Annotated in this window: 119 protein-coding genes, 1 other RNA gene and 1 pseudogene (2 of these 121 cut by a window edge); 47 read left to right on the top strand and 74 right to left on the bottom strand. The window is 42.5% G+C overall.

The genetic code is table 11. The annotated features are described in order from the left end of the window. From PSYC_RS11250 to PSYC_RS05215, 24 genes are all read right to left on the bottom strand, one after another. Window positions 1-254, bottom strand: partial view of a hypothetical protein gene (locus tag PSYC_RS11250; RefSeq protein ID WP_011280295.1) — the 5' portion only. Its footprint begins 118 nt before the window's first position; only the first 254 of its 372 coding nucleotides appear in the window; the start codon lies at window positions 252-254; the stop codon falls past the left edge of the window. A gap of 4 nt (window positions 255-258) precedes the next feature. Then, on the bottom strand, window positions 259-1,527 hold the full coding sequence (locus tag PSYC_RS05335; RefSeq protein WP_011280294.1) for a hypothetical protein: 1,269 nt from the start codon (window positions 1,525-1,527) through the stop codon (window positions 259-261). A 3-nt stretch (window positions 1,528-1,530) separates the two neighbouring features. Next, window positions 1,531-5,076: a hypothetical protein gene (locus tag PSYC_RS05330; protein WP_049750922.1), complete on the bottom strand. Its 3,546-nt coding sequence runs from the start codon at window positions 5,074-5,076 to the stop codon at window positions 1,531-1,533. Between the two features lie 326 nt (window positions 5,077-5,402). Beyond that, a complete protein-coding gene (locus PSYC_RS05320; protein ID WP_041757628.1) occupies window positions 5,403-5,693 on the bottom strand; it encodes a hypothetical protein in 291 nt (96 codons plus the stop codon). 38 nt (window positions 5,694-5,731) lie between these two features. Beyond that, the gene (locus PSYC_RS05315; protein WP_011280292.1) at window positions 5,732-6,163 is read right to left on the bottom strand and encodes a hypothetical protein; all 432 of its coding nucleotides are present in this window, start codon (window positions 6,161-6,163) and stop codon (window positions 5,732-5,734) included. A gap of 63 nt (window positions 6,164-6,226) precedes the next feature. Then, window positions 6,227-6,598 (bottom strand): hypothetical protein, encoded by a 372-nt coding sequence (locus PSYC_RS05310; protein WP_148201655.1) that lies wholly within the window; start codon window positions 6,596-6,598, stop codon window positions 6,227-6,229. A 23-nt stretch (window positions 6,599-6,621) separates the two neighbouring features. Then, entirely contained in the window at window positions 6,622-6,873 is a 252-nt protein-coding gene (locus PSYC_RS05305; protein WP_011280290.1) for a hypothetical protein, read from the bottom strand. Between the two features lies 1 nt (window position 6,874). After that, complete coding sequence (locus tag PSYC_RS11245) at window positions 6,875-8,083, bottom strand: hypothetical protein (protein ID WP_011280289.1); 1,209 nt, start codon at window positions 8,081-8,083, stop codon at window positions 6,875-6,877. Continuing rightward, window positions 8,080-8,454, bottom strand: a complete 375-nt coding sequence (locus tag PSYC_RS05295) for a collagen-like triple helix repeat-containing protein (protein WP_011280288.1) — start codon at window positions 8,452-8,454, stop codon at window positions 8,080-8,082. Before PSYC_RS05295 ends, PSYC_RS11245 begins: the two co-directional genes overlap by 4 nt. Then, on the bottom strand, window positions 8,451-8,786 hold the full coding sequence (locus PSYC_RS05290) for a hypothetical protein (protein ID WP_011280287.1): 336 nt from the start codon (window positions 8,784-8,786) through the stop codon (window positions 8,451-8,453). The genes PSYC_RS05295 and PSYC_RS05290 overlap by 4 nt, the downstream gene beginning before the upstream one ends. 140 nt (window positions 8,787-8,926) lie before the next feature. Continuing rightward, complete coding sequence (locus PSYC_RS05285) at window positions 8,927-9,673, bottom strand: hypothetical protein (RefSeq protein ID WP_011280286.1); 747 nt, start codon at window positions 9,671-9,673, stop codon at window positions 8,927-8,929. 12 nt (window positions 9,674-9,685) lie between these two features. Next, window positions 9,686-10,111, bottom strand: a complete 426-nt coding sequence (locus PSYC_RS05280) for a phage tail terminator protein (protein ID WP_011280285.1) — start codon at window positions 10,109-10,111, stop codon at window positions 9,686-9,688. After that, window positions 10,108-10,524, bottom strand: coding sequence for a phage virion morphogenesis protein (locus tag PSYC_RS05275; RefSeq protein ID WP_011280284.1), 417 nt, complete (start codon window positions 10,522-10,524; stop codon window positions 10,108-10,110). Before PSYC_RS05275 ends, PSYC_RS05280 begins: the two co-directional genes overlap by 4 nt. 16 nt (window positions 10,525-10,540) lie before the next feature. Continuing rightward, entirely contained in the window at window positions 10,541-10,978 is a 438-nt protein-coding gene (locus PSYC_RS05270; RefSeq protein ID WP_011280283.1) for a DUF1320 domain-containing protein, read from the bottom strand. A gap of 3 nt (window positions 10,979-10,981) precedes the next feature. After that, window positions 10,982-11,266 (bottom strand): hypothetical protein, encoded by a 285-nt coding sequence (locus PSYC_RS05265; protein WP_011280282.1) that lies wholly within the window; start codon window positions 11,264-11,266, stop codon window positions 10,982-10,984. Window positions 11,267-11,321: 55 nt separating this feature from the next. Then, window positions 11,322-12,416, bottom strand: coding sequence for a major capsid protein (locus PSYC_RS05260; protein ID WP_011280281.1), 1,095 nt, complete (start codon window positions 12,414-12,416; stop codon window positions 11,322-11,324). An 11-nt stretch (window positions 12,417-12,427) separates the two neighbouring features. Beyond that, window positions 12,428-12,805 (bottom strand): hypothetical protein, encoded by a 378-nt coding sequence (locus PSYC_RS05255; RefSeq protein WP_011280280.1) that lies wholly within the window; start codon window positions 12,803-12,805, stop codon window positions 12,428-12,430. Next, the gene (locus PSYC_RS11240; RefSeq protein WP_011280279.1) at window positions 12,805-14,013 is read right to left on the bottom strand and encodes a S49 family peptidase; all 1,209 of its coding nucleotides are present in this window, start codon (window positions 14,011-14,013) and stop codon (window positions 12,805-12,807) included. The genes PSYC_RS05255 and PSYC_RS11240 overlap by 1 nt, the downstream gene beginning before the upstream one ends. Then, entirely contained in the window at window positions 14,010-14,219 is a 210-nt protein-coding gene (locus PSYC_RS05245) for a hypothetical protein (protein ID WP_041757626.1), read from the bottom strand. Before PSYC_RS05245 ends, PSYC_RS11240 begins: the two co-directional genes overlap by 4 nt. Window positions 14,220-14,566: 347 nt before the next feature. Continuing rightward, on the bottom strand, window positions 14,567-15,364 hold the full coding sequence (locus PSYC_RS05235; RefSeq protein ID WP_011280278.1) for a phage head morphogenesis protein: 798 nt from the start codon (window positions 15,362-15,364) through the stop codon (window positions 14,567-14,569). Window positions 15,365-15,366: 2 nt separating this feature from the next. Next, a complete protein-coding gene (locus tag PSYC_RS05230; protein ID WP_011280277.1) occupies window positions 15,367-16,884 on the bottom strand; it encodes a DUF935 domain-containing protein in 1,518 nt (505 codons plus the stop codon). After that, window positions 16,881-18,146, bottom strand: coding sequence for a PBSX family phage terminase large subunit (locus tag PSYC_RS05225; protein ID WP_011280276.1), 1,266 nt, complete (start codon window positions 18,144-18,146; stop codon window positions 16,881-16,883). Before PSYC_RS05225 ends, PSYC_RS05230 begins: the two co-directional genes overlap by 4 nt. Next, on the bottom strand, window positions 18,127-18,600 hold the full coding sequence (locus PSYC_RS05220; protein WP_011280275.1) for a DUF2280 domain-containing protein: 474 nt from the start codon (window positions 18,598-18,600) through the stop codon (window positions 18,127-18,129). The genes PSYC_RS05225 and PSYC_RS05220 overlap by 20 nt, the downstream gene beginning before the upstream one ends. A gap of 32 nt (window positions 18,601-18,632) precedes the next feature. Further along, entirely contained in the window at window positions 18,633-19,196 is a 564-nt protein-coding gene (locus PSYC_RS05215) for a putative metallopeptidase (RefSeq protein ID WP_187147115.1), read from the bottom strand. A gap of 57 nt (window positions 19,197-19,253) precedes the next feature. Between PSYC_RS05215 and PSYC_RS11235 the strand changes: the two genes are divergently transcribed. Next, the gene (locus PSYC_RS11235) at window positions 19,254-19,775 is read left to right on the top strand and encodes a DUF6173 family protein (protein ID WP_049750921.1); all 522 of its coding nucleotides are present in this window, start codon (window positions 19,254-19,256) and stop codon (window positions 19,773-19,775) included. A 493-nt stretch (window positions 19,776-20,268) separates the two neighbouring features. Here the strand turns inward: PSYC_RS11235 and PSYC_RS11660 are convergent, their stop codons facing one another. The 11 genes from PSYC_RS11660 to PSYC_RS05150 form a co-directional block, all read right to left on the bottom strand. Next, complete coding sequence (locus PSYC_RS11660) at window positions 20,269-20,430, bottom strand: hypothetical protein (protein ID WP_187147114.1); 162 nt, start codon at window positions 20,428-20,430, stop codon at window positions 20,269-20,271. Between the two features lie 448 nt (window positions 20,431-20,878). Then, window positions 20,879-21,310 carry a hypothetical protein gene (locus PSYC_RS05195; RefSeq protein ID WP_011280272.1) on the bottom strand — a complete coding sequence of 144 codons (432 nt, stop codon included), beginning with the start codon at window positions 21,308-21,310 and terminating at the stop codon, window positions 20,879-20,881. A gap of 2 nt (window positions 21,311-21,312) precedes the next feature. Continuing rightward, window positions 21,313-22,128: a tetratricopeptide repeat protein gene (locus PSYC_RS05190; RefSeq protein WP_011280271.1), complete on the bottom strand. Its 816-nt coding sequence runs from the start codon at window positions 22,126-22,128 to the stop codon at window positions 21,313-21,315. Between the two features lie 70 nt (window positions 22,129-22,198). Next, the gene (locus PSYC_RS05185) at window positions 22,199-22,768 is read right to left on the bottom strand and encodes a hypothetical protein (RefSeq protein WP_011280270.1); all 570 of its coding nucleotides are present in this window, start codon (window positions 22,766-22,768) and stop codon (window positions 22,199-22,201) included. 52 nt (window positions 22,769-22,820) lie between these two features. Beyond that, complete coding sequence (locus PSYC_RS05180) at window positions 22,821-23,165, bottom strand: DUF1064 domain-containing protein (RefSeq protein ID WP_011280269.1); 345 nt, start codon at window positions 23,163-23,165, stop codon at window positions 22,821-22,823. Window positions 23,166-23,391: 226 nt separating this feature from the next. Next, the gene (locus PSYC_RS05170; RefSeq protein ID WP_148201654.1) at window positions 23,392-23,811 is read right to left on the bottom strand and encodes a hypothetical protein; all 420 of its coding nucleotides are present in this window, start codon (window positions 23,809-23,811) and stop codon (window positions 23,392-23,394) included. A gap of 127 nt (window positions 23,812-23,938) precedes the next feature. Next, the gene (locus tag PSYC_RS05165; protein ID WP_011280267.1) at window positions 23,939-24,883 is read right to left on the bottom strand and encodes a replication protein; all 945 of its coding nucleotides are present in this window, start codon (window positions 24,881-24,883) and stop codon (window positions 23,939-23,941) included. Window positions 24,884-24,945: 62 nt separating this feature from the next. Continuing rightward, on the bottom strand, window positions 24,946-25,104 hold the full coding sequence (locus PSYC_RS11655; protein ID WP_187147113.1) for a hypothetical protein: 159 nt from the start codon (window positions 25,102-25,104) through the stop codon (window positions 24,946-24,948). Beyond that, window positions 25,094-25,264, bottom strand: coding sequence for a hypothetical protein (locus PSYC_RS11650; RefSeq protein WP_187147112.1), 171 nt, complete (start codon window positions 25,262-25,264; stop codon window positions 25,094-25,096). The genes PSYC_RS11655 and PSYC_RS11650 overlap by 11 nt, the downstream gene beginning before the upstream one ends. Continuing rightward, on the bottom strand, window positions 25,261-25,650 hold the full coding sequence (locus PSYC_RS05155; RefSeq protein ID WP_011280266.1) for a hypothetical protein: 390 nt from the start codon (window positions 25,648-25,650) through the stop codon (window positions 25,261-25,263). The genes PSYC_RS11650 and PSYC_RS05155 overlap by 4 nt, the downstream gene beginning before the upstream one ends. A 2-nt stretch (window positions 25,651-25,652) precedes the next feature. Then, window positions 25,653-25,853 carry a hypothetical protein gene (locus PSYC_RS05150; RefSeq protein ID WP_041757616.1) on the bottom strand — a complete coding sequence of 67 codons (201 nt, stop codon included), beginning with the start codon at window positions 25,851-25,853 and terminating at the stop codon, window positions 25,653-25,655. Between the two features lie 148 nt (window positions 25,854-26,001). Here PSYC_RS05150 and PSYC_RS11810 point away from each other — a divergent pair, with 148 nt between their 5' ends. The 4 genes from PSYC_RS11810 (at window position 26,002) to PSYC_RS05130 (ending at window position 29,142) form a co-directional block, all read left to right on the top strand. Next, window positions 26,002-26,721, top strand: coding sequence for a S24 family peptidase (locus PSYC_RS11810; protein ID WP_011280264.1), 720 nt, complete (start codon window positions 26,002-26,004; stop codon window positions 26,719-26,721). A 135-nt stretch (window positions 26,722-26,856) separates the two neighbouring features. Beyond that, on the top strand, window positions 26,857-27,252 hold the full coding sequence (locus PSYC_RS05140) for a hypothetical protein (RefSeq protein ID WP_041757614.1): 396 nt from the start codon (window positions 26,857-26,859) through the stop codon (window positions 27,250-27,252). Between the two features lie 115 nt (window positions 27,253-27,367). Next, entirely contained in the window at window positions 27,368-28,237 is an 870-nt protein-coding gene (locus PSYC_RS05135; protein ID WP_011280263.1) for a hypothetical protein, read from the top strand. Then, window positions 28,234-29,142 (top strand): hypothetical protein, encoded by a 909-nt coding sequence (locus PSYC_RS05130; RefSeq protein ID WP_011280262.1) that lies wholly within the window; start codon window positions 28,234-28,236, stop codon window positions 29,140-29,142. The genes PSYC_RS05135 and PSYC_RS05130 overlap by 4 nt, the downstream gene beginning before the upstream one ends. 164 nt (window positions 29,143-29,306) lie before the next feature. On the opposite strand, the gene PSYC_RS11645 is transcribed toward PSYC_RS05130, so the two are convergent. The 4 genes from PSYC_RS11645 to PSYC_RS11640 form a co-directional block, all read right to left on the bottom strand. Continuing rightward, a complete protein-coding gene (locus PSYC_RS11645) occupies window positions 29,307-29,465 on the bottom strand; it encodes a hypothetical protein (RefSeq protein ID WP_187147111.1) in 159 nt (52 codons plus the stop codon). A 152-nt stretch (window positions 29,466-29,617) separates the two neighbouring features. After that, complete coding sequence (locus PSYC_RS05125) at window positions 29,618-30,163, bottom strand: ImmA/IrrE family metallo-endopeptidase (RefSeq protein ID WP_011280261.1); 546 nt, start codon at window positions 30,161-30,163, stop codon at window positions 29,618-29,620. Between the two features lie 21 nt (window positions 30,164-30,184). Then, entirely contained in the window at window positions 30,185-30,532 is a 348-nt protein-coding gene (locus PSYC_RS05120) for a helix-turn-helix domain-containing protein (RefSeq protein ID WP_011280260.1), read from the bottom strand. Between the two features lie 194 nt (window positions 30,533-30,726). Next, the gene (locus PSYC_RS11640) at window positions 30,727-30,900 is read right to left on the bottom strand and encodes a hypothetical protein (RefSeq protein ID WP_187147110.1); all 174 of its coding nucleotides are present in this window, start codon (window positions 30,898-30,900) and stop codon (window positions 30,727-30,729) included. A 334-nt stretch (window positions 30,901-31,234) separates the two neighbouring features. On the opposite strand from PSYC_RS11640, the gene PSYC_RS11635 reads away from it, so the two are divergent. The 9 genes from PSYC_RS11635 (at window position 31,235) to PSYC_RS05080 (ending at window position 36,894) form a co-directional block, all read left to right on the top strand. Then, window positions 31,235-31,393 carry a hypothetical protein gene (locus PSYC_RS11635; RefSeq protein WP_187147109.1) on the top strand — a complete coding sequence of 53 codons (159 nt, stop codon included), beginning with the start codon at window positions 31,235-31,237 and terminating at the stop codon, window positions 31,391-31,393. A 68-nt stretch (window positions 31,394-31,461) separates the two neighbouring features. Then, a complete protein-coding gene (locus PSYC_RS05115; RefSeq protein WP_011280259.1) occupies window positions 31,462-31,830 on the top strand; it encodes a hypothetical protein in 369 nt (122 codons plus the stop codon). 11 nt (window positions 31,831-31,841) lie between these two features. Continuing rightward, window positions 31,842-32,126 carry a hypothetical protein gene (locus PSYC_RS05110; RefSeq protein WP_041757612.1) on the top strand — a complete coding sequence of 95 codons (285 nt, stop codon included), beginning with the start codon at window positions 31,842-31,844 and terminating at the stop codon, window positions 32,124-32,126. 2 nt (window positions 32,127-32,128) lie between these two features. Beyond that, entirely contained in the window at window positions 32,129-33,145 is a 1,017-nt protein-coding gene (locus tag PSYC_RS05105; protein WP_011280257.1) for a YqaJ viral recombinase family protein, read from the top strand. Then, window positions 33,145-33,417 carry a hypothetical protein gene (locus PSYC_RS05100; RefSeq protein ID WP_041757610.1) on the top strand — a complete coding sequence of 91 codons (273 nt, stop codon included), beginning with the start codon at window positions 33,145-33,147 and terminating at the stop codon, window positions 33,415-33,417. The genes PSYC_RS05105 and PSYC_RS05100 overlap by 1 nt, the downstream gene beginning before the upstream one ends. Then, entirely contained in the window at window positions 33,417-34,463 is a 1,047-nt protein-coding gene (locus tag PSYC_RS11805; protein WP_011280256.1) for a RecT family recombinase, read from the top strand. Before PSYC_RS05100 ends, PSYC_RS11805 begins: the two co-directional genes overlap by 1 nt. 48 nt (window positions 34,464-34,511) lie before the next feature. Then, window positions 34,512-35,978 (top strand): DNA cytosine methyltransferase, encoded by a 1,467-nt coding sequence (locus PSYC_RS05090; RefSeq protein ID WP_011280255.1) that lies wholly within the window; start codon window positions 34,512-34,514, stop codon window positions 35,976-35,978. A gap of 108 nt (window positions 35,979-36,086) precedes the next feature. Continuing rightward, complete coding sequence (locus tag PSYC_RS05085; RefSeq protein ID WP_011280254.1) at window positions 36,087-36,638, top strand: hypothetical protein; 552 nt, start codon at window positions 36,087-36,089, stop codon at window positions 36,636-36,638. Then, a complete protein-coding gene (locus tag PSYC_RS05080; RefSeq protein ID WP_041757606.1) occupies window positions 36,631-36,894 on the top strand; it encodes a hypothetical protein in 264 nt (87 codons plus the stop codon). Before PSYC_RS05085 ends, PSYC_RS05080 begins: the two co-directional genes overlap by 8 nt. A gap of 321 nt (window positions 36,895-37,215) precedes the next feature. Here the strand turns inward: PSYC_RS05080 and ffs are convergent. Beyond that, window positions 37,216-37,312: signal recognition particle sRNA small type (ffs, locus tag PSYC_RS11375), an RNA gene on the bottom strand. A 415-nt stretch (window positions 37,313-37,727) separates the two neighbouring features. Here ffs and PSYC_RS05070 point away from each other — a divergent pair. Then, a complete protein-coding gene (locus PSYC_RS05070) occupies window positions 37,728-38,447 on the top strand; it encodes an SIMPL domain-containing protein (RefSeq protein ID WP_227500361.1) in 720 nt (239 codons plus the stop codon). 179 nt (window positions 38,448-38,626) lie between these two features. On the opposite strand, the gene PSYC_RS05065 is transcribed toward PSYC_RS05070, so the two are convergent. Next, window positions 38,627-39,445: a hypothetical protein gene (locus tag PSYC_RS05065; RefSeq protein WP_011280251.1), complete on the bottom strand. Its 819-nt coding sequence runs from the start codon at window positions 39,443-39,445 to the stop codon at window positions 38,627-38,629. Window positions 39,446-39,775: 330 nt separating this feature from the next. Continuing rightward, complete coding sequence (gene glnA / locus PSYC_RS05060) at window positions 39,776-41,185, bottom strand: type I glutamate--ammonia ligase (protein ID WP_011280250.1); 1,410 nt, start codon at window positions 41,183-41,185, stop codon at window positions 39,776-39,778. A gap of 782 nt (window positions 41,186-41,967) precedes the next feature. Here glnA and PSYC_RS05055 point away from each other — a divergent pair. The 4 genes from PSYC_RS05055 to PSYC_RS05040 all read left to right on the top strand — a co-directional run bounded on the left by PSYC_RS05055 (window position 41,968) and on the right by PSYC_RS05040 (window position 45,795). Continuing rightward, on the top strand, window positions 41,968-42,591 hold the full coding sequence (locus tag PSYC_RS05055) for an anthranilate synthase component II (protein WP_011280249.1): 624 nt from the start codon (window positions 41,968-41,970) through the stop codon (window positions 42,589-42,591). Window positions 42,592-42,636: 45 nt separating this feature from the next. Further along, window positions 42,637-43,776 carry an anthranilate phosphoribosyltransferase gene (trpD, locus tag PSYC_RS05050; protein ID WP_011280248.1) on the top strand — a complete coding sequence of 380 codons (1,140 nt, stop codon included), beginning with the start codon at window positions 42,637-42,639 and terminating at the stop codon, window positions 43,774-43,776. 287 nt (window positions 43,777-44,063) lie between these two features. Continuing rightward, complete coding sequence (trpC, locus tag PSYC_RS05045) at window positions 44,064-44,951, top strand: indole-3-glycerol phosphate synthase TrpC (RefSeq protein ID WP_011280247.1); 888 nt, start codon at window positions 44,064-44,066, stop codon at window positions 44,949-44,951. Between the two features lie 112 nt (window positions 44,952-45,063). Further along, the gene (locus PSYC_RS05040; protein WP_011280246.1) at window positions 45,064-45,795 is read left to right on the top strand and encodes a Smr/MutS family protein; all 732 of its coding nucleotides are present in this window, start codon (window positions 45,064-45,066) and stop codon (window positions 45,793-45,795) included. A 197-nt stretch (window positions 45,796-45,992) separates the two neighbouring features. On the opposite strand, the gene PSYC_RS05035 is transcribed toward PSYC_RS05040, so the two are convergent. Continuing rightward, window positions 45,993-47,945 (bottom strand): mechanosensitive ion channel family protein, encoded by a 1,953-nt coding sequence (locus PSYC_RS05035; protein WP_011280245.1) that lies wholly within the window; start codon window positions 47,943-47,945, stop codon window positions 45,993-45,995. A gap of 377 nt (window positions 47,946-48,322) precedes the next feature. Between PSYC_RS05035 and PSYC_RS05030 the strand changes: the two genes are divergently transcribed. From PSYC_RS05030 to PSYC_RS05000, 7 genes are all read left to right on the top strand, one after another. Continuing rightward, window positions 48,323-50,188, top strand: a complete 1,866-nt coding sequence (locus PSYC_RS05030; protein ID WP_227500360.1) for a TonB-dependent receptor plug domain-containing protein — start codon at window positions 48,323-48,325, stop codon at window positions 50,186-50,188. 320 nt (window positions 50,189-50,508) lie between these two features. Next, window positions 50,509-51,933, top strand: coding sequence for an adenosylhomocysteinase (ahcY, locus tag PSYC_RS05025; RefSeq protein ID WP_011280243.1), 1,425 nt, complete (start codon window positions 50,509-50,511; stop codon window positions 51,931-51,933). A gap of 13 nt (window positions 51,934-51,946) precedes the next feature. Then, window positions 51,947-52,792, top strand: a complete 846-nt coding sequence (locus tag PSYC_RS05020; RefSeq protein WP_011280242.1) for a methylenetetrahydrofolate reductase — start codon at window positions 51,947-51,949, stop codon at window positions 52,790-52,792. Between the two features lie 271 nt (window positions 52,793-53,063). Next, window positions 53,064-53,948, top strand: coding sequence for a 16S rRNA (uracil(1498)-N(3))-methyltransferase (locus PSYC_RS05015; protein WP_011280241.1), 885 nt, complete (start codon window positions 53,064-53,066; stop codon window positions 53,946-53,948). A 725-nt stretch (window positions 53,949-54,673) separates the two neighbouring features. After that, entirely contained in the window at window positions 54,674-56,467 is a 1,794-nt protein-coding gene (locus PSYC_RS05010; protein ID WP_011280240.1) for an acyl-CoA dehydrogenase C-terminal domain-containing protein, read from the top strand. A gap of 470 nt (window positions 56,468-56,937) precedes the next feature. Next, window positions 56,938-58,722 carry an acyl-CoA dehydrogenase C-terminal domain-containing protein gene (locus PSYC_RS05005; protein ID WP_011280239.1) on the top strand — a complete coding sequence of 595 codons (1,785 nt, stop codon included), beginning with the start codon at window positions 56,938-56,940 and terminating at the stop codon, window positions 58,720-58,722. Window positions 58,723-59,059: 337 nt separating this feature from the next. Then, on the top strand, window positions 59,060-61,540 hold the full coding sequence (locus tag PSYC_RS05000; RefSeq protein ID WP_011280238.1) for a site-specific recombinase: 2,481 nt from the start codon (window positions 59,060-59,062) through the stop codon (window positions 61,538-61,540). 45 nt (window positions 61,541-61,585) lie between these two features. Here PSYC_RS05000 and PSYC_RS04995 read toward each other — a convergent pair whose 3' ends face one another. From PSYC_RS04995 to pdxA, 3 genes are all read right to left on the bottom strand, one after another. Next, the gene (locus PSYC_RS04995) at window positions 61,586-62,428 is read right to left on the bottom strand and encodes a symmetrical bis(5'-nucleosyl)-tetraphosphatase (protein WP_011280237.1); all 843 of its coding nucleotides are present in this window, start codon (window positions 62,426-62,428) and stop codon (window positions 61,586-61,588) included. A 143-nt stretch (window positions 62,429-62,571) separates the two neighbouring features. Then, window positions 62,572-63,435: a 16S rRNA (adenine(1518)-N(6)/adenine(1519)-N(6))-dimethyltransferase RsmA gene (gene rsmA, locus PSYC_RS04990; protein WP_011280236.1), complete on the bottom strand. Its 864-nt coding sequence runs from the start codon at window positions 63,433-63,435 to the stop codon at window positions 62,572-62,574. Between the two features lie 169 nt (window positions 63,436-63,604). Continuing rightward, window positions 63,605-64,702 (bottom strand): 4-hydroxythreonine-4-phosphate dehydrogenase PdxA, encoded by a 1,098-nt coding sequence (gene pdxA, locus PSYC_RS04985; protein ID WP_011280235.1) that lies wholly within the window; start codon window positions 64,700-64,702, stop codon window positions 63,605-63,607. A gap of 460 nt (window positions 64,703-65,162) precedes the next feature. On the opposite strand from pdxA, the gene dnaB reads away from it, so the two are divergent. The 3 genes from dnaB to argF all read left to right on the top strand — a co-directional run bounded on the left by dnaB (window position 65,163) and on the right by argF (window position 68,948). Then, window positions 65,163-66,566, top strand: coding sequence for a replicative DNA helicase (gene dnaB / locus PSYC_RS04980; RefSeq protein ID WP_011280234.1), 1,404 nt, complete (start codon window positions 65,163-65,165; stop codon window positions 66,564-66,566). A gap of 140 nt (window positions 66,567-66,706) precedes the next feature. Continuing rightward, window positions 66,707-67,813, top strand: a complete 1,107-nt coding sequence (gene alr, locus PSYC_RS04975; protein ID WP_011280233.1) for an alanine racemase — start codon at window positions 66,707-66,709, stop codon at window positions 67,811-67,813. Between the two features lie 211 nt (window positions 67,814-68,024). Next, entirely contained in the window at window positions 68,025-68,948 is a 924-nt protein-coding gene (gene argF / locus PSYC_RS04970; protein WP_011280232.1) for an ornithine carbamoyltransferase, read from the top strand. Window positions 68,949-69,206: 258 nt separating this feature from the next. Here the strand turns inward: argF and rpiA are convergent, their stop codons facing one another. From rpiA to PSYC_RS04945, 5 genes are all read right to left on the bottom strand, one after another. Continuing rightward, entirely contained in the window at window positions 69,207-69,866 is a 660-nt protein-coding gene (gene rpiA, locus PSYC_RS04965; RefSeq protein ID WP_011280231.1) for a ribose-5-phosphate isomerase RpiA, read from the bottom strand. Window positions 69,867-70,012: 146 nt separating this feature from the next. Beyond that, on the bottom strand, window positions 70,013-71,317 hold the full coding sequence (locus tag PSYC_RS04960) for an arsenic transporter (protein WP_011280230.1): 1,305 nt from the start codon (window positions 71,315-71,317) through the stop codon (window positions 70,013-70,015). 229 nt (window positions 71,318-71,546) lie between these two features. Then, window positions 71,547-72,338, bottom strand: coding sequence for an arsenical resistance protein ArsH (gene arsH, locus PSYC_RS04955; protein ID WP_011280229.1), 792 nt, complete (start codon window positions 72,336-72,338; stop codon window positions 71,547-71,549). Beyond that, entirely contained in the window at window positions 72,322-72,732 is a 411-nt protein-coding gene (gene arsC / locus PSYC_RS04950; protein ID WP_011280228.1) for an arsenate reductase (glutaredoxin), read from the bottom strand. Before arsC ends, arsH begins: the two co-directional genes overlap by 17 nt. 59 nt (window positions 72,733-72,791) lie before the next feature. Continuing rightward, window positions 72,792-73,166 carry an ArsR/SmtB family transcription factor gene (locus PSYC_RS04945; protein ID WP_011280227.1) on the bottom strand — a complete coding sequence of 125 codons (375 nt, stop codon included), beginning with the start codon at window positions 73,164-73,166 and terminating at the stop codon, window positions 72,792-72,794. Window positions 73,167-73,457: 291 nt separating this feature from the next. Here PSYC_RS04945 and ilvA point away from each other — a divergent pair, with 291 nt between their 5' ends. The 9 genes from ilvA to PSYC_RS04905 all read left to right on the top strand — a co-directional run bounded on the left by ilvA (window position 73,458) and on the right by PSYC_RS04905 (window position 81,053). Continuing rightward, window positions 73,458-75,011 (top strand): threonine ammonia-lyase, biosynthetic, encoded by a 1,554-nt coding sequence (ilvA, locus tag PSYC_RS04940; protein ID WP_011280226.1) that lies wholly within the window; start codon window positions 73,458-73,460, stop codon window positions 75,009-75,011. Window positions 75,012-75,099: 88 nt separating this feature from the next. Then, window positions 75,100-75,201 carry an excalibur calcium-binding domain-containing protein gene (locus PSYC_RS11370; RefSeq protein WP_201500653.1) on the top strand — a complete coding sequence of 34 codons (102 nt, stop codon included), beginning with the start codon at window positions 75,100-75,102 and terminating at the stop codon, window positions 75,199-75,201. A gap of 121 nt (window positions 75,202-75,322) precedes the next feature. After that, window positions 75,323-75,763, top strand: coding sequence for an RNA-binding S4 domain-containing protein (locus tag PSYC_RS04935; protein ID WP_011280225.1), 441 nt, complete (start codon window positions 75,323-75,325; stop codon window positions 75,761-75,763). A 231-nt stretch (window positions 75,764-75,994) separates the two neighbouring features. Further along, the gene (locus tag PSYC_RS04930; protein WP_011280224.1) at window positions 75,995-76,489 is read left to right on the top strand and encodes a low molecular weight protein-tyrosine-phosphatase; all 495 of its coding nucleotides are present in this window, start codon (window positions 75,995-75,997) and stop codon (window positions 76,487-76,489) included. Between the two features lie 105 nt (window positions 76,490-76,594). Next, window positions 76,595-77,716 (top strand): UDP-N-acetylmuramate dehydrogenase, encoded by a 1,122-nt coding sequence (gene murB, locus PSYC_RS04925; protein WP_011280223.1) that lies wholly within the window; start codon window positions 76,595-76,597, stop codon window positions 77,714-77,716. Beyond that, window positions 77,706-78,479 (top strand): YdcF family protein, encoded by a 774-nt coding sequence (locus PSYC_RS04920; RefSeq protein WP_041757599.1) that lies wholly within the window; start codon window positions 77,706-77,708, stop codon window positions 78,477-78,479. Before murB ends, PSYC_RS04920 begins: the two co-directional genes overlap by 11 nt. A 126-nt stretch (window positions 78,480-78,605) precedes the next feature. After that, window positions 78,606-78,908, top strand: coding sequence for a cbb3-type cytochrome oxidase assembly protein CcoS (ccoS, locus tag PSYC_RS04915; protein ID WP_011280221.1), 303 nt, complete (start codon window positions 78,606-78,608; stop codon window positions 78,906-78,908). Window positions 78,909-79,005: 97 nt separating this feature from the next. Beyond that, on the top strand, window positions 79,006-79,824 hold the full coding sequence (locus PSYC_RS04910) for a sulfite exporter TauE/SafE family protein (protein WP_011280220.1): 819 nt from the start codon (window positions 79,006-79,008) through the stop codon (window positions 79,822-79,824). Window positions 79,825-80,171: 347 nt separating this feature from the next. Further along, window positions 80,172-81,053: an IS982 family transposase gene (locus PSYC_RS04905; protein WP_011279666.1), complete on the top strand. Its 882-nt coding sequence runs from the start codon at window positions 80,172-80,174 to the stop codon at window positions 81,051-81,053. A 50-nt stretch (window positions 81,054-81,103) separates the two neighbouring features. Here PSYC_RS04905 and PSYC_RS04900 read toward each other — a convergent pair whose 3' ends face one another. Both PSYC_RS04900 and PSYC_RS04895 read right to left on the bottom strand, forming a co-directional pair. Further along, a complete protein-coding gene (locus tag PSYC_RS04900; protein WP_011280219.1) occupies window positions 81,104-82,294 on the bottom strand; it encodes a DEAD/DEAH box helicase in 1,191 nt (396 codons plus the stop codon). Window positions 82,295-82,515: 221 nt separating this feature from the next. After that, window positions 82,516-82,731, bottom strand: coding sequence for a cold-shock protein (locus PSYC_RS04895; protein ID WP_011280218.1), 216 nt, complete (start codon window positions 82,729-82,731; stop codon window positions 82,516-82,518). 486 nt (window positions 82,732-83,217) lie between these two features. Here PSYC_RS04895 and aroQ point away from each other — a divergent pair, with 486 nt between their 5' ends. Then, window positions 83,218-83,754, top strand: a complete 537-nt coding sequence (aroQ, locus tag PSYC_RS04890) for a type II 3-dehydroquinate dehydratase (protein ID WP_011280217.1) — start codon at window positions 83,218-83,220, stop codon at window positions 83,752-83,754. Between the two features lie 178 nt (window positions 83,755-83,932). Then, window positions 83,933-85,234 carry an ABC1 kinase family protein gene (locus tag PSYC_RS04885; protein ID WP_011280216.1) on the top strand — a complete coding sequence of 434 codons (1,302 nt, stop codon included), beginning with the start codon at window positions 83,933-83,935 and terminating at the stop codon, window positions 85,232-85,234. 59 nt (window positions 85,235-85,293) lie between these two features. Here the strand turns inward: PSYC_RS04885 and PSYC_RS04880 are convergent, their stop codons facing one another. After that, on the bottom strand, window positions 85,294-86,124 hold the full coding sequence (locus PSYC_RS04880; RefSeq protein WP_011280215.1) for an ion transporter: 831 nt from the start codon (window positions 86,122-86,124) through the stop codon (window positions 85,294-85,296). A 356-nt stretch (window positions 86,125-86,480) separates the two neighbouring features. On the opposite strand from PSYC_RS04880, the gene PSYC_RS04875 reads away from it, so the two are divergent. Further along, window positions 86,481-87,230 carry a YebC/PmpR family DNA-binding transcriptional regulator gene (locus PSYC_RS04875; RefSeq protein WP_011280214.1) on the top strand — a complete coding sequence of 250 codons (750 nt, stop codon included), beginning with the start codon at window positions 86,481-86,483 and terminating at the stop codon, window positions 87,228-87,230. A gap of 80 nt (window positions 87,231-87,310) precedes the next feature. On the opposite strand, the gene PSYC_RS04870 is transcribed toward PSYC_RS04875, so the two are convergent. The 4 genes from PSYC_RS04870 to PSYC_RS04850 form a co-directional block, all read right to left on the bottom strand. Next, window positions 87,311-88,530, bottom strand: a protein-coding gene (locus PSYC_RS04870; protein ID WP_148201653.1) for an IS3 family transposase whose coding sequence is annotated in 2 segments (ribosomal slippage) — window positions 87,311-88,191 and window positions 88,191-88,530 — 1,221 coding nt in all. Because the reading frame shifts where the segments join, the coding sequence is not laid out codon by codon here. Between the two features lie 123 nt (window positions 88,531-88,653). Further along, entirely contained in the window at window positions 88,654-89,226 is a 573-nt protein-coding gene (locus PSYC_RS04860) for a methylated-DNA--[protein]-cysteine S-methyltransferase (protein WP_011280211.1), read from the bottom strand. Window positions 89,227-89,291: 65 nt separating this feature from the next. After that, a complete protein-coding gene (ftsY, locus tag PSYC_RS11920) occupies window positions 89,292-90,203 on the bottom strand; it encodes a signal recognition particle-docking protein FtsY (RefSeq protein WP_264622175.1) in 912 nt (303 codons plus the stop codon). Window positions 90,204-91,082: 879 nt separating this feature from the next. Then, on the bottom strand, window positions 91,083-91,964 hold the full coding sequence (locus PSYC_RS04850) for an IS982 family transposase (RefSeq protein WP_011279666.1): 882 nt from the start codon (window positions 91,962-91,964) through the stop codon (window positions 91,083-91,085). A gap of 142 nt (window positions 91,965-92,106) precedes the next feature. On the opposite strand from PSYC_RS04850, the gene PSYC_RS11630 reads away from it, so the two are divergent. From PSYC_RS11630 to PSYC_RS04840, 3 genes are all read left to right on the top strand, one after another. Further along, window positions 92,107-92,259: a hypothetical protein gene (locus PSYC_RS11630; RefSeq protein ID WP_187147108.1), complete on the top strand. Its 153-nt coding sequence runs from the start codon at window positions 92,107-92,109 to the stop codon at window positions 92,257-92,259. 115 nt (window positions 92,260-92,374) lie between these two features. Continuing rightward, window positions 92,375-93,844 (top strand): M16 family metallopeptidase, encoded by a 1,470-nt coding sequence (locus PSYC_RS04845; RefSeq protein ID WP_011280209.1) that lies wholly within the window; start codon window positions 92,375-92,377, stop codon window positions 93,842-93,844. Between the two features lie 203 nt (window positions 93,845-94,047). Further along, window positions 94,048-95,634, top strand: coding sequence for a M16 family metallopeptidase (locus PSYC_RS04840; RefSeq protein ID WP_011280208.1), 1,587 nt, complete (start codon window positions 94,048-94,050; stop codon window positions 95,632-95,634). Window positions 95,635-95,857: 223 nt separating this feature from the next. Here PSYC_RS04840 and PSYC_RS04835 read toward each other — a convergent pair whose 3' ends face one another. After that, window positions 95,858-96,787 (bottom strand): D-Ala-D-Ala carboxypeptidase family metallohydrolase, encoded by a 930-nt coding sequence (locus PSYC_RS04835; RefSeq protein WP_011280207.1) that lies wholly within the window; start codon window positions 96,785-96,787, stop codon window positions 95,858-95,860. A gap of 262 nt (window positions 96,788-97,049) precedes the next feature. On the opposite strand from PSYC_RS04835, the gene rodA reads away from it, so the two are divergent. After that, window positions 97,050-98,192, top strand: coding sequence for a rod shape-determining protein RodA (gene rodA, locus PSYC_RS04830; protein ID WP_011280206.1), 1,143 nt, complete (start codon window positions 97,050-97,052; stop codon window positions 98,190-98,192). A gap of 1,333 nt (window positions 98,193-99,525) precedes the next feature. Then, window positions 99,526-99,873: pseudogene (locus tag PSYC_RS12000) on the top strand (septal ring lytic transglycosylase RlpA family protein); the annotation flags it as partial. Window positions 99,874-100,057: 184 nt separating this feature from the next. On the opposite strand, the gene radA reads toward PSYC_RS12000, so the two are convergent. The 11 genes from radA to PSYC_RS04770 form a co-directional block, all read right to left on the bottom strand. Further along, a complete protein-coding gene (radA, locus tag PSYC_RS04820; RefSeq protein ID WP_011280204.1) occupies window positions 100,058-101,506 on the bottom strand; it encodes a DNA repair protein RadA in 1,449 nt (482 codons plus the stop codon). A 406-nt stretch (window positions 101,507-101,912) separates the two neighbouring features. Further along, complete coding sequence (gene lptB, locus PSYC_RS04815; protein ID WP_187147126.1) at window positions 101,913-102,623, bottom strand: LPS export ABC transporter ATP-binding protein; 711 nt, start codon at window positions 102,621-102,623, stop codon at window positions 101,913-101,915. A gap of 191 nt (window positions 102,624-102,814) precedes the next feature. Next, window positions 102,815-103,384 (bottom strand): lipopolysaccharide transport periplasmic protein LptA, encoded by a 570-nt coding sequence (gene lptA / locus PSYC_RS04810; protein ID WP_011280202.1) that lies wholly within the window; start codon window positions 103,382-103,384, stop codon window positions 102,815-102,817. Window positions 103,385-103,459: 75 nt separating this feature from the next. Then, the gene (gene lptC, locus PSYC_RS04805) at window positions 103,460-104,044 is read right to left on the bottom strand and encodes an LPS export ABC transporter periplasmic protein LptC (protein WP_011280201.1); all 585 of its coding nucleotides are present in this window, start codon (window positions 104,042-104,044) and stop codon (window positions 103,460-103,462) included. Continuing rightward, window positions 104,041-104,607: a KdsC family phosphatase gene (locus PSYC_RS04800; protein WP_011280200.1), complete on the bottom strand. Its 567-nt coding sequence runs from the start codon at window positions 104,605-104,607 to the stop codon at window positions 104,041-104,043. The genes lptC and PSYC_RS04800 overlap by 4 nt, the downstream gene beginning before the upstream one ends. A gap of 39 nt (window positions 104,608-104,646) precedes the next feature. Beyond that, window positions 104,647-105,639, bottom strand: a complete 993-nt coding sequence (locus tag PSYC_RS04795; RefSeq protein WP_011280199.1) for a KpsF/GutQ family sugar-phosphate isomerase — start codon at window positions 105,637-105,639, stop codon at window positions 104,647-104,649. A 289-nt stretch (window positions 105,640-105,928) separates the two neighbouring features. Continuing rightward, window positions 105,929-106,480 carry an RNA chaperone Hfq gene (hfq, locus tag PSYC_RS04790; RefSeq protein ID WP_011280198.1) on the bottom strand — a complete coding sequence of 184 codons (552 nt, stop codon included), beginning with the start codon at window positions 106,478-106,480 and terminating at the stop codon, window positions 105,929-105,931. A 580-nt stretch (window positions 106,481-107,060) separates the two neighbouring features. Then, window positions 107,061-108,284 carry a tRNA (adenosine(37)-N6)-dimethylallyltransferase MiaA gene (gene miaA, locus PSYC_RS04785; RefSeq protein WP_227500358.1) on the bottom strand — a complete coding sequence of 408 codons (1,224 nt, stop codon included), beginning with the start codon at window positions 108,282-108,284 and terminating at the stop codon, window positions 107,061-107,063. A 101-nt stretch (window positions 108,285-108,385) separates the two neighbouring features. Then, window positions 108,386-110,137, bottom strand: coding sequence for a DNA mismatch repair endonuclease MutL (gene mutL / locus PSYC_RS04780; RefSeq protein WP_011280196.1), 1,752 nt, complete (start codon window positions 110,135-110,137; stop codon window positions 108,386-108,388). Window positions 110,138-110,183: 46 nt separating this feature from the next. Next, window positions 110,184-110,711: a tRNA (adenosine(37)-N6)-threonylcarbamoyltransferase complex ATPase subunit type 1 TsaE gene (gene tsaE, locus PSYC_RS04775; protein WP_011280195.1), complete on the bottom strand. Its 528-nt coding sequence runs from the start codon at window positions 110,709-110,711 to the stop codon at window positions 110,184-110,186. Then, entirely contained in the window at window positions 110,711-111,316 is a 606-nt protein-coding gene (locus PSYC_RS04770) for a 6-pyruvoyl trahydropterin synthase family protein (protein WP_011280194.1), read from the bottom strand. Before PSYC_RS04770 ends, tsaE begins: the two co-directional genes overlap by 1 nt. Window positions 111,317-111,543: 227 nt before the next feature. Here PSYC_RS04770 and PSYC_RS11915 point away from each other — a divergent pair, with 227 nt between their 5' ends. Continuing rightward, complete coding sequence (locus tag PSYC_RS11915) at window positions 111,544-111,666, top strand: hypothetical protein (protein WP_020443648.1); 123 nt, start codon at window positions 111,544-111,546, stop codon at window positions 111,664-111,666. A 106-nt stretch (window positions 111,667-111,772) separates the two neighbouring features. Here PSYC_RS11915 and PSYC_RS04765 read toward each other — a convergent pair whose 3' ends face one another. The 4 genes from PSYC_RS04765 to PSYC_RS04750 all read right to left on the bottom strand — a co-directional run. Beyond that, window positions 111,773-112,105 (bottom strand): YnfA family protein, encoded by a 333-nt coding sequence (locus PSYC_RS04765; RefSeq protein ID WP_011280193.1) that lies wholly within the window; start codon window positions 112,103-112,105, stop codon window positions 111,773-111,775. 3 nt (window positions 112,106-112,108) lie between these two features. Further along, a complete protein-coding gene (locus PSYC_RS04760) occupies window positions 112,109-112,921 on the bottom strand; it encodes a PhzF family phenazine biosynthesis protein (RefSeq protein WP_011280192.1) in 813 nt (270 codons plus the stop codon). A 120-nt stretch (window positions 112,922-113,041) separates the two neighbouring features. Next, window positions 113,042-114,316, bottom strand: coding sequence for a saccharopine dehydrogenase family protein (locus tag PSYC_RS04755; RefSeq protein WP_011280191.1), 1,275 nt, complete (start codon window positions 114,314-114,316; stop codon window positions 113,042-113,044). Window positions 114,317-114,593: 277 nt separating this feature from the next. Continuing rightward, window positions 114,594-115,343 carry the 3' portion of a carboxynorspermidine decarboxylase gene (locus PSYC_RS04750; RefSeq protein WP_011280190.1) on the bottom strand. The gene runs 504 nt beyond the window's last position, so 750 of the gene's 1,254 nt are visible here — the last part of the coding sequence; its start codon lies off the right edge, out of view; its stop codon occupies window positions 114,594-114,596.

Raw genomic sequence — 115,343 nt, 5'->3', positions numbered from 1 at the left:
AACTGATACTCACCACTTGCATTCGAGGTTGTCGTGGCAACCAAGCTGCCATTTTCACGTAAGTAGCAAAAAACGCGTCTTGATACCGGCAAGCCACTCTCTTTTACTGTCCCAACAATCAAAGCGCCAATGGTTGTTGATGATAAATGAAGAGGTAGGCTTAAATTTATAAACCCATTGCCTTTTGGCACTAAATTGGACTTATCAGACGAAAAACCAATTGTAGATAATAGCGTTACTGTGTCAGCACTCATTTAACTAATCTCCCATATCAAAACCAAAATAAGCTACACGCAATGATGGTGTGGATGCATTATTGTTACTCATAGAAACAAGCAGAACTCCGTCAATAAATGTATTGTTATATAGCGTATAGTTAGTATCCAATGTGTGTTGTACCGACAGCAGTCTAGGCACGTAAGACCTTAATGCCCCTGATGATATAGAGTAAATGCTACTTACAATCATAGAGTTACTAGTGGGATTTGGGAATGAGATAGTGCCAGCATTCCCAGAAGTATAACTCCCCGGAACACCCCCACAACTAAAAGCAAAGCCCGGCATATCAATCAATCCGTCATGACGTGATATAAAAAACCTTGCGTCTTGCGATCCGATAGATGCGCCATTAAAGGACGCGGTGCGCGAGGTACTCAGGTCATTTACACTGTAACATCCTGCCCAAGCGCAACACCACTCGTCCAACGATCCCAAAACACTTGGCATATCACCAAAACAATACAAGTCCTTCAATCCTTCAATGTAGACATAAGTAGAGCTTGTCCATTCAACCATAAAATAAAAGTAATCTCCATTACCAACTATAGTCCATGGACTAGGTTTGGATGTAGTTACAATACCAGCGGTACCACTCGAACTTCCAGAATGCTTTTGTCTCCAAAATAAACTGCCGTTAGGGTTTGTTGCGTAATCATTAGTACCATCTGTGTAACTACCTATTTGCACACCAAGCTCAACCATATCTTTGCAAATAGATACCATTGCTCGCTTTGGTGGGTTTGTGGCGTCATATCCGCTATTTGCAGGTATAGTCATATCAAGATACAAAACAGACTGCGTTGTATTCGGGTTTTTACTTCGATATGCGCGCTTAAGTGGATCCAAGCTGCCAAATATTGACTCCCAGCCCAATGGAGCAACCTTTGTTGTTATTGTTCCGGTAGTGACGGTGACAGCAGGCGCTTTTATAACAAAATCATTACCAATCACTTGAGTGATAATATGCTCGCCATTTAAATTACTATCATCTGCACCCGAGATAAGTAATTTCTGACGCTTTTGATAACCTACAGCAGTGCCAAATTTTATTTTTACAAATCCATCAAGTAGTAGTTCTATCCCTGTAGAGACCTGAGAGTTAAATCCGTTAACAAGGATTGCATCGAGAACTTGAAGCATTTGTCCATTTGAGCCTGCATTTCCTGCCATTTGAGGTGCGCCAAACTGCGTTGAGCAAGCCCAAGTCGCACCATCACCAATAGCTGGTCTTGTTGATATGTTAATCATAACTTACCCTCTATTTCTATCAATGTTGGCGTGATAGCCAATCGTAAAATCATAATTATCAGCACTACTACCTGTGTGCTGCTGTATCGCGTTACCTATCCACACCGGATATTTAGCTGCTACCGTATTAAATCGCACCACATTATTAGCAGCCCAACCACTACCCCATGCTTCTACAGGTATCGTAAAATAAGGCTGTAATGTCATCGGGTTTAATGGGCTTGTTACCGTTCCTGTTGAGCCAACGCCAATCTCACCAACTGTTTGCCCGATAATCCTAAATGATGTTGATCCGGTAAACACTAGCGCCCAGCGTTCTTCGATTGCATCACGATTAGTCACGACAATAGGGTTGTTAGTCACTTGCAGCTGTGACGTTGCCGCATCGCCAAGCAATGTATCGCTAAACACACTACCCCATGATTTTTGACTAAACACACCGTACGCACGCGATTGCATGTCACCTGCCAGCAGCATTGAGCTAAATACTGCCGCTGTACTGTAATTATGCGTGATAACGGTCGATAGTGTCACACGACCTGATATGTCTGTCTCAATGACTAGCGCGATATCCATAATGCGGAATTTAGCAGTCAGTGGCGCGGTATAAAGCGTCATATCAAACAAAGCGTTAAGCGTCAAGACGCCTGCGTCAAGGTCGATATCAAGATAATCAAAGCTAACCTTTTTACCTGTGCTATCAACCACATTGACATCAGATAGCCGCGTAAACCCTAAGTTAAACGTATCATTGGGCGCATTGGTCGGTAGCACCATTGTTTTAAGCTCAGTAATCGCTATCGAGTCACCTTTACGTACAAATGGCACACGACCATCGGTAGGCAAGCGTACTGGGTCCAGTCCAATCAATTCTTTATCAAGCGGCAAATAACTATAAGCAACTGCGTTATAGCGGATTGAGTCCGGCTTAACGTCAATCGGTCTATTAATGTAATCAAAACCGCCTTCAGCATAGATATTAGTGGCGGCATACCATGGCTCATTAATGACAGTTGGGTTATCAGCCACTTTTAACTTTTCGTAAAAATACAGTGCTATCACACCTGATTTAAAATCAACTTGACCATGTGCATATGCGCTGCCAGTAATACCGCCTTGCGCGTCTGTTGACAGCGACATAACCGTGCCATTGTCAAGCGTTACATTCATCTGGAAAGACGCTTCTTTAAGCGGTGCGCTTGGCGTTCTAAAGATGATATTTGCCACCGGCAACGGGGCTTCTTGTACCACTAATGACGTTGCCGTGACTTTATTGATAGCAGCAGCAGTCCAATTTGTTAGTGTCGCTAAGCCGGCGCCGTAATCAACACTGCCAACCGCAACATCGCCGCTATAAAGTACGCCATTTTTATCATTAATACTTGCACCCATCGCGTTAAGAAATACTGAGCCAGCTAATAGCGATTGCGACTGACCAGTGATTAATGACGCTAGCATGTCTTGTACAATGACTGTGCTATTGATAGTCTCAACAAGGTCATCTTTAACAGCGACAGCATTAATACCTGTTGACGTTATTACGGGATAGTTATTTTTATATACAGTCTTCGTGTAATCGGACCGAAAGAAGCTACGATGCACAATATAAGTAAATTTAGTCGTTATTTTGACTGAGAATGTTAAGTCAATCTTGCCTGTCAGCTTATCGACGTTGCTCGATTCAATCACAAAACTCAGTCTTGGATCAACTTCGCCTGCATTCACGGGTATGTCATAGTTGGACTTAGACACAGACGACACGACAAGTGCATTAGAATTTGCAACTGTACTCAATACCACGTTTAAAAATAAACCTTGGCTAGTATTGATATCCAGTCTTACTTGACCTTTCGTAATCGCCCCGCCCATATTGAATGACAGTACTCGACCTGCTTGGGTGTCGCTATAACTGAGCGCCGATGCCGGCAATGGACGGCTGTACGATAATGTAAACTCAGTACCTTTGTCGACGGTAATATTTGGTGCCAATAGCAATCGATTGCCGGACAGCGAGCCAGTCGCATCGCCAGTTATAACACCGTTTGTCACCGTTGCTGTCTTACCAACTCCCCACGTCACTGTGATACTGGCTGGCATGCCATCGGGTATCGTAATAATATGATAAGCAGGTGATAAAACCTTGTCAGCTATCTTCGTAGTATCTAGATCAACGCCGAAACTATAGATGATATAGCTGTCAGTGTCAGGGATTGCGGCCGTCGTTAATAGCACTGTTCTGCCTGTTACTGTGCCGCGACCGTTACCACTCAAATCGACTAAATTACCATGTCCATCGTCGGTCACGTTATAAACAGAACCCTGCACAACATAGCTAACCTTTAAGCTACCTGCTAACGGTTCAGTACCTAGCTCACGAACATAGTTATAACCTGCATTGCCACCGACTATTTGATAATCAGTTTGAGCGACACGGGTAATATCCGAGGCAGGTTTATAGCTACCTGTTACCGCCACCTGACCTTTATTCATATTACTGTACCAAGTCACTTGACCTGTACCGTAGTTAATCGCGCCGTACGACACGCCTAGCGCCGTGCGTAGCTCGCCTTTAGTGTCTGTCAGTGTGATATCAGCAACCGTCAGTGTTAGCGAGCCCATAGCAACGCCACTGGTTAAGTTAAAGCTGGTATTAGCAGTCGCACTGATGGTTTTATTAATAAGTATGGTGTTAGTACCAACCGCTTGTGACGTGCCTTGATTAACAGGGTCTACTTGTAGCAACGGCGTTTCAACTTGCGTGGATGGCACAACTTGCGTATAAATCGAATTGACCACCACTTGACGCGATTGCATGGCTATTACCGGCTCAGCCAATCGTGACGCGCTGTAATACTTAGCAGCATCAGCAACACGTGCTTCACGTAAAATAGCGCGCCGGCTAGTGCTTATACTGTTATAAAACTCAGGTACAGTTAAGCCTGTAAATGTTTTGGTTAGCGTATCACCAAACTCAATAGTGACGATGATACGTGTCACTGTCTTATCCAGCGTTACCTGAAAACGTCGCTCAACCGTGTCAACCTTGGTTGGTCGAATGTACTGATAAAACTCGTCTGACTGACCTTCGTTTTGTATCAATACAAGTGGCTTATCAATAGCTGGTATCGCATCGCCTTTATCAAGTGATATCTGAATGACGCGTTGACCTGCTAATTGAGTCTCAAGCAAATGTCCTGCCCACTTAGTGCCAAATGCTAGATAGCTCTCAATCTTGTTTTGAGCATCAACCCGTCTATCTGCAAAGCTAGTCGCTTTAAAGGCAAAGACGCTGATATTCGGATTTGCTGGCAGTTCAGTGAATAGCATGCGCGTCGCTTGCAATAAGTCAGCATTAGCCGTCTTGACTGCTAGCGAGACCTTGCGAAGACGCACGCGACCAATTAAGCGGTCAATGTCCGATACGTCAGGAAATAAGTTGTTAGATACGCCATCAATGACAGCGATACCCGTTGGCAGTCCGCCGCCGTCTGGCGTGTCAGCCATAATCTCGGATTTTAGTATCTCTAAATCGTTTTGAGTAATCGCCATTGTTGTCATCCGTCAAATTTAGGCATTAAAAAACCCACCGTGTAGGTGGGCTGTGTTTTTTACTTATTAGGTTTTATTACTAATAGTTCATAATTCACTTACTCTTGCTTTTATATACATAGGCGCATTTTCCGAAAAGTCGTATTCGGGCGTCTCCCATATATGATCAATCAATGCTTTTGGGCGCTCCATCCGGCTAATTAGACCTACATCGCTCACATCGCCATATAAATCTAATAAGTGTTTCGATTGCGGTAAGCACGATAAAATATCGCTCATCATCGCCTCCAAACTCGCTATTAAGTTTTTAGTCTAGCTATTTGCGCTTAAGGTTTTATTGTAAATTCACCCGTAGCCTTCACTTTTTCTATCGATGCATGAAGGGGGTTTTCATCGCAAGTATATATCATTAGTTGATACCCATTTACCTCATGACCCCACGATGCCGCCTCTTTTATAGCTGACTCTTTATTATCAAAGTATATTATTTTAAGCATATCTGGGTTAATACTGCTCTTGCCGTTTGAGTGCTTAGCAAGCAGGATACTGTCATTTTCGGTTAGTGTTTTTAAGTCTCCATCAGACTCATATCCTATTACGTACCTTAAATTACTCATAGCTATAACTCTTTGTAAATTATAACCAATTATAGCATTTACACGCTTGGTATCTCTAAAAATCTAAGCGTTACATTGTAGTAATCGGTCAATTTCGGGCTTGTACTGCCCTTGATCGGCGTTGCATTAATTGCTTCGCCTGTGGTGTCAAACATGACCTTTACGCGCTTAACCGCTCCATCTGCTAGATAGTCTAGCCAAAAGTTCGAACCCAGCTTGTCACGCTCAGCTTTGAGCGCATTAACCGTTGCTCGTGATAGTACGCCATGTCCATCAGGCGCTTGCATCACGTACGGCTTGCCTGCCTGCCTTACTGACTGCTCGACAATCATAGTGCCGTCTAGCGCATACTTAGTGCTAGATACTACTGGCGACCAGTCATGTTCGCCCTCTGGGTAAAGGCTATCCGATAAGACGATAACCGCATTGGTCACTGTATTTGTCAGCTTTGTTTGTGCATTAGTACGCATAATCAGTCCTTTTTATTTGAGTAAGCCATCACCGCGTAATGACTTAGTTAAATAAAATAATCATCAAACGCCAATCATTTCCACTGCACTCAAACCAACCGCACCAAACAACTCATCAGGGTCAATATCTATCCCGACAATGATTTTATCTACTGCTGCCAATACACCTCCAGCATAAACAACCAATTTATCCATAGCCTCTTGAGCTAGTACAGCATCCGCACCCTCTGCTGTTAACGTACTATCAGCAATGGGTGTAGTCAGTAAACTAAGTACAATTGGCTTAACTACAGTGCTACAGACAGCGTATAGATTACCTGATGTATCTTGCCAGTCAGCTTGTGTAAATGTATTCACGTCATCAGGACTCTCGCCTGCTATGAGTGCGAGTTGATTCGCTTGAGGCATCAGCAACTCAGGTACTACTAATGTCATTCTGTGCGTATATTCCGTCATCTTTAGTACCCTTGCATAATATACGCAGGCGTGTATGCGTGATTGGGGGGTAGTTTATTTTCGTCATGAATCATTTTAGCGCACTCCTTACCCATATCTCTCTCTAGATTTTCAAAGTAAGTTACTGTAGGTACATCCTCAAGTGAGTTATAGTTTTCATCTGCCCACCCAACATCATCAACATAAAGCACCTCTATGTCACCGTGTTCAGCCTGCATTTTTTGTAGCTCAATTATGTATTGTGATAATTTCATCTTAATAACCTCCTGTTACGGTTACTGTCCAACCACGACTACGTAATGTATCAATTGCTGTTGTACCTGTTATTGATGGCGCTGAACCACCTGATTGGTCAAATCTTCTTGTACCCGCTGCAATACCTGATGTTACCAACGATGTTAAGATGTTGTCTATAGATACTTGGGTAAGAGCTGTGCTGGTAAACGCGTAAGTAAAATCACCGCCTTTTACGTTATCAAACATATTAGACGGGAAGCTTGTTAGTCTAGAACAACCTGACCAAGCTTGATAGAAATTAGTACCTGAAGATGTATCTATCTGAGGAAAGCTTGTTAGCCCAAAGCACCTATACCATGCACCACTGAGGTTAGTACCAGCTGATGTATTGATTAATGGAAAGCTTGTTAGACCGTTACAATCTTGCCAAGCATAACTAAAGCTAGTACCAGATATCGTGTTAATTAAAGGAAAGCTTGTTAGTCTAGAACAACCTGACCAAGCACCATAAAAATTAGTACCCCCTGATGTATTAATCAAAGGGAAACTGGTAAGTTTGTTGCAGCTCAACCAAGTAAGGCTAAAGTTAATACCGTTTACTGTATTAATTAAAGGGAAGTCTGTAATTTCAGTACAATTACGCCAAAATTCAACAAAATCAGTAGCAGCCCCATAACTATCTACAGCACCTTTACCTATAAAATAATCTTTAGTAGATGTTTTTTCAACTTCTGTTAACGAACTATTTCTAAGCACCACACCTACTATATTTCTATCAAACTTAGCGTCTTTTTGCCCTAGCAAGAAACTGCCAGCAGGTAGATTTACCTCATAAGAAGCTGTTCCAATTGCAGTTCCTACAACCATAGTCCCTATCCAACCACCAGTTGGTACAGTGACAACAAACTCATCATCCACTTTATCCAGTGTGATACGTGATGGATTAACGTTGTAAACAGAACGTTTAGTGCTTACAGTTTGCACTGCATGATTGTTATTACCAGATTTATCTTTAACTAATGCAATTGGGTCGCCTGCCAGCGTAGTAGCTACCGTACCTGCTGCATCTTGATATAGAGTTGTGATGTCAGCAGGTTCATACCAAAACCCCTGCTGACTAGCTGAGAATAGTGAAACTAAACCCATGACTTTTTGATAGATAATGGTATTACCTAAGTAGGCTTTAACGATATTCGTAGCGCCAATCTGGATATGATTAATATTCATGCTTTCACCATATACATTACAGCAGCATCTTTCACTGCTATCGCATCTAGCTCAGCTTGAGTACCTATCCATATGCTTATAACAGCATTATCTAGCACATTCTTGAACTTGCCACTAACGCCTTCTAATGTAGTTACTTTGCCGTTCGTGGTACTTAGCTCATCAGTTAAAAGCTTTTGTGATACTGCTTCGGTTGTTGATTGCCCAAGTATAGTTGTGATTGGCACAGGGTCGCCTTGAATACCTGGTGGTCCAGCATCACCCGGGTCACCTTTAGCACCTGCCGGCGTTAGCCCAACCTTAAGCACTACCGTCTCTGGAGGATTGATATTAATCGACGTAGTGCTATTCGTTAAGACTAGTAGACTCATAGCACTACCCCGCTTGGCACAGTCACGCTATGCAGTACTTTTACGTTAAACGTCTCATGATTAGTCACGCGAATGCCAGTTGCTGTCTCTAAAAACGATACATCGACTTTATACAGAGTTGGTACAAAGTGCTGCTCAGGACTTGTTAGCACAAACCTGCCTTGCGCGATATCTGACATCTCAATGCCAAGTATGTGCGAGTACTGATTGTTCATTGAGCGCATTGTTGCCTGTATATTTAAGCCCTCTAAACTCAGTGGTGAGCCATCATTGCTTTGATACTCACCGCTTATGCGCAGCGTGTCATATTCTTTGATCGTGATAGTATTCATATGACTACCCTATTAATTTGTAGATAAGATAAGTTTTATTTAATTAAATAATCGCCAAGCAATCACTTAATTAAATAAAAAAAGCCCACCAATTAAGATGAGCTTTTGTTGTGACACTGCATAACTTAAATCAGACCAATTTAGATAGTTTTGATCTCATAAGCTGCACCAAGTACTTCATCAAACAATGCTATGCCTTCGACTTTCATTTCTGCAAAGTCATCGTTAATCAAGTCAATAGCATCAGCCGGATTAAGTTTGACGCGATAAGCGGTTACGATCTGCTTATCTTTTTGACCGACCGTATTCATACCATCGACACGTATCTCATAAAAATCAACACTATCAGTCATTGGCTTCATGACAGTTGCAGCGCCATAGCTATAACCAATGTTAAGAGGGCTGGCATGTCCAGTGGTCAGCATCTCAATACGACCGTACTCAGCGTCAATCTTATAATCAGTACCTTCGACTAAAGAGACAGGGGTAGTAACCGTACTATCCGTCACCGTCACAACGCTAACTTGTGAATATTTCAAGAAAACATAGTCGCCGATTGCATCGACAACGTGTGGTTCTGCTACCACCGAACCGGTGACCACTGTTTCAGTGGTTGCTTGTAGTGCTGCGCGCATCGCTTCAAGACGACGCTCTTGAATAGTCAAAGACACGGTAGTCTTTTTCGTACCGTCTGACATATCCCAAACTTGGTTGGTGCCTGAGTGATGCTCAATTAATTCTTTTTCGTCTGCAACTGAATGAGCAAAAGATAAGGCGGATGCAACGCCAACCCAAAAAGGCTTGCCACGCACGGCGCCGGTAATTGGGGTCATAAAGATTTTACCCTTGCCGATGAAGGCGTGGGATTGATTCGAGTTAACTGCCATTTTATATGTCCTCTAAGGCTGGAATTTTGTGGAAAAGGTAAACGGATATAGAGCAAACGTGCTGACATACTCCGGTCTACCACTTGTATTTGTGCGCTGTAATGGATCGTGATAGTCATCAACCTCAAAACCTTGCACATGATTGATGACCTTGCTGATTAGCTCTCCTGATGCTTGCATGAGTGCTGTCGTGTCTGTCTGCGATGATTGCTCGCTAACAGCAACTATCACTGTCCATTGCTGCATATCGCGACTATCAATGTGCTTAGCAATATCAACCGGATTGTTAGCAGTATTAACCACATAAATAGCTGGGGTAATGTTCTTGTTAATCTTGCTAATACTTGCAACCGTAGCAACTGTCTTAACACCCCATTCCGATTGCTTAGCTTTCAAGTGTTCGATTAGTCCGAGACCTACTGCAAAATAATTATTCATAAGTCCACGTCCATAATCCGATTGATAATATTAAGCACTGATGCTCTGTCGTTTTCATTCATGCCCATGTACGGTCTACCAGCAACATTAAGTTCAGGTCTGCCGTAGTGCATTGATTTAGCGTACACCACATTTGTGCCCCACTTAACACCATCAGGCAGCGCCACATAAGTTAATGACGCCATCAATCGACCGGTATCGCGCAAGGTTTTGCCTTGATCAGCAATCGCTCGCTGTGACGGAATCCAAGGCGAGCGCTCTAAGTCATGCTGATTGTAAAAGCGCTCCTCAGTTTGATGGACCATTTCAGCGCCTGCCAGCCGGCTAAATTTTTGCATCTTTTTACTATCAAAACGCAAATCGCCTAGCCGCCTGATTATCTCGTCACCGCCTGATAGCTCTGCATCAAACATAGTCACCTCACATTAGTCACCCCACATTAGGCATCTTAGCGAATACATCATCACCAAAGACTTGACCGGTATAGCTACTACCAATGGGCACCGCAGGCTTAACGTAAGTGCTTTGCTGTTCAGCTGCACTCAGCAGCTCAGCAAAGGTGACATTGGCTTTACCAGCGCCCACATCTTGTAACCATTTGAGCGCCTCTTTATAACGCGATTCAACCTCATCGGTCGGCTCGTTCATATAGAGCAAATAGCGTGCAATATCAGCGCAGACCAGTTTTAAATGCTCAGTCTTATTCAACGGCGTTTGATAGCGTATCGATAAGTAACTATTCATCTTCTCTGATGCATCATTCAGCGCGTTAGTGACTGCAAGTAAGCCGTCCATATGCATCGACTCAAGCTCAGCTATGGCGAGCTCACCAAAGCGGCTTATTAGATCGTCATGAGTCGCATACATAAATTATTCCTTCGGAAATAGTGCAATCAGTTCGGCTTTAGTATCTGATTCGTTGTACTCGATACCTTCTTCTTCAAGCAAAGCAATCAGTTCGGCTTTAGTAAGTTTGTCTAGTTTGACTACTTCGCCAACTTCTTCAACTTCATCAGCAACTTCTTCACTATCTTTTTCAACGATGGCACCAATACTCAGCAGATGCTTGATACGGTCTTCATCAACCAAGCCAACAACTTCTTCGCCAGTATTGAATTGACCAATGGCATTTTTTGCAATATAAATCTTAGTCATGATTTGCTCCAAAAATAACCCCGCGATTAAACGGGGCTATTAAAATTAGTTGGTATTAAATGGTGATAAAGCCAGTACCGCCACAAGCACCGTTTTTGTTAATCGGCACAGGCAATGGACTTGAATCAGCAATAAACTTATCGACCGATGGGTCATCACTAAATACATGGTAGGGCATCAATTCCATCGCTAATTTAGCAGGGTTTTTACGATGCTTAATCATGCAGAAGTAAAGCTTGTTGCTACGCTCAGACACCAACCAAAAACCATCTTCTGGAATCATAAGCTCGCTGGTACCATCCGCTTTCTCAAAATCAGCGTCATACGTCCAAAATTCAATACCATCCAGCGTACCGCGCAAGGTCGCTTTAGTTTCGCCACCAAAGCCAGCATCAAACACACGAGTAGCAGTACTATCTTTTGATGCCGTAAATTTGTCATTAAATGCCGCATTGTCAGTCATTACATCAAAAACACGACTAGACATTAACGCATCGACTGGGCGGCGCTTACCATGCAAAACTAAGTTCTTCACCATCTTGCGTATATCTTGATAGATTGTAGCGCCTGTCTGGTCCCATGCGATAAGCGGGCTAAATGTCAAGTCAGCATGACGACCGTAATCAACTGTCACGCCAGCATTATCGTCACCTTCCACGATAACCTTGCCGTATAGCAAAGCATCTCGGCACATGATAGCGATACGAGCAGACAATGACTCTCGGATAGTCCAGTAGGACACCGCTGCTGCCATTTCCCACTCATCTTGCATTGTCGGTGGCACGCCAGCGGCATTAGTAGCAATTACACGCATGGTTTGTAAAAGCTTGAGCATCTTCGCTTTAATTTTACTGCTAGGCTCTACAACACAAGCGGGCTTAAAGTAAGGCGCTGGAATGTATTTGACATTCAACTCAACCTTATCTTTGATGACACGACCTTGAGCCGTTGGCAGTACAGCAGGTGCCAACGGGATGTAGGTTTTGATGTCGCCTACAGGCACTTTGTCTTCATTGTTTAAATACTCTTCATCGCTGAAATAACGATCACGGAAAAAAGTATCGACTGGTTTGCTTAAGTCGTAAACTGCACCAAGTTCTTCAAACGATGCTGTTTCAATTTCAGCGCCTTCGATATTAAAAGTAGCCATAAATTTTATTCCTATTTAACTACGCTAAGCGTGATTTTAGTTGAGCGATTAGCGTATGCACGCGCCGCTAGTTTTTGAGCCGCAGTAAGTGCCACGCCACTAAGTTTGACTTCTGCAACATCAAACTTACCCGCTACATAAACAGGCATTTCAACACCAGCGGCAATTTTTGCAGTTGCTTCCGCAGCAGTTACGTCAGCCAAGCAGATAACATGCCAATCCGCTTGTGCGCCTGTTGCGATATCACTGTGAGTCGCTACGTTAGTGCCAGCAGTAATAACCAGTAAGTCACCGCGACTGTATGCGGTAGCAGTCGTAGGTACGACGCTATCAGTGATAGGCGCAACATCGACCGCCAACGGCTGCTCAGTTGTATAGTTATAATTCATTATTTAGCTCCTTGTGCTTTTGCGGCGGCTACTGCTGCCATGATTTTACTTTCGCCACCTTCACGGCCATTGGTTGCTTGCGCTTTATCCAAGCCATCAGGCAGTTCAGGCGCTTTCGGTGCGACTGGTGTAGCCAATACAACCGAAGTAGCAAACTGCGCCTCATCCATCGCCTTAAATGCTGTTACTTGCTCATCAGTAAACGTGCGACCAGTATCAGTAGCTAGCTTATCGATATCAGCTTGGCGGGTTGCCGATTGCGAAGCCGCTAGTGCGTTTTGCGCTACAAGTGCGGCGGCTTTTGCATCAGCAATCGCTTGCTCGTCTTTGACTTTATCAGCCTTTAGCGCAGCAATCTCTGCTTGCGCTTTCTCAAGTTCGTTCAAATCGTACTCCTCGGGGTTATTGTTGCTCTGCTTGGTACTGCTTGACACTGCTACGCTATCCGCAATCGCATCAATTAGACCTAATTCTTTGGCTTTGGCGGCGCTAAAATCATCACCTTCCCAGCCTTGTATGGTTTTCACATCAATATTTCGCTGCGCTGCCACATAATTAAAAAAGATGCTTGCTGACTCATTGATACCATCTTGTAAGCGTGTTTCTTCTTCAGCAGATAATGGAGTAAACCAATTAAATGCGCCCTTCCATCTACCTGATCGGAAGCGCTTTATTTTGATACCCGCATCTTCTAGCGCCTTTGATTTTTCGGCATGATCACCATAAACACCAATACTGCCGATACCTGATTTTTTAGACGCTGTAATCTTGCTCGTGCTTGCTGCTAACCAGTACGCCGCAGAATAAGCATCACCGCTAACAAAAGTTTCAATCGGTTTTGCGGACTGGTAGATAGTCTCAGTAATACCGTCAAGACCTGCGACATAACCGCCGCCGCTATCAATGTCTAGCACAATGCTAGTCACTGCGTAATCATCGTTGGCTTGCTGTATGTAGTCCGCTAAGTTTGCATAACCTGTCACACCCCATGAGCGATAATCGCTTGATGTCTCAGGTACTAGCAGACCGCGAACATCAATAGTCGCTACGCCATTTTCAACAGTATAGGCTGGCTCGTTAACATCATCATCGCCATAGCGTGATAGCGCTTTAAAATCGATACTTGCCAGCTGGTTCTCAAGCTCTGTGCAGCTCATGAGCGCATGACTGTCAATATCGCGCTTAATCTTTGCTTGTAAGTTAATCATTTTTGTTTGCCTTTAATTTCGTTATGCAATACTTCCATGTAGGCCATAGCGCTGCCTTGGTCGTCAACCTCTCCAACCTTTTTGATAACATTGCCAACCATTACTAATGAGATATCAAAGGAGTTATTGATATTTGGCGTGACATCAACAAACAGTAAGTTTTCGGTATTCACAAGACGCCCAGCTATAACTGCAAGATTAGTCATTTATCGTCACCCATAAAAAAGCCGCTCAATTAAGGCGGCTATGGTTTGTCTTTTTTGCGCTTAGTGTAAGCAGCAACTACAATATCAATCGCTATCAAAACTAACATCTATGTAGCTAGCATTCATTTCTATAAACTTAGCAACTATGGCAGCATCTCTTGGCTCGTAACCTAGATCACGCGAGCATATACTTTCCCATAACTCTTTCAAATTAAACTGCTTTCTGTTTTCGCTGCAATTAACACTGTGAGCCTGATGTTTTGACAAGGCTTTTCTGAACTTATCGGACAACTCTTTGTCGCAACTAACAACTGACCAACTTATGTAATCATGACTCTCTATAATCTTCATTCACTTTGCTCCTCAATCAGCTTTTGCGCTTCATCAATCAATGTCGCTAACTCAGGTATCGGCTGTGCCAACATCACTGTAATAGCCGCTTCGATGCGCTGTCTTGCTGCCAAGATTGCGTCTGATTGCTTGTAGTACGTGATAGCGAGTTCAGCTATCTTGTCATTGACTAGCTTATTCATGTTGCCTGTATACTGAGCCGGCGTGCCACCGATCCAACCTTTATCGTTTGGCACGCTTGGCAAATTACCATCATCAGTAATACCTTTTGCTTGAGCTTGAGATTCGGTAAGCGAGCGCATAATACAGCGACAACGATAACCCGATGGTGCGTAGTGTGTCGCCCAAAATGGATCATCGATATGTCTGACTACACCATCTAGCACTTTATGAGCTGGGCGCTGTCGAATATCATTAATGCCGTCACGCATCAAATAAGGGCGTTCATCTTTATTCTGTTGCTGCTGATACCATCGACCACGGCCATAAGCGCCTTGAATGTTAGTTCTAAAGATATTATCTAGCCGATGCCTTGGCAGGTTGATGTCAATATCACCTGCTTTAACTGCGTTTTGAAAGTCCGCAAACGTGCCGCCACTGTCAAGCTGATTGTTAACCAAGCCCATCACGTGCTTAATCTGTTCAGTCTGCCCTAACCCTGCGATAGATACCGCTTGCTGCCGCTGTATCGGCGTCATCACGTTATAGTAATTATCTGGTAGCACAACCTCACGATTAAGCGCGTAAGCTATGGCTTCGATAAACTTTACGTCAAATGCTGCTGTAGCTGGCATGATTACACCTCACTCGATTCATCAGCAAAACCATGCACGTCAGCGACCTGTATAGCGGTATTAACTAGCTGTGTAAAATCACTCTCAGCCAAGCTATCACCGACCATATTAAATAGCGCCTCACGTAAGCTATCAATGTCCGTAGCGTCTGCAATAGCTGACAGTACAGTATTAGCATCAAACGGCTGTACGCTCAATTCAAGCGCATCATCTGCGACTTTCTCAAGCTCCATTTGCTCATCGGTAAACTCACCATCACTCTCGGCAGCTTTAAACGGAACCCAGCTATGTTTGGCTAGCGATGGGTAACGATTGGCTTGTGCTGACGTCGGCAACTTAATAGCGCCATCGCCATAATCCATTTGAGCGATATGCTGCTCGTTATAGCCATGCTCATCAACAAAGTATGACTTAGTAAAACGAACACCCATCTCATGCGCTTTTTTATCAGCGTCTAACTGCTCTTGATCAATGAATTTTTTGGCCACCCACTTAAATTCAGGGATTTCAAAACCATTGGCTATACAGATAACATCGATAAACCGCTGAACGGCTTTAATCGCATGCTTACGGTCACTGCTAAAGATAATCTCTTGTTGCTCTTGGTGCACTACACCCTGGCCATAAGTACCGCCTTTATCTGTGCCACTGGTAAGCGTTTGACCAAGCAAGTAAGTCGTAATGCTTTGCTTAACTACTGAATCATAGCTAACAAACGCCTCGCCATTACTGCCAGCTGTTACCGCTTTCACATCCTCGTCAATGCCGATAGTCACGACACCTGAGTTGTGAGCCGCAAGCATTGCATTGGCAAAGTCCTGCGCGTCATCATCACTGGTTGCATCAGTCTTACCGATAAGCAATGGCGAACCGAAGCGCTCCAGAAACTTAGACCAAAAGCGCCAGGCGTTGGTTTTGAAGTAATGTAGCCAGTAAACACGGCTTAATAATGACTTGCCTTTAGGGTTTAGATACGTCGGCTTATGCTGCTGATATAGATAGCGATAGTAAAAATCAGCTTGATCACTAATCATTATCGGCTCACTACCATCGTTTGGAAACCATTGCAGCTCGCCGGCAGGTAACGGCTCAAACCACTGGATAGGTTTAGACATCATCGAGATGACTGCATTACGCCCACCGCTATCTTTACCCCATAGCATTTCAATCACATCATAGCCGTACCACTTACTCAGCGACGAGCCTTGTAGTATCGTCTCAAGATGCAGGTCTAATTGCTCATAGACAAAGTCAGCAACACTGCCCTCACTTGGCGTGATCGTATAAGCGGCATTGCTTAACTCTTCTTCGCGTCTGTCAATCGCTTGGTCAATGTCCGGGTCAGTCAGCAATGTCTTAAGCGCATAGCGACTGATACCCGCTTTTTTAAGTATCTCGTCAGTGTCAGTGCGGATCAAGTGTCGGTAAAATATCTTACCGCGCAAATCAATCGCTTGTTCTTGGCTTAGCGCCTTACCTGCTGTAACACGGTAACGCGGCTTTGTAGTCATATCTGTCATCTATACGTCCGTTTGCCAGCAGTGGCTCTATGTCGTTTAGTGTTCGCACCACGTTTCATAGTGCGCTCATGTGCGTATCTTAATGAGTCAATTAAATGGTTATGTTTATCTATAATCTCAGGCAATATCTCACCACTTAACCGATCCGTTTTATAACTGTATAGCCTAAATTCTTTGGCGGTATTTACGCAGCGAGGATGTATGACAATTTGCTTATAGCCTTTGAGGTGAGCAATACCATCCTCAACACTGCCTTTACCTTTAACGCATGCCTTAATTTTTGGTATGCCGTTACGCTTCAGGTAGCTAATTGATTCAGGACGGGCGTTATCCGCTATAAGCTCATACTTCTCGATACCTGGTATGTTGTCTTTCAAATAATCTGGCGTGTCGTCAATCTCAAGACCAACTTTACATGCTTCATATTCGATATAAAGAATGCCGTCACTTTCCCATGAGTTTGTCGCACCTGTTGGATCTGTAGAGAAGCCAAAGTCTAAGCCATTGTACGGTCCATTCCATGTTGGGTGTCTTTCAAACTCTCTGACAACAAACTTACCGTTAAATATCTGGGCATCTGACGCTTCAAGATAAGCACCTTCCCAAATCCATCGGTATGTTGCATCATCAAGGTTTTCTTGATCATTAAGTCGCTCTTGCTCAAGCACATCAGGAAAAAATGGATTATCGTTATGATTCATCTCAACGATGAATTCATGCTCAACTTGTCTGAATCGCTTGTCAGTCGCACTACCTTTGTTTTCAGGGTTCCAAGTTATCCAAACCTCTGAATCATCTTCACGTACTGTTGGCAGTAGCTTACGCCATGCAGCCTCACTGACGTTCTCAGCCTCATCTACCCAAGCGAGTAATATTCTTGACTTGCCTTTAATACTGTCTAGGTTATGGCGCAGACCAGTAAAAGCGTAAGCAACACGCCTATTCTTGGTGCGAATGTATTTCTCGCCAATCTCATAGTAATCATTGAGCCAACTAACCGACTTAATGGCCTGCTTGATTTCCTCTAATGACGACTCGTTCAGTGAGTTCATGAACTCACGGCCGCATAGGATTATGCCGCTAGCGCCTGCTTCAGCTAGTCGATAACCCTCTACGGCTGTCATTAATGCGAATGTGCGTGTCTTACCACTGCCACGGCCGCCATAAGCGCCTTTGTAGCGTGACTTAGATTCGAATACTGGTATAAGTTTGTCTGGTATAACTACATCGGCGTAAATCTCATCATTTAATAGCTCGCCCATTTTCATCTACCTTTGGTGCTACCAGTCTAATTACTGTCGGCTTGGTAGCCATTGAGCCGTCGCTAGATGTGTTATCGACCTTCTGCTTATTGGTATAAACCTCACCAACCTCTTTGGCTGCCTGTTCTGCTAGAGCTGCCGCCAACGGCCTGTTCTTTGACTTCTCAGCATCACGTGCCATGCGGTCAAGCATGTTCAATCGATAAGCTTTATTAGCAATCGGTATTGCCTGAATATCAGTATTAAAGTCATCACGGAATTGTTTGAATAGGTCTGCCCATTTTTTGGATAGCGTAAGTCCGGCTGCCTTGCTTGGGTCATAGAATGAGACTTGCTGACGGGTTACGACAATATCGAATTCTTCTTTGACAGCCTGTGCTACTTCTGAAGGTGTCATATAGGTAGCAAGCCCTTGTACAATAAAGGCCTTAACCTTATTATTAAGGGTCGCCATAAATGCGCTCTCGTATTGTTAGGTAAAAGTAATTAGTATCTTATAGTCGGCTCACAATCTTGTAATTCAGCCATCTTAATAACTGCTTCATCACCGCCATATCTTCTGACGACTCCAAAGAACTCTTCGACATCATGGCTGGTCATATCTAGCGCCGGCTTACCATCTGCTCTAAATGCAGGGTCACCAAACATATCTGCCTTATGCACAATGTGATAGAGCTCATGCTCAACCAGTGCAGCAAATTCAGCATCTGTGCAATCACGGCAATAATTAGCATCTAAAGTAATTAAATAATCCGGTACCGCGCCCAATGTGTCTTCAAACCACATTTCTTGACGTGCCTTTTTCCAACCACCAGCCATCATCATGACCTTTTCGCATTGCCCTAATATCTGTTTGCCTTGTTTGATGTATTCGCCTTGGGCCCATAAAAAAGATATCTCATGAAACTCATAATCAAGTAGATGCTGATGGTCACGGTTAAACCACTCATGATCGGAATTAAGTATCGTGTCTTTTAGCCATTCATATATTTCAGGTGCTGCTAGAAACGATGGCATGTCGTCTGATGGTATTGGCCTCAGAATTGTCACATTTGCCTCGTACATTCATTGTGGTATATTTCAGACTCATTCTCAGTGGAAATAGATATGGATATTAAAGACCTAGTGAATATTAATTCTGATAAGGAAACATCAGCAAAAAACCTCGCTGACCGAATACAAGAAAGCATAACGTCTGTAACAACAAAGGCTCGAGACGCTGCTTCGCCAACTATAAACTACCGAAAGGAGTTAGACCCGATGAATGACCACACCTCCCGCCTAATGAAGTTCCAAGCAGAGGCGTCTGAGGCAAAACGTAAAATAGATAATCCAGTAATTCAGATTGAAGATTCTGTTATTCGCCATGTAAAAGATTTTGAGTCTAATCTTGACGATAAGCAGGAGGTTATGATCCTAGCTGCATCATTTGGCAGTTCAGTAACCTTTTATGTGAGCTCTATTGAGTTCAATAGACCAAATCTCATCATCTTTCATGGGACAACGGAAACTGGTGGTTCAACACGTCTAATTCAGCATTGCAATCAGCTAAATTTTTTATTACAAGCTGTACCAAAACACGACCCAAATGAAAAAAGAACTCCTATTGGATTCACACACGACCGATAACTTTGCTACTGGCTATGGTGAAAATAGCTAAATATTCTTGGAGACTCTGCAATCAGTTTGCATAAGAATTAAAGTAAACCCGCCATCTGGACGGGTTTATGTAAGCTTGGGGCGGGAATGAGCCGCATCATATTGCCAAGCTTGAGATTAACGTGGTTGCTTGCATTTAGGTGCATGTCAAAACCTGTGCTTCACTACATACAAACCTCTACGATTAGCGACAGTGTGTCTCACTGCCAGTCTTAGTTACTTCACTCTGCCCGCTCTGGCTTGGGTGCTTGCTCCCTAGTTAAAGGCTCACCGCAGATATAAAAAATGCCTCGTCCAATCAAGGGAGGCAAACTGGTTAAAATATAGACCTATACCATGTCAAGGTAGCGCTCCGATCTTTAAGGAAGGCAAACTGATTATTTAACATAGTGAAGACGGCAGGATTTGAACCTACGACCAAAGAATTATGAGTTCTCTGCTCTTCCAACTGAGCTATAGGCACTTACTTAATCTCACAAAACTCAATCTTATCTACAAAACCTTGCGCTCCGACTACACCTCTATTCGCCCTATCTTGCAAGAAGTTAAGCCAGTAGTCTTTACCGCTTGGCATCGTCGCCTCTTGATAGTAATCATAGGCCTGTTGGTTGGTTAGTTCACACATAGCAATCCCTTGCTAAATTTTGGACGTAAAAAAGCCCGATATGGATATTCACATAACGGGCACATCGTAGGCAATAAAAAAGCCCTATCGGTTAGATAAGGCTTATTGCTATAACTCTACTTCTATTTTTTCAAACTTCGAGTCTCTTAAAAATAAATCGATAGCAGTATTATATTTTATCGTCGCTATCATGATTCGTTGCTTGCGACGATGGTAACCCAAACTATCTTTATAGCTAGCATCAGATAAGCATTGCCTATTATTCTCCTTTTGGAGTTCATTAATAATATTGACTTGCTTTAAGCAATAACGCTCAGCTATTCGCTTTATCATTAAGACCTCATGAATCAGTTGGCTTCACTTACAACTTACGCCAGTGTAGGAAATATAGCACTAACTGTCGGCAAGGGTCAAGAATAATAAAGATATGGAAATATTGCTTTAAGCGTTATATCGCTTTCTGTTTCTGAACCTCAGCAATATTATCTGCTAATTCAGGTATATCTATTGCAAATTTCAGAGCTTGCTTATAATCAAACTCACTAAAATCCTCATTTAGAGCATAGTCAGCTTTATGACGTTTTGATAAGAAGTTAGTGAATTTAATAGATAATCTTTGTGCGTTTTTACATTTAGTATTCTTGTAAATATCATCAAAGACTAAATACACTCTATTATGTGAGCCAGTATTGCCAAACATACCTTCATTACTCATATCATAGCTTGGAAAGTGCTCTTCAATGATACTGAGTAAGCAGTGATATGTTATATAATACTTACGATTCACACATGCTCTTTGAGTTGCTTCATCAATAATCATTTCAGGTTGAGGAAATAAGCGAGCAGCGGCACCCTCTAAATCACTGTTACTAACACTCATAGTTAAATTTCCAACTGATAAGCGGAATTGATAGCTGTGCTTGTGGTCGGAATAAAATTAAAAATAATCTTCTTATACTCTTCAAAATAATGATCATCATTAATTATCTCTTCAACTAGATCATCATACATACTTAAGCAGTCTTCAATACTTGCATTAACCAATGCTTCATCTATAAGAAGAAACGTTCCTAACTCATTAACTTCGCAGTTAATGACTGTACGTGACTCTCCTATATATCTCGTGTTTCTTACTTTTTGAGTTATGCTACTAAAACGCTTATATACTTCAATAGATAAATTAGCTGACTCTAGAGTAGATTGCATATGATCAAAATCGAATATCCTTTTTTTAGCTTGTCCTATCACTTTTTCCGCCTCCGGATTTGTAGGGATAAACAACTCAATTGCCTCAAACAAAGCGTCTTGATTGAAAGTATGCAGCGTATTCGTTATTAATATCTTAAATATATCTGTATTGGTTCTATCAAGCCTAATTCGCTTTATACACAACTTTTCAGATTCATTAAAATCACCACTGCTTAACAACAATGAGGCGTAATTCACATTCACGCTACTTGAAGACGAATCCAAACGGTATGCATTTTTCATGTACTCTAAAGCTTTGTCTAACTTACCCTGAGCTCGATAAACCCATGCTTCCATCATATATCCTTCTGACGGATCAACCAAACGTAATGCTTGGGCATCTTTAATCCAGCGGCCAAAAATAAGCTTATTAGGATTAATAGTGCCTTCGTATTGCTGTAAAAATTCCAGAACTTCAGAAAGTTTAGACTGTGCTTGGGGTGCTCTCATATTTTATTTTTTTATTAAATATAGTTGTGACTATACTACCATTGGTAGTTTTTTTAGTAAAATAATAAATCTAAACCTCCTTTAGTTTGAATCGATAATTATCAACATCCTGATTAATAAATCCCATCAGATAGTCAATATCATGCAGCATTTTTTCTTGATACTTCGACCAAATCTGACTGTATGTGCTCGCTGACATATCGATACCGCTGAAGAGTAAGCGCCCTTCGACTGAGTACAGCGACCACAAGTTGTATAGCTCAAAGTGCAAGGTCATACGTGCCATCTTGTATGCCAGCTCATTAAGCGTGTATTTAGACTTAGGTGCGCCTCTATCATCTTCTACGCAATACTTGATCATATTGGCTGCTAAGTGATTAACCACATCATTAAACGACTCTGACCAGTCGTACAGTTCGTTATCGCCCCATACTAGCAACGAAGCTAGCGCCTTGCCTGTTTTGCTCTTGATCAATGCAATGGCAGCTGACTTGTCTTCCCAGTTCACTTCAGGAGGCAACCCACCAGCGCCAATGTCAAACTTAACTGTCTTAACGCCTAAGCCTTGCTTGAGCCATTCCATGTCGTTAATTGCTAAACGGGCACTCGTTGCAAATCTATTAGCTAGTAAGTTGTTCATTTGGAATCCTTAGTAAACATTTATAAACATCGATATACTTTTTTATACTTTGTTAAAACTCTCGAACATCCCAACCGCCGCCATTCCTTTTTGTCTGCTTCATGATCGCAATAAACTTAAAAGGGAACTTGTCAGCAGCAACCTTAATCTTCACCAAAGCATCGTCAGTCCACTGGCCCTTCACTTCGTGTATTTCCAACTGACCATCTGCTTTCATCACTAAAAAATCAGGCTTATAAAACGTCTTGTCTGCTAACCGTAAATTGATGTTATCGAATGAGTAATAAGCAATCTCACCTGCTCGTTTCAGCAGCTCCAAATGCTGTGCGTAGGCTTTCTCAGTACCATTCATCTGTCCTGACTTCATTCTGCCTAATGCTTGTACGCTTTTTCTCATAATCCCATCTCCCCTCGCTTATCTTCGTTAAATTTGTAGCCGATTGGGCGTTGATTATCTGCAATCAAATATCCCCAGCTCTCTAAATCTCTAAGCACTCTCTGAGACGTTCTAACGTGCGTATCGGTCAAGCCTGCTATGTCTGCTACTCCAACACGATTAGGGCTTAAATTGGCTATGTAGCGTAGCGCTGCGTGTCTTGTTTCGAATGTTCGTTGGGCGTTTGTCACACCGCTAATCTCCTTAAACCTGCCAATTGCTCATTAATCCGTTTATCTGCTTCGCTACCTAACTGCACCGGTGTGTGCTCATAAGCGACTTGATGTGACTTAGGAATAACAAACGTGGACCCATTCTGATGCTCGCTGATCACTTGCTCATAAACACTTGTGAACGCCTTGATGAAATAATTGTCAGCGTTTTTAAGCTTACCCATACCAATACGATTTGCTGTCTCTAGTACCACTGCATGCAGCCACTGGCGCTTGACGTACTGGTCTTCAATCAATCCGCATTGGCAACAGGCGTTATCAAAGGCTGCTTGTGCTGATGGGTATTCATTTGCCTTCTGCGTACGTACCAAGGCCAAAAACTCTTTTGCATTGCTTGGCATCCAGTCTTGATCAAAAGACAGTTCACTGGCCATATCAAACTCTTTTCCCGTGATGCGCTTCTTGGTCAGGTACCGAGCCCAGACTAGAACCATGTCAAAAGACCAATCAAAATCATCATCTTTCGTTTTCATCTTATTTTTGAACCATGCCTTCCATTGTTTAAAAAGCGCTCTCAGTGCTTCCGTTAGCTGACTGCTGGGTGATTGCTGCTTGCTCTGCATAGTATCGTTCTGCATCTGCATCGAGCTTGGCTGCATAACCTGCTGTGGTGCTTGTGTCGAATTGCTGATGCTGGCTGTTAGCTGGTTGAGTGTTCGCATTGGTGTTCTCCTGATGATTTGGTTGCTGTGCTTGGTTTGGTTGTGACTGGTCAATTTCATCAAGCCAACATTTTCCGTTGAGGTACGTCATAGGATTTTTACGATATTTTTTAACTGGTGTTGATGCGACGTAATCTGGAATGTGATTCATGATCAGTTCACGTTCGTTGTCTGTGAGTGATGACCATTTTTTCTCACACTTGGCTGTGTCTTTTTTCTTGTCGTAACCATTCCAAAAATCATCAAATGGAATATTCAAGGATTTTGATTTTTTAACTGGTGGTTTTGGTTTTTCATCAGTGACCAATCTCAAGTGGCTAGATTTCGCTTTTTGCACAAGAGAGTTTTTATTTAATAAGTTTTTATTTTGTTTTAATTTAATACGTCCCAAAGTTTGGGACTCAACTGGGTCAAAGTTTGGGATACACTGGGTCAAAGTTTGGGAACCCAAATTTTGGGATTCATCGACAAAAATGAATAATCTTTCATAATCGATAGCGTAAATAGTCGTTTTTCTTGAGCGTTTATGAGCAACTAAAATCCCAATTTCGACCAACTCATCTACGTACTTAGAGACAGTATTTTTGGTCATATTGCAAAGCTCTTGCAAAAACGTATTAGACAGCGCTTTAACGTCATCTTGGTAACCGTTGGTCATTCTATCGATACGCATAAGCATGGCGAACGCTGATGGCGATATAAAAGGCTGTGTGTCATAAACACGGTTGTCTACAGCTGTATATCCATTTTTCTTCATTGACTCTTGCCTAATTGCTAGATTCATGATTAAATATTCCTTATCGAAGAGTTAGTAAACCCTGATCAGTTCGCGCTGATGAGGGTTTTTTATTGCTTAAATTTTGCCTTCTTAACAATATTGGCTTGTTGCGCTAATAAACTTTGCTTAGTTTTCGCTGCGCTTTGCTCCAAGGCGAAGCTTGCTTGGCGTTCATTCCAAATTGCATCACATGCCAATGGCTTACTGGTCGTTGAATTAGTCTTCATAGCAATCACCGTAGTATTCATACGCTTCGTCATACTGAGCTTTCATGCGCTCCAATATTTCTTCACACATCGGCGCCGGTACAACTGGGCGAGCTATTGGCTTAATTGATTCATGGCAGCATTTACCATCTGTAAAGCTTGGGCAGTCTGAGCAACTCATAAAGCGCCTCTTGGCTGGTAAGTACCTTCAGCTATCTGTAATGCCGCATCTGCATGCAAAAAGTCATCAACATCTAATGACCGATTCATTCCAAGCTTTGCTAAGCCGTAAAGCCAGCTCACATGATTCTGGTCATAGCACTTCATATCTTTATCAACGACCTTCAAGCCGGTAGCTGCCAATAGATGGCAAAGCCTTTCTATGTCGCTATGTTTAGCAGTGCCGTGTGGCTGCTTCATCTTTGTAATAGTGCTGCTATCAACACCGATGCAATCAGCTACAACGAGCTGCCCAGTAGCATCAATGGCCTGCAATATCTGAGCTTGCATGTTGCGTGACCATGCAGCTTGCTCAAGCGATAATTGCGTTATGGATTTGGTGGTCATGATTAGGCCTCCTCTGTTAAGTAGTTATCAATATGCTCTACATCTTCTACTTTCTTTTGCATAAAAATTTCAGGGTGAGCAATTTTTGCGTCTCTTGAGATACCACGAGTAAGCCAGTTATGTACCGTTGTATAGTTATATCCAAGAGCATCTGAAATGGCCTTAACGCCGCCTAGCTTCTTGATCAATTCTCTATCGGACATTGTGTATTCCTTTGGTTGGACATTATAAAACCAATAATACACACAGTGTGAATAAAAAGCAATCGGTAGTTTTCACAGTGTGCAACATTGAGTTCCACACAGCGTGTAAAATAATATTAATTTGAACAATGAAAAAATGAGGTGATTTATGGACCAAAGCATGGTTAGGCTGCAAGAAGTAGCAGGGACAAACAAAAAATCTAAAATCGCCCTAGATTTGAACGTAGGAGCATCAACAGTCACTAACTGGGCAAAAAGAGGTGTTTCTAAGGAAGGAGCATTAGCTGCAGCAGAGAAATATAATGCTGATGCCAACTATATCTTGAGTGGTTCATCACCTAACACTACCGTCAGCGACCTCAAAGCTAAAATAAAAACTATGCAAAGTAGTACGATACAAAGCACTACAAACCCCAATGACCCTGAAGGCACACTGAGAGTTCCGGTTGATTACAGAATGGACGGTTACGTACCTGTAATCAGTTGGGTAGCGGCTGGTAGTTTTTCGGATGTGATGCCGGTCACGATAGATGATGTGATCGATTGGATACCACGACCACAGCACCTTTCTAAGCGCGCATTTGGATTGATTATTCAGGGACGCAGCATGTGGCCTGAATTTAAACCCGATGAGATTATTTATGTAGAGCCTGAGATAGCACCGTGGGATTTAAAAGACGGGGACTTGGTGGTTATACACTGCAATGACGATAAGCAAGCCACGTTTAAACAGCTCATCATGGGTAATGGTCCTGAAGACATGTACCTAAAACCGCTTAATCCAGACTGGCCTGATCAAAAGATAGTGCCTATGGGTGAATGTATGCTTGTCGGTATCGTTGATAGCAAAGTAACCAGATATAGATGAGGTCACTATGAAACCATTTGAATATTACTGGATCTGCCATTTTTTAAAACACGCCAAGCCAGTCGACACATTGCCATTGGGATGGTGCGTGTATCGTGAGGCGCTGGATTGGGATTAATACAAGGATGGTATGCCATGCGAATCAATATATCTAGGTGGTTAATCAGCTTAGCAGCAGCTCTATCCATAGCTGCATGCACACCCGTACAAGATAATAATCATAGCATTGACTTTGTGATAGTGAATGAAAGTGATTGGTATGGCGAACACTATACGGCCTACCCATTTACCGTATCAGGCGAAATTGTATGTATTACACATCCAGAGTATGGACCTTCTGTATATTTTCATCCTGTCGAATTTACCGATGAGTCTTATATTGGTACGCCACTTAACAAGGCTGCGGCCAAATCTCTGAAGCAGGCAAGTATGACTCCAAACGTACCTTACAGCATTAAGAAAGGTGCTGTTTTGAGTGAGGCTAGAGAGATTGGGCTGAAGGTGTGTGATGAGATGTATGGGGAAGTTTAAAGAAAGAATACTTAAAATAGTTTCCTGTAATTTAACTTTTCATAATAATTCTTGTTAATTAGTCATACAAAACTGCCTCGATACCTCATTTCAAAAATAATGACTGGAGAAAAATATGCCCGATAAAATAGTTAGATTTCTAGATATAAGTTGCTATCGTAACTTTAAAGGATGGATTACAGATAAGAATAATCTTAACCCAGTATTCGTTGCTAGCTTTAAGCATCCCAATGAAAACAAGGCTATTGATATGTATGGGAAGATATATCCCTTAGACTTTACTGATAGATCTTTGTTTAACGAAATTGTTGGTTATTTAATAGCTAACGCTCTCGAAATTCCTCAGCCTAAATACGCATGTATTGCTTTGATTCCAACTCAAGATATTGCTGAAAACGATAACATTGGATTTTCTGATTCCGTGCTAGGAAAGAAATTCTTTGATAACGAATTCTATCCTATTTTCTGTACCTCAAAAATTGACAAGAGTGAAACCGCATTTGAGTATCATACACGTAGCAAAAAGTTAATAGATGAGCTTGCAAAATGGTCACATATAGGTGATACCATAGCAATGGATAATACAATTGCGCACGTCGATAGGCATATGGGAAATTTGCTTAGAACGGGCAAGGCTAAATATCATGTTATTGATAATGATATGCTAGTGTGCAAATATGACACATATGGATATGGCTGGTTAACTAGTGATTTAGATGTAGATAAGAAGTATAAGAATCAACTTTTTGATATCGCAAAGGACTTGATGCCACAAAAAGAATTTGTCAAAATTCGTAGCAGTATGATCCACGAGTGTCACAAGCATTCCAATGCTATTGCGTCAATAAACAATGAAGTGAATAATTGGATGAATTCTATATATAGCTCAAACTCATCAGACTATATTGAATTCCTAGATTTCTTAAATAAGAGAGCAGATAACGCATTTGAACAAGTAACATCTAGAGTGGAACTATTAATATGAATACATCATGGCTGAGTTTACTCAACAGCAGCGAAAACAGTGACTTAATATCAGGAAACTGGTTTACTGTGCGGTTTATGCCCGATAGAATTTCAGGAGAGATATTCAACGTTGGTGTAGTTTTCGTAGATAAAAATAGCAAATGCCATTATAGGATTCTAGAAACTACAGACGCCTTTCAGTGTTTGTTTGGTATAAGTGGAGCTGCAAATATTAAGTTTTTGCTTGATATAGTTGACGAGATGTTTGCAAATAATAATTATACAATTACGCCTTCTCCTCACATTATCTATTCAAGCTATCAAACAGCACGAGGTGAAAGTATTGACGAAATATTAGACGATCTATACGGGTCAATGGTATCTCTTATATGTAGAAATGAAAAAAAGTCAAAGAAAAGTCAAGCTCTGGGCACAACTGATTTACGCAAAAAAGTATTTAATCAAATTGAAAGTAGAAGAAAAGGAATGAAGGATAAAATTTATAATCCAGAGCCTTTTCTAATTACCAATAATAGCAATGAAAAAGGGATGTTAGTAGATATGCCTATTTCTAAGTATAGTTTAGGGGATTCCAGTACCAGGGCAGAATACTATGGTACGATTATCTCAGCCGCTTACTTAGATGATATTCATCGTCGATATAATATTGATTATGTTGGTTGCACTAATGTCACAAACTGCTGTGAAATTTTAGGAAAAGCTATCAAGGCTAGTATAATTATTTATGTACCACCTGTAGATGAGATCGTATTTACTGAAGCAGTTCAAATAAATATTCGAAACGAATTGGATAAATGCCTATATTCGTTGGAGAAAATGAATAAAGATGGTTACGATATCGATATTCAAATAGCTCACTCATCTGAAGAGTGTGGCACTAAAGTATTAGAATTTGTTGATTAATTAGAAATTACTTTAATAAAAAACCCACCTCACAATGGGTTTTTTATTGTCTGCTTTATAACTTACATAAGAATTATAAGGGTAACCATCCCAAGCATAAAAAAAGCCTCTATAAAGAGGCTTCTATTTTTTAGAAAAAGATATTAACAACATCTAACTAACGATCATGGACCACCACTAGGTACTAAAAAGCACCATGCTTCATAACCATATTCGTGAGCGTCTAGCTTTTTACCTGAAGTACCACGCACCTTACGGAAGCGGCAACACACCCATCTCATGCCTTTTGGGGCAGGTTTACTGTTTATTTTTTTCTTAGCCATTAGATTCTTCTCCTGGCGAATTGTAACCAAGGATTGTTAATGACCTTAAAAATTGATAAGATATAGGTTCTGACGTTATACCTGTACTTCTTTCTAAGGCTTCTGCACTGCCTTGGTTTTACAGTACAAAACTGGTTTAAATGTAATTTAAATCATCTCTTATTCGCCTCTTTAATCCTAAACCCTGCGCACTGACGACTAACTTGAAATTTTTCCATTATTTCATCTTCTGTCATATTTATGCATTGGCTTACTGGGGCGAGTAGCTCTGCAGCAAAACAATTAGCTTGCCACTCTGAATCCTCATATATCTTATGATTTTTTGCGTTCCCTCTAGCTAAAGCAACACCTTCATGCAACACAAAATGCCCAAATTCATGGGCAATAGTAAATCGCGCTCTAAAATCTCCATCATGCAATGCGTCATAGACATCTTTTCTTATACACATTTTCATACGATCTGGAGACATTGCTGCTTCTGTATCGCCCATTATCTCATTATCTAATGGGAAGAATTCAAACTCCCCCTTAGTCAATTTTGGCAAAATTAACTCAAGTACTTTTAAGACATCAAGACAATCGGTAACTTCTGTTTTACATACTTTTCTTCTAAATGCTCCAGCTAACCCTGCTATTGAATCTTTACTTCGAGGCTTAACCTTAATACCTGTATTGTGCTTTTGTAGAAAATCCAACATATTAAATCCCTTAATTGTCTGCTAAGTATTCAAAAAATCTTCAAGATTTTTCAAATCAAAGCTCTTATTATCCATACGTCTTGCAAACATTAATGCCAACTCAGTTTCATAAACATCATTCCCCTTAATAACTACATCAGGCTCTAATTTACTAGCAAGCTTTGTAAGCTCTGTGCCTTCTTGTTCTGAAAGTTGTAATGAATTAATGATGCTATTAAGTAAGTGTGCATTAACTGGTTTTCTGCCTGTTTCTATAGCCGATAAATATGGAGAAGAGACACCTATAGAATCTGCCATTGTCTTCAACATAACTTCATGATCAATACGAAGTTTTCTAAGTTTTTTACCGAAATCAGTAACTGTTGCCATTGTTTGCTCCCTTATGTACTAACTATTTGGTACTTCAATAAATATGCTTTCTTTTTATTAGTATCATGAGAAATATATTAACCCAAAGGATAACTTTAGTCAAGTTATAAAATATATTCTATGTTTGATAACTGGTATAACGATAAAACCCGCCTCTCAGCGGGTTTTTTTATTGCTTATCAATCTACCAAAGCCTAACTACAAACTTTCTTAGACTGGCTAATCTTACCGTTATTACAAACAAACTTACCATTTTGGCAATGTGATACACCGCCCATGCTTTTAGAGCAAGGATAGTTCTGAGCATTCGCCTGCACAACTGGCGCCATCATTAACATAGAGATAAAAAACGTGGACCAAATTTTCATAGGTTACTACCTTAACAATCGAATAATATAAATTCGAACATAGCACCGCCTAGCTCTTTGATCAACACTTCTTTGTGCCTACTCCATCACCCACCCCGCCTTTGAGCGGGTTTTTTTGTGCTTGTAATTTCACACAGAAATAAAATATTCACATTGTGTGCATATAATTATTGACATATTTTCACATGGTGTGTAATATTACCTTATCAGCTAATAACGAGTTAGCCGAAACTATTTAACAACTTGGGATTAAGAGTTAATAAATTATTGACGATTGGCAACAGTCGTTAATGCTGAATTAATCAACTGAGTAAGAGGTAATGCAATGAGCAAAATGTACTGGATAACCCTTAAGTTTCAAGACGGTTCGAAAAGTCCTAACTTCGTTTGCACGTCAAATCTAGATGAAAAATTAAACGAGATGAAGTCATCTTACGACTGGGCAGGAAGTAAAAAGAAGGTCATTGGCGTAGATGTAGAGCTAGCCAAATAACACCCATAAAAAAGCCCCTCCGACTTCGACATCTAAAGGGGCTTTACTCACTAAGGAGTGAAAAGATTATGGCACAGATTATCAGATTAGACAACGATGCGGACAACGAAGCATCAAGCAAAAATGGACACGCTTACATCATCATCGATGATAAGTGCGTGCACTGCAAATACGACTCGGATTATCGAGAATGTGGCGAACGCAATGAGTATTGGGGCGGTCACTTAGCAGTAGAGGGTGATAGCTGGATAGAAGTCGATAGCGTGACCAATCTCAGCATTGTAGAGATTCTCGATATTGAAACCGACGATCTACTACCGCTTGGTAGTTACGTGATGACAGCCGATGACACGTTACAGATTATCGAAATTATCAAGGATTTCATCGAAGGCAATATCGAAGCAAGTCAACCAGCCAATAGCTACTACGCAGCATAAGGAGCATGCCAATGTATAAGACTTTAATCATCGCCCTCTTAGCGCCAATGCTAACAACTGGTTGTGCGCTAGACGTCGACCGATATTGCATCGTCGTGATAGTCACAGAAGGCATAACTGGTTGTGCGCTAGATGTCGACCTGCAAAACGAAAGCAACGCTATTGCGCTGCACAAATTAGAAGTATCTCTTGCTACTGACAAGCAATACAAGAACGACGCTTACTACGACTCTGAAGAATACCAAACGGCTAAAAAAGCCAACCAATTTATCGCAACAGCATATGGGAGAAAGTAACCATGGGACTCGCAATCAAATTTGAGAAATATCAAGACGCCAATGCTATTAAGACCAGCACTCTATGCCGTGAGGATTGGCTCACATTACGTCAAAGCGGGATTGGTGGCAGTGACATAGCAGCCATCATCGGTGTATCGCCCTACGCTACTGCTTACGATATCTACCAGTCTAAGACGCAGCCGTTAGCTGATGAAGATATGAACGAGTTTGCCTATTGGGGAACCATACTCGAGGACACGGTAGCACGCGAATTTTCAAAACGAAGTGGTCTGAAGATTCAGAACGTTAACTTCCTCATGCGTCACCCAGAACATCGCTGGGCCATCGCTAACATTGATCGTGCTGTGGTGAACAACGAAGTTAAAGGCTGGGGCAATGTACGCTTTAAAGACGGCAAGCTGACTACTGATCAGATTGTCGAGATTAAGACCGCATCTGAGTACGTCGGTAAAAATTGGGGCAATGAAGAGTCGGACGAAGTGCCGGACCAGTATCAGTGCCAAGCTCAGTGGTACATGGGGGTGACTGATACGCAAGTCTGTCACATGGCTGTACTGATTGGCGGTAACAAATATCGTCAGTACAAAATTGAGCGTCACCAGGACTTTATCGATTACTTGTTTGAGGCAGCCGAAAGCTTCTGGACCCACAACGTATTAGCAGGTGTTGAGCCTGACGCTACCACGCTGCAGAACGCTAAGGATAAGTACCCACGCCACAATCCTGATACCACGCTTGATGTCGAGCCGGATAGTGAAGCCGCCAAAGCCTTTGAGCATTATGAGTCATTAAAGGCGCAAGAGAAAGAAGTCAAAGCCGCGCTCGAGCTCGCCCAGACTGACCTTATTTGTCAGATTCAAGACAATGAGACATTGGCAATCGACGGCGAAGTGGTCGCTACTTACAAGGTCCAAGTAAGTAATCGCTTTGACAGTAGCCGCTTAAAGAAAGATATGCCAGAGCTTGCTGAGAAATATATCAAGCAAAGCGAAAGCCGCGTGATGAGGGTTAAGTGATGAGTATAAAAGTAAAGAAAACTCAGTCAGGTTTTGAATTCAAGAAGACTGACAAAAAGCCGTCAAACCCAAACGGTTGGAAAGAGCGTTACGACATTAGCTGCCCTCACTGCTCAGATAAATTCGATTGTGCACCTAGTATATTTCACATGATGGGCGCTCATGAGCTAGGTGGCGGCAGTTGTCCAAGCTGTAAAGGAATGATGGAAATTCATTTCAATCCCGAAAACGACACTATGACAACTCACAAAGTTAAAAAGGAAACAATCTAATGGACAACTACAACGAAATAACAGTAACCGCTGATCAGCAATACTCACCGCAGCAAATCACGCTTGATGACTCGCTGTTTAATAAGTGCCAACGCTTAGCTCACATGATGGCTAGTGGTGTTTGTACTGTACCAAAGCATCTACAAGGTAACGTCGGTGACTGCTTTGCAATTATTGGCCAATCACTACGCTGGGGCATGGACCCATATGCAGTAGCTCAAAAGACTCACTTAGTTAATGGCACGTTGGGGTATGAAGCTCAACTGGTTATCGCTGTCATCAACAATCGCGCTCCTATCGTCGACCGTATCAAGTTTGAATACTTTGGTGACTGGTCAAAAGTTAAAGCTAAAGATGATAAATCAACTGATGTGGGCGTCATCTGCCGAGCGACATTTAAAGGTGATGATGAGCCAACCGAGTTATCGCTAACGATGGCGCAAGTTGGTACTGTCCGTAACTCACCACTGTGGGCTGCTGACCCACGCCAACAGCTTGCCTACTTAGCAGCTAAGCGCTTTTCAAGACTTCATTGCCCTGATGTCATCCTAGGTGTTTATACACCTGACGAACTGGCTGACCGAAATAATGAAGCCCCTCGTAATGTTACACCTAAAGCTGCTAACGCTGGTGCATCCGCCCTGCTTGACCGCGTTAAGCCAAAGCAAGCGACTGCCGCGGCACCAGTGATTGAGTATTACGACATTAGCGAATTACTTAGCACGATTGAGCAAGTCACTGATAGTAAGCAGATTGGGCCCATCGGCAAAGAAATTGGCGAAATGCTTAACAATCCGGCTATCAATATCAAAGATGATGACGTTGATGAGCTACGCCAAGCCCTAGCCGATCAGAAGCAGTCGATCATCTTAGCTGATGAATACAACAATATCATGAAGCATATCAAAGCCTGTGAGTCACTTGATGACGTTGAGCGCATGAAGGGTTTGATCACTGACAAAGAGCAAGACTTTGATGCCGGTGATATCAAGATGCTTAATGACACGCTAGAAATTGTCGCTGAAGATATTGGCGCACAGGGTTAATTATATAAACGTCTGGGCGGAAACGCTCAGACTAACCAAGGAATGGATATGAAATCCTTATTACCGCATGAGCTAATAATAGATAACTTTGCTGGTGGTGGCGGTACCTCAACTGGACTTGAAGCTGCTTTTGGCCGTCCAGTTGATATTGCTATCAATCATGACCCTGAAGCGATAGCTATGCACCGTATCAACCACCCTGGCACTAAGCATTATTGCGAGTCGGTTTGGGATATAGAGCCAAAGTCGGTTACTGGCAATCAACCTGTAGGCTTGGTGTGGCTATCACCTGACTGCAAACACTTCAGCAAAGCAAAAGGTAGTGTACCAGTAGATAAGCGAATACGCGGGTTAGCTTGGATAGCACTGAAATGGGCTGCTGATTGCAGACCTCGAATTATCATGCTTGAGAATGTCGAAGAGTTTAAAACGTGGGGCCCAATTGGTGAAGATGGTCGACCATGTAAGGATCGTAAAGGTCAGACATTCAAATCATTTATACGTGCACTACGTCGTCAGGGTTACGCAGTTGAATATAAAGAGTTAAGAGCTTGTGATTACGGCACCCCTACCATTCGTAAGCGGTTCTTCTTGATAGCACGTCGTGATGGTTTGCCTATTGCTTGGCCAGTAGTAACGCATGGCGACCCAGAATCAACAGCTGTTAAAAAAAGAAAGTTACTACCTTGGCGAACAGCTTCTGAATGTATCGACTGGTCAATACCTACGCCATCAATATTTGAAACGGCTGAGCAGATAAAAAGCAAGTATGGCATACGTGCTGTACGCCCATTATCTGACAATACATGCAAGCGCATAGCTGCTGGTCTAATGCGGTATGTCGTTAATAATCCATCGCCATTTATAGTCAAGTTAAGAAAAGGGAATATTGGACACGGTATAAATGAGCCGCTGCATACAATCACATCTGGCGGTACTCACTTTGGTTTAGCTTCACCGCTAATGACAGAATGCGCCAATACTTCATCGCCTAGATGTATGCCGGCTAACGAGCCATTGCGTACGATATGCGCTCAAATTAAGGGCGGCCATCATGCGCTGATAGCGCCTTTCATAGCTAAGAATTATACAGGCGTGGTTGGTAGCGATATTACAGAGCCGTTGCATACCGTTACGGCCACTGACCATAACAGCCTAGTGTCTGCATTTTTGACAGCTTACTACGGCAATGAAAAAAACGGACAGTCTGTTAAAAGCCCAGTTCGTACAGTAGTCAGTAAAGAAAGGTTTGGATTGGTCACGGTTGAGGGTGTGGATTATAAAATAGTTGATATCGGCTTTCGCATGTTGCAGCCAAGAGAGTTGTTCCGCGCTCAAGGTTTTGGTGACGATTACATTATTGATAAAGGTATTGATGAGTATGGCAAAACAATAAAACTAACCAAGACGGCACAAACAAGAATGGTTGGTAATTCGGTTTGTCCTCCCCTTGCCCAAGCCTTGGTAGAAGCTAACTTTAAACATGAATTTAATTACAGCGAGAAAATAGCATGAAAACACGTACCGAAAAAGAAATGAAAGCCCTAGCAGCTGAGTTGCTAGAAGTTGATTTGGAATTGCCGAGCGTGCGTGAGACGTGTGGCGCTGAGAAGGAGAGTAAGCATGGATAGATTTATCAAAGAAAATGATCTTGATTGGCTTTGCTTGGCGTTAAAGGATAGGTGTAGCGAGCGACCTCACCTGGAGTGCATCAGCGTTAATGCTGGCAGAGCCTATGCAACAGACGGACACCGTATGCACGCAGCGCCATGCGATTTAGACAATGGTGTGTATTGCCGGTATGAACTACAAAGAAGTTTAGAAAAAAATAATATACCGCCAGTCGAAACTGATGTTGTAGTACCTGATGGATTTAAACCGCAATTGGTTATGATTAAACAAGCGGGCAAAGCTTTTAATCCAGCGAGCGAAATAACGGCATCAGATTTTTATGTGCAGAATGGGTTTTATGGTCAGTTGATGCCGAAAGATGGCAGTAGTAGATTTCAACGCATATATGTACTTGAAGCACTGTTTGGGTTATCTACTAAGGGCGAAACTATCTTGCATGTACATACTAAAGATAATGGCGAAAACTTTATGTATGCGAATGACAGTGAACGGTCTTTTGTCATTATGGGCATGAAGCTGGATAAGGAGAGTGCTTGTGAGTGACGACAAAAATTTATCGCCCTTCATTTATCAGTATCAGAAAACTTTAGGCGAGCTTGAGCGAAAAGCTCAAATGTCGGCATGGAAGTGGATGGATAACGACCTAAGCGTAACATTATCGAATGCAACAATACAAAACGGTGGCGAGACTGCATTGCGATGTGATAACGCTGAATTGTGCTTACCGCAAGCCGACGCAATACGTTTGCGCGATTATTTAAACAAGGCTTATCCGATAGACGAGGTGACAGATGATTGAACAAAACGACCAAATCGAGGGATTGAATCCGGATGGATTTACTACGATGGCTAATGTTGCAAAATTGTATGATGTGAGCACATCGACTTTACGAAGATATTGGACGGACGGCAAGTTTCCGGAGCCAATACTATTATTTAGTAAGAATTATTTTAGAAATAGCGATTTGTTGGAATATAACAAAAATTTAGAACATGAGACCGCTTAGGCGGTCTTTTTTTTGCTTATTTTTTATCGATTGGTAATCAAAGAGGTAATCAAAATCTGATTTTTTAGAGTTATTGCTATATAAATCAAGGAATTACGAACAAAAAAAAGCGACTCCATCAGCACATCCTCGGCACACATTATAACTATTACCGTTGCTACCTTCCGGTCCTGGCGGGATTCATAGAACAATGTTGCGAGGCTACCAATGGAGCCACCAGTTGCAAATTATACAAGAATTTTTCATTATTACAACCCCAATCGTCAAACAGATTGGTTTATATCACAAAGAATTTCATAATCTAGCTATAGTCGGTGAAAAGTAATATCGATACAACACGTACTACTGGTGCAAATTTTTCTTGCTTGCTGTGCCTACGCAGACAGAGGCTGCAAAAACTTTACACCAGCAATACGGTAGCGACTTTAAAGTATTTCAACTATAGTAATCTACTCCGTAACACACAACCCATAACGTAAGTGACAAAATTATCACAGCGACACATTTAAATTTTGTTATTTTAGATAAGAAGGTTAAGCGCCATAAATAATGCTTAATAAATACAATGCATCTTTATGGCTTTTAAATTAACGGCTTCAAGTGTATTTATTTTATTCAGGAGATTATGATGAAAAACATTCTAACTGGTAAAGCCGCTTTCGCCACTGGTACAGCCTGTCTAATGACCATGCTGATGGGGACTGCCCATGCAGCGCCCACAGGCTACGATCAGCTTGCTTTTCAAACAGAAGTAAAAGAAGAAATTCAAAATGACGAGGTCACTGCCAGCTTATACAAAAAAGCACAGGCAACCGATGCAAAAGCATTGGCAACCACACTAAACACTTCGATTAATAATGCGTTAAAAATCGCTAAACGCTACCCGACTGTCACGGTAAGCACTGGTCAACAACGTACTTATCCACGTTACGATAAATACAATAAAATCATCGGCTGGACAGGACAGGCAAATATAGACCTAAAAAGTACCGATTTTACAGCAACCAGCCAACTGATTGCTGATTTGCAAGAAACCTTGGTCATGGAAAATCTCAGCTTTGGGGTCTCAGATATCAAAAAGAATGCGTTACAGCAGAAACTGATGACCGATGCTTCACGCGCCTTTCAGCAGCAGGCTAAAAATATGACCCGTGCTTGGGATGCACGCAGCTATCGTGTCGTCAATGTCAATCTAAACACTGGCAGCAACTATCCGCGCCCGATGTATAATGCCATGAGCATGAAAGCTGAGTCGGCAGATGCATCGGTACCAAGCCAAAATTTTGAGTCTGGTAACAGCACCATCTCAGTGACTGCCAATGGTACGATTGAGTTGACTAAATAAACGACGAATAAACGCTCTTTATTAACTCATCATTTTCGTTAATTAATAGCATTCATTAACCAATAATGCTCATAAATAAAGGCAATCACTGATGTCAGTGCTTGCCTTTATTACATATAAATTTTCTTGGCTGAGATTTACCTTGCATCCATCAATGCTTAACAGCTATTTTCTATTATTTATTTTATTGCTGGCTGCTCAAGGGTTATTGGTGTATCAGCTTGTGGCTTAGTGAATGATTGCATATTGGGTTGTTTGCCATCTTGACGCAGTTTTAACAGTACCTTTTGATGCCAAGGTAGACGCTGATAAGCCAAAAGCTGCTCAGCAATTTTTTTATTGTTTTGCAGCGTCTGCGTATTTTGAATCACATAAATAGTTCGCGAGATTTGCTTTAATACCTGTCCTTTCCCGTTTTTGACCACAGCATTAATAACATGAGAACCGGGTAGAATATCAACGGTAGAAATCGAGGTACTTAAACCTTGAGCCACCTCATTACCATCAAGTGTCACACTCACACTATCGCCGGCTTGCAGTGCAGGTTTTAATTGTAGATTTACGACGATATTTTGCGCCGGACGACGATAGGCGCGTTCTTCACTTGGCTCAATCATGGTTAATTGATAATTGACGCGTGGTACTTGAATTGTGCTCGATGCATTTTCTAGCGCAGGCGGCGTGGTATTGCTAGCGACCATTGGCTTAGCAGGTGCAGTAGGATTGCTATTTACTGCGGTGCTGTTAGTAGCACTATTGGACGTAGAGCGAGTAGCCGTAACAACGGAAATTTCACTAATTTGCTTGCCCGATTTATTCTCATGGTTTTGCGGACGGTCAGTAAAGGTGACTTGACCTGTTTTTTCATCAAGCACTTTATAAATAGGTGCAGCATTCGTTATTGGCGCGTAAAGACTGGCTGTAATGATTACAAGTCCTATTAGCAGGCTTAAATCCATACTTTTACTCAAAATATTATTTTTTAATAATGAAGTCATGGTCAGTCAGCCTAATAAATATTTTTTATTGATATACAGATGAAACCATTATGCGGTACTTTTCATATTATATAGTCGGTGAAAAGTAATATTGATACAACACGTACTACTGGTGCAAATTTTTCTTGATTGCTGTGCCTATGCAGACAGAGGCTGCAAAAAATTTACACCAGTAGTACTGTAGCGACTTTAAAGTATTTCAACTATATAGCAGTATCGTCTGCATAGAAACTTTATCAGCTCAGTCAAGACAATCGTTCAAGCGCAAAAAAACCAGCTAAGGCTTACTTAACTGGTTTTTTATTGAACTTTTAAATCTTTAACGACAAATTAGCAGCTGTAATACAAGTCAAACTCAACGGGATGTACCGTGATATTGACGCGCTGTACTTCTTCTTGCTTGAGAGCAATATAAGCCTCTAACATCTCTTTGGTGAATACATCACCTTTTAATAAAAATTCATGATCATCTTTTAGTGCTTGCAATGCCACTTCTAAATTTTCAGCGACCGTTGGAATCAATGCTTCTTCTTCTGGCGGCAAATCATACAAGTTTTTGTCAGCGGCTTCACCTGGATGCATTTTGTTTTGAATACCGTCAAGACCCGCCATCAACAGTGCAGCAAACGCTAAGTATGGGTTGGCTGCTGGATCAGGGAATCTCGCTTCAACACGCACCGCTTTTGGGCTGCTGACGTGTGGAATACGGATAGATGCTGAGCGGTTAGATGCTGAGTATGCAAGCTTGATAGGCGCTTCATAATGGGGCACTAGACGCTTGTAGCTGTTGGTCGATGGATTGGTAATCGCATTAAGCGCACGAGCGTGTTTAATGATACCGCCTACGAAATACAATGCCGTTTCAGACAAGCCTGCATATTCATCGCCAGAGAAGGTGTTAACCCCATCTTTTGAGATTGAGATATGCACGTGCATACCAGAACCATTATCACCAACGATAGGCTTTGGCATAAAGGTTGCTGTTTTTCCAAACTGATGAGCAACGTTATGTACGGCATATTTGAGCTTTTGTACTTCATCTGCCTTGCGTACAAGCGTGTTAAAAGCAACGCCAATTTCTAACTGACAAGGGGCAACTTCGTGGTGATGTACTTCGATACAGCCTTCACCAATCATATCTTCGATGCGATCACACATGACGGTACGCATATCTTGTGAGCTATCAACAGGTGGTACTGGTACATAACCGCCTTTGACACGTGGGCGATGACCCATGTTGCCCCACTCATAGTCTTTATTGGTTGACCATGCGGCTTCTTCAGCGACGATTTCATGACTGACACCAGACATGCCCACAGACCATTTTACCTCATCAAATACAAAGAACTCAGGCTCAGGACCAAAAAAAGCCGTATCACCAATACCGGTAGATTTTAAATACTCTTCAGCACGGCGCGCAATAGAGCGTGGATCACGGTCATAACCTTGTAGGGTTGATGGCTCAATGATGTCACAAGTCACGACAACAGTAACCGCATCAAAGAACGGGTCAATAAACGCCGTCTCAGGATCAGGACGCAAAATCATGTCTGATGCTTCAATCCCTTTCCAACCAGCAATCGATGAGCCATCAAACATTTTGCCATCTTCCATCGATTCTTCATCAACGCTATGAGCTGGAAAGCTCATATGATGCTCTTTACCGCGGGTATCAGTGAAGCGAAAATCGACCCATTTAGCGTTGGATGATTTGATCAGATCAAGTAGTTTATTTGACATAGATAGTTTCCCTTGTGATTATCATGGTACTAAAATTATGGTAATGGCTTTGTATTACTGAACCGTACTGAGATTGAAGATAACGATGTTTACTCGTTATTCATACTAATAGTCAGTATCCGTTAGTCAGTATCCGTCTTTATTATTAATGACACATTTTTATCAATCAGACAAATACAATTGCTATTTTAGCAATATCTCGCTAACAATGTTGCACTCTTCATACGCTGATTGATAAATATTCTGCTATACAAGATACTTGTACCCTAGAAAGCTGCAACAGCCATGCCAATCTAATTAACTTTAATATTCTAGAGCATCAGATATTTAAATTATTACTAATAAATACAAATAGTTAAACCAAATTTAGTCTTATTTTTAAGAAAAACCAACGTCTCAAATTTGCTTCTAGCAATAAAAATTTTTGATTTAACATTGTAATGTTAGCACTATAAAAGTGCATTACCAAGAATACATTCAGTGCATATGCACCGTAATAGCACATTACCAAAGTATTTTTGAAAAAATATTTTTTTTAAGCAGTGGCAATGATACCCGTTTGCCTTTCCATTGACGATTAAGCATACTTTTATCTATCGACACTAAACCTATAGAACCATCACATTTGATAGACTGCAAAATAATGTTAAGATAACGAGGTTATAAAACCTTTAATCTTAAGTAACTGACAAAAGCCACCTGCAAAAACCGTCATAAAGATTTATTAATCAACGCTAATTAATGAATACTAAAAGCAAGCATCTCAATAAGTTGAAGCCCTCATGATTCTGATGATCGATAATTACGACAGCTTTACGTACAATATTGTACAGTACTTCGGTGAATTGCAGCAGGACATCACCGTCTGTCGTAATGATGAGATTACCATTGAGCAAATAAAAGTGCTTGCGCCTGACGCCATCGTTATCGGTCCTGGACCTTGCACTCCTGATAGCGCTGGCATCTCACTTGAATTGATTGATACTTTTAAAGGTATTATACCGATATTGGGTATCTGCTTGGGTCATCAGGCTATCGGACAGGCGTTTGGCGGCAAAATAGTCAAAGCAAGTGAAGTGATGCACGGACGCTTATCTGCTATTTATCATAATGGACAAGGCGTGTTTATAGATTTACCCAATCCTGCACAGTTTACCCGCTATCACTCACTGATCATTGATAAGTCAAGCTTGCCGGAAGGCTTTGAGGTCACTGCTTGGACACAACATATCGATGGCAGTATGGAGGAAATCATGGGTATTCGTCACCGCGATTTTGCCATTGAAGGGGTGCAGTTTCATCCTGAGTCTATTTTAAGCGAGGCCGGCTATCAGCTGCTTAATAACTTTTTACAGGCGCATCATTTGGCTGTGATAGACAGCGATAGTTTGCCACAGGTGGGCTAGCCGCTAATCGTTGTTTCAAAATTTAAAATAATAATAAGTGAGAATATGATGACCACTGCTCCTTTGCAGACTGTACTTTCAAATGTGACCCGTACCACAGAAGATATCCATCAGCTGTCAGATGATAGTATCCATGAGCTACTGACCAGCGCATTAGGTAGAATTTTTCAACATATTGATCTGACCTTTGATGAGATGTATCAAGTGATGCTAATCATCATGCAAGGCAGATGTAGCGATGCCATGATGGGCGCTATCTTGACCGGTCTTCGCATGAAAGGCGAATCAATTGATGAAATTACTGCCTCGGCGAGTGCCATGCGTGCATTAGCTGCCAATATTGCCCCAAAAGACTGTCGCTATATGGTTGATATCGTCGGTACAGGAGGCGATGGCGCTAACTTGTTTAACGTGTCCACAGCGGCAGCGTTGGTCGCAGCAGCAGCAGGTGCACAAGTTGCCAAACATGGTAACCGCGGGGTTTCAACCAAATCTGGTAGCTCGGATTTGCTTGAGCAAGCCGGTATCAGTCTATCGCTGACGCCTGAGCAAGCGCAAGCCTGTATCGAAGAGCAAGGTATTGGTTTTTTGTTTGCGCCAAACCACCATAGCGCCATGCGTTATGCCAATCCGGTACGCCGCGAGCTAAAATCTAGAACGATTTTTAATATTTTAGGTCCACTCACTAATCCTGCTGGTACGCCCAATTTGGTGATTGGCGTCTTTACCGCGCAGTTATGTGAACCTTTGGCAAAGGTGATGAAAAACCTTGGTGCGCGCCATGTGATGGTCGTCGGTGCAAAAGATGGGTTGGATGAAATCAGCCTTGCAACATCGACGACGGTGGCTGAATTAAAAGATGGCGAAATTTCCGTCTACGAGATGATGCCAGAGGATGCGGGCATTGAGTCACAAACTCTTATTGGGCTTGATGTAGATTCACCAGCACAGAGCCTTGAGCTAATACGCGCTGCTTTATCAGGTGTAGAGACACATGACCGCGCAGTGCTTAAAGCGCGTGATATGATTGCCTTAAATGCAGGTGCTGCGATATATACTGCCGGACTTGCCAGCAACTATCCAAACGGCGTGAGTCATGCACAAAAAATCATCCAAAATGGCGATGCTTTAGTCAAGCTTGAGTCTCTGGCGCACTATACGCAGCAGCTAGCAGCGCAAAATTAACGGCGCTTATTTTTTATAATGTTGCTTTTTATGATGTTACTTTGTTTGTGATGTCGCTTTATTTGTGCTGATACTTTAAATGTATCAGTACACAGTTCACGCTATAGTAAGCCCAGTATAAAAACGATACAGCGGGACTGGAATGAATTTTTTGCAGCCTCTGTCTGCGCAGGCACAGCACGCCAGAAAATTTTATACCAGTGCCGCGTCAAAACATGATGTATCTACTTTATTTGGAATCAACTATATTATTGCTTTTTTATATTTAATCAAATTTGGATACCGCTATGACTACCAATACGACAGTCCGCTCAAATATTCCTTCAGTATTGCAGCGTATCGTTGCTACCAAACATGACGAAGTGGCTGCTGCTCGTAAGTTGTTATCACTTGAAGACTTACAAGAGAAAGTCGCAGCGGATAAACAACCTCGTCGCGGTTTTGCTAGTGCCCTGCGTGGCGCTGATATCGGTATTATTGCTGAGATAAAAAAAGCCTCGCCTTCTAAAGGTATTATCAATCACAACTTTGCTCCTGCCTTATTTGCTAAGCAGTATGAGCAAGCAGGCGCAAGCTGTCTGTCTGTTTTGACTGATCGTGACTACTTCCAAGGTGATGATAGCTATTTGATCCAAGCACGTGAAGCTTGTCGCCTACCGATATTACGTAAAGACTTTATGATTGATGTCTATCAGATTTATCAGTCATATCTACTCGGCGCAGATTGTATATTACTGATTATGGCGTGCCTTGATGATGCACAGGTGCAAGAGCTGCATGCGCTAAGCATCGAGCTTGGTATGGATGTGTTGATAGAAGTGCATACGGCAGAAGAGCTTGAGCGTGCCCTACGATTGCCACATTCAGAGCACAACATCTACGGTATCAATAACCGTGATTTAAATACCTTTGATGTGGATTTGCAGACGACACTTGATTTAAAGAACGCCCTATTACGCGAGCTTGCCATTGATGATGCATTTTCTGCCAATCCCAATGACAGTCTACAACGTCCGCTTATTGTGACTGAGAGTGGCATCCATAGCAGTAATGATATCCGTATGATGTTAAGCCATAATATCCAGCATTTTTTAATCGGTGAGCAATTTATGAAGACCGATCATCCCGGACAAGCATTACAATCCTTACTTGCGAGCGTCGCAGCACAGGCGTAAAGTAAATAAGATAGTTTAAACAAAATCAGCATGACAGTAGCAATCGCCTTGATTGCCTTTAGCACTCATTCAATTAATCATTTATTCACTAACCAACGATACGTTAACTATTATGTCAAACTCTCTATTTTCAAAAGAAATGCAAGACCAACTTAAAGAGCTGAAAGGTCAATTGAGTAAAGGTCGTGATACTGTGTCACCTGATGGCGACGATGGTAAGCCGACTGAACCTGTGTCGCTATTGACTCAAAAGCAAGTCAAAAGAACCGTCAAGCAGATGGACTCTGAACATATCGACGATGATAAAGTATTGTTTATGCAAGCGATGCATGGCGTCAATCAGCTCGATGATAAAAACGTGCGCTCACCGGCCAATGCAGCAAAAGCCAAAAAGCCTGATGCAGCGACACTGTCTAAACGTGCAGCAGCTCAAGGTGGTGAAGCGAGTGACTTGGGCGCAGGTTTATCAGATATGCAGGCTTTATTGAACCCTGTTGCGGGCGAAGCCTACTTATCTTATAAAAACCCTACGCTACAAAACAAGATTTTCACCCAGTTAAAACAAGGTAAATTGCGTTGGTATGATGCCGTAGATATTCATGGCTGCACTATCGAAGAAGCGCGTGTGGCGATGACTCAGCTACTGAGTCAAGCAAAGCAAAACAATGAAACGTCAGTAAAAATTGTCCACGGTAAAGGCAGTGAAGCGATTCTAAAAACCTGCATCAACGGTTGGTTACGTCAATTGCCAGAAGTGCTGGCATTTTGCTCAGCCCCGCCAAAAGATGGTGGCAATGGCGCGGTATTGGTCCTACTAAAAAAAACCAAAACTGATGCCGAATAAGTTTTAGTATAAACCATAAGAGGACTGCCAATAAGCAGTCCTTTTTTATGTCAAAAAATCGTCAATGTGTTTAATAACTATCGTTGAAATACTTTAAAGTCGCTACCGTATTGCTGGTGTAAATTTTTTGCAGCCTCTGTCTGCGTAGGCACAGCAAGCAAGAAAAATTTGCACCAGTAGTACGTGTTGTATCGATATTACTTTTTTGCTCTTGGGAATCTAAAGCTATTTTTTACCTGTTTGAATTTTAATCGAGCTAACGTATGACCGCTGCTTTTATGAATAGCTTTATATCTACTGTCTAACAAATCCCTTTTTGGTTCAGGCTCTGGCTGCTTATTTTCATTTTCCGTATCAACAGCATCACTATCTTTGTTTAAATGAACGACTTTTGACTTGTTATCAGTAGCAATTTTTTTGTCATCTTTATGATCAACGGTCTCGCCTTCTTCATTTTCATTTTCTAATTGAGCCTGAAGCTCTGGTTGCTTGACAATCAGCTGCTGTGTTGGCAAAGCATGCTCTACATCATATTGCCTAACTTGCATTAACAAATCAACGAATAACCGGTCTTGTTTTTCATAGAATTCGATGATACCAGTGGCATTGATATAGGCTTGTAGCTGAATAATATAACTATCTTGACGCAACTCTAAGATATTGACTTGATTCCATTCTTGATTGGTCAATTCATGCTTATCCAAAAACTCATCCAAGTGTTTTACCATCTTAAACACAACATTAATATCAGCGGTACGCTTGATATATAGTTGATGTAAAAAGCGAAACATGTCACGTGAGGTAAAGTTTTCAATTTGCATTGATGAAAAATCACCGTTAGGTACCGTGACGATAGTACGGGTCAAGGTACGCACGCGCGATGAGCGAATACCAATATCGATGACGGTGCCCTCATACGTACCAAATTTACAATAGTCACCGATACGCACAGGCGAATCTGCCACCACTACCACACTGCCGACTAAGTTTTCGATGGTCTTTTGCGCACCTAATGCTAAGGCTAAACCCCCTACCCCTAATGCAGCAATACCAGTCGTTAAGTCAAAGCCCAAGTTACCGAAAGTGACGATGACTGCAAATATCAATAATAGCGCTTTGACGACTTTGCGTAATAGTCCCAAAATCGAGACCCGTTCAGTATAGTTTTTCTTATAGCTTAAATTCACTGCACGGGTAAATAAGGCATCGATAATGCGTAATAACAACCACGTTATTGCCACCCACGAAGCAATCTCAGCGAAGCGGTTGACCGGCTCGCGCAGGGTCACTGACACCCCAGCATAAACCATCACCTCAGACAAAATCAGCGCCATAATCACCACCGCTAGCGGCAATATAACTTTATCTGGCAATGGCAGCGGCACATCACGGACACGAGGGTAAGTGATTTCCAATAAATGATACAGTAGCCATACGACGATGTAGGTGAATAAAAAACTACTGACAGTTATCGCCAAAGCTGCAACCAAATCAGCCAACTGATAACCAAAGAGCTTTTTACCTTCTAGTGAATCAATGGTATAACGAGAAACCAAAGTCGGCTTATAGTTCTCTATTGCCTCTGGTATTGAGCTGAGCGTATCAGTAGAAAACTGCCAGTATTGCTCGCCTTCTTGCGACACCACTCTTTCAAGTAGCAAAGGAATGCTTGTATCACTGACTTTGATGACACCGACATTTTCTTGGCTTGGCGGTAGTTGATCGGTTAAATTGCCTTCAGGCGTGTTATTAATCTGCAAATCAGCCTGAAAACGACCACCTGCATCGAGTGCTTGCTTAAACTGACGGACGACAGTGGTTGGATTATCAGCTTTAGATAGATTGAGATAGTTACTGGCGAGCAGATAATCATTTTCACCCAATGCTGCAATAAATCCTTGAACGGTATGTCGAGGCGTATCGCGTCCGAATGAATCAGGTATCGATGTGCCATCCCCTTCCTCAGTTTTAGTACCACCCACACCCAGTATGCTCGCCTCAGCTGCCAACGCACTAGGCTGCGAGATGACACTGAGTGCCATAGCGACAAGTAGAGTCATCACGATTAATGGTAATTTCATCAATGACATCGATAAAGATGGCACGGCAGTAGTACTCAGACGACGCTTAATAAACAAAACAAACCTCATGGCTTTATGAATCGCATAACGAAAAACGGGGAAAATCTGCCCTATAATAACAATTATGATGATAAAGAATATCACTAGTGAACAAAAAAATTATAAATAGCCTGTCCATTACTTAAAACAATTGAAGATAGCTGATAGTGAATAATATTCATCCTATAATGAATAAACATTAGGTGAAAGTGGTTTATAAATGCGGCGCTTTTATAGATAATAGCGCCATGTAGTCTATTTATTACTTTTTGTAATTTTTACCTTCTCAGATTTCGCTTCTGTAACTTCTTTATTTGATTAATTTGGAATTCAACATGGTTTTATCACGTTCATCTTCAACCACCTATCTTCGGTTGTGTATTTTAAGCGCATTTGGCGCATTTGCTATGAGCGCTAACGCCGCTACTGACGTCAATATTGTTAGTGATAGCGATCTACCACAAGTTGAGCTTGATAAAATCGTCGTGACCGCGACGCGTACACCGACTAAGACGAGTAATGTGATTGCTCAGACTCGTGTGATTGATAGCGAAGAATTGCAGCGTTATCAAGGTCAGACAGTCACTGATGTATTAAAGAATCAGCCTGGTATCAATATTGCTCAAAGTGGTGGTATGGGAACGATTAGCAATTTTTATATGCGTGGCTATGACAGCAAGCAAGTCCTTGTACTAATAGATGGTATCCGCTATAGCTCTATTTCTGCAGGAACGTCTTCATTAAATTTATTACCGGCTGACCAAATTGATCGCATTGAAATTCTATACGGTGCTTCAGGGTCTAGTATTTATGGTTCTGACGCTATGGGCGGTGTTATTCAAATCTTTACCAAGGGCAATATTGTAGAGCAATCTAATATTTCGACTAGCGTTGGTTACGGAAGTAATAATCACTACCAAGTAGGCGTCACAGGTCAGCTTAAAAACGATACTTCGTCATTAAGCTTGGGCGTCAGTCGCAACAAAACAGACGGTTTTAACGCGATTGCCGATAGCAGTTCTTCCGATTATAATGCTGATGATGATGGCTTTGAATCTACCAATGCTAGTTTAGGCTTGCAGCATAAGCTTTCAGACTCTTTAAGTGCAGGGCTAAGTGCCTTATATTCTGACTCTACAACTGATATTGACTCTGCAGGTACTCTGTTTCCAAATGCCTATTCAGATCAAAAAAATGGCAGTGCCAATGCCTTTATTCAACATCAAACGCCATTGACTGTCACTAAGTTCAGCTATGGTCAAAGTATCGACAGACTCACGTCACATGATAATAACTCTATTAATTATCAACAAGGTAGCCAGTTTGATACCACCCAAGAGCAAGCGCGTTTAGAAAGTCAAATTAATGCGCAACCGGGTACGGTGACTATCGGTGCAGAATGGTTATCCCAAAAACTAGATGCATCAGATGTTTTAGATTTTTCGGGTTACCCTAACCCTGCCGTTCAAACTGCTTATAACCCTGATGACAGAACGGTCAAAAGTGCTTTCGTTGGCTATCAACTATCAGAATCTTATTATGACTTGCAAGCCAATTACCGTGTTGATGATAATTCCCAATATGGTAACGAAAGTACTTATAATATAGGCGCTGCTGTACGTCCATTGGATGGTGTACGAATCGGCGCTAGCTATGCGACAGGCTTTCGCGCTCCAACCTTTAATGATCTATACTATCCTGGTTATAGCAACCCAGATTTGAAGCCTGAAACCAGTAAAAATACTGAACTATTCGTAGAGTACAATAAAGGAAATCAAATTTCACGCCTTACTGGCTATCATACTGATGTAGAGGATTTGATTGGCGGTAATACCAATACTGGTGAGGCAAAAATCAAAGGGTTAAGCCTTATATCAGACTGGCGTGTTAATTCGTTTCTATTTGGTTTAGGTTATGACTATTTAGATGCCAAAGACAAAACAGCCAATAGCGCTAATTATAATAACGACCTTGTATATCGTCCTCAAAATAGCGGTTTAATTTATATCGGTTATCAGCAACCTACCTTTGATGTGCGCCTCGAAGCTAAACATACTGATAGTAGATTCTCTGACGTGAGCAATCAAACCAAGTTAGATGACTACACTTTAGTTAATTTGAGTGGCAGCGCTTACATTACACCCAATCTTCGCGCTAACTTACGTGTCGATAATCTCACTGATGAAAACTATACTTTGTCTAATCAGTTCGGTACAGAATATGCTACTGACGGCACCAACTTCTTTACCTCACTAACCTATAACTGGTTCTAAGTTTATTTAGCAGTATTTGAAGGTTATATTACTAATAGTAAAGGTCATCAATCGATGGCCTTTTTTTATGACTTGTCCACTTACTATTTATATCAGTCAATAGGTGACAAATTACACGTCATCTATTACAATAATGACCCTCCGAGAGGTGTTGCGCCATAATATCTGATCTTGCAAATAGGCTTAAAAGCCACGCTAATCAGTCTTTATGTTAGGCTCGGTAACTGTTAATTCCCATACTTTGGTCATTAGCAGCGCAAATAACGACACCTGCGTTTTTATTCTTTTTATCATAAATTAACCACTGATAGGAGCATATTATGGACGCAGTGTCTAACACCCCATCTGCCCATACGATCGATCCCTCTTTCACTGACTATAAAGTCGCCGACATCAGCCTTGCTGATTACGGCCGCCGTGAAATCACCCTTGCTGAAGCCGAAATGCCTGCCCTTATGGGTTTGCGTCGTCGCTATGAAGCCGACCAACCGCTTAAAGGCGCCAAAATCGCTGGCTGTATCCACATGACCATCCAGACTGCTGTCCTTATCGAGACACTCGTCGCGCTAGGTGCTGAAGTACGCTGGACATCATGTAATATCTTTTCAACTCAAGACCATGCTGCTGCGGCGATTGCTGCTGCTGGTATCTCTGTTTATGCTTGGAAAGGCGAAACAGAAGAGGAATATGAGTGGTGCTTACGTCAACAAGTACATGTTGGTGGCGAAGAGTCAGGTCAGCTTTGGGATACTAACTTAATTTTGGATGACGGCGGTGATTTGACTGCTTTGATTCATAATGATTATGCAGAGCTGCTTGATAATATCCATGGTATCTCAGAAGAAACCACAACAGGCGTGCATCGCTTAGTTGAGATGTTGAATAAAGGCACGCTTAAAGTACCAGCCATCAACGTCAACGACGCAGTTACTAAGTCTAAAAATGACAACAAATACGGCTGCCGTCATAGCTTAAATGACGCCATCAAACGTGCAACCGACATGTTCCTTGCTGGTCGTCGCGCTTTAGTTATCGGTTACGGTGATGTGGGCAAAGGCTCTACGCAAAGCTTGCGTCAAGAAGGCATGATTGTCCGTGTTTCAGAAGTTGATCCTATCTGTGCCATGCAGGCATGTATGGACGGCTTTGAAGTATTATCACCTTATATCAATGGCGACAACACCGGCGGCGCAGAAAACATCAATACTCGTCTGCTCGAAGATACGGATATGATTGTTACCACCACCGGTAACTACCATGTTTGTGATAGACATATGCTTGCAGCCTTGAAACCTGGCGCGGTCGTTTGTAACATTGGTCACTTTGACACTGAAATCGACACGCAGTTTATGCGTGACAACTGGCGCTGGGTTGAGATTAAGCCACAAGTCCATCAAATTTTCCGCTCAGATGATGAAAACGACTATTTGATTTTGCTTGCTGAAGGTCGCTTAGTAAACCTAGGTAACGCCACTGGTCACCCATCACGCGTGATGGACGGCTCATTTGCCAACCAAGTATTGGCACAGATGTATCTGTTCGAAGACAAATTCGCTGACTTGCCAGCGGATAAGCGCACTGACAACTTATACGTCAAAGTCTTACCGAAAAAACTAGACGAAGAAGTGGCTGCTGCGATGGTTGCAGGCTTTAACGGTACATTAACGAAGCTGACTGAAAAACAAGCTGAGTATTTGGGTGTGCCTATCGAAGGTCCATTTAAGCCTGACGCTTATAAATACTAAAAGGAGCCAGACTGTGACTAAGCCTGCTTTCTCCTTTGAGTTCTTCCCGGCCAAAACCGAGCAAGGACATGAAAAGCTACTCAGCACTTATGATGAGTTGAATAAGCTATCCCCTGCGTATTTTTCGGTGACTTACGGTGCGGGCGGCTCAACTCGTAGCCGCACTTTAGATATCGTCCATGCCTTATGTGCACGTGGTGATACTGATATTGCACCGCATATGTCTTGTATCGGTGATGACAAAGCAGAAATCGCGGAATTGCTCGATCTTTATAAGAGTCTAGGTATTAAGCGCCTTGTTGCGCTTCGTGGTGACTTGCCATCAGGTCAAGTCGGCATGGGCGAGCTGCCATTTGCTTTAGACTTAGTAAAGTTCATCCGTGAGCATTCGGGCGATCACTTCCATATTGAAGTAGCCGCCTATCCTGAGATGCATCCACAAGCGCGTAGCTTTAAGCTTGATGTCGACAACTTGGTCAATAAATACCAAGCTGGCGCAAATTCTTCAATTACCCAGTTTTTCTACAACGCGGACAGCTATTTGTATCTGCGTGATAGCTTAGAAAAACGCGGTATCGATACGGTTGCTCAACCTTTGGTTGCTGGCATTATGCCCATCACCAACTCTAGCAATCTGATGCGTTTTGCTGATAGCTGTGGCGCTGATATCCCGCGTTATGTGCGCAAGCAGTTGGCTGATTTTGGTGATGATAGCAAGGCGATTCGTGAATTTGGCTTTGATGTGGTCTATCGTCTGTGTGAGCGTTTAATCGCTGAGGGCGTACCTGCCATACATTTTTATAGCATGAATAAGGTTGAGCCGAACAAGCGCTTGATCGAAGCGCTAGGCCTTGCATAATGCTTGTCACGTAAGCGATGTTTCTATAGATAATTGAATAACTGGCGTTCTTAGGAGCGCCAGTTTTTTTGTTGCTAAAATTTTTATTAAATTTCAAATGATGGGCGCTGTAATATCTTTGATTATCAAAGTAAACATATCAGTGCCACAATATAATCATTAAAAAATATAAACGACAACATAAGCATCCTTAACTATCCCTTACCCATGTCAACAATATTCTGCTAATATGTTGCAAAATAATATTATTAAACTATAGGACTAAGCCACTGTGCGACGTTTTTTTTATGCTGTTAATGATCATAGCAACCCATCAGAGACCACTTACCCTCAGCTCAGCAGCTTATCTATCGGTGATAGTGTCGAATTAACAGAGAGCATTGTCCATCACTGGTGCCGTGTATTACGTGCCAATATTGGTGACCAAGGTATTTTGTTTGATGGCTTCGGCGGTGAGTATCAGGTACAGCTACTAGCCATCAGTAAAAAACACGCTACTGTGACCCTGCTTGCTCATACACATGATGATCGTAGTGCAGCGACATTTACCAAAATCGGACTGGTGATGAGTCGCGGCGAGCGAATGGATTACGCGATTCAAAAATCCACTGAGCTTGGGGTCACTGCCATTCAGTTGCTAAGCAGTCATCATGGCGAGGTCAATCTAAAACCTACCCAAGTGGAGAAAAAACTGGCGCATTGGCAGCAGGTCGCGATTGCCGCTTGTGAGCAATGTGGACTCAATCGCCCGCCTCTTATTCTTGCTCCTATTGCCATTAACGATTGGCTTAAGCCTGTCACAACGACCACGCCTGTAGAAATGGAAGCGGCCGTCAGCCCTATGGTCACCACCCTTAGTCAGGATACTTATTATCAAGTATTACAGCAACCCGCTGATTTGCGTCTACAGCTTAGTGTACCAGCGGCAGGACAACCTGCTATGCCTGATTCGCTATTGACAACATTGCAGCAGCCAGCCCCTTATATTGAGTTATTGATTGGTCCTGAGGGCGGATTAAGTGATGAGGAATGCAAGCAGGCACAAAGTGTCGGGTTTGAGCCTTGGCAAATTGGCGCAAGGGTGTTACGAACAGAAACCGCACCAGTGGTCGCCTTGGCAACATTGCAGGCGCTATTGCCATGCAATAAACCTTAGTAGCAGTGTAAAAGCGCTAATTGTCAACACGAAAAACTCTCTTAATCGAGGTACTTCCATTTTATGGGTTCAGTGATGACTGCTTTCACACCGATGCCACTGGCGGACAAACAGCAATTATTGGTCAAACTCTGCGAACAATATGAAGACGCAATCTTTATCTTATAGTTAATACACTTTTAAAAGGGTGCAGAACTACTGGGGTTAATTATTCGCAGCCTCTGTCTGCGTAGGCACAGCAAGCAAGAAAAATTAACCCCAGTAGTACTCTATAACATTTGTATTTCTTTTATTTAGGACCGACTATAGATGCACATTTGTATTATTTATCGGTCAATGCAACCTATGAGCGCATGATCAGTTATACAGAAGCCTTGTTGCTAGGACGTCCGCTTGGCGTATACGCGGCTGAATTCTTATCAGAAGATGAACCAATCGATAAATACCCTTAACGCGTAGGCTATATTGCACATAGGATGCAAGACAGGTTGATGACTTATCAGTCTTGTCACCAAACTTGTATATTTGCTAGTGAACGCCTATCTTTTACCAAGAGTTTACAGAAACAGTCTTAATTCTCTTCTCGATGTTATTTCATATGATCGGTATCGTTGTTTGTTAATAATGCAGACACATTCCATGCCAGCAAGATACTAGCAACTCAGACTTAAAAAACACAGTCGTACCATCGCTGTCGGTCATACACTAAAAAAGGACAGGAAGTTATGCAATACAAAGCACCCTTACGTGATATCCAATTCGTGATGCATGAGTTACTTGATAGCGAAAACCACTATAAAACCTTGCCAGCGTTCCAAGAAGCAGATCGCGAGTTGATGGACAGTCTGTTTGAGATGGCCGCAAGCTTTGCTGAAAATGAGCTGTCACCATTGAACCAAAGCGGTGATGCTGAAGGCTGTCAATTTGATAACGGTCAAGTAACTACGCCAAAGGGCTTTAAAGAAGCCTATAAGCAATATTGTGAGCTTGGCTTCCCAGCTTTATCTGCTGAAGAAGCATTCGGTGGTCAAAACATGCCGGTCTCGTTATCGACGGTCATCAATGAAATGGTTGGTACAGCGAACTGGTCATTTTCTATGTATCCCGGTTTATCGCACGGCGCTATCCAAACCATTGAGCATCATGGTACGGACGAGCAAAAACAAACTTACCTAGAAAAAATGGTAAGCGGCGAATGGTCAGGCACCATGTGTTTGACTGAAGCCCATGCCGGCTCTGATTTGGGTATTATCCGTACCAAAGCAGAACCAAATACTGATGGCAGTTATAGCATTACCGGTCAAAAAATCTTTATTTCAGCTGGTGAGCACGATTTAACTGACAACATTATCCATATCTGTTTAGCTCGTCTACCAGGTGCGCCTGCTGGCACCAAAGGCATCTCTTTATTCATCGTGCCTAAAATCATGGTCAATGAAGACAACAGCCTAGGCGAAAAAAACAATGTCGTTTGTGGTTCTATCGAACACAAAATGGGCATCAAAGCCTCAGCAACTTGTGTCATGAATTTCGATGGCGCGACAGGTTACTTAATTGGTCCTGAAAACCGTGGTCTACAATGCATGTTTACCTTTATGAACGTAGCCCGTATCGGTACAGCGGTTCAAGGCTTAACCGCTGCTGAATATGCTTTTCAAGGCTCATTAATGTATGCCAAAGACCGTCTAGCCATGCGGTCATTGTCAGGTGCTAAAGCGCCAGAAAAAGCGGCTGATCCTATTATTGTGCATCCCGCCGTGCGTAATATGCTGTTGACTGAAAAAGCCTTTGCAGAAGGTGGTCGTGCCTTAGTTTATTACCTCTCACACTTTGCGGATACTGTTGCAAAAGGCGAAGGCGATGAGCTGAAATTTGCTGACCAAATGCTATCACTACTAACACCGATTGCTAAAGCCTTTTTGACTGAAACCGGTCTAGAAGCGGCTAATCATGGTGTACAGGTTTATGGTGGTCACGGCTTTATCAGCGAATGGGGCATGGAGCAAAACGTCCGTGATACCCGCATTGCTTGCTTATACGAAGGTACCACTGAAATTCAAGCGCTTGATTTACTCGGTCGTAAAGTCTTGGGCTCACAAGGTAAATTGCTTACAAACTTCGTCAAAATCATTCAAGCATTCTGTGATGATAACAAAGACAATGATGAGATGGGTCAATTTATTCGCCCACTTGCCAAGCACTTAAAAGAATGGGGCGATTTGACCGCACGTATAGGCATGCAAGCGACTGAAAACCCAGATGCAGTTGGCGGCGCGGCAGTTGATTACATGTATTTTAGCGGCTATGTGACGTTGGCTTACCTATGGGCACGCATGGCACTAGTAGCGCAAACCAAAATCGCTAATGGTAGCAGCGAGCAGGCATTCTATGATGCCAAAATCAAAACAGCACAATTCTATTTTGCCAAACTGTTGCCACGTACGACCACTCACGTACAACGTATTAGCACAGGTGTTGAGCCATATATGAGCATGGATGTTGATCAATTTGCATTTTGATTAACACCAAAAATGATTGATCGATCATTTTTTGCTACGCTAAATAAGGCATCTTCTATCGGCAACATACCCAGGTGTGTTGCCGATTTTATTTATAATCACTTATTTATAATCACTTATTTATAATCACTTATTTATAATCACTTAGAAGCTGATATATAGTTGAAATACTTTAAAGTCGCTACCGTATTGCTGGTGTAAATTTTTTGCAGCCTCTGTCTGCGTAGGCACAGCAAGCAAGAAAAATTTGCACCAGTAGTACGTGTTGTATCGATATTACTTTTCACCGACTATAGCCATTTTTTAAATAAAATAATAAATACTTTTGGTGTACGCATAATTCACGAACAAATACACCTGTTCACACACTAATTTGCTAGACTTTAATAATAAATACTTAAGCCCAACTCAAAAGATCTCTTGTAAATTTGTCCAACTCACTTTTATTTATTTAAACCAAAGGAATGTTTATGGCTGTTTATAATGCCCCTCTTCGCGACATGCGCTTTATTTTAACTGACGTATTTAAAGCCCATGAATTTTGGCAAAACAACGAAAATCTCGCTCATGTCGACATGGAAACGGTCGATATGATTTTGGAAGAAATGGCAAAACTGACAAAAAACGTTTTGTTACCTATCAACCGTAGCGGTGATGAAGAAGGCGCAACCTTCCAAGGTGATGGCGTTGTTACGACTCCAACTGGCTTTAAAGAAGCTTATAAGCAGTATGCTGAATCTGGCTGGGTCGGCTTAAGCGGTAACGCTGAATATGGCGGTCAAGGCTTCCCAAAAATGGTCACCATGCTGACTGAAGAGATGGTTTTTACCGCCAACCAATCATTCGCACTCTACCCTAATCTAACAGTTGGTGCGACACTTTGCCTAAACGCGGCTGCTTCTGAAGAGCAAAAGCAAACTTACTTAGAAAAAATGTACAACGGCGAATGGGCTGGTACTATGTGTTTGACAGAGCCACATGCTGGTACTGACTTGGGCATCATCAAAACCAAAGCTATCCCTAATGATGACGGTAGCTATGATATCTCTGGTACCAAAATCTTTATCACCGGCGGTGAGCATGACCTCACTGACAACATCATTCATTTGGTATTGGCAAAAACTCCGAATGCACCAGAAGGTTCAAAAGGTATCTCACTATTTGTGGTACCAAAGTTCTTGGTCAATGAAGATGGTAGCTTAGGCGAGCGCAATACTTTGGCAGTTGGCTCTATCGAGCACAAAATGGGCATCAAAGCATCTGCCACTTGTGTGATGAACTTTGACAGCGCCAAAGGCTGGATGGTTGGTGCAGAAAACACTGGTTTGTCTTCAATGTTCATTATGATGAACTATGAGCGTGTAACCATGGGTCTACAAGGTTTAGGTGGTTCTGAGCTTGCTTATCAGAATGCGGCGCTATATGCCAACGACCGTGGTCAAGGTCGTAGCGACACTCAAGTCCAAAGCCCAGAAAAGCCTGCTGATGCGATCATTCATCATGCAGATGTACGCCGTATGCTATTGAATGCCAAAGCCAATACTGAAGCCTCACGTTGCTTTGCAATGTACGTTGCCAAAAACCTTGATGCAGAGAAGTTTAGTACCGATCCTGAAGCGGCTCAAGCCGCAACTGCTCGCGTTGCACTACTGACACCCGTTGCTAAAGCATTCTTGACCGACAAAGCGCTAGAAGCGACTGTTGATTGTCAGCAAGTATTCGGTGGTCATGGCTATATCCGTGAGTGGGGTATGGAGCAAATCGTTCGTGATACACGTATTGCGCAAATTTATGAAGGCACCAATGGCATTCAAGCACTTGATCTACTGGGTCGCAAAGTGGCGCGTAACAATGGCAAATACGTCACCCATTTCTTAGGTGAGATTCGTGATTTTGTCAGTAATATGCAGGCAGATCATAGTATCAAGCAAGCAACATTAAATGCTGCAGATACTATCGAAGCGCTAACCACAACGGTGCTAAATAACATTGGCGAGCGTAAGAATGAAATTAACGGCTGTGCTGTTGACTACATGCACGCTTTTGGTTACCTCGCCTACTCGTACATGTTTGCATTAATGGTCGAAGCGGCTAACGGTAAAGAAGGTGATTTTTACACCAACAAAGCCAAGCTTGCCGATTATTTCGTTGGCCGTATCTTGCCACGTATCGATGCTCATGCTCAGATGGTTAGAGCGGGTAGTGACCCGATGATGAACTTTGACCTTAATTACTTTGATGTACCTGCTAGCTAATTTTTTACTTTTATAATAAAGTAAGCCCTACCGCACTATGATAAAAAGGACAGTTACGCTACTGTCCTTTTTTTATGTCTAAGATATCAACACAACAATCAACACAACAATCAACACAACAAAATAATTGACTACTGATGCGCCGTTACGATTAAAATAACGCAAAACCAAGCGCATTAAACCTAATAAAAATATCCTAAAATTTATAAATTATTACACTATAAATTAATGATGGTATATATCGCAACAGTGATACATACCATTACTAGAAACAAAGATATCGTTGCACATACTGAATAATAACAATGATCGAAATAACCACCATAAGGGATACAATGTGTCAGAGATAAAACACATTTTACAACAGATTACTGCCTTAAGTGATGTGCCAGATCCCGCGGTACTTAAGCGCTTAATCGATGAGCTACGAGTCAGCGATAAAGAGCCCGCTTTAGCCAATCAGAATATTCAAGACCTGATTGATGTTTTACGTCAGTATCCAGAATATGGCGATGGGCTGTCAAGCTTCGTCTTAAAACTTATTATTGAATATCGACAAATCGCTCTTTATACTGATACCGGCATTATGTCAGATCAGGGTTTCTTTTACAGTTTGCGCCGTCTGGTTGGTCATCGGTTTTTGCCACTGCTGCCACAAGAAGATTCTGTCGTAGAATTGGTCGGTTATCTATTTGATAAACGCTCTGATGAGCGCTGGCTTGCTAATATTGAAAAAGAAAAATGGGATGAGCTGGTCGGGCTACTCAAAGTAAATGAGCAACATTTAAACTTAGTGGCGACGGCAAAAAACAGCATTTTGAACGCGATTATTATTTTATCGTATCGTATCAGCGGCATTGGCTTGCATCCAGACTTGATGGAATCTTACCCGCAAATGCTGAATTATTCAGCGTCATTTGTCGCACAAAATCAAGAAGCGGTCTTGTACGTCAATCAGTACCGAGAAGCCCATGAGCTTGACACCTTAACTGATATCATTCCCGAAAAAGCCGTGGATCCAGCGCCTTTATTGGTCATGATTGAACAATGCGAAGACATCGTTGCCACCATACGCAAACGCATTTACAAAACCGGTATCTCTATTCGCTTAACCAACATGATGCTACGCTTGGATCAAAGCTTGCAGCGTATGCGTATATTGACTGAGCTGGTAGCAAACAACTACGATAAGCGCGATCGAGCAATAATTGAGTTGATTCAAGCGTTAATTACGACTGCCAGTCACCGTTATAGTATTGGTTATTTGATTGATAATAATACCAAGCTGCTATCGCGTAAAGTCACTGAAAACGCCAGCCGCGTCGGTGAACATTATATTAGTACCGATAAATCCGGTTATCAGGATATGTTTAAAAAAGCCTCTATCGGTGGTTTTATCATTGCTTTTATGGCGACGACTAAGATATTGGCGTACCACCTAGCCCTCGCACCGATGGGCCGTGCCTTTGTAAATAGTATGATTTATGGTTTAGGCTTCGTTTTTATCCACATCGTCCATGGTACAGTTGCTACCAAGCAGCCTGCCATGACAGCGGCAGCTATCGCCTCAACCATATCAGACAGCTCAGGCAAAAAATCACATCAGTTAAATAAGCTATCTGAATTGGTGGTCGATATTTTACGCACCCAATTTATTGCTATCATAGGTAATATTATGATAGCAATACCAGTCGCCCTTATTATTTCTTTTGCCTGGTTACAATATACCGGTGCACCGATGATTGATACCGATAAGGCCGCCCAGCTACTTCATGATCTTGACCCTTTTCGCTCGCTGGCTTTGCCACATGCTGCCATTGCTGGGGTGTATTTATTCTTATCAGGTCTGATTGCTGGCTACTATGACAATTTGGCGGTTTACAACCAAATAGGTGCCCGTATCCAGCGTCATAAGCTATTACAGTATTTATTACCCAAAACATGGCTGCAACGTTTAAGCGGCTTTATAGAAGCCAATCTCGGCGCTATCATGGGCAACTTTATATTTGGGGTATTCTTAGGAAGTACCGCAACGATTGGTTTCTTATTTGGCTTACCGATTGATATTCGCCATATTGCATTTGCCTCAGCGAACTTGGCTCATGGCTTATTTAATATATCGTCTAATCAGCTAGAGTGGCAAGTGGTGCTGCTTTCTGTCTTTGGCGTTTTACTTATTGGTATGGTCAACTTGATCGTCAGTTTCTCATTGGCATTATTTGTCGCATTACGCTCAAAAGAGGTGAAATTCGTCGATTGGAGTCGCTTAACCAAACAACTCTTCAGCCACTTAATGGCTCATCCTTCAGACTTTTTTTGGCCACGTGACAAACCGATGAAGTATGCGCGCATTGATAGCCAAGGTCAGATGATTTTTGATGATACGGCACCACAAAATAGCAATCAGCCACTTCCCAAAAACTATGTGGTACGGCGTTTATCTGATGTCAAAGTGCTACCAAAAGCCTTGCAAAAAAAGACAGAAGACCAGCAGGCGGCAACCGATATACATTATACTAATCCTTCAGCAGAGCATCAGCTGAGTCCTGAGCTAAACAGCCGCGAGACTCATACTACTGTCAATAAACCAACCATGAATAAAACCATTGAGCTTGATGATGGTCTGACAGAGGAAGCACTCAGTAGTGTCCCTTATAGTCAGGATATTCAATATGATAAGACGCCTGCAGCGTTTGATGAGAATAATCAGACGCCATCTGATCCTATTAGCAATGATAGCCACCCTAATACCAAAGTTGCGGGCGACGCCAAAACACCACTGCCTAAACCAAAAAAACCACCAAATCTACCCAGTTAATGGGTTAATTTGATGGCTTGACTGGTTTTTGGAATCACTAAAAATCTAAGAGGGTATTGGCAAGCACTGCGCACTTGACGTGATGGTTTTGCCATCACTCAAGCGATAGGCAAGCAGATGATTGCCCCAAACACAGCCGCCATCAAGTGCGCGAGCATAAGGCAAATCAATCTCACCTTTGAGTGCTGCCCAATGGCCAAATAACACCTTACGCGTGCGCGGCACTTGCCATTCAAACCAAGGCAGAAAATTCTCTGGCATGCGCTCATCTAATCCTGCGGTAAAACTAAACTCAAGCAACCCATCCTGCTGACATAAGCGCATACGAGTAAAATAATTGGCAATCGCACGCATTTTAGTGAACCCATGAATGTCTGCATGCCACTCATCTGCCGTCTTGCTATAGAGATTTGGCAACAATCTATCAAGCTGTTTTAAATGACCGCGCAACTGTGACTCTAACTGCCGTGCATAATTTTCGGCGTCTTCAATACTCCAGTGCGGCGGGATACCGGCATGCACCAGCACCGTATGCTTATCAGGATAAGCCAATAACGGCTGATGGCGTAGCCACTCCAGCAAATCATCACAATCATCAGCAGAAAAAATCGGTGCCGTTTTATCTTTTTTCTTAATGCTTGCCGCGCCACGCCATACCGCAAGCAAGTTGATATCATGATTGCCAAGTACTGTCGCTGCTGCCCCTTGCTCGCACAAGGCTTTGACATGACGCAGCGTATTCAACGAGTCCTCGCCACGTGCCACTAAGTCACCGGCAAACCATAATTTATCTTGCGCAGGATCAAAATCCAATGTTTCAAGTAGCTGAAGATACGCAGCATAACAGCCTTGCAAATCACCGATGACATACTGATGACGGAAACTCATAAACCCTCAATAATTTTTACACAATATTTTTTAAATAACGGTTAGGTAATGATTTTGGCTGATGCTTTTTAACCATCCAATGACCATCACTTATTTAAACAATGAGAACAGCACCTGCTCACCGTTTTTATGCCTGTTATACGTTATACCGGTATAGTACGCGCCTGATTGCTCAAATTCACGAAATCTTTCACATTTAAGGTTTCAGGGCGGGCTTGTGGGTCGATGGCGCAAGCCGCAAAATCGTCTTCGCTCAACGTCGGCAATAGCGTTGATTTTTTAAAGATAGCGCGCAATGTTTTACGGCGATGATTAAAGGTTTCGCGCACTACCAATGCAAAATACTCTTCATCTTCTGCCACGACTGGCTTAATGATATGCGGGGTCAGACGAAAAACAGCACTGGTCACTTTTGGCGGTGGATTAAAAGCACCGCGCGGTACGGTTAGTAGATAATCCGTATGGCAGTGATACTGCATAATGACAGATAGGCGACCGTAAGTTTTACTACCAACGTCAGCGGTAATACGCTCGACCACTTCTTTTTGCAGCATAAAATGCATGTCTTCAATCACATCGGCATAGCTGAGCAAATGAAATAAGATAGGCGTAGAAATGTTATACGGTAGATTACCCACCACGCGTAACTTGCCGCGCTCCTCGCTATACAGCTCCCGATAATCCACATGCATGGCATTGTCTTTGATAATGGTGAAGTTTGGGTGACTGTTGGCACCGATACGAATACGCAAGCTATCTGCCAAATCACGATCCAGCTCGACTACAGTCATCGCATCTACTTCTGCCAACAATGGCTCAGTTAGTGCGCCCATCCCTGGTCCAATCTCAATCAAATTATCATCGCGCTCTAAGCGAATGCTCTCAACAATCTCACGGATAACACTACGGTCATGTAAGAAATTTTGACCAAAGCGTTTACGCGGTTGGTGTTTTGCAGCACGTAGGCTGTTAGAAATGGATTGAGCATCAAACGAAATTTTGGACATAAAAAATTCTTAATAGATAAAAAAGAAATGGTCGATAAGGTATTGGCAGCAATGGCAGTATTAGTATTACCCTGCTGACGCTATTACATCGAATTATACCACAGCTCATAATGGCGCTGTATTTTTGATAAACACGATCAATAACCATCATAGATATGAAAGGCGCAGATTAATTTACGAGTGATTTATTCGCCATCTCATTTGCCATGATGAGTGCTTGGTATAGGCTGGTTGCACTGGCACCGCCGCGTCCTGCTAAATCAAGCGCCGTACCGTGATCGACCGAGGTGCGAATATAAGGCAGTCCTAAGGTAAGATTGACCGTATCCCCAAAGCCATGCGATTTGAGCACGGGCAATCCTTGGTCATGATACATGGCAATCACTGCATCGCAGTTGGCTAAATGTCTTGGCGTAAACAAAGTGTCCGCCGGCATCGCCTCTGATATATCTATCCCAGCATTAATAAAACATTGTAGTACTGGATTGATAATCTCAATCTCTTCAGTCCCTAAATGCCCACCCTCGCCTGCATGTGGATTGAGACCACAGACCAAAATACGGGGCTGGGTCAAGCCAAATTTCTCGCGCATATCATCGATGACAATTTGTACCGTTTGACGTACGTTATCGGCGGTGATGGCAGCAGGGATATCTTTTAATGCTAAATGAGTGGTCACAAGCGCGACTTTCATGGCTTGGTTAGCGAGCATCATGACCACTTTATCACAGCCACTTTGCTGCATAAAAAACTCAGTATGACCACTAAACATAGTGCCATCTAGCAACTTAATATCGGCATCTATCAATGCTGATTTTTGCAATGGTCCGGTGACGATAGCGGCGACTGTTTTGTTGATTGCCAGTTTATGCGCAATTTGCAATTGCTGTGCGACCATTGATGAGTTATTGGTATCGACTTTTCCGCAAACTACGGGCGCAGCACAAGGTATATTGAATAAGATAAAAGCATTGTCATCATTAACCGTGCCACCGTTAATATTCTGCTGTGACATTTGATTTAAAAAATCTTCTTCTATTATAGTTGCATCATTTGCATTGAGCGTTTTCCAAGGTGGGCAGATTTCGAGTATGCCCGCAGCAATGAGCTCATCGGCGCGTTTTTGCATGGCAGTCGCATCAGCAGTGACCCAAACTGGACGATCAAAATCTTGTAACTTACCCTCTGCCGCTAGCAGCAGCACGATGTCCATACCGATGCCCGCAGGTTCACCAGTCGTGATTAATAGTGGTAATTTTTTTTGCATAGCAATAATATCCTATTATTATATTAAGAACCTGATTTTATTATATTTTTTATGATAAACGAGCGCATTTAAAGCGGTATTAAATGTCATGAATTTCATTTCATAGAAGCGTGCATTTTTATAGATAATTACTTATATGAGCCGAAAAAACCGCATAATGTGTTAAACTTTCGCTTTTGATTGTAGCATTTACTGGCAGGCGTGAGACGACGTTTTGGTACTGCTATCGTCGAAATACTTTAAAATCGCTACCGTATTGCTGGTGTAAATTTTTTGCAGCCTCTGTCTGCGTAGGCACAGCAAGCAAGAAAAATTTGCACCAGTAGTACGTGTTGTATCGATATTACTTTTCACCGACTATATCGTCGAAGTGCATTGCGTTTGCTTTGCTGTATCATGACTAAAATAAATACTTATACCAAATATCCATCTATACCGACTTTTGAAATATTAGGCACTCATGGCAGATACTGAAAAAACCGACGACTTACTCAATCAAACACCGCCGCACAATATCGATATTGAAAAGGCATTGCTAGCGTCTTTGATGAGTATCGAAGAGGCATATGACAAAATTGCAGATATTGTCACCAAAGACGATTTTTATGCTGGACGACACCAGTATATTTTTGATGCCATTGCTCATTTAGCCGCCGTCAATGAGCCTTATGATACCGTCATGGTGCACGATTGGTTAGAGGCACAAAAACTGCTCAAAAGCGCAGGTGGTGACAGTTATTTGGCAGATATTTTGAGCCAAAGCCCTGCCACCTTATTTAACCTGACCGCTTACGCCCAGCGCGTGCGTGAGCTGTCTACGCTACGTCAGCTCATTACCACCGGTAATGATATGTTGACCCTAGCCTACAACCCCAAAGACCAAACCGTCAGCGATATTTTGGACAACGTAGAAGCAAAAATATTTAGTATCAATGAGCAACATAACAAACGTGCTGAGCAGCGTGGACCTGTAGGTATTACCGCCGTATTGACCAATGTCCTTGATAAAATCCAAGAACTTAAATCAAACCCAGATGGCATGATTGGCTTACAAACACCATTTGTTGAGCTCAATAATAAAACCCAAGGCTTGCAAGCAGGCGATTTAGTCATTGTGGCTGCCCGTCCATCGATGGGTAAAACCACCTTTGCCATGAACTTAGCAGAAGGGATTTTATTTAATGAAGATTTGCCCGTGGTGGTATTTTCGATGGAGATGCCCGCAGAATCTATCGTGATGCGCTTGCTGTCATCGTGGGGCGCCATCAATCAGACGCACCTGCGTTCTGGGCAAATGAACGAAGATGAATGGGCAAAAATGATGAACGCCATTCAGCATTTGCAGTCAAAGCATCTATATATTGATGACAGTACTGCCCTGCCACCATCTGAGCTGCGCTCACGCTGTCGCCGTATTGCCAAAAACCATGATGGCAAGCTTGGCGCTATCATTGTCGATTACCTACAATTAATGAAAGTACCAGGTCTAGATGGTAACCGTGTTGGAGAGATCTCTGAGATTTCTCGGAGCTTAAAAGCGCTGGCACGTGAGCTTGAATGTCCGGTTATCGCCTTATCGCAGCTTAACCGTAGCCTAGAAAATCGCCCTAACAAACGCCCTATTATGTCAGATCTGCGTGAATCTGGTGCGATTGAGCAGGATGCCGATTTGATTATGTTCATCTATCGTGATGAGGTTTATAATGAGAATACAGACCATAAAGGGGTGGCTGAAATTATCATTGGTAAACAGCGTAATGGTCCTATCGGCACCATACGTTTAGGTTTTGAAGGGCAATTTACCCGCTTTATCAATTTGACTCCAGAATACTATCAAAACGTCAGTTTCGAGAATGACGAATAATAAAACTGACAGATAATTATTCATAAAAATTGCTCGTAACAATTGCTCGTAACAATAGCCAGTGATTCATCAGCTTGATTGGTGAATCACTGGCTTTATAAATTTACCACCTCATAACTTTGCTAAAAAAGAAGACGATTATGCGCACAATCACTATTAAACCTGCCGCCATTACTCATAATCTTAATCAAGTTAAAAAATTTGCACCAGAAACCAAAGTCCTTGCTATGGTAAAAGCCAATGCCTATGGACATGGGGTTGCTGCTGTCTTGCCAGCGCTGCAACAAGCCAATGGGGTTGGTGTAGCAACCTTGATAGAGGCGCTGGAAGCAAGGCAGTTGGGCTGGGACAAAACGATTGCTCTGATTGAAGGAGCATTTACTGTCGATGAATGGCGACAAGCTATTGAGCACGATATCAGTTGCGTGATTCATCATGCGCCGCAATTGACATGGGCGTTAGAGCATACGCCACCTGTTCATTGCGCAACTCGTGTCGTTTGGCTAAAATACAATACAGGTATGAACCGCTTGGGCTTTAATGCCGATGGCGTTATTGTCGCGGCTCAGCGTTTACATGAAGCAGGCTACCAGCTGATTTTGACCACCCACTTTGCCAACGCTGACGACCAGACGCATCCATTAAATGCCATGCAAATCCAGCGTTTTAATGACATGCTTAGCACTTTGCAAGAAACCGTCAGCGCAGATGTTCAAGGCTCATTATGCAATTCTGCTGGTATTGTTAATTTCCCCACACATCATCATGATTGGGTACGCCCAGGCATCATGCTATATGGCAGTACACCTGTCATTGACCAAAGTGCGTATGAGCTAGACTTGCAAGCAGCCATGGAATTTAGTGCTCAAATTATTGCACTGCAAACTGTCAATGCAGGTGAGGGAATCGGTTATGGTAGTCGCTGGCTGGCACAACAAGATACCAGAACCGCACTGGTGAGTGTCGGCTATGGTGATGGCTATCCACGTGTGATTGCCGATAAGACTTACGTTACTGTCATTGATACCATCAACCATCAAAGCTATCCATGTACTGTGATTGGGCGAGTAGCAATGGATATGATTGTCATTGATGTTAGCAACGTACCAGAGGGCACTGCATTAAATAGCAAAGTAATACTATGGGGTAATGCGCCACGTGTCGATGAAGTCGCTACTCATGCAGGTACGATTAGTTATGAGTTGCTGTGCCGCTTAAGCTTACGCCCTCAACGACTACAGGGATAAGGATTGTTCCAGATAACCACTCACCCATTGCATGTGTGCATGACTAAAAAATCAGAGTAAATTGAACATTTACATTGAGAGTAATTGCGCTATACTAAAAGTTTGTTGTTATCCCAGCCTACGCACTGACGCCCTGATGTATTGACCCAGTATAATTGCCGGCTGATAACCTATTACTTTTCACTGACCGTGTTCGACTGCTAGGATTGCTATGAGTTTGCGCCATTTTTTGACCTTATCTGATTTCACCAAACAAGAACTAGAAAACCTCATCAAACGCGCCAGCGAATTGCGCAAGATGCAACATGCAGGCGAGATATATCAGCCCTTTGTTGGTCGGACGCTCGGCATGATATTTGAGAAGTCATCAACCCGTACGCGTATCTCATTTGAGACAGGTATGGGGCAATTCGGTGGCAATGCCATCTTCTTATCGCCAAATGATACCCAACTTGGACGCGGTGAGCCTTTAGAAGATTCTGCTCGCGTCATCTCTAGTATGGTCGATATCATTATGATTCGCACCTTTGGTCACGAAAAAGTCGAGACTTTTGCAAAGTACTCAAGTGTCCCTATCATCAATGCCCTGACCGACGAATTTCATCCCTGCCAGCTACTGGCTGACATGCAAACTTATTATGAGCATCGCGGCAGTATCGAAAACAAAATCGTCACTTGGGTCGGTGATGGCAATAATATGTGCGCCTCATTTATGCAAGCTGCTCATCAGTTTGGTTTTGAGCTGCGTGTCGCCGCGCCTTATGGCTTTGAGCCTGACTCAGCACTTATGGAACGCTTCTCGCATTGCGTCAGCCTTGTCGAAAATGTACAAGATGCGGCAAAAGACTCCAACTTGATTGTTACTGATGTATGGGCAAGTATGGGTCAAGAGTCTGAACAAAATACTCGCGCACGTCGATTTGCTCCTTATCAAGTGACGCCATCACTGCTTGATAAAGCTGATCCTGAAGTGGTGTTTATGCACTGCTTGCCAGCGCATCGCGGTGAAGAAATCTCTCATGATATGCTAGATGATCCACGCTCTGTGGTATGGGATGAGGCTGAAAACCGTTTACATGCCCAAAAAGCTTTAATGGAGTTTTTATTAAAAGATAAGATCAAATTGCCTGCATAAATATCTGCATCAGGTACGGCTCTCAAAAAGCGGATTAAATAGCAGTTATAGTCGGTGAAAAGTAATATCGATACAACAGGTACTACTGGTGCAAATTTTTCTTGCTTGCTGTGCCTACGCAGACAGAGGCTGCAAAAAATTTACACCAGCAATACTGTAGCGACCGTAAAGCATTTCAACTATATAGCAATAACATTACTAAAAAAGGCAGAGCACCTTGATAGTGCTTTGCCTTTTTAATGTTTAATCAACGAAAAATTAACGGTTAAGTATTTCAACCCCGTTACTGCTTGCTTTGAGCAAAACGTCTGCTTGATTGGCAGCAAAGATACCATTACAAACCACACCGACGATATTGTTTAACTGCTGTTCAAGTGCTAGTGGATTACTGACATCCAAATCGTAAGTATCCAAAATCACATTGCCATAATCCGTGACAAAATCTTCACGATAAACCGGCTCGCCGCCCATACGGGCTAATTGCCGCGCCACATAAGAACGTGCTTGGGGCAATACCTCTATTGGTACTGGGAAAGCGCGCCCCAGTATCTCAACACTTTTACTCTCATCGACCATGCAGACAAACTTATTGGAAGCTGCGGCGACGATTTTTTCGCGTGTCAGCGCACCGCCGCCACCTTTAATCAGTTGCAAATGCGCGTTTACTTCGTCAGCACCATCAATATACACATCAAGCTGACCTGCAAAGTTTAAATCAACAATCTCGATACCAAGTGCACGCAATCTATCTTCTGTCACCTGCGAGCTTGCAACCGCGCCAGCAAGCTTTAATGTCGGTAATAACTCAATCAGACAGTTCACCGTACTGCCCGTCCCCACGCCAAGTATCATATCATCTTCAATATAGCGTAGAGCGGCTTTGGCTGCGGCTTGCTTTTGTGCTTGCTGATCACTCATCATAAGTCCTTGGCAAAATAAACGTGTCATTATAAAACAGCTGCCTATTATAACCGATGACTTTCATGGATGTTAGCGTAATGCTCATTTTAAGCAGAAGATAGAGTCAATAAAAAATAAAATAAATATGCGTGAATCACTCTTTACTAAGACAAGTATGGCAACCAAAATGCTAAAGCTAACAGCGTGACGAATAATACTGGCGGCGTAATAATCAGCCCGATCTTCATATATTGCCCCCAGCTAATTTTATAATCTTTTTCTGCCAAGACATGCAGCCATAGTAAAGTCGCAAGGCTGCCAATAGGAGTGAATTTGGGTCCCAAATCATTGCCGATGACATTGGCATAAATCATCAGCTCACGAGTTGCTGCAGGTACTTGGGCGCTATCAATCGCCAGTGCGCCTACTAAAGTGGAGGGCATATTATTCATAATAGATGCCACAATAGCGGAGAGAAACCCTGTCCCCAACGTTGCGACCAATGCACCTTGCTTTCCTAACCAATTCAGTATTTGTGCGCCGTATGCGGTCAATCCTGCATTACCCAAGCCATAAACGACCAAGTACATGCCGATTGAAAATAAAACGATCTGCCAAGGTGCTTTACGCAAAATATTAGGCACAGACATCACTGTCCCACGACCCCCTTGCCAAACGCGACCAGCAATTGCCATGAGCAGTAATGCAGCCGTGCCAGTAATCAATGAAACAGGAATACCGAGCGACTCTGTTGCAAAATAAGCGACAAGCAGCAAAGCCAATAGCGGAAAAGCGGCTTTAAAAACTAAGGGGTCTTCAATCGCTGACTCAGGCGCGCTAAGGTTCGCCATCGAATAGTGTGTTGGAATGTGGCGTGCATAAAAAATCCATAGCACCGCCAGCGTCGCTAGTACAGAGACAATATTGACCGGTACCATAACCGCGGCGTAACGTCCAAAACCAATATCAAAATAGTTGGCACTGACGATATTAACCAGATTCGATGTGACCAATGGTAGGCTCGCTGTATCAGCAATAAAGCCTGTCGCTATGATAAATGCCAAAGCGGATGGCGGTGAGAAATCAAGCCGTAGCAATATCGCAATCACAATCGGCGTCAATAGTAATGCAGCCCCATCATTGGCAAAAAACGCTGAGATAAAGGCCCCTAACATCACAATCATAGGAAATAACAAACGCCCTTGTCCGTTACCCAACCTCGCCACATGTAGCGCAGCCCAAGCAAAAAACCCCGCCTCATCTAATATAAGAGAGATGATAATTAGTGCAACAAAGGTAAAGGTCGCATCCCAGACGATATCCCAGACGATACCAACATCAGATAATTGCACCACACCAAAAGCTAGGGCAACTAACGCCCCGCCCATCGCACTCCAACCAATACCCAAACCTTTAGGCTGCCATATTACTAGCCCTAAAGTGACAATAAAAATAATGAATGCGAGCATGTATAACCTTATAGAGGCAAACTTTCTTATTTAGGTAAAATTGATGATTTTCGGCTGACACAGCCCAGATAATATATAGTCGGTGAAAAGTAATATCGATACAACACGTACTACTGGTGCAAATTTTTCTTGCTTGCTGTGCCTACGCAGACAGAGGCTGCAAAAAATTTACACCAGCAATACGGTAGCGACTTTAAAGTATTTCAACGATAGCTGAGAATATAGGCAATCAACTCGATTTTTGATTGACACGTTGCGAGACCTCTTCAGCACTCTCGACCCTTTCAGAGTAACGATCCGTCAGATAGGCTGAGCGTCCACGAGTGAGCCACGTGAACTTCACCAACTCCTCGCAGACATCAACGAGGCGCAGATATAAAGGGGATTTATCCATGCGATTTTCATCATTAAACGCTAGAAAGGCTTTTGGAATAGACGATTGATTGGGGATAGTGATCATGCGCATCCAGCGCCCTAGAATACGCAGCTGATTGACTGTATTGAAACTTTGACTGCCGCCACTCACTTGCATCACCGCTAGAGTCTTACCTTGAGTCGGACGGACACCGCCTAATGACAGCGGAATCCAATCGATTTGTGCTTTCATGATACTGGTCATACTACCGTGGCGTTCAGGACTGACCCACAGCATACCTTCAGACCACTGTGCAAGCTCACGCAGCTCTTGTACTTTAGGATGCTCTATATCGGCATCATCCGGTAATGGCAAGCCAGATGGGTCGAACATCTTCACCTCACAACCATACCAGCGCAATAGACGACTCGCCTCCTCGGCTGCCAGCTTTGAGAATGAGCGCGTGCGCAATGAGCCGTATAACACCAATATTCTTGGTGCATGACGCGGGTCATTTGCTCCTATTAAAGACTCAATATCGATGGGCTCGATATAGCTTAAATCGATATTGGGCAAGTCATTAGCACACGCTTTGTCTAAATCTATCTCAGCCAAATTAGCAGGAGCAAAAACCGTTCCAGAGCGTTCATTATTTATCTTTAGCATTATAAATAATCTCTCCATCTTCTTTAGTAAAGCTGCTCACTGGATTGGCTAATAACGCAAATACTCGCTCTGATGGTCGGCACAATGCCGCACCTTTATCCGTAATCACAATAGGACGGTTGATTAAAATAGGATGAGCAATCATGGCATCGATAATCTCATCATCAGATAGTGCAGGATTGTCTAAGCCTAGCTCATCATTAACAGACTCTTTACTGCGTAATAACTCACGTGGCGAGAGGGCTATTTTTGCCAGTAGATCAACCAAGTAATCACGGCTCGGCGGCGTTTTAAGATACTCAACCACTTCTGGATTTTCACCTGACGCTTGCATAATAGCTAAAGTATTACGAGAAGTACCGCATTTTGGGTTATGAAAAATTAACGAGGTCATAGTAATCTCACCTATTTTTTATGAATATAGAATTAGGGTGTTTATTGATTTGTAGTGATTTAACTGTTGCGCTGGTTATCAGTATCATTATCCAGTTGATCGGTTGGACAGCCATTTAAATTATCAACAAGAGCCGCACACAGCTCTGCATTTCCAGCGCAGCAATCTTGTAATAAGAACTCAATGACTGACTGCATATGTGATAAAGAAGCACGATAGATAATCTGGCGACTTTGGCGCTCTGATATCACCCATCCCGCTCGTGCCAGCACGGCTAAGTGCGTTGACATCGTATTGTGTGGCACAGATAACTGACGCGCAATTTCACCCGCAGCTAACCCTTTAGGCTCGTGACTGACCAACAGCCGAAATGCCTTTAAACGGGTGTCTTGAGAGAGGGCGGCAAAACTTGTAATAGCATGAGTTATTTCCATATGTCCAATAATACAGACATATGGAAATAACTCAAGAATTTTTAGATAAACAATCAAAAAAACTGTCTTGCTTTTAACTTTCCTTCAAATCTTCTACAATTGATGGTCATCACCTATCAAAGCAGCTTAAAAAGCTGTAATTGTGTCTTGCAAGATGCTTAAAATCAGCATAGGCTAATCTATTTCATTTTTATACTTATCTGCGCTTTTTGGTAGTTCTTATCGTTAATTGCCACTTATTTTTAACCATCCGCACTTTTTATATTCATACACACAAGTCTAGGAATTTTTATGCTGTCACATTGGGTACGAGCCATCTTACAAGCCACCGTCTATGACGTTGCTATTCAAACACCACTTGAAGCGGCACCCAAGCTGACCCAACGTTTTGCTAATGACATTCGTTTTAAACGTGAAGACCTGCAACCGGTAAAATCCTTTAAATTGCGCGGCGCTTATAACCGCATCAGCCAATTGAATGATGAGCAAAAAGCACGCGGCGTGATTTGCGCATCGGCGGGTAACCATGCCCAAGGCGTTGCCTACTCTGCCCGTAAACTTGCACTGAACAATATTATTGTTATGCCAACCACTACCCCTGATATCAAAGTAGATGCCGTCAGAGCGCTTGGCGGCAATGTCGACTTGTATGGTGACAGTTTTGATGAAGCCAATCGCTATGCCATTGATCGCGCTGAGCGTGAAGGTCTGACTTTTATACCACCATACGATGACGAGCTGGTAATTGCCGGACAAGGTACGATTGGACTTGAGCTCACCCAGCAATGGCGTAATATGGATTACGTTTTTGTAGCAGTTGGTGGTGGCGGTCTGATTTCTGGTGTCGCTGCATTTTTGGGTGAAGTTGCCCCGCATGTCAAAGTCATCGCTGTAGAAGCCGACCAATCAGCATCACTAAAAGCCGCGCTTGAAGCCAATGAGCGAGTCAAACTTGAGCAAGTAGGACTGTTCGTCGATGGTGTGGCAGTTGCCCAAATCGGTGAATTGCCTTTTGATATTGTCCGTATGCAGAAGAGCGATAAATCCGGTCCTGTCGTCGAACCTCAAGTCGTTACTTGTACCAATGATGAAGTCTGCGCTGCCATCAAAGATATTTTTGAAGAGAACCGCAGTATCGTTGAGCCTGCAGGGGCGCTTCCTGTCGCTGGTATGAAAAAATACCTTGAGGCTCATGACCTACAAGGCAAAAACTGCGTCGCCATTATCTGCGGTGCCAATATGAATTTTGATCGCTTGCGCTACATCGCTGAGCGTACTGAGATTGGTGAGAAAAAAGAAGCTGTCTTTGGCGTGACCATCCCTGAACAGACTGGCGCTTTCTTAAGCTTCTGCCGTAGTCTGCACGGTCGTAATATCACTGAGTTCAATTACCGTGCTGATAGTAAAAAATCACCGGACTCTATGGAACCTGCAGCAATCTTCGTCGGTATTGCATTAAAAGAAGGCGATAAAGAGCGTCAAACTATTCGTACACAATTGGCAGCTGATGGCTATACAGCACATGACTTGACCGATGACGATGTCGCCAAATCACATATCCGCTATCTAATTGGTGGTCATGCGCATGTTGAAAATGAACAGTTATTGCAAGTCACTTTCCCAGAACGTCCCGGCGCTTTATTGACCTTTTTAGAAAAATTGGGTAACGATTTTAATATCACACTTTTCCATTATCGCAATCATGGCGCTGCTGAAGGTCGCGTATTGGTCGGTTTGCAAGCTTCTGAAAGCAACTCGCGCCAACTACAAGATGCCTTGCTGGATATCGGTTACGACTGCACCATGCTCAATGACAATATTGGTTATCAGTTATTTTTAAAGTAGCAAGCATAGAGGTAAATTAGCATCTATCCTGGCAGTTTTTTCATTGTGAAACTGCCAGTGATGATTTGTTAACTTGCAATGCTCTCAGATGACCTCATGCGCAGAAGCAACTTACTTTATACAACACTGCCCTAATACAAAAATGGATGGTAACAATGACGGCGTACCCTGTGAAAAACAGTGGTGTTAATCATTTTAACAGTAAGAAAGATTGTAAATATTTTATCCGTGACTTTAATAACGTACTGCTCTTTTAATCGGCAAAAAAGCCACCATTATTATCTTACGTTATTGATAGCTATGAGGTTTTGATGAGTAAACACAATAAAAACCACAATCAGCCCAGCCATAGCAAGCCTGATGCTGTGCGTATGCGTATTGATAAATGGCTATGGGCGGCGCGCTTTTATCGGACGCGCAATCTTGCTAAAGAAGCCATCGAAAGCGGTCGCGTGCATTATGCTGGTAGCCGCGTAAAGACCAGTAAAGAGATTGCTGTTGGCGATGAATTGCAGATTCGTCAAGGCTCAGCCACTGCTATGACCGAAAAGACGGTCGTGGTTGAAGCATTGACGGTACAACGTGGTAATGCCACCGATGCGGAAGTCTTATATTCAGAAACTAAAGAAAGCATCGCTCGCCGTGACTATTATGCTGAGCAGCGCAAACTTGCCAACCTTGCGCGCCCAGATAATAAACCCAATAAAAAAGAGCGCCGTGATTTACAGCGCTTTAAAAGCAACCAAGATTGATTCTACTAGCGACGCCAGTAATAGCCTCAAATCATTCTAAAAACAATAGAGTTGGTAGCTGTCCTTTATCTGCCTGACAGACTGACCCGATTGTTTACCCTCTGCCCTTGCCATTCAAGGTATTAACCGTTACGCTATAACAAATTACATTACTCTATAGCATGCTTATAAATCACATTTCCAGTGTTGATTTTGATAGCATGTTTTTTTATTGCGACAAAAGGTCATCATATGCCCATCAAAGCGTCTACTCCCTCATCTGTATTATTGGTCTGTTTGGGGAATATCTGCCGTTCACCGACGGCAGAAGAGATTTTTCGTCAGCAAGCAGCGATTGCAGGGCTGTCGATGAAGGTGGATTCAGCGGGAACTGGAGATTGGCATATTGGGCATGCACCTGATGAGCGAGCACAGCGTCACGCTAAAGCTCATGGTTATAACATCAATAAATTGGTCGCGCGCCAAATCAGTGCTGATGACTTTCGCGATTTTGATTTAATCTTGGCGATGGATGCACAAAATTTAGCAAATCTACAGTCTATCAAAAACGGTATAACAGATACTGATACCAAATTAGCCAAGCTGGCTTTATTTAGTGAAGAAGACCCTATCTATGGCGGTGACGACGTACCAGACCCTTATACTGGTGATAGCAATGCCTTTGAAGAGGTGATAGAGCGTATTGAGTCAAGCGTCCAAGGTTGGATTGAAAGCTGGAAGATATAAAGATATAGTAGTCATAAAGCGCTATATTTTTGCTACCTTTATACCCAGCATCCTTTATAATAAACACCGTATGACTTTTTGTTTATTTGCCCTATAGGCTATGTTATGACTTCAGCTTTATGCTCTAAATCTACTGCACCACACACCTTATCTGATGATGTAGCTGATTTGTCTCATAGCAACACCATGGCTTTGGCATGTACAGCTAACTCTGTTGTTACGTTGAAAAATGAGGCGCAGCTTGATGAGTTTATGGCAAACTATGGGCAAGATACTCAGTATAGCCAGCCATTATTTGTCTTATCCGGCGGTAGCAATGTGCTATTACCAGCAAAGCTGAATGCAATTGTTTTACGACCACAAATGCGTGGCATACAGGTGACATCCCAGACAGACTCTCATGTCGATATTGAGGTAATGGCAGGTGAAAACTGGCATGACTTAGTTTTACATACCGTCGCTCAAGGCTGGTATGGACTTGAAAACCTTGCCTTAATACCTGGTCTTACTGGTGCCGCTCCCATACAAAATATCGGCGCTTATGGTGTTCAGCTAGAGGACTGCTTGCAGTATGTACGTGCTTATCATTTCCCAAGCCAAACTTGGCATGATTTGACCGCAGTCGATTGCGAGTTTGGCTATCGTGATAGTATTTTTAAACGTCAACCAAATACTTGGCTAATCAGCCGCGTGGGTTTTAGACTACATACTGATGCGACAAAAGTATTGGCAAGCTATGGCGATGTACAGACAGTCGCACAAGGCTATGCGATGAAGCAAAGTCGCACCAAGCCGACGCCTGCTGATGTGATGCACGCTATTATTGACATTCGTCAGCAAAAGCTGCCTGATCCAAAGCAATTGCCAAATTGTGGCAGCTTTTTTCAAAACCCTATTATCCCTCAAGATCAATTTACCGCGCTGCAATCCTCTTATCCTGCTATCGTTGGTTACCCAATGCCTGACGCGATGATTAAAGTAGCAGCTGGTTGGCTTATCGAACAAGCGGGTCTAAAAGGCGGCGGTATAGAACCTATTGTGACCCATCAGCAGCAAGCGCTAGTATTGACCAATCACACACCTTACCAAGCCACCCAAAAAGAGGTAGCCGCCGCCCAACAGTATATTACCGATACTGTGTATGAGAGATTTGCGATACCGTTGTCACGCGAGCCGGTGTGGGTAAATGCCGATGGCTCCATCGGATATGATAAGCATGTGGTCTAAGCAGTCATGGTCAAATCGCCTATGGCGACATTATTTACGTTCAGCTGAGCGTATGATCAAGCTGTTTCGTATTATCAATGCCACATTTATGCTGGGTGCAACGACGGTTATTTTGGTGCTGATCAGTTTATTTACGCCGCTATTTTCTCAAGCGGTGGTGTATATATTGACTCATCTGCCGCTGCCAAAAATGCCACCTGCGGCAATGAGCTCTCCCCCTACCGCTTATTTGGTATTGGGTGGCGGTCTGACCAATGATAATCACAACCAAATTATCCTCAACCGCTATAGCCTTAATCGTGCGCGCACTGCCGCCACAGCTTACCATGACCTGCCTTTGCCCATTGTACTCAGCGGTGCTGAGGCCCCCTGGCTTGGTCAATGGCTGATTGAGCATGGTATTGATGGGTTAATCAGTGAAAATGCCAGTATGAATACATGCGAGAATGCCCGCTTTACCGCAAAACGCATCCCTCTGCATCATGTTTATCTGATTACCGACAGTTATCATATGGCGCGTGCTCGCAGACAATTTGCGTTAAACGGCATCAATAGCACAGCGATTAATGCCCCTTTACCCGTCAGACGTGATTGGATGGAACCCGCACAAAATTTAAGCCATTCACGGCGCGCGGTTTATGAAGTTGCCGCTTACTTACGTGATGTGATACGTCCTCAAGCAAATTGTCGCCAAGCTAAAGAGGTGACGTCGCAGCAGCTATTAACCCCAAGAGGCAAGGTAGCAAAAACGGCTGATGAATAGAGTTGGTGAGCCAATCTTGTCAAACATACAGTCATAAGCATCTACCCCACATTTATCTTTACAGTTCATCCACTACACTTGCATCAGGTGTATAATGATAAAAAACTGCTATTAAAAAGATTTGCCATGCTCAGTATATTTTTATTAATTCCATTAAGTCTCATGCTGTTTGTGGTAGCGATTTGGGCAGTACGTTATGCGGTAAAATCCAACCAATTTGAAGATTTGGATAATGCATCACAGCGTATTATCTTAGACGATCGTCAGGAGCGTCGACAAGTCATACAAGCTCAGGAAAATGTAACGCCTATTCAAGAAGCAAAAGAAGTGAGCGATACTACTTCGACTGAAAAAGAATCTAATCAGCTAAATAATGCGGACACTGCCGCAACTCCTCTCTCTGATACAGACAAGAACTCAAAAATATAGCCTTGGGCTATCTTACTAATACGTTACCCACTTATTCTATCTGCATAAGAGAGTAATAAGTCGGTACGCCTTTTACCATTTTTAGGAGTACCTTCCCATGACCACAGCTTTACTCGTTGCGGCATTATTAATGGGTTTTTTTGGTTCACCGCATTGCTTAGGAATGTGTGGTGGCTTGGTGACTGCCTTTGGTCTATCGATGAAAGATGTCAGCCCTGCCAAACGCCGTGCATTGGTAGCGACCTATCATTTCGGTCGCTTGGCCAGCTATACGTTTTTGGGTTTGGTCGCAGGCCTGATAGGCACAGCCGTACTACAGCCATTGATGCAAGGCAATAGTACACCGCGTATTTTGCTTGGTTTGGTATTGGTGTTTGTCGGCGTGACGATGCTGGGTGCACCGTTTCTAAACAAACTTGAGCGTTTTGGCATGCGATTTTGGCAGTACCTGAGCCCTATTCGTCAAAAAGTATTTCCACTAAACACTTTTCCACGTGCATTGTCTGCCGGTCTTCTATGGGGATTTTTGCCTTGTGGTTTGGTCTATGGCGCTCTACTGATTGCCGTCGTAGCGCACAATCCACTCAGCGGTGCTGCCTTGATGTTCGTTTTTGGCTTAGGAACCGTACCCATGTTGGTTGCTACTCACGAGACCGTCGGCTGGTTACGGGATAAGATTGGGCGTTTTCGCTTAAGACAGCTCAATGGTGCTGTGATGGTATTATCTGGTTTGGCCGTGATTTTCATTCCTATCGCCATGTCCAATATGCATGGCAACCATGGCGGTGGTCAAGGCATGGCGCATGTCGATACTATGATGATGGCTGACACAGATGATACTACCCACCAGGATATAAGCCAGATGGATCATAGTATGCACAATATGAATGATGACTCAGCAGTCATGGAGCATTAGCACCAACGATTTACTGTTTGATATAGTCGGTGAAAAGTAATATCGATACAACACGTACTACTGGTGCAAATTTTTCTTGCTTGCTGTGCCTACGCAGACAGAGGCTGCAAAAAATTTACACCAGCAATACGGTAGCGACTTTAAAGTATTTCAACTATATGATTTCAAATTGATGTCATCTAAAAACAGACGTATAAGAAAGCCCTTAATAAATGATTAAGGGCTTTCTTGTTATTTAACAACTTTAGAGCTTAAATAACCCCACTCTCAACTTCGAAAGTGATTGAAAAAAGAAGAGCATCTCACTAATCTATTGTTTTCGACCAAGAATACAACGGAGTCATGAGATGCCCATAGACGAATTTATCATCAATATCTATTTAATGGTAGAGCAATATTACAAAATAGTCGTTACTGAACCCTTGCGAGGTGCAGGTTACGCGCCAAAGCTGAGTGATCCTGAGATCATTTGCATGGAACTGGTCGGTGAATTTTTAAACCTTGATCAAGACAAACAGATTTGGCAATATTTTACCCAGCACTGGCAAGCCTGGTTTCCAGCCATAGGCTCATATCCTAACTTCGCAAAGCATTGCGCGAATCTGTGGCAAGTCAAACAGCGGATACAAGATAACGTCAGTCAACTTGAGGGCCGTGACAACATCCATTTTATGGATGGTTTTCCGATACCCGTCTGTCATTATGGACGCGCTTATCGGCATAAAAACTATCAAGACTTAGCGGCTTTTAGCTACTGTGCGGCTAAGCAAGAGAGGTACTATGGCTTTGAAGGACATTTGCTTGTTAACTTATCGGGCATGATTAAAGGCTTTACCTTTGCTCCTGCCAATGTTGATGAAAGAGCGGTTGCGCCTGATATTACTGACAATATCTATGGTTTGCTCGGCGCTGATAAAGGGTATATCAGCCCTAGTCTCACTCAGTACTACGACGCTCAAGGAGTGGATTTACAAACGCCACTCAGAGCTAACATGAAAGAGGATAGACCCAAACCTGTGGTAAAACGGCTAATGAAAGCCCGCCGTATCGTTGAAACAGTCATTGGTCAGCTATCAGAACGATTTAATATACAAAGGGTACGAGCAAGAGATTTATGGCATTTGTCTCATCGATTGATTCGTAAAATTCTGTCACATAATCTATGCTTTGTACTCAACAAAAAACTTGGTAACCCGCCACTTCAGTTTGAATTGCTTATTTCAAGTTGAGAGTGGGGTTTAATTAATAAAATCTTACTTAGATTCTAAACGTTAGCTTATTAAGGCTGCCACTGCTCAAGCTTAAATTTAGTATCTAAATGCTTCTCTAATGCCGGTATATTAAAAGCATCATCTTCACTGACAAAGCTAATACTAATACCGGTTTTCCCAGCGCGTCCAGTACGACCAATGCGGTGTACATAATCATCTGGCTGATCTGGCAAGGTATAATTAATCACATGGCTGACATCATCAACATGAATACCGCGTCCTGCCACATCAGTCGCGACCAAAACAGAGGCATGCCCGTCTTTGAAGCGTTGCAAGTACTTTTCGCGTTTTTGCTGAATCACATCGCCCGATAACATGACGATTTTGTGTCCCTGACGCAGCTTATGATATAGACGCTTTACTTGATCTTTACGATTGGCGAAGATGATTACTTTTTCTACCGTTGTATCGGTGATGATACGCTCGACCGCTTCTAGTTTTTGATCTTCGGTTAAGAGATAAAAATGCTGGTCTACCAATTCACTGGTTTTATGCTCAGGTTCAATCTCAACAAATGCTGGTTCATGTAACCAGCGATATGCCAGACCCATTACATCTTGGTTAAAGGTAGCAGAAAACAACAAACTTTGACGATCGGTATTGGGCGGCATACGACCAACCAAACGCTTGATATCAGGTATAAATCCCATATCGAGCATGCGGTCTGCTTCGTCTAATACTAGCACCTCTACTCGATCCAGATAGACCATGCCTTTGTGCATCAAATCAATCAAACGACCAGGCGTAGCAATCAAGATATCGACATACTGGCGCTCAAGCTCATGCTGCTGGGTTTCATAATTGGTACCACCCATAATGCAAACGCTATGCAAAGAGGTATATTTATTCAAGGCGATACAATCATCAAATATTTGCTGAGCAAGCTCACGGGTTGGTGCCATGACGACGGCACGTGGCTCACCTAAATGACGCTCTTCATCAGCGGCAAACGGACGCTTAAGTAACGCCTCCATAATAGTCAATAGAAATGTGGCCGTCTTGCCCGTACCCGTCTGTGCCTGTCCGATCGCATCTTGATTTGCCAATGTATGCGGCAGTATTTTTGCTTGAATCGGCGTTAATTCAGTAAAACCTAAGTCACTTACTGCACGCAAGGTCGCTGCTGAAAGTGGCAAATCCGTAAACGTCGTAAAGTTACTCAAAAAAATATCCTTTTGTATAAACCGTTTGTGTATCATCAATAAATGAGAGGCTATAAGGCTTAACGGTTTATATCGACCATTAGCCAGCAGGCAAGCCCTATAAAACTAATAAACATAAAAAAGCCAAGCACTATGTCAATACTTACCAAATATGCTGTTTTAAACTCAACATAAGTAAGACAGGACGGGCTTGACTCAGTAGTATATCAGTAGTTTGTACAGATATTATAGCTAAACTGCACGAATGACTGTCGCGATTACTCTTCTACTCTTCTGACTTCTTCAGCTTGTAGACCTTTATCACCTTCTACCACACTGAACTCAACTTTTTCGCCGTCTTTTAGAGAGCGATAACCATCACCTTGGATCGCGCGGAAATGCACAAAAATATCTTCTCCGCTATCACGTTGAATGAAACCAAAGCCTTTTGAGTCATTAAACCACTTAACGATACCTTGCTCACGAGCTGACATAATATTACTTCCTAAAAAGTGTACTTAGTCCCAAATTCCTTTGCATCATTGCATATAAACGGGTACTAAAATTATGAAATCAAAATTTAAGAGTGACTATCCAATATAGTATTAGTGAAATATAAAAGCTTTATACTGACTTTTAGTATTTAGCATATAGTCATTTTACTGTTTCTAGTCTTTGGCAGAAACTAACACCACTTTACTAAAAAAGCGTTAATAATCAGCTAAACTAAAATTAGCAATAAATATGTAATGTTTATTGTGTAAAAAATATCATAACACGGGTTTTTAGCAACACAAAGGCTTTTAACATGATTTTTATCACTTGGACTATTTTTTAGAATTATTTTTTATAAGTTATCTCGCAAGCTGTTAATATAAAGGGATAGAGAGCGCCATGTTTTCTAAAACCTGTTATTGTAGTACGCTTATACTCACCAATAATTTATAGAAAAATATTCATTGCTACTTATAGAGACTATTATGACCACCTCATCTCAATCAGCAACGACCACCAGTGCGTCCCATCAAAAAGCCAATAAAACCCTTACTCATAAATTATTATTGATTAATGGTGTGAATCTAAATTTATTAGGCAAACGTGAGCCTGATATTTATGGTCATATGACGCTTGCTGATATTGAAAGTGCCTTAACCGAGCGCGCGGCGGCACATGGTATTGAGCTGATTTGCATACAGTCTAATCACGAAGGCAAACTGGTCGATGATATTCAGCATTACGGTCTATTAGCAGAAGCAAGTGTGCAGGTCGATGCAATAATTATTAACCCTGCTGCCTTTACTCATACCTCTGTTGCGATACGCGACGCGCTATTAGCTACCCAAAAGCCCTTTATTGAGGTGCATTTATCTAACGTCCACGCACGCGAGTCGTTCCGCGAACATTCTTATCTATGCGATGTGGCGGTTGGCGTAATTTGTGGTCTAGGGCATTTGGGCTATCATATGGCATTAGATTATTGGCTGACCCATACTTATGCAATAACATTGAATAAGTAATTTGTTGGCGTTCAGATTTTTATCTGAACAATACTACTAAAAATATGATAAAAATTACTGCGGCAAATAGTACAAAAACCGTCATTGCGATACTTTTGGCACAGTAGTTAAACAGCATTCATTTGATTAAAATAATAATATTAAGGTTTAGTAAACAACCCACTATATGGTGATAGGCATGGCAAAATCGTCCGGAACGCGCTTTATGAAACTCGCTGGTATGACAGCAAGCATTGCCGGAAAAGCAGCTAAAAACTCACTAAAGCATCTCTCAAGTGACGAAGAAAAACGCCTACAAGCACGCTCAGAATTGATGCAAGATGTCGGTATTCAAATCGCTGAAACCTTAGGCGAGATGAAAGGTGCGGTCATGAAGGTAGGGCAAATTGCCTCGCAATATAAAGACGTATTCCCGCCTGAAGTGGCAACCGCCCTAGAGAAGCTGCAGAAAGATGCACCGGCAATGCCCTATGCGCAGATACGAGCACAAGTTGAACGTGAGCTCAAAGCGCCTATTAATGAATTGTTTACTGAATTTGAAGAAGTGCCTTTTGCCGCTGCTTCCATCGGACAGGTGCATCGAGCAATTTTGCCATCTGGACAAAGGGTGGTGGTCAAGGTGCAGTATCCGGATGTCGACAAAAACTGTGATAGCGATCTAAAACAAGTGCGTATGGCACTAAAAATCGCTGGCGTGCTCAATATGAGTAAGCAATTGCAAGAGCAGCTGTTTCACGAGATTCGCCAAAGCTTACATGACGAGCTGGATTATATTAAAGAGGCGCATAATCTGCGGGTATTCGGCGCTTTTCATGCCGAAGATACAGGCCTTATTATCCCAAAAGTGATTAGCAGCCACTCTTCCAAAAGAATCTTAACCTTGACAGAAGAAAGTGGCGAAACGCTGACAGTGGCAGCAACGTGGGATAATGACATTAAGCAGAAAATTGCAGTGCGCCTGTTTCATTTTACCGCAGGGCAGCTGTTTGGGTTATATCGAATGCACTGCGATCCTCACCCGGGCAACTTCGCGTTCCGCCCTGATGGCAGTGTGGTTGCCTATGATTTTGGTGGGATTCGAAGCTATAGTGACAGCGAAGTGCAATTGTTTCGCCGATTTGCCAAGCACGCTTTAAAAGGCGATGTCACCGCCCTTGAGCAGGATTTAGTCGCTCTTGACATACGCCGTGAGGACAATAAAACCATACCTGGCGATTTTTATGGAAAATGGCTAGAGATTGGGCTGAAACCCTTATCTATCAAACCCTATCAAGACGGTACTTTTGATTTTGCAAGCAGTCAAACCCATCATGAAGCCATTGCCCAGATGCGTACTTCTTTGAAATACTTTGGGCAGTTTCAGCCATCAGCCTCTACAATGATGCTTGATCGCACGATATCAGGGCAATACTGGAACCTAGTCCATCTAGGAGTGACGATAGATTTATCACCACTGGTGCATGAATATATAGATTTTTAAAGCATTGAATTTTAGAGCGTTAAATGGCTATAAATATATAGGACAAGTTTCAGTATTGGTTATACATGCAAGGCATGTCCACAGCGGTCACAAAACTCTGCACCGACTGCATGACCAAATTTACCACAGTTCGGACAAGTGACAGGATTGAGCTGCGGGCGCATATTACGGGCAAGCTCTGAGGTGAAAATCCCTGTCGGTACAGCAATGATTGAGTAACCTGTAATCATGACCATCGTTGCAATAGCTTGTCCCAATGGCGTTTTTGGTGACATATCGCCGTAGCCGACCGTCGTCAGAGTGACAACTGCCCAGTAGATAGACTGCGGAATACTGGTAAAGCCATTTTCTGGTCCTTCTACGACATAAACAATCGAGCCAAAAATGGTGACCAGTAAGACCAGTGACAAGAAAAAGACGGTGATTTTTTGCTGACTGGTTTTAAGCGCAGACGCCAAAAACCCTGCTTGTTGCATGTAGGCTTCAAGCTTAAGTACCCGAAAGATACGCAAAATACGTAAGATACGAATGACGAGTAAGTACTGTACGCCCACAAACATTAAGCTTAAGTAGCTTGGCAATACGGACAATAAATCCACTATTCCAAAAAAACTAAATACATAACGGAAGCGATTGGGTGCTGAGAATAACCTGAGCATATACTCAATCGTAAACAAAATAGTAAAAAACCATTCTGCATACAAAAATAGCATGCCATACTGCAAGCGCATATAGAGCACACTATCGAGCATCACGACCGCCACACTGGCCAAAATCGCGATCAACAATACAATATCAAACAGCTTACCCAAACGAGTATCTGTGCCTTCAATAATAATATGAATGCGGTTACGCAAATGAGTAACGGCTTCGGTATTCGGCTGCTTCATAAAGTCAATAAAATCGTAGGATCAAGGTTATATAAAACCGGACAACTTAGGCTTACATGCGTAAGCTAAGATTGGTCAAAATACGTGAAAGTGGTTTATAATATTGAAAATAGTATGGTTATCGGCTGCTATGCGTCACTACGAGAATAATCGATAGTGGGTTAAAAGCCATAACCTAGCAGTGTAGCAAAAAAGCGCTATCAACAACATACAAATCGTTAACTTATAGCGACGGATCACTTACCTGAGTTTAACGGCATAATCAGGTAATAAAACACTGCATTAGATATAAAATATTTTTACCAATAACTTTTTTAGCCGTACAACACATCATTCGTAACACTTAAGGACGTCATATGGCAGGCCATTCAAAATGGGCAAATATCAAACACCGTAAAGCCCGTCAGGATGCGGTAAAAGGCAAAGTATTTACCAAGATTATTCGTGAAATTGTTTCTGCTGCCAAGCAAGGTGATCCTGACCCTGATAAGAATCCACGCCTACGTGCTGTCATTGAAAAAGCCCTGTCCGTCAATATGACGCGAGACACCATCAACCGTGCGGTAGCCCGTGGTACAGGTGGCGATGACAATGACAATATGGACGAAGTGAGCTATGAGGGCTATGGCATCGGCGGCGTCGCGGTACTGGTCGAAACCATGACCGACAATCTCAACCGAACGGTCAGTGAAGTACGCCATGCTTTTACCAAAAATGAAGGCAATCTTGGTACTACTGGTTCGGTGGCTTATCTCTTTAATAAGCGCGGTGAAATCAGCTTTAATGACATAAGCTTAGAAGATGAAGTCATGCTAGTGGCATTAGATGCAGGCGCACTTGATATCGAAAATGATGGCAAAAGCTTGCTTGTTATCACTGAATGGGAAAATTTCGGTCATGTCAAAGATGCGCTTAATGCGGCAGGCTTAGTCTCCGACAATGCTGAAGTGACCATGTCGCCATCAACCAGTGCTGAAATAGACAACGTTGAAGATGCCGAAAAAGTCATGAAGATGATTGATATGTTAGAAGATATCGATGATGTGCAAGAGGTTTATAGCAACGTCAATTTCTCAGACGAAGTCATGGCACAGCTTGAGCAATAATTTTTTTATTATGTCCCGTCCTAAAATAGATTGATAGTTTTTTGCTAAGCCAGATACCGTGCGTATCTGGCTTTTTTACATTAAGCAGGACATAAATAACTGCCATGTACCTGGGCAGGTGTTCTCATATCTAAACTTAAATGAGGTCTCACATTGTTATAAATACAAACAGACTCATCAATTAGCTGCTTAAGTTCACTCATAGTAGTGCACTCATACAACAAAAACTCATTCTTTAAAATACCATTAACCCGCTCAGCCAAAGCATTTTGATAACAATCATAGCCATCGGTCATAGATGGAGTGATTTTATTTACTCTAAGAGCCTCTTGGTACTCTGAGGCACAGTACTGTAGACCTCTATCAGAATGATGGATTGTTTTATGGGTATAGCATCGTCTATCAACTGCCATCTCTAAAGCTTTTACAACCTCACTTGCTGGCATACTCTCACTTAAATGATAGCCCATGATCTGTCTTGAATAAGCATCCGTCACTAAAGATAGATAATGAGTACCTTGTTTGGAGGTGACATAAGTAATATCAGCCACCAAGATTTGTTCTGGTTTGACAGGAGCGGGTACGTCTTTAGTTAGATTAGGATGCTTTTTCATCCAATGCTTGCTAAAGGTCGTTTTAGTATAGCTGCGTCTAGGATTAACCAATAGTCTGTGTGCTCTTAGATAATCAAAGAACCCATCACGCCCAACTTTGATACCATGAGCAATCAGCTTAGGTTTAATTAGCCAGTATAGCTTGCGTCCACCAATGCGAGGCATCAGCATTCGATACGTTTGCACCCAGTCTTTAATGACGGCAAGCTTGTTTGCTTTGTCATGCTGCCGGATACGGTGTTGGTAAACAGCCTGCGGGCTAACATCAAGCAAACGACATCCTTGGGCTAGACTTATTTGTTTGTCTATTTTGAGTTGCCAGAGGATGCCGTAGCAGACTTTTTTCTAACACTTGCTCCGTGTTCACCATCAAATACTTCTATGATCTTGCCTAAAATGAGATTATGGGCTTTGGCATCAGCCAGTTCACGCTCTAGACGTTTAATAGTTTGGGCGGGGGTTTCTTTATGTGGCATACGCTGGCTCTTAGGTGGGTGAATCCAGTCTAATTTACCATGCTTTCTCAGCCAAACTAAAACAGTACTGCGTCCTTGTATGCCATAAATCGCTTGGGCTTGTTTATAGGTCATGTCGCCTTTTTCTACACTGTCAACGACGGCTAATTTAAAGCCTAGTGTGTAATCTTTTTGCGTACGCTTAACCTTTACGGTGTCTAACTTGTCCATTAATAAGCTCCTTTTTCGTAAACTTATTTTAGGACGGGACATTTTGTATTAAAAAGGCCAAACGTTTTTTGGCTTTTTTTATATGTTTATAGGCTTAAGAGTGCCATAAGCACTTGCTTCAAACTAAGCTTTGCACGTGACGCCTTCAAGCGCTAACAAGTGTATTTTCTTATCTAAGCCGCCTGTATAACCACCAAGTTTGCCGTCACTTGCAATGACACGATGACACGGAACGATAATACTAAAAGGGTTTCTACTATTGGCATTTGCAACCGCACGAAAGCCTTTAGGACTATCTACATTTTGTGCCAGCGTTGCATAGCTAATCGTCTCGCCGTAGCCAATATCTTGTAATGCTTGCCAAACTCGCTGCTGGAACTTAGTTCCCAAATTTGCATCTAGTGGTAAATCGAACGTTTGACGATCACCGTTAAAATATTCTGCTAATTGCGCTACAGTCTCTATTAATAATGCTTGAGCAGGTTCACTTTTTCTTAAGCTATCTTTCTCTATGAAAGTAAAGCTTTGATCGTCAATACCATAATGCTTTTTAAGTTTCGGAATGGATTTTGAGCTGTGCCAAGAGTCACCTGCTAGCAGCCAATTGACCTCAACCAGCTTAGGATTGCTATGTTCATTGACACTCGCAATTAATGTTAACTGGTGCGATCCAAAAGCAGCGGTAGTAACTATCATGACTGTTCCTCTCAAATCGTTATATTTTTAAGAATTGATTATTGGCTAAAATGAGCTGTTGAGCGCTATTCTTTATCATCGGTCTCAAACAATGCGGCGACAAATTGTTTGGGACTAAAAGCACGCAAATCATCAATCGACTCGCCTACACCAATATAACGAATAGGCACATCCGTTGTTTCGGCAATATTAAAGACCACGCCGCCTTTAGCAGTACCGTCTAATTTGGTAATCGTAATACCGGTTAATGGCACCACTTTATTGAATAACTCAACTTGATTAATTGCATTTTGACCCGTGCCAGCATCAAGCACAATCATACCCTCATGAGGCGCACTTGAGTCTGCTTTACGCATCACGCGCACTACTTTTTCGAGCTCTGCCATCAGGTGAGTTTTATTCTGTAAGCGCCCAGCGGTATCAGCAATTAATACATCAATGTTTTTTGCTTTAGCAGATTGCATGGCATCAAATATAACAGAAGCACTATCAGAGCCATGACCTTGCGCCACGACTGGAATATTATTGCGTTCGCCCCAAATTTGTAGCTGTTCAGTGGCGGCGGCGCGGAACGTATCACCAGCTGCCAGCATGACCGACTTGCCCTCGCCTTGCAGACGTTTGGCAAGCTTGCCGATAGTAGTGGTTTTGCCCACGCCATTCACGCCTACAACCAAGATAACAAAAGGCTGTTTACTGGTATCAATGATGAGTGGTGCAACTTTTGGCGTTAAGATATCGACCAATTCAGTTTGCAGTGCCTTGTACAATGAATGTGCATAGATTAAATCGCCACGATCTGTCTGCTCAGTAAGACTTTTAATAATACGATTGGTCGCGTTGACACCGATATCAGCCACTAGTAGCTGGTCTTCGACTTCTTCTAACAGCTCATCATCAATCTCTTTGCCACCAATAAGGATACCGACCATCCCTTCAGCTAAATTTTTGCGCGATTTACTCAAGCCGGTTTTCATCCGGTTAAACCAACTGCCTTTTTTGCTATTTTCTTGCTCCTCTTGCAACGCTTTAGTTTCTTGCGACTCTACTGCCACCGTTTGCTGTGGCTCAGAAGACACTTGATTGCTACTATTAATGGTACTTGCACGGCTAGAAGTCACGCTTGGAAAATCCCCTAATTGTGCTTGTAAGGGCATAGTGGGGATTTTTGACGCAGAGACAGCTGGTGTCGCAGCCGCTGTTTCATTGGTATTTGAAAAGCTCTCCGAGGTATTCCCTGTATTACTCTGCTTTTGCCTAATAATGATAGGCGCGCCTAGGGCAATACTCTCTGCTGCATCGGTGCTTGATACTTGCTTATTGACAGTTGCTGTTACGGTTGCTGACTCATTACCTTCACTGACATCACTTTTTTCAGGCGCATCGATAATGGGTACAGATTGCACCGGCAGACTGGGTAAGGTAATATCATCGTCATCTAATTCATCAAGTCCGCTGTCAAGGTTAATGACCACACGATTGCTATTATTGAGGTTATTCATAAGTTTGCCCTAAAGTTTATCAGTATCAGTATTAGTAATGTGTTTATGGTAAAACCGGATCTGTGTATCGTCGTATCGTCCGTTTTCTATGATTTAATCCAGAGATTATTTTTAGCCTAGTTTAGCATAATTCAAGTTGAGCTCAGCCTTTCGCATTCTAGATTGCCCGTAAATGGTAAAAACCCTCAAGCGATACAAGAGCAATGTCAAACCTCTAGCATAAAAAAGACGATAAATAGGATGGCTAACCGAGCAAGTTTCGCTTAAGGTTTGGACACAAAAATCTGACCTTTGTGATGCCAAACTTCGCCTACTCTTAGCAAGGCTTATTAAATAACTATTTATACCCCACTCTCAACTTGAAATAAGCAATTCAAACTGAAGTGGCGGGTTACCAAGTTTTTTGTTGAGTACAAAGCATAGATTATGTGACAGAATTTTACGAATCAATCGATGAGACAAATGCCATAAATCTCTTGCTCGTACCCTTTGTATATTAAATCGTTCTGATAGCTGACCAATGACTGTTTCAACGATACGGCGGGCTTTCATTAGCCGTTTTACCACAGGTTTGGGTCTATCCTCTTTCATGTTAGCTCTGAGTGGCGTTTGTAAATCCACTCCTTGAGCGTCGTAGTACTGAGTGAGACTAGGGCTGATATACCCTTTATCAGCGCCGAGCAAACCATAGATATTGTCAGTAATATCAGGCGCAACCGCTCTTTCATCAACATTGGCAGGAGCAAAGGTAAAGCCTTTAATCATGCCCGATAAGTTAACAAGCAAATGTCCTTCAAAGCCATAGTACCTCTCTTGCTTAGCCGCACAGTAGCTAAAAGCCGCTAAGTCTTGATAGTTTTTATGCCGATAAGCGCGTCCATAATGACAGACGGGTATCGGAAAACCATCCATAAAATGGATGTTGTCACGGCCCTCAAGTTGACTGACGTTATCTTGTATCCGCTGTTTGACTTGCCACAGATTCGCGCAATGCTTTGCGAAGTTAGGATATGAGCCTATGGCTGGAAACCAGGCTTGCCAGTGCTGGGTAAAATATTGCCAAATCTGTTTGTCTTGATCAAGGTTTAAAAATTCACCGACCAGTTCCATGCAAATGATCTCAGGATCACTCAGCTTTGGCGCGTAACCTGCACCTCGCAAGGGTTCAGTAACGACTATTTTGTAATATTGCTCTACCATTAAATAGATATTGATGATAAATTCGTCTATGGGCATCTCATGACTCCGTTGTATTCTTGGTCGAAAACAATAGATTAGTGAGATGCTCTTCTTTTTTCAATCACTTTCGAAGTTGAGAGTGGGGTTATTTATACCCTTTATTTCTATGTTTCTTACTTACTTATATTAGGAATGTCTTATGCTATCTGCATCCAATCATTATAAAAATATCACCCACATCGCTGCTGCCTTATTACTGACAACGATGGCACTATCAGCAACAGGCTGTAATACGACACAAGAATTCAAACCGACTGCTAGTGTCATGGTTGGTGCGCACAAATCTTTATAATGGTCTAAGTACTATTATAAGGGCTATTAATTGCCATGATGAAAATTGATAGACTCTCCTTCCATTGACAAGCTGCCCGTTTAAAAGTTTCCCTTTTATATAAGTAGAACACACCATGTCTGTACCTTTATCCCGAACCACGCTCCCTTTACGTCTTGCATCTGCCTTAGCCATGGCGACCACACTTGCCGCTTGTCAAACCAGTACCATTAACGCCAATCCTGTGACTGCTATCAAGAATCCAGTGGCTGAAAACATAGTTACCAAAGACGCTCAGACATCATCAGCGCTGACCATAGATATGTCCGGTCGCCATGAATATCAGCTAGAAAATGGTCTAAAAATAATCGTCAAAGAAGACCACCGTGCGCCTGTGGTCATGACACAGATTTGGTATCGCGTGGGCTCAGCCGATGAGCCCCTCGATAAAGGCGGTATCTCTCATGTGCTCGAGCATATGATGTTTAAAGGCACTACCGATGTTTCAAGCGCTGATTATGAGCGCCTGATTGCCAAATTTGGCGGCGTTAATAATGCCTTTACTAGCTACGATTATACGGGTTATTACGAGATCTTCCCTGCCAATCGCTTTCCTTTAGCACTTGAGCTTGAAGCAGATCGTATGAAAAACTTAGTATTTGATGAAAAAGAGTTTGTCAAAGAGCATCAAGTCGTCATGGAAGAGCGCCGTCAGCGTACCGATGACAATCCACTTGCCAAGGCCTATGAGTCATTTCGCCTACTGGCACTGCCAAATAGCCCTAAAGGCGAATCCGTCATCGGACCTATGAGTGAGCTTGAATCGATTACGCTCTCAGACTTAAAAGACTGGTATAAAATATGGTATGCGCCAAACAACGCGACCTTAGTGATAGTCGGTGACGTAGAGCCAGCCGCGGTCTTGACACAAGTGAAGCGTTACTTCGGTGAGCTGAAACCAAGCAAGTTACCTAAGCGTCCTGAAGTTAGTCAAAAAGGCTTTCGTGGTTATCAGCAAGTGGAATCTGAGCAAGCGGTACAAGTTCCTGTGTTGTTAATGGGCTATAACGTACCTAGCCTTGTGACAGCTGGCACAGCCAATGAAAAACAAGCCTATGCCTTGTCACTTGCACAAGACGTATTGGACGGGGGTTTATCGGCACGCCTCGAGAGCAGACTGGTACGCGAGCAAGGTTTGCTTACCACGGTGGGTACGTCTTATGACCTATTAGATCGCGGTGATGGGCTGTTTTTGATACAAGCGACCCCGCGTGAAGGCGTCAGCTTAGAACAAGCACAGCAAGCCATTATTTTTGAAATAGAAAAGCTGAAAACCGATCCCATTGCCGCCGATGAAATCGAGCGCGCCAAGACCAATACTGTCACCGGTTTGGTGTACGCGCAAGACAGCATGGAAGGTCAGGCACGTATGATTGGCTCACTGCAATCTATCGGTCTTGATGACAGATTGCTTGCTCAGCTGCCAAGCAAGCTTGATAGCGTGACGATTGCAGATATACAAGCAACCAGTAAAAAATATTTAGTGAAAGACAATTTGACGGTCATGCATATTATTCCGCCTAAAGAGCCAGTCAAAAAGGTATAGTCGGTGAAAAGTAATATCGATACAACACCACACAACACGTATTGCTGGTGCAAATTTTTCTTGCTTGCTGTGCCTACGCAGACAGAGGCTGCAAAAAATTTACACCAGCAATACGGTAGCGACTTTACAGTATTTCAACTATAGCTAAGAAAAAATAAAGGCCGCGTAATATCAGATAACTTTATCAAATATCATGACTAAAAATGCCAATGACTAAAAACGCTATTAATAAGAAGAAAGATATGACTCACAATACTATTTTAAATACCAAAAAGAAGACCGCTTTGGTTTCGTTAATAAAGCCAAAATCCAAGCAACTCCCCTGTTTTAGTATGGGCTTCTTTTTGGGGCTGAGCACTTTGGCTATGACCGCGCAGGCAGATGCTACCACTGGTGAGGATTACCGTATTCAGGCATCTGCAGTCGATGTCAATGCGCCCATTGCCGCTTTGTCTAAGTTGACTAGCCTTGATAATACCAAGCCTCTGAAAGTTACGGTGCCAAAGATTCAACCGTTTAAGACCAAAGCCGGTGTGCCTGTACTGTTTGTACCGACGACCGCATTACCCATTGTCGATATTGACTTGCGTTTTAATGCCGGTAGCGCGCGTGATGGTAGTATCAGCAGTACAGGTTTTGGTATCGCCAATATGACAGCGACCATGCTCGAACAAGGCTCCAAACGTTTAGATGAAAATGAGTTCACCCGCGCGGTTGAAACATTAGGTATCAATTTGGGTAGCAGTGCGTACAAAGATATGTTGACGGTCTCATTACGGAGTCTATCTGACGATAAACACTTATTACCTGCCATCGATTTGATGACCCAAATGCTCACCGAACCAAGTTTCGATCAGAAAATTTTAGCCCGCAATAAAGCACGATTATTGGTCGGTTTGCAGCAGCAAAAACAAGACCCAAACAGCCTTGCCAGCCTTGCTTTTAATAAAGCACTCTATGGCAGCCACCCTTATGCTCACCCTTCTGTTGGTACGCTTGAAACCGTGCCGAATATAACAAAGCAGCAGCTGATCGATTTTAAAAACCGCTATTTAGTCGCTGCTAATGCCTCCCTTGCCATGACAGGCAACCTCACTTTAACGCAAGCCAAAAAACTGGCTGAAGATATCACCGCTGGTTTACCCACTGGTCAAGCAGCACCTATTCTGCCTGAGCCAAAACCATTGACTAAGTCCCAGTATATTCATATCCCATTTCCTAGCACTCAAACGACAGTATTGATGGGACAATTGGGCGATAAGCGTGCAACGGATCCGCAAGCGCAGCAAAAGCAAACCAATTTTGCTGTCGGTAACGAGGTGCTCGCAGGTGGCGATTTTAACGCGCGATTGATGACCGAAGTCAGACAGAATCTCGGTTATACTTATGGTATTTCAGGCTCGATGAGTCCGATGCTGGCACGTGGACCTTATGAGATAGGTTTTTCGACTCGCAATGACAAGGCTCGTGCTGCGATTGACGCAAGCTTAGCTGTCATAAATGATACGTTAAAAAACGGCATCACCAGTACTGAGATGAAGCTGACCACAGATAACCTAAAAAATAGCTTCCCAATGGGTTTTGCCAGTAACGCTGGTATTAATGGTTTGCTTGGCATGATGAATTTTTATCAGCTACCAACAAGCTATCTCAGCAACTATGTCAATCGTATCGAACAAGTCAAACTATTAGAGGTCAATCAAACCCTGCGTGATACTTTAAAACCTGATGACTTCTTAATTGTGACCGTTGGCGAGGTCAATCCTTGGGATAAGAAGGTGGCTAAATAGTTACTTTGATCTTTCATACTGTTATAAAAAATAAGCTCAGCCGGTAATATAGTTGAAATACTTTAAAGTCGCTACCGTATTGCTGGTGTAAATTTTTTGCAGCCTCTGTCTGCGTAGGCACAGCAAGCAAGAAAAATTTGCACCAGTAGTACCTTTTGTATCGATATTACTTTTCACCGACTATATGTACGGGCTGAGCTTATTTTTTGTTTTAGAATTATTATTAATAGCGGCACGCAGAGCTGCGACTGGCATGATTAAAGCCCCATTTACGATAACCATCCGTATCTAAATGTATAGCGCCGGTGGAATACAGTCCTAGACCAAAGTTGTGCGACTGACCTTGATATTTCCAAAACTCACATAAGCTGTCTTGCATTCTACTCAGCTGCCATGGGCTACTTTCATATTCTGGCACCCAAATATCAATGGCTCCAGCTGTCACATGCTTACTACTACTAGCACCGCCCGCGCAGTCATTTAATCCAGGACTACGATATACCGAGCGTATCTCACTATTTGCTGGCAAAATACCTTGGCTTTTAAGCTGACTATATAACTGCAATGTCGGTACAATATTTGACCATAGCTCCTGCGGTGGCAGCTGATACGGCTCATAGCCACATTTTTCCCAACTACGGGCTGTCATAAGTAGCTGTGATAAAGGCGGTACATTACTAGCCCCTACTCGTGCGCTTAGATAGCGTTGATAATTAGCCACTTGGCTTGCGCGATAGCTATTACTGTTCAACCAAGTATTAAAATCCATACCGGTAAAATTATTATAGTTATTATTACCAGTGCTATAAGTGGTGTTATAGCTTGGCATACGTCTATTGGTATTGACACGTTTGCTTTCTTCTATTGACAAGCTAGCATCGAATTCAAACTCACGCTGTTTTTGCTGAATAAGTCCTTGCATACTATCGCCACTTGATCCGCTTAAAATAGTCACACCTGCATTATAAGGCGTTCCTTGTACAGACGGTGTGATATTGGCATTGTTCACGCTGTTACCCTGACGTACTTGGATACGGCGCTCACTATTATCACTGATAATAGCGGTGTGGGCACTCATAGTGCTGGCACAAATACAGAGTGCAATAATAGGCTTGTGTATTTGCCCATAAACTTGTTTTTTTATATTGATCATTGCAACAAACTACCGCTAAAAACGTTTTATCGATACTATCAAATTTTAAGCAAGCAAGCTAAACTATCGTCACCAATTGGCAGCGACTTATTCGTTATTAACACTTATCCTCATCATTTTTATATTGACGTTACTTTATTACCGACAAGTTACTTTATTTTTTATTGTCTGGTCGATTAAACGCCCTATAATTACTGGTTTTCTTAAGTCTTCTGCTAAATACAACCCTCCTTCCACGTCAACTGCCAGTCACACTTTGCCTATGTCTTCTAACCCGCAATACCGTTTTTCACGACAGAGCCACCATTTAGGTCAAGGTCATACACTGACCTTTTGGCAACGTACGCACATTGACCCTTGGTTGACCCTTTTATTACTGACCGTTTGTTGTATTGGGCTGACGATTTTATATAGTGCAGCCGCTCAAGATACGAGCATGGTGCTACGGCAAATGGTCAGCTACGGCGTCGCGTTTACAGTCATGTTTATCATGGCTCAGATACCGCCGAGTATTTATCGCACCTTTACGCCCATCTTTTATGTACTGGGTCTGATACTACTGGTATTGGTCGATATCATTGGTGAGGTACGTATGGGTGCGCAGCGCTGGATCAACCTACCAGGGTTCGGTAGTGTACAGCCCTCAGAGTTTATGAAGCTTGGTATGCCGATGATGTGTGCATGGTTTCTATCCAAGCGCGACCTGCCGCCTTCATTATCCAGTATCGGCATTACCTTTGCTTTGATTGTGGTGCCAGTATTATTAATCGCCAAAGAGCCTGACCTTGGCACTTCATTACTGGTCGCCGCCAGTGGTATTTTTGTGCTGTTTTTGGCAGGGCTGTCGTGGCGTCTGATTGCAGGCGCGGTGGCTTTAGCCATTCCGTTTGTTGCGTTCGCTTGGAATTTTTTATTACACGACTATCAGCGCACCCGTGTACTTACCTTATTCAATCCTGAGGCTGATGTGCAAGGCGCTGGGTGGAATATCATTCAGTCCAAAACGGCCATCGGCTCCGGTGGTCTAACGGGTAAGGGTTATTTAGAAGGCACTCAGTCGCACCTACACTTCTTACCAGAAGGTCATACTGACTTTATTATCGCGGCTTTCTCTGAAGAGTTTGGTTTAATTGGTGTCATACTGTTGATGTTTATTTATGCTTGCTTATTAACCCGCGCCTTATATATCGCCTTTTCTCATCCTGATACTTATAGCCGACTACTAGCAGGCGCGATTGCCATGTCGTTTTTTGTGTATGTCTTCGTTAACGTTGGTATGGTCGGCGGTATTTTACCCGTCGTTGGTGTGCCTCTGCCTTTTATAAGCTATGGTGGCACCGCTATTGTTACTTTAATGGCAGGTTTTGGCTTACTCATGTCCATTCATACTCACAAATCTAGCTAACATTTCCCGATCTTTCTATTACTCAAGAGACCTTAATGTTTACATTATACGGTCTCTTTTTTTATACCATTTGTAAGCCATGCCAAGTGTAAGCCATGCCAAGATTCTATTGTTTTTTCAGAAGTTAAGGATTTGCCAGCTTACGGTAATATCTAAATCAGTGAAAATGGCGATGATAATGACACTACTGAATACAGCAATAAAATAAAACACAACTCAATAAAACACAACCTAGCATGCTTCAAAAATGAATCGATTAACAAATAACCGTATAAAATGAACTCAAAATCTATTTACTAAGTAACTATACGTAAAGAGAGAATGAGCAAAAATCCTAGTAAATCAGCTCACTTGCATCCATCTTATTTGTAATTAATTCTACATAAAGTATGATAAAAACCATAATTATTTTCCTCTGAAATTAAATGTAAATATATGATTTTATTAGTAATAAACATAGATATCGCTCTTATAAACCATACTTAATATTCAGTATTTAGAATTCAATACCAACATGTTTTATTCCTTGTTTTTTACAATTATTTGCGTTAATCTCGTCTTGGTGTTATTTATACATAACCCGTACAGAGCTACTAAGAAAGTTAGCATTTAATTATATTGTCGTTGTAGCTCATCCGTATAGTTAGCAACTTGTAGGTTTTAGACTTTCAAAGTCACTACTTAATTAACGGTTTAATAACAAACTCATACGTAAGACTCTCGAAACCCTTTATTAACTTAGCAATGTTAAAAAGGCTGTTTATCGAATATTAGTATCTGATTTTAGTTGTTGATGAATGTTTTAATTAAGATTGTTAACTATCATTTGAGCGTGTCATAAGTGGGTTATGTATAACCATCAACCCACTTATGATCATGAATTAAAAATTACCATATGTTAGAACTTATAAAAGCCGAACTATAAAATCAGTCATTATGAAAAAGATAGATTGATATCGGTTTTGGAGTTTGCGGTACTGTTAAATTGGTCTAACAGTACCTCGCTCAATCTAAGATGTTTTTAGAGTTAGGTTCTAAGGTATAAGTCATAGAGGTATTTATGAATAAGCGTTTATCTGGCTTACTTACAATGTCAGCGGTACTATTTTCTGGCTCTGCAATCGTTTCTAATGCACATGCTGTAGAATCAAGAACCTCCCTTGCTATGATCTCGCAAGATAATGCCTCTCATATCGACCGTGTACTCGGTGAACTTAGTCGTCAACATAACGGCGCATCAAGCTTAGTTAAGTCTGCACGCCAACCTACCTCATTAGCGCTTAGCAGCTCACTGTTAGCCAGTGATACCGCCCAAGTCAGTAATGATGAAGATGTGTTAGAGCGCTTAACAGCCGTCGCTTCTAACTCTGTGAGCAAATTCAAGCAAACAGGGTTAGCCTCTTGGTATGGTCGCCAGTTTCATGGGCGCAAAACAGCCAGTGGCGAAACCTTTGATATGAATGGTTTAACTGCTGCTCATCGCTCATTACCATTAAACTGCTATGTTAGAGTCACCAATAAAACCAATGGTAAAAGCGTCATCGTTAAAGTGAACGATCGTGGTCCATTCCATGGTAATCGTGTGATGGACTTATCTTATGGTGCTGCCAAAAAGCTTGGTATTACTGCTAAAGGTGTGGGTAACGTCTCTATTGAGCGTGTTTCAGGACCATCTTCTTAAACCATTAACGTTTTGGACCATTCGCGGTTTAAACCTTTAAGGGTTTTATATAAAGATTTTTAGGTTTAAATAAAAGCGCCTAACTTATTATTAGTTAGGCGCTTTTATTGCTTAATTTTATACGACTTATTTTTATACGACTTATTTTTATACGACTTATTTTTATAAATAAAAGCGCAACAAACTATAGTTCAAATGCACTGGCAATAGCATCATCAAGACGTTCGACTGCAATGACATTAATGCCTTTAAACTGCGGCGCATCTTTAGCAGGAGCATTGGCCTTAGGAATAATAGCATGCTTAAAACCATGCTTCATCGCTTCTTTTAAACGCTCTTGTCCATTGGGCACAGGACGAATTTCGCCCGATAAGCCGACTTCACCAAAGACCGCCAATGACGATGGTAAGGCTTTTTCTCTAATGCTGGACGCACAGGCTAACAATACTGCCAAATCTGAACCCGTTTCGATAACTTTGACACCGCCCACGACGTTGACATAGACATCTTGTCCACTGGTATGGATACCACCATGGCGATGCATCACTGCTAGCAGCATAGACAAGCGCTGAAAGTCTAGTCCTAATGCCATACGTCTTGGTGAGCCTTGCGAATCATCTACCAAGGCTTGTACTTCTACCAATAGCGGTCTTGTGCCTTCTCGGCTGACCATGACTACAGAACCAGCCACGGGCTTGTCATAGCGGCTCAAAAATATCGCTGATGGATTGGCAACCTCTTTAAGCCCCATATCCGTCATGCCAAAAATGCCTAGCTCATTGACCGCGCCAAAACGGTTTTTTACCGCACGAATCATACGAAAACGTGAATCAGATTGCCCTTCAAAGTATAAGACTGTATCGACCATATGCTCAAGTACTCGCGGCCCAGCAAGTGTTCCTTCTTTAGTGACATGTCCCACTAGAAACAGCGCTGTACCTGTTTGCTTAGCATAACGTGTCAAAATCGCCGCTGACTCTCGAATTTGACTGACCCCGCCTGGCGCAGAGTTGATCGCATCGGTATAAATGGTCTGAATGGAGTCAATAATAGCAATCGCAGGCTGCTCTTGAGTCAAGGCGGCACAAATAGTCTCTACATTGGTTTCAGCAAGGACACGAAGTCTGTCCGCAGGCAAATCTAAGCGCTTTGCTCGCATGGCAACCTGGGCCAATGATTCCTCACCAGTCACATACAGAGCACTCCCTGCCAGTGAATCAGCTTTTGCCATATTAGTCGCCGTTTGCAATAGAATGGTCGATTTGCCGATACCGGGGTCACCGCCAATCAATACCACAGAACCTGCAACCAATCCACCGCCCAACACACGATCAAACTCACTGATGCCCGTCGGTAATCGAGTATCTAAACCTACACTTACAGCATTTAGCGGCATCACAGCACTATGCGTTCCCGCATAGTTCCCAGCGGCTGTAGTACCAGAACCGCTTACATTGCGAGGCGTTGCACGACCCGCATTGGGCTTTGCTGTGTTTTTATTATGATGCGGCATGCTGACGTTAGGTGCTTCAAGTAAGCTATTCCATTCGCCGCAATCACTACATTGCCCTGCCCACTTGCCAAAATGAGCACCGCAATGCTGACAGACATAACTGGTTTTATTTTTTGCCATAATGTATAAGCCTTATGCAGGTTTTCAAGTTAAAAGAGGATGGTATATAAAATAAGATGACGCTTATAAGCGTTTTTTGAAGATATAGTTGAAATACTTTAAAGTCGCTACCGTATTGCTGGTATAAATTTTTTGCAGCCTCTGTCTGCGTAGGCACAGCAAGCAAGAAAAATTTGCACCAGTAGTACGTGTTGTATCGATATTACTTTTCACCGACTATAGTTGCTGAAGTATAGATCTTAAGATAAACAAGCAGTTACTTTTAAAAAGCAATGTTTTATAGAAGGGATGTTGCGAAAGGTAAAATATATACAACACATGGCGATGGCTGACTAAGAATGTACGGTAACAAATCTTATGTCAGCATGGGTATGTAAGCAATCAACCAAGCAATGAGTTAGCAACTCTATACCTGAAAGTCTTTACCAAGATACACAGATTTCACCAGCTCATTTTCTAGAATTTCTTCTGAGGTACCCTCAGCAATGATAGCGCCCTCTGAGACAATATAGGCTTTTTCACAAATCGCTAAAGTTTCACGGACATTATGGTCAGTGATTAACACGCCAATACCGCGCTTTTTCAGTGCTAAGATAACCTCTTTAATATCGCCGACAGAGATAGGATCTACACCGGCAAAAGGCTCATCTAATAAGATAAATTTGGGATCAGCTGCTAAAGCGCGAGCAATCTCACAACGACGACGCTCACCGCCTGATACGCTCATGCCTAGAGATTTTCGTACATGCTCTAAATGAAAATCACCAATAAGTTTTTCAAGCTCTTGACGCTGTTGGCTACCATTCAAATCTTTACGAGTTTGCAGAATCGCTAAAATATTGTCCTCAATCGACAGTTTACGAAAAATAGACGCTTCTTGCGGTAAATAACCAATACCGGCACGCGCACGCTCATGCATGGCATATTTAGATAAGTCCATTTTCCCCAAGGTTACACGGCCTTTATCCATATTAACCAGTCCGACCACCATATAAAAACTGGTCGTCTTACCTGCACCATTTGGACCTAACAATCCAACGACTTGCCCTTGCTCAACGGAAAATGAGACATCTTTAACCACCCAGCGCTTACCGTAGCGCTTACCTAAGTTTTGCATCGATAAACGAGCAACCGGCTCAACACCATCATTCACTGTTATTGTTTGGTTTGCTGCTAAAGTGGCATTATTTTTATTATCATTCATAACTTACTCATAAGGTGGTCGCATTTAAATGGATAGCAACCACTGGAATGTTTAGTCGTTTGTTTATATCATTGCAAGTATTGTTACTTAACTCGTCACAGAGATTAACGTATGCTGCTTTGGCTGTTGCTATTATTAGGCGGGAACACCAGTTCCACGCGCTGATTGCCACCAGCTGTCGCTTCCACATCACCAGCTTTTAGGCTATAGCGGATAACGTTTCCAGCAAAACTTGCACCATTTTGTACCAATTTTGCATTGCCCGTTAGTGTAACGATACCCGTCACGGCATTATAATCAATTTTATTTGCCTGACCTTTTGCAAGACCTTTCTCTTGCGTAACAACTTGCTGCATCGTTGCTGGACGTCCAGTCGCTACTGCTGAGGTGATACTGCGACCCTGTGATAAATTGACCGTAATATTGTCGGCCGTCATCTTAAACGTACCTTGAGTAATGACCACCGTACCAGAGTAACTGGTCACACCAGTACGCTCACTATAAGTGGCTTTGTCCGCCAATAGCTTAATAGGCTGATTGGCATCTGAAGGCAAAGCATGGCTGTATAATGGCAGTGCCAACAGCATAACCACTGGCAATGCACGCAATCTATGCAACACTTGAATAGAGCACGTCGATAGCAAGCGTAAAGTAGGCAAAGAATTAGATTTCATGAAAATTACTCGTTTTATAATGGGTAGTAGAGTTTGCAAACTTCCTGCTTGATGCTTTACTGAATAATACGCGGGTTAAAACAAGGCTTTGTCTTGACGGTCAGCTGGCGTGAAAGAGACAGCCACTTGACCAAATTCATAGTCGCCCGTTTCAAGATTGGCTTTCATACTCGATGCCTCAAAACGGTTCATACCTTGTTCAACTTTGACCGGCTCATTACTATACACTTGACCTGACTTAGTATTACCTTTTAATGTGGCACCAGTGATTTTAATGGGTTCGACTTCAGGCTTACCTGTTTTACCTTCACTGATTAAAGAAAAGCCTCCTGATAAGCTCAGCTCGCCCGTCTGCTGACTGATAGCAGCTGTACCCGCTTCGATACGATAACGCTGCTCATCTGAAGGCTCCCAATTCATGGTAATACCTTTCATCTCATCTTTATTAGTCACCGGATTGTGGGTCAATGACTCAGCACTCAGCTCGTATTCGGTCTCGCCTTGCTCGTTTGTTTGTACCGCCTTAATATCTGTTGCTTCATAATCAACATCAGAGGTTTCAATATTGACTGGCGGCGTGATCTCCCCTTGCTGCTTAAAAAACCAACCCGCAAGACCAGCTATAATCAAGGTAACGATTATTAAAACACGAGTATTCACGATAAGTCATCCTGATTTTTTACTTCATCAAGCGTGTAGTGCGCGATAAAGTCTTGATAATGTCCATGACCTTTTAATATAAGATCACATACTTCACGTACGGCACCTGTACCACCGGCTCGCGTGGTCACCATATCACTGCGATTGATGACCTCCGCATGGGCATTTGGCACAGTAGCGGCAAATCCTACCGTTTGCATTGCTTTGATGTCTGGTAAATCATCACCCATATAGGCGCAATCAGCAGCTGTGATATTAAGTGCAGGATCAATGCTTGCGAGCAGCTCATTTAATGCAACCAGCTTATCATCACGACCCTGTACAATATAGTCTACGCCAATCTCTGCTGCGCGCTTAGCAACCATAGGACTACTACGCCCAGTAATAATCGCAGTCAAAATACCATAACGGGCTAATGACTTCACGCCCACACCATCATGGACAGAAAACGCTTTGGTCTCAACACCATTGGCATCATAGATAATTTGACCATTTGATAAAATACCATCAACGTCCATGACCAATAGCTTTACTTGTCCAGCTTTTTTTATTAAGTCTTGCATCAGTGATCTCTTCTATTGATAGATACTCTAATATAACGGTTATTTTACACCGGCTTGTAGTAAATCATGCACCGTAATAATAGCTTCCAAGCGCTGTTCATCATCGACAATAAGCAACTGACTGATAGCATTTTCATTCATCACACTCAGCGCATCTGAAGCACGCATAGATTTATTAATGCGACGAGGGTTACTCACCATCAGCTCACGCATCGGTGTCTGTAAATCAATGCCTTTTTCTAAGCCTCGCCTCAAATCGCCATCGGTAAATATACCTACTACCTTGCTTTTATCATCAGTCACGACTGTCATCCCTAAACGTCCAGCTGACATGATAAATAGTGCTTCCTGTAAAGGTGCCTGCTGATTGATGAGGGGCAAGTCTTCTGATTTGGTGTGCATCAAATCTTCCACTCGCGTCAATAACTGACGACCCAATGCACCAGCAGGATGTGATAAGGCAAAATCTTCTGAGGTAAAATTTCGGGCATGCACCAAGGCAACTGCCAATGCATCACCGAGCGCTAAGGTTGCTGTAGTACTTGAGGTAGGAGCAAGGTTAAGTGGGCAAGCTTCTTGTGACTTACCAAGTGTCAATATAATATCCGCTGCATGTGGCAGCATACCGCGTTTATCTCGACTGATACTAATCAACGGAATATTTAAACGCTTGACCACAGGCAAGAGCATTTTTATCTCATCTGACTCGCCAGAGTTAGAGATGGCAAGCAACACATCACCTTTGACCAACATCCCAAGGTCGCCATGCCCTGCTTCACCAGGATGCATAAAGAACGCCGGCGTCCCAGTAGACGCAAAAGTCGCAGCTATCTTACGTCCAATCAATCCTGACTTACCCATACCTGTCACGACCACACGACCTTGACACGCCAAAATGATGTCACAAGCCTGAGCGAACCTATCATCTATTTGTTCAGTCAGTAATGCCAGTGCCGCCTTTTCAGTATTGATGGCATCAATAGCTGTACTAATAAATTGCTCATGGGTCAGATTGCGTTCAGGACTATTCATACAGTGGCTCTATATTTTATTAATTTTTCATTTTCAATGACCATACATTTTTTGGCTGTATATTCTTATCATTTGATGAATCATTTTACTATACATTTTATTATACTATGAACCATATTAATAATTATGGTCAATATTAATATGATGCTGTAGGAATACAGCCATAAGGGTATCGTGGGTGCATTAAAATTTTATTGCCTAAATGTTATTGCCTATAAGAATATCAATACAAAAAAACCCACTGTAATAGTAGGTCTTAATATGATATTTCATGTCTTAATAGGAGGATTTAAGGATGACTATTATCAGATTCATCATTGGGTTTATTATCGTAGTCCCCATTGTCTAACGGCGCTTCAAAACCACGATCCTGACCAAAACCACCACGTTCAAAACCGCGCTCTTGACTTTGACCAAAGCTGCCACGTTCAAAGCCGCGCTCTTGACCTTGGCTAAAGCCACCACGATTAAAGCCACTACGATTGGCAAAGCCGCGTTCTTCAAATCCACCGCCACTAGCGGGTTTGGTGCTACTGCCGCGCTCAAAACCACCGCTTACACCACCGCTTTGACTTGGGTAGCCCATTGGTGCTGCGCCTTGACTTTGCGTAGTCGCGCCTGGCGTTGTACTGCTGCGAGGGTTACGTGCTGGTACGACTGTTGAGATAGCATGCTTATATACCATCTGACTGACGGTGTTTTTAAGCAAAACCACATATTGGTCGAACGACTCTATTTGACCTTGCAGCTTAATACCATTAACTAAAAAAATAGAAACAGGAATGCGATCTTTGCGTAGTGAGTTCAAGAACGGATCTTGTAAAGTTTGTCCTTTTGACATGAAATCTCTCCTAAATATTATATAATTATTGTTAGCGCCAATTATTATAAGGGTTACTTCAATTATAATGGCTAAAGGTAGATACAATAATAAGTTTTATTTATAAAACGTATCTAAATAAGTACTAAAGCTTGTTAAGTCATTCTACTTTATTATGAATATGTCATTATTGTAATAAATTAACTAACCAGTTGTTGCATGAGTTACCTCTATCACGAAATATTGATGAATCATCACTAAAAAGCTGTTACGACTTGCAACAGTTAACACTTTTATATAATCAAATTATAACAGTTATCTACATTATACTTTGAAACTAATTGTCATTACTTTCGTATCTTTGTATGACGTTATACCGTCGTGCTATATTTTTAGTACTGCCGTTTAACCATTAATACTATAGTAAGCCCAGTATAAAAACGATACAGCGGGACTGGAATGAATTTTTTGCAGCCTCTGTCTGCGCAGGCACAGCACGCCAGAAAAATTTATACCAGTCCCGCGTCAAAACATGATGTATCTACTTTATTTGGAATCGACTATACAGGACACCAACGGGCTGACAAACCTAGATAAATGATTAACATAAATACGCTCTCGCCTGCTCCATAGTGATAAATGAATGTAGTATGAGCTTGTCGTTTTGAGAAGCTGTCATATCATCAAATCCAATAATGGATGTCGACGGCGCTGCTGATGATACGGTTGCCTGCTCTGCTGCCGTATCAGACAGTTGCATGACTTTTCGCAGCCAAGTGTATTGACGCTTTGCCAGCTGCCTTGTGGCATATAATGCCTTATTTTGCATTTGCTGACAAGCAAGCGCCTCGGTTTGGTCAGTTGCCACTGATAAATGCGTCTGAGTCATGCCACTTTGAGTCGTGGCATCCTGTTCGTTACTTTCAACGCTTGATAGATTTGATTGAGCAAAAGCGTCATAAAACTGTGCTTTATCCAGATGTGACTGTTCAAATACAGGGTGATTAATCTGTACCAGATATTCTAATACCTGTCGATAACCAACACAGCGCATGGATGGTAAGCTTGGGGTCAGAGGATAACGCTCAAGTAAACTGATAACCTCCTCCACTAGCCCTTCACGCCACATTATATCTAAACGCTGCTCGATACGCGTATGCAACCATGGACGATCTGGCATAACTGCTAATGCATGCCATTGCTGATTTGGATTATGAGCCAATGCTTGCTTAGGCTGACGCTGCCAGTCACTAATCGGAATATTCGTTTGCAAATATACTTCAACCGCGCGAGTAATGCGCTGGGTATCAGTGGCATTAAGGCGCTCATGGCTAATAGCATCCACTTTACCAAGATAGTCATATAGCGCACTGATACCCTCATCTTGCCGCCACTGCTCAACGCGCGCGCGAACACTGTCATCACTAACAGGCACAGGTGAGAGTCCGTCGAGTAATGCCATGTAATACATCATAGTACCGCCGACCAGCAATGGTATTTTTCCATTCTGATGACAGCTATCAATCAGTCTTGCCACATCACTGACAAACTCAGCGACACTGTAGCTTTGCATAGGATCAATAATATCGACCAGATGATGTGGGTATCGTGCTAGCTCAGCAGCATTTGGCTTTGCAGTACCGACCGTCATGTCACGATACACCAATGCCGAATCTACCGAAATCAGCTCATAACGACCGCTGTCATAAAGCTCATAAGCCAAGTTGGTCTTACCACTCGCTGTTGGTGCCATCAGACACACCACGCTATTATCCGCTAAACTGGGACTTAAGTGATGAGATAAGCTATCAGACGAAAGTCGCATACGGTTGCCTTTAATGGTCATGGTTTTAAGCATCATAAGATAAATAATTGGTAGCTCAGCGATGTATATTGGCTATGAGGAAATATACTGTTTACAAATGGCTACTGCTTAGACGCAGATGATAGCATCAATACCACTAATTGATTACTCTCTATAGAATGGATAGCATATTTGCTCAGTGTAGCTTCCATGTCTGCTACAAAAGCTTGTGCGTCCTGTGCAGACATCTGCATGCTTATCTTCGCCAATTGCTGATTAATAGTAGTGCTACTTAATACTTTAGCGTTATTATACATAGTGCTGCTAAACACAGTTGACTCAAACAATAATTCCAATATTGACTGCCATCTCTCAGCGCTAATTAGCACACACTGCCCTTGATGATAAAATAGTAGCCAAGGCAGCGCTTTATCGTCACTGCTATGTACAGCTGAAGACTCTGCTATCAAACCAGCGACACTATTTATAATTTCTAAGCATACGGGTAAAGGTGATGTCTCTACAGGGTCACTATTAGCAGCATGACTACTGTCCTCTATAGATTCATTAATATGACAGTCTTTAATATTCTGGAATAACAGCTCATTTGCTGACAGCTGATATGTTTGCTTAGGCGCTTGAATCTGCTGAGTTCGTATTGCATTGGTGGTAGATGATGCTATTGGGTCTGACGTATTGAAAGACTGTTTTGTAGAGACATTACTATTTGGTGTTGCATTTTTATTAGAAAAAATCTTTGCAGGGTTAAGCGTTCTTAGCTTTGCACGAACCGCATGGCTTAAATGCGCCATGATATTGTTCAGCGGGCTAATCTTGATACGCTGCTTGGAAGGATGAACATTAACATTGAGCCACTGAGTTGGTAACTCAAAATACAGTGCGTAACCCATACCTGCCAGCTGTGCACTTTGAGCCATTTGACGCAGCTGATTGCTAATTAACGCCTCTTTTACCAATCTGCCATTCACATAAATAAGCTTGGGTAAGTGATGGTTGGTATCACAACTTGGCCACAACCAACCACTAATCCTCGCCGATTGCATAGCGCCTGCATTATCCGTGTATCCATTAGTAACATGAGTAGAATGAGAGCTTATAGATGGATGCTGTGTCAGGCTAGATAAATCAACCGCGACTTCAATTGCCTGCTCAGTCAGTGCCAATCCAGTTGCTTGCTCAAGACGTGACAATGGCAGATAATTTTCATTATCGTTACTTATAGTGTTTACTGACAGTGACAGCCGTTTTTTATTATCATGAAAAAGCGTCAGTGCCACATCTGCTCGCGCCAATGCCACCTCGCGAAACATGGTTTCGATATGACCAAATTCAGTGGCGATCGATTTTAAGTTGCCACGCCGGGCTGGTACATTAAAATATAAATCTTTGACTGTAATAGTAGTACCACGATGATGGACAACCGGTATAAGCTTTGGCATATCATCCAATATACCGGCAACTTGCAACTGACGACCAATACCGCTGTCATCATGGCTACTGATTAAGGTCAAACGGGAAACAGCAGCCGTCGCTGCCAGTGCTTCACCTCGAAAACCCAACGTCGTAATGCCGTGCAAGTGTGCCACATCAGCGACTTTGCTAGTGGCATGGCGCGTGACTGCCATGACCATATCATCAGGATGAATACCCACGCCATTATCAATTACCTCAATCATACCCATGCCACCTTGGGTAATATGCACTTCAATATTTGTGGCATAAGCATCAATCGCATTTTCGAGTAGCTCTTTGACCACAGCTGATGGACGTGTCACGACCTCACCTGCTGCTAATTGGTTGATAAGCAGCGGCGATAGTTTTTTGATGCGAGTATTGCTATGGCTATGTGGCATTGATGGGCATCATGTATAGTCGGTGAAAAGTAATATCGATACAACACTAAATATTTAGGCTAGATAAATCCAAACCCTCAGCTTCTCCTACCTTTGACAGTCGTATTTGGACTTGGCGGGATTCTTTATTATCAATGCTATCACTTTGGGTTATATCGATAAATACTGTTGGCGGCGGCAAATAACTGTCCGCACGGCTCGCCCACTCAATGATAACCAGCGCGTTTGGCTCATCCAAATATTCATCAAAGCCTATAAAAGACAGTTCTTCTGGATCTTGCAAACGATACAAATCAGCATGATAAACCGGTTTAATTGAACCGTCATCTTGGGTAATACTATAAGGCTCCACCAAGGTATAAGTCGGACTTTTGACCGCACCTTTATGCCCTAGCGCCTGTAACCAATAGCGAGTCAATGTCGTTTTACCAGCACCCAAATCTCCTGCCAGCCACACACTGCCTGTCAGCGGCAAAGCTGCCAACTGCTCAGCCAAACGCTTAGTGTCTGCCTCTGTATGCAAGGTAAATATTCGTGAGTATGCGTCTTGTTTTACGGGTTCATTATTAGACATCAGGCTGTGCCTGCCTGTACTTGCATGGTCACTGACGGGTTGCTAAAACTCTCACCACGAATCAGTTTGGCATATAAATCTGGATCATGCCACTCTGCACACACTTGCTCGCTAAATTCAAAGTCCTCCAACACCAGCTTACCCATTTGCTCATTGGTCACATCGTCAGCAAAACACTGAGCGTAACCTGTGGCAGTTTCGTGGGCAATCACTGAATAGACGCTGACATCCGCTTCGCCATTTTGCATTTGCGTCTTTTGCAGAATCTCTTGAGCCCAAAAGAATATCACACGTGAGAACTGCTCTGCTGATGGTGATACCGGCAAGCTGATCCAGCGTGCACTGAATTTTTTACAGGCAGCGATGTACTCAGGGTCATCTTTACTCCAAAAACAAATCGCATGATCAAAGCTGTCGATAATGTCTTTAATAGAGGATTTTAACAAGCCAAAATCATAGACCATCTGCCCATGGTCTAAGCGTTTAGCCTCAAGTATCAGCTCAATCTGATAGCTATGACCATGAATCGAGTGTTTGCAGCGCTCAGAGCTACAGTTACGCACAATATGAGCGTTTTCAAATTTAAACAGTTTACGGATACGCATAATAATCAATCAACCAAAACAGTAAGCACCATTGTGCTAAATAATAATAATAAAATAAAGGTTTGCCGCGATTTATCGGCTTGCTGCTCATTATAGCAAATCGTGATGTATTCGTAAGTAAGCACTTATTAACGCCGTCGTCCATTTTCTTGAAGCTAGCTATTACTCGACCTTAGGGCTATACTGATTTTACTAGGTATTAATCGTTCAAATAAAAGGACAGCATCATGAGTAAAGGTCAAGATAGTAAGAAGAATGTCAAAAAGAAGCCGCTGTTAACGGCAAAAGAGAAAAAAGCGGCTAAACAATCAAAGAAAGATGATAATGGTAGTATCTTAGGAAAGCATTAATAGTAAGCGCATCAATATGCCAATTAAACCTAATGGTTTGATTGGCATTTTTTTATTTATAGGTTTACATTGCTAAATCTTGGATTTGCGTACTTTGACTCATAAACTAAACACTGCGCGGTGCAAACATAATAATTGCCATCCCTATAAGCGCCACTACTGACCCTACAATATCCCAAGTCGTTGGTCGAATGCCATTCACAGTCCACAACCATAAAATCGCCATCGAGATATAAACACCGCCATAGGCAGCATAGGTTCTACCAGCAGCAGTTGGGTGTAATGACAATAGCCATACAAAAGCAACCAAACTCAATGCGCCAGGTATGAGTAGCCAGATTGACTTGCCTTCTCGCAGCCACAGATAAGGCAGATAACAGCCTGCGATTTCAGCCAATGCTGTAATAGCAAAAAGCCCCACTGTTTTTAATTCAGACAAAACTTACTCCTCGACCGTGATAAATCCTGTCAAATAATGCACGGCATGGCCAGAAATAAGTACTCTATCTCCTGTAACCACACAGTCAAGTACCCCACCACGTTTTGAGGCTTGATAAGCAACCAATGTATTTTTACCCAACCGCTGTGCCCATAATGGCGCTAATCCAGTGTGAGCCGAGCCCGTGACTGGGTCTTCATCACCACCATTGGTAGGCCAAAAGTAACGTGAAATGAAATCATAGTCTTTGTAGTCAGCAGATTTAGCCTGACAAGTGACAACTACATCTAGAGGCGCAAGCTGTTTTAGCGCTTCATTATCACGCTCTACATTTAATACGTCAGATTCCAAGTCATAAATCACAAAATATGCCTGTGAGTTTTTATAGACTTCAACAGGTGCAATAGACAATCCTGCCAGCAAACTATCAGGGATATCACTGACTTTCTCAGGCTTAGTATTGGGAAAATCCATCTGTATTTTATCATGATCGGTTTGCTTGACCGTTAAAACCCCAACTGCTTTGGCTGAAAATTTAATAGACGTCAAAGTAGGATTTTTCTTAAACAGCACAAAGGCAGAAGCCAAGGTCGCATGACCACAAAAATCAATCTCCGTAAGCGGTGAAAACCATCGAATATGATAAGTGCCTTTATTATCCAAGACTATAAAAGCAGTCTCTGATAAATTGTTTTCAAAAGCGATAGATTGCATGAGCTTCTCAGACAACCAACTTTCTGTAATGATCACTGCCGCTGAATTGCCTTTAAACACAGTATCAGTAAAGGCATCGATAACATTGATTTCTAATTGCATTTTATATTCTCATTTTTATTTTTATGATTTGGTAATCCCCCTAATAAAAAAGCACCCTATTGAGCCATGGTTCAATAGGGTGCTTTTCATTTAACGAACAATAAAAGCTAACGCAAGAATTTAGATAGTAAACTCAAGCGCTCTATCGCCTTCGCTATCTTTGATACGCGTAGGCAAGCCAATTTTATTCAATAAATTGATAAATGGTTTGGCATCAAGCTCTTCAACATTGACCATCTTACCTGCATCCCACTCGCCTGTAGCGACTAGCATGGCAGCGGCAACTGGTGGTACACCTGCGGTATAAGAGATACCTTGACTACCGATTTCATTATAAGCGTCTTTATGGTCTGAGATATTATAGATAAACACCTCACTATCAACGCCGTCTATTTTACCTTTAACTTTGTCACCGATACAGGTTTTACCCGTATAATTTGGCGCAAGCGAGCTCGGATCTGGTAGTACCGCTTTGACCACTTTTAATGGGATAACCTCTTGTCCTTCAGCAGTCATGACTGGCTGCTCAGACAGTAATCCCAAGTTTTGTAGGACAGTAAAGACATTGATATAGTGCTCACCAAAGCCCATCCAAAAGCGAATATTGGGCACATCTAAGTTGGCAGACAAAGAGTGAACTTCATCATGACCACTTAAGTAACTGTTTTGCACACCAACAACAGGCAAGTCATCTGTACGCTTCACTTCAAACATCTTGTTAGACTGCCACTTACTGTCCTGCCAAGAGTAAACGGTACCGGTGAATTCACGGAAGTTAATCTCAGGATCAAAGTTGGTGGCGAAGTACTTGCCATGGCTGCCGGCATTGATATCGATAATGTCAATATCAGTGACTGAGCCTGCATCCATCATGTCATAGCCAAGACGCGCATAGGCATTGACCATACCAGGATCAAAGCCCGCACCTAAGATCGCAGTGACATTATTGTCGGCACAGCGCTGTTTGCGCTTCCACTCATAGTTGTCATACCATGGCGGCGTTTCACAAATCTTGCGAGGATCTTCATGAATAGCCGTATCAATATATGCCACGCCAGTCTCAATACAAGCTTCTAAGACAGTCATATTCACAAATGCCGAACCGACATTGATAAGGATTTGAATACCTGTATCCTGAATCAGCTGTATCAGCGCTTGGGTGTCCATGGCATCGACTTGATGCGTGTGCAGTACCGCAGGTTGTTTAAAGCTGTTTTTTTCTATGACGCTCTGAGCAATGGCATCACATTTATATTGGGTACGTGACGCGATATGAATCTCGCCAAGTACATCGTTATGCATCGCACATTTATGCGCGACCACTTGAGCGACACCGCCGGCACCGATGATGAGCACGTCTTTTTTACTAGGCTTAGCTTGTTGGTTTGTGTTCAAAGAACAATCCTCCTTTGTGTCCCTGTCGATACCATTGATATTGGCTATGCAAAACAGAAACGAGTGAATGATATGCGTGAATTAAAAAGGAAGACCGAGGAAAACCCACGCACCCGTTAGACAAATCCCACTGCGTTTGCCAGTAGCAATTATAACAATTTTTACTCGCTTTTCGGCAAAAATTACAACTTAACTTAAAAACGTCAAGATGAATCATCATTTCTAGATAGTTGTTTGGCAGTCTCATTTATTCATCTCGAATACGATTTCAATAGCGCTATGACAAGCTCGCCTTGTAATCTTGATAATCAAACTCGCGCTGGATATCGATACTGCCATCTAAGCGGCGAATGACAATCGCTGGCATATTAACCCCATTAAACCAGTTTTTCTTCACCATGGTATAGCCTGCGGCATTGCCAAAGGTAACGGTGTCACCTATTTTTAAGTTATTTGGCAAGGCATACTCACCAAAGATATCGCCTGCCAAACAAGAACGACCATAAATAATCGTATTATCAGCTGATTTAGCGTTCTCGCTTATGGGTGCAATATTGGTAGGGTCGATATCAAGAGAGGCAATATTAATTAAATCACTATTAATAGCCGCTATCGGCGCTGACTCACGATAAATCAGCAAATCCAGCATATGCGCTTCGATTGATGAATCTACTACAGCTAGATTTTTTTCATTATGCATCGTATCTAAAACGCTGGTGACTAGCGTGCCAGCACCATGAATACTTGCCTCACCCGGCTCTAGATAAACTTGCACGCCATAATTTTCGCTGAAACCTTTTAATCTGTCCGCAAGTTTTTCTAGTGGATAATCAGGGGCAATAAAATGAATACCACCGCCCAAACTCACCCATTCAAGCTGCTGCAAAACATCTCCAAATCTGGTTTCGATATCAGCCAAGCTTTCACTAAATGCCTCAAAACTGTCATTTTCACAGTTGTTATGAATCATTACTCCGCTAATATCACTCAAAACTGCTGCAATTTTATCTTTATCATGCTCACCAAG

This window comes from Psychrobacter arcticus 273-4 (assembly GCF_000012305.1).
Classification (GTDB): domain Bacteria; phylum Pseudomonadota; class Gammaproteobacteria; order Pseudomonadales; family Moraxellaceae; genus Psychrobacter; species Psychrobacter arcticus.
This window is presented reverse-complemented; position numbering and strand designations above follow the sequence as displayed.

Coding starts and splice junctions, on each gene's coding strand:
- PSYC_RS05335 (WP_011280294.1), bottom strand. CDS start 1,527: ATGATTAACATATCAACAAGACCAGCTATTGGTGATGGTGCGACTTGG.
- PSYC_RS05330 (WP_049750922.1), bottom strand. CDS start 5,076: ATGGCGATTACTCAAAACGATTTAGAGATACTAAAATCCGAGATTATG.
- PSYC_RS05320 (WP_041757628.1), bottom strand. CDS start 5,693: ATGAGTAATTTAAGGTACGTAATAGGATATGAGTCTGATGGAGACTTA.
- PSYC_RS05315 (WP_011280292.1), bottom strand. CDS start 6,163: ATGCGTACTAATGCACAAACAAAGCTGACAAATACAGTGACCAATGCG.
- PSYC_RS05310 (WP_148201655.1), bottom strand. CDS start 6,598: ATGACATTAGTAGTACCTGAGTTGCTGATGCCTCAAGCGAATCAACTC.
- PSYC_RS05305 (WP_011280290.1), bottom strand. CDS start 6,873: ATGAAATTATCACAATACATAATTGAGCTACAAAAAATGCAGGCTGAA.
- PSYC_RS11245 (WP_011280289.1), bottom strand. CDS start 8,083: ATGAATATTAATCATATCCAGATTGGCGCTACGAATATCGTTAAAGCC.
- PSYC_RS05295 (WP_011280288.1), bottom strand. CDS start 8,454: ATGAGTCTACTAGTCTTAACGAATAGCACTACGTCGATTAATATCAAT.
- PSYC_RS05290 (WP_011280287.1), bottom strand. CDS start 8,786: ATGAATACTATCACGATCAAAGAATATGACACGCTGCGCATAAGCGGT.
- PSYC_RS05285 (WP_011280286.1), bottom strand. CDS start 9,673: ATGGCAGTTAACTCGAATCAATCCCACGCCTTCATCGGCAAGGGTAAA.
- PSYC_RS05280 (WP_011280285.1), bottom strand. CDS start 10,111: ATGAATAATTATTTTGCAGTAGGTCTCGGACTAATCGAACACTTGAAA.
- PSYC_RS05275 (WP_011280284.1), bottom strand. CDS start 10,524: ATGTTTGATGCAGAGCTATCAGGCGGTGACGAGATAATCAGGCGGCTA.
- PSYC_RS05270 (WP_011280283.1), bottom strand. CDS start 10,978: ATGTATGCGACTCATGACGATCTAATAAGCCGCTTTGGTGAGCTCGCC.
- PSYC_RS05265 (WP_011280282.1), bottom strand. CDS start 11,266: ATGACTAAGATTTATATTGCAAAAAATGCCATTGGTCAATTCAATACT.
- PSYC_RS05260 (WP_011280281.1), bottom strand. CDS start 12,416: ATGGCTACTTTTAATATCGAAGGCGCTGAAATTGAAACAGCATCGTTT.
- PSYC_RS05255 (WP_011280280.1), bottom strand. CDS start 12,805: ATGAATTATAACTATACAACTGAGCAGCCGTTGGCGGTCGATGTTGCG.
- PSYC_RS11240 (WP_011280279.1), bottom strand. CDS start 14,013: ATGATTAACTTACAAGCAAAGATTAAGCGCGATATTGACAGTCATGCG.
- PSYC_RS05245 (WP_041757626.1), bottom strand. CDS start 14,219: ATGACTAATCTTGCAGTTATAGCTGGGCGTCTTGTGAATACCGAAAAC.
- PSYC_RS05235 (WP_011280278.1), bottom strand. CDS start 15,364: ATGCCAGCTACAGCAGCATTTGACGTAAAGTTTATCGAAGCCATAGCT.
- PSYC_RS05230 (WP_011280277.1), bottom strand. CDS start 16,884: ATGACAGATATGACTACAAAGCCGCGTTACCGTGTTACAGCAGGTAAG.
- PSYC_RS05225 (WP_011280276.1), bottom strand. CDS start 18,146: ATGGGCGAGCTATTAAATGATGAGATTTACGCCGATGTAGTTATACCA.
- PSYC_RS05220 (WP_011280275.1), bottom strand. CDS start 18,600: ATGGCGACCCTTAATAATAAGGTTAAGGCCTTTATTGTACAAGGGCTT.
- PSYC_RS11235 (WP_049750921.1), top strand. CDS start 19,254: ATGGATATTAAAGACCTAGTGAATATTAATTCTGATAAGGAAACATCA.
- PSYC_RS11660 (WP_187147114.1), bottom strand. CDS start 20,430: ATGTGTGAACTAACCAACCAACAGGCCTATGATTACTATCAAGAGGCG.
- PSYC_RS05195 (WP_011280272.1), bottom strand. CDS start 21,310: ATGAGTGTTAGTAACAGTGATTTAGAGGGTGCCGCTGCTCGCTTATTT.
- PSYC_RS05190 (WP_011280271.1), bottom strand. CDS start 22,128: ATGAGAGCACCCCAAGCACAGTCTAAACTTTCTGAAGTTCTGGAATTT.
- PSYC_RS05185 (WP_011280270.1), bottom strand. CDS start 22,768: ATGAACAACTTACTAGCTAATAGATTTGCAACGAGTGCCCGTTTAGCA.
- PSYC_RS05180 (WP_011280269.1), bottom strand. CDS start 23,165: ATGAGAAAAAGCGTACAAGCATTAGGCAGAATGAAGTCAGGACAGATG.
- PSYC_RS05170 (WP_148201654.1), bottom strand. CDS start 23,811: ATGGCCAGTGAACTGTCTTTTGATCAAGACTGGATGCCAAGCAATGCA.
- PSYC_RS05165 (WP_011280267.1), bottom strand. CDS start 24,883: ATGAATCTAGCAATTAGGCAAGAGTCAATGAAGAAAAATGGATATACA.
- PSYC_RS11655 (WP_187147113.1), bottom strand. CDS start 25,104: ATGAAGACTAATTCAACGACCAGTAAGCCATTGGCATGTGATGCAATT.
- PSYC_RS11650 (WP_187147112.1), bottom strand. CDS start 25,264: ATGAGTTGCTCAGACTGCCCAAGCTTTACAGATGGTAAATGCTGCCAT.
- PSYC_RS05155 (WP_011280266.1), bottom strand. CDS start 25,650: ATGACCACCAAATCCATAACGCAATTATCGCTTGAGCAAGCTGCATGG.
- PSYC_RS05150 (WP_041757616.1), bottom strand. CDS start 25,853: ATGTCCGATAGAGAATTGATCAAGAAGCTAGGCGGCGTTAAGGCCATT.
- PSYC_RS11810 (WP_011280264.1), top strand. CDS start 26,002: ATGGACCAAAGCATGGTTAGGCTGCAAGAAGTAGCAGGGACAAACAAA.
- PSYC_RS05140 (WP_041757614.1), top strand. CDS start 26,857: ATGCGAATCAATATATCTAGGTGGTTAATCAGCTTAGCAGCAGCTCTA.
- PSYC_RS05135 (WP_011280263.1), top strand. CDS start 27,368: ATGCCCGATAAAATAGTTAGATTTCTAGATATAAGTTGCTATCGTAAC.
- PSYC_RS05130 (WP_011280262.1), top strand. CDS start 28,234: ATGAATACATCATGGCTGAGTTTACTCAACAGCAGCGAAAACAGTGAC.
- PSYC_RS11645 (WP_187147111.1), bottom strand. CDS start 29,465: ATGGCTAAGAAAAAAATAAACAGTAAACCTGCCCCAAAAGGCATGAGA.
- PSYC_RS05125 (WP_011280261.1), bottom strand. CDS start 30,163: ATGTTGGATTTTCTACAAAAGCACAATACAGGTATTAAGGTTAAGCCT.
- PSYC_RS05120 (WP_011280260.1), bottom strand. CDS start 30,532: ATGGCAACAGTTACTGATTTCGGTAAAAAACTTAGAAAACTTCGTATT.
- PSYC_RS11640 (WP_187147110.1), bottom strand. CDS start 30,900: ATGAAAATTTGGTCCACGTTTTTTATCTCTATGTTAATGATGGCGCCA.
- PSYC_RS11635 (WP_187147109.1), top strand. CDS start 31,235: ATGTACTGGATAACCCTTAAGTTTCAAGACGGTTCGAAAAGTCCTAAC.
- PSYC_RS05115 (WP_011280259.1), top strand. CDS start 31,462: ATGGCACAGATTATCAGATTAGACAACGATGCGGACAACGAAGCATCA.
- PSYC_RS05110 (WP_041757612.1), top strand. CDS start 31,842: ATGTATAAGACTTTAATCATCGCCCTCTTAGCGCCAATGCTAACAACT.
- PSYC_RS05105 (WP_011280257.1), top strand. CDS start 32,129: ATGGGACTCGCAATCAAATTTGAGAAATATCAAGACGCCAATGCTATT.
- PSYC_RS05100 (WP_041757610.1), top strand. CDS start 33,145: ATGAGTATAAAAGTAAAGAAAACTCAGTCAGGTTTTGAATTCAAGAAG.
- PSYC_RS11805 (WP_011280256.1), top strand. CDS start 33,417: ATGGACAACTACAACGAAATAACAGTAACCGCTGATCAGCAATACTCA.
- PSYC_RS05090 (WP_011280255.1), top strand. CDS start 34,512: ATGAAATCCTTATTACCGCATGAGCTAATAATAGATAACTTTGCTGGT.
- PSYC_RS05085 (WP_011280254.1), top strand. CDS start 36,087: ATGGATAGATTTATCAAAGAAAATGATCTTGATTGGCTTTGCTTGGCG.
- PSYC_RS05070 (WP_227500361.1), top strand. CDS start 37,728: ATGATGAAAAACATTCTAACTGGTAAAGCCGCTTTCGCCACTGGTACA.
- PSYC_RS05065 (WP_011280251.1), bottom strand. CDS start 39,445: ATGACTTCATTATTAAAAAATAATATTTTGAGTAAAAGTATGGATTTA.
- glnA (WP_011280250.1), bottom strand. CDS start 41,185: ATGTCAAATAAACTACTTGATCTGATCAAATCATCCAACGCTAAATGG.
- PSYC_RS05055 (WP_011280249.1), top strand. CDS start 41,968: ATGATTCTGATGATCGATAATTACGACAGCTTTACGTACAATATTGTA.
- trpD (WP_011280248.1), top strand. CDS start 42,637: ATGATGACCACTGCTCCTTTGCAGACTGTACTTTCAAATGTGACCCGT.
- trpC (WP_011280247.1), top strand. CDS start 44,064: ATGACTACCAATACGACAGTCCGCTCAAATATTCCTTCAGTATTGCAG.
- PSYC_RS05040 (WP_011280246.1), top strand. CDS start 45,064: ATGTCAAACTCTCTATTTTCAAAAGAAATGCAAGACCAACTTAAAGAG.
- PSYC_RS05035 (WP_011280245.1), bottom strand. CDS start 47,945: ATGAGGTTTGTTTTGTTTATTAAGCGTCGTCTGAGTACTACTGCCGTG.
- PSYC_RS05030 (WP_227500360.1), top strand. CDS start 48,323: ATGAGCGCTAACGCCGCTACTGACGTCAATATTGTTAGTGATAGCGAT.
- ahcY (WP_011280243.1), top strand. CDS start 50,509: ATGGACGCAGTGTCTAACACCCCATCTGCCCATACGATCGATCCCTCT.
- PSYC_RS05010 (WP_011280240.1), top strand. CDS start 54,674: ATGCAATACAAAGCACCCTTACGTGATATCCAATTCGTGATGCATGAG.
- PSYC_RS05005 (WP_011280239.1), top strand. CDS start 56,938: ATGGCTGTTTATAATGCCCCTCTTCGCGACATGCGCTTTATTTTAACT.
- PSYC_RS04995 (WP_011280237.1), bottom strand. CDS start 62,428: ATGAGTTTCCGTCATCAGTATGTCATCGGTGATTTGCAAGGCTGTTAT.
- rsmA (WP_011280236.1), bottom strand. CDS start 63,435: ATGTCCAAAATTTCGTTTGATGCTCAATCCATTTCTAACAGCCTACGT.
- pdxA (WP_011280235.1), bottom strand. CDS start 64,702: ATGCAAAAAAAATTACCACTATTAATCACGACTGGTGAACCTGCGGGC.
- dnaB (WP_011280234.1), top strand. CDS start 65,163: ATGGCAGATACTGAAAAAACCGACGACTTACTCAATCAAACACCGCCG.
- alr (WP_011280233.1), top strand. CDS start 66,707: ATGCGCACAATCACTATTAAACCTGCCGCCATTACTCATAATCTTAAT.
- argF (WP_011280232.1), top strand. CDS start 68,025: ATGAGTTTGCGCCATTTTTTGACCTTATCTGATTTCACCAAACAAGAA.
- rpiA (WP_011280231.1), bottom strand. CDS start 69,866: ATGAGTGATCAGCAAGCACAAAAGCAAGCCGCAGCCAAAGCCGCTCTA.
- PSYC_RS04960 (WP_011280230.1), bottom strand. CDS start 71,317: ATGCTCGCATTCATTATTTTTATTGTCACTTTAGGGCTAGTAATATGG.
- arsH (WP_011280229.1), bottom strand. CDS start 72,338: ATGCTAAAGATAAATAATGAACGCTCTGGAACGGTTTTTGCTCCTGCT.
- arsC (WP_011280228.1), bottom strand. CDS start 72,732: ATGACCTCGTTAATTTTTCATAACCCAAAATGCGGTACTTCTCGTAAT.
- PSYC_RS04945 (WP_011280227.1), bottom strand. CDS start 73,166: ATGGAAATAACTCATGCTATTACAAGTTTTGCCGCCCTCTCTCAAGAC.
- ilvA (WP_011280226.1), top strand. CDS start 73,458: ATGCTGTCACATTGGGTACGAGCCATCTTACAAGCCACCGTCTATGAC.
- PSYC_RS11370 (WP_201500653.1), top strand. CDS start 75,100: ATGACCTCATGCGCAGAAGCAACTTACTTTATACAACACTGCCCTAAT.
- PSYC_RS04935 (WP_011280225.1), top strand. CDS start 75,323: ATGAGTAAACACAATAAAAACCACAATCAGCCCAGCCATAGCAAGCCT.
- PSYC_RS04930 (WP_011280224.1), top strand. CDS start 75,995: ATGCCCATCAAAGCGTCTACTCCCTCATCTGTATTATTGGTCTGTTTG.
- murB (WP_011280223.1), top strand. CDS start 76,595: ATGACTTCAGCTTTATGCTCTAAATCTACTGCACCACACACCTTATCT.
- PSYC_RS04920 (WP_041757599.1), top strand. CDS start 77,706: ATGTGGTCTAAGCAGTCATGGTCAAATCGCCTATGGCGACATTATTTA.
- ccoS (WP_011280221.1), top strand. CDS start 78,606: ATGCTCAGTATATTTTTATTAATTCCATTAAGTCTCATGCTGTTTGTG.
- PSYC_RS04910 (WP_011280220.1), top strand. CDS start 79,006: ATGACCACAGCTTTACTCGTTGCGGCATTATTAATGGGTTTTTTTGGT.
- PSYC_RS04905 (WP_011279666.1), top strand. CDS start 80,172: ATGCCCATAGACGAATTTATCATCAATATCTATTTAATGGTAGAGCAA.
- PSYC_RS04900 (WP_011280219.1), bottom strand. CDS start 82,294: ATGATACACAAACGGTTTATACAAAAGGATATTTTTTTGAGTAACTTT.
- PSYC_RS04895 (WP_011280218.1), bottom strand. CDS start 82,731: ATGTCAGCTCGTGAGCAAGGTATCGTTAAGTGGTTTAATGACTCAAAA.
- aroQ (WP_011280217.1), top strand. CDS start 83,218: ATGACCACCTCATCTCAATCAGCAACGACCACCAGTGCGTCCCATCAA.
- PSYC_RS04885 (WP_011280216.1), top strand. CDS start 83,933: ATGGCAAAATCGTCCGGAACGCGCTTTATGAAACTCGCTGGTATGACA.
- PSYC_RS04880 (WP_011280215.1), bottom strand. CDS start 86,124: ATGAAGCAGCCGAATACCGAAGCCGTTACTCATTTGCGTAACCGCATT.
- PSYC_RS04875 (WP_011280214.1), top strand. CDS start 86,481: ATGGCAGGCCATTCAAAATGGGCAAATATCAAACACCGTAAAGCCCGT.
- PSYC_RS04860 (WP_011280211.1), bottom strand. CDS start 89,226: ATGATAGTTACTACCGCTGCTTTTGGATCGCACCAGTTAACATTAATT.
- ftsY (WP_264622175.1), bottom strand. CDS start 90,203: ATGAAAACCGGCTTGAGTAAATCGCGCAAAAATTTAGCTGAAGGGATG.
- PSYC_RS04850 (WP_011279666.1), bottom strand. CDS start 91,964: ATGCCCATAGACGAATTTATCATCAATATCTATTTAATGGTAGAGCAA.
- PSYC_RS11630 (WP_187147108.1), top strand. CDS start 92,107: ATGCTATCTGCATCCAATCATTATAAAAATATCACCCACATCGCTGCT.
- PSYC_RS04845 (WP_011280209.1), top strand. CDS start 92,375: ATGTCTGTACCTTTATCCCGAACCACGCTCCCTTTACGTCTTGCATCT.
- PSYC_RS04840 (WP_011280208.1), top strand. CDS start 94,048: ATGCCAATGACTAAAAACGCTATTAATAAGAAGAAAGATATGACTCAC.
- PSYC_RS04835 (WP_011280207.1), bottom strand. CDS start 96,787: ATGATCAATATAAAAAAACAAGTTTATGGGCAAATACACAAGCCTATT.
- rodA (WP_011280206.1), top strand. CDS start 97,050: ATGTCTTCTAACCCGCAATACCGTTTTTCACGACAGAGCCACCATTTA.
- radA (WP_011280204.1), bottom strand. CDS start 101,506: ATGGCAAAAAATAAAACCAGTTATGTCTGTCAGCATTGCGGTGCTCAT.
- lptB (WP_187147126.1), bottom strand. CDS start 102,623: ATGCAAAACTTAGGTAAGCGCTACGGTAAGCGCTGGGTGGTTAAAGAT.
- lptA (WP_011280202.1), bottom strand. CDS start 103,384: ATGAAATCTAATTCTTTGCCTACTTTACGCTTGCTATCGACGTGCTCT.
- PSYC_RS04800 (WP_011280200.1), bottom strand. CDS start 104,607: ATGCAAGACTTAATAAAAAAAGCTGGACAAGTAAAGCTATTGGTCATG.
- PSYC_RS04795 (WP_011280199.1), bottom strand. CDS start 105,639: ATGAATAGTCCTGAACGCAATCTGACCCATGAGCAATTTATTAGTACA.
- hfq (WP_011280198.1), bottom strand. CDS start 106,480: ATGTCAAAAGGACAAACTTTACAAGATCCGTTCTTGAACTCACTACGC.
- miaA (WP_227500358.1), bottom strand. CDS start 108,284: ATGCGACTTTCGTCTGATAGCTTATCTCATCACTTAAGTCCCAGTTTA.
- mutL (WP_011280196.1), bottom strand. CDS start 110,137: ATGCCACATAGCCATAGCAATACTCGCATCAAAAAACTATCGCCGCTG.
- tsaE (WP_011280195.1), bottom strand. CDS start 110,711: ATGTCTAATAATGAACCCGTAAAACAAGACGCATACTCACGAATATTT.
- PSYC_RS04770 (WP_011280194.1), bottom strand. CDS start 111,316: ATGCGTATCCGTAAACTGTTTAAATTTGAAAACGCTCATATTGTGCGT.
- PSYC_RS11915 (WP_020443648.1), top strand. CDS start 111,544: ATGAGTAAAGGTCAAGATAGTAAGAAGAATGTCAAAAAGAAGCCGCTG.
- PSYC_RS04760 (WP_011280192.1), bottom strand. CDS start 112,921: ATGCAATTAGAAATCAATGTTATCGATGCCTTTACTGATACTGTGTTT.